The following is a 115,343-nucleotide window of genomic DNA, read 5'->3' on the forward strand; positions in this document are numbered from 1 at the left end:
CGCCGCGCGAGCTCGACGGTGATCGCGCGAGCATTGGCCTGGCCGCTCAGCAAACGCAGCCATTTGCGCGGATTGCGCATCGCCCGCCGATACACCTCGCTCGGCGCGACATACTGCGCGCCCGGCCGCACGCGCGCGCCGCCCCATTTGAAAAACGGCAGATTGATGCACGCGCAACCGGCTACGGCGGCATGCGCGAGCGCGGTATGCAGGCTCACATAAGCACCGCTGCAGACGCCGGCCATGACGACCTTCGGATAACCGGCGGCGGTCAACCAGTCGACGCCCGCGCAGGCATCGTCGATCGAGTACGTCGAATAGAGCGCGTCGAGCGTAAGCGTTGCGTCGCGGCGCAGGCTGTCGCCGAGACCGCTCAGATCCATGCGAAGCGATGCGATGCCCTGTGCCGCGAGCCGCCGCGCCATTAGCACGGTGAAGCGGCTGTCGCCGACCCGGTGCACACCGCCCGTGTTGACGAACAGAACAGCGGGTGCTGCGTCGAGTGCGCGCCGCGGTTCGCACAGCACACCTACGTAGCCGCCGAACACGACCGGCGTCTCGCGCCCGTGCGCAAAAGCGATACTCGCCGATGCCGCGGCGTTCAGCACTTCTACCGTCGGAAGCGACACTGGCGCAGTGCCGGCGCCGAGCCATTCCAGCACGCTATCGAACGCACGGCGAGGCGGCTCGCTGTAGCTCGGATTGAGCAGAAACTTGCTGTATTCGCTGAGGAACTGCACCTCCGCTTGCGCGCCGAGCGACTCGTAACGAGCGGCGAGCCGCTTCAGCCGGGCGCTGTCCGCCAGATCCTGCAACAGCACACGGCGCGCGGGAGGCTCGGCGCCCGGACTGCTGCACGGAGCGCCACACTCCGCAACCCGTTCGAGATCGACTTTTGCAAGCAGCTCGAGCGTGTCCGGATAGAGCCTGAAACCATGCGCGCCGACAGTGTGCGGCGGCTCTGCATCGAGGTGCAATCCAAGCGCGGTCTGCGCGGCGAGCCACGTATGCTGCTGAAGCTCCAGTTCACGTATATACGCCTTGCCGGAAATCACGGGCATCAACAGTATGAGGTTGTCGACGTCGCCCAGCTCTTGCGCAGCGAGTGCGGCGAGTGTGGCGCCAACGCGCAGACCGCACAACGTGACGCGCTCGACGCCGGTTTCCGCACGCAGAAACCCAACCGCGGCCTTGATGCTGTCGATCCATGCGCGCCAGCGCAGCGGGTCTTCCTCGTTGCCGCCCGAGTCGCCCGTGCCGGGATAGTCGAAGCGCAATACGACGACGCCGCGCGCGGCGAGCACGTCCGCGAGTTCACGCCAGCCGCGATACGCGGAAAGCGCTTCATAGCCGAACGGATTGCACAGCACCACGGCCATTTCGGCTCGCAAAGCGGCCGGCCCATGCAGCCATCCAGAACAGCCGTTGAACGCAACAGGTTTCATCGTGGCCATGACCGTTGCGATAGATTGCCGGAGCACAGCCTCAGCTTCGCGTTGCAATCGACTCCTCCGGCACGAGTTGCGCGATCACGCCGGCAAGCGCGGCGATGCTCGCGAACATGTCGTGGGTGATCAGCGCGCCCGGAATCTCGACCGCGAACGCCTCCTCCACGGCCAGCATCACTCGCACCGTGCCTAGCGACGACAAACCGGCGGCGTACAGGTCGTCGTTATCGCCTAGCGTTTCGACAGCGACATCGAGGCAGGCGGTCTCCTCAAGGATGCGGCGCACATGATGTTTCATTGATTTCCCCGGATGCGTTAATTTCTCGCGCGGCGCTCGAATGTCGCCGTCGCGGATGCTCTGGCCGTCAGGTGAGCGCATTGCCGCTCGCACACTGAGCCGCGAGCGCCCTTCTGTCGATCTTCCCGTTAGCGTTCAGCGGCATTGCATCGAGCGCGATGACTCGCTGCGGCACCGCGTAGGCCGGCAGGCGCTGACGGCACGCCTGCAGAATCTGCGCGGCGTCGATCCGCGTGCGCGTCACGAACGCAAGCAAGCCATGCGCGCGACCCGCTTCATCGACCGGCCATGCGATCACCGCGCAAAGCGCGGCGCGGCTGCTGGTCTGAACCACGTGCTCGACTTCCTCGATCTCGATGCGGTTGCCGCGAATCTTCACTTGCGTATCGAGACGGCCTTGAAAGACGATGCCGTCTCGCGGCACCTCGCGTGCGGCGTCGCCGCTTCTGTACCAATGCGATGAACGCAAGCCCGCGTAGCGCCTCGTAACGAACCGGCGATTGTTCGGTTCGTCCGCGCGCAGGTAGCCTGCCGCGACCTGCGGCCCGCCGATCAGCAATTCCCCGCTCTCGCCTTGAGCGACCGGCTGCAGGGTTGCATCGACGATCAGCAGTTCCATGCCGGGCACGGCTTGTCCAAGCGGCATGACGGCGTGCGTTGCATCAGCGAGAAATTGCGGCGTGACTTCGAAAGCGGAGCACGCGACGGTTGTTTCCGTCGGTCCATAGAGGTTGAAAATGCGGCTCTTCGGCGCCGCCTTCTGCCACGCCTGCGCGAGCGAAACGGGCAGCGGTTCGCCGCCGAAGCACGTCACGCGCAGGCTCTCGAATTCGTTGGGCGGGAGCTTGCGAAACTGCTGCATGAAGGCGGCCACTGAGGGCACGCTGTTCCAATGCGTGATCGCATGTTCGCGAATGAAAGCCGCGTTGTAGATCGGCTCGGTCGTTTTCGGCACGTACAGGCAAGCGCCGTTCGCCCAGCACACGAACATGTCGTGCACCGAAGGATCGAAGGACAGCTCGCAAAATTGCGCGTAGCGTGCATCAGGCAGCCGGCCCAGCAACTGAAGTTGCGCCGTGACGTATGCGCAGGCGTTCGCATGCGAGATCGCCACGCCTTTCGGCGCGCCGGTGGACCCCGACGTGAAGAGCACATAGGCGTGATCGTGCAGCGCGCGTTGAGCGGCGTGTGGCGGCGCGACGGCCAATGCGCCCGGCAGTCGCGGCAGATCCGCCACGCGGCGATGTGCCGGGGAGTCGTCCATGCCGCTGAGATCTTTTTCATCGTCGATGAAAAAGATCTTCGGGCACTCGTCTATCAGCATGAGCACATCGTCGAGCAAAGCCGTGCAGCGGCGGTCGACCAGCAGCACGGGCGCCTTCGACTGCTCGACGGCCGCCGCGATACGGGCGGCGGGCAGCGTCGGATTGAGCGGCACGTAGGCGAAGCCCGCCTTCATGATGCCGAGCAAGCCCGCATAGGCGGCCACGCTGCGGTGTGCGAAAAGCAGACAGCGGCGAGCGCCGCCGGCGGGCATCGCGGATGTCAGTCCCGCCGCTATACGGCTCGCACGCGAAGCGAGTTCGCCATAGCAATACAAGTGTTCATCGACCCATAACGCGGGCCGCTCGGGCTCGCTCGCGGCAGTGTCGAAGAAAAAGGAATCCAGCATTCACGGCCTCGCGTTGCACATGCACGGCTGCGCCGCGCACAGTCGATAACCGTGCGAAAGCGATTGTCCGTCATGTCGAAAGCACACCGCCGCGCAGCGACAGTGCGCGATGGCGCACTGCGCTCTCGCAGCAGAATGTCGTAACCAGGATGAACGAAACGGCGCCTTGCAACGTCAGTTGCGCGAGCAAATACTCGTGCAGCCAGCCGCTGAAGGATTTGAAAGGATCATAGAATCCGGCCGCGCCGGTATATGTACGATAACGCTCTCACACTGCGATCGAGCGTGAGGGAGAACGCGCGTCGCGCTGGCTGCGGACGGCGGCGGCATTGATCCGCTGCAACCAGCTGCGCAACAACGGCGCATGACGCGCCGTTTGAAAAGTCAGTTTTGCACGCCGCTCTGCTTTTTGAACGCGGCGAGAATGCGTCGTTCGAGCGCGTTGTAATCGCCGCCGAAGTGATGGTCGCCCGAGGTGCGGATCACCTCGATGCCAGTCTTCTTGAGCGCGGGGCACAACGTGTCTTCCTCGTCAGCGCCGTAGATGCACTGCACGATCGCGGGCGGCACGCGCGCCAGTTCGGGGCGCACCTTCAACGCCTTGTCGCTTGCGGGCATACCGAGCCAGCCGCCTACGCGGATCTGGAAATCGGCGTCCGGCGCGAAGCCGAGCAGCGAAATCAGCGACACCTTCGCACGCAACGCCTCTGGCAAACGGTTGTACGCGAACGGCATTACGTCCGCGCCGAACGAATAGCCGATGAGCGCGATGTGCTGCGCGTGCCAGCGCCCGCCGTACGTTTGCATCACGCGTGCGAGGTCGCGGCTCGTTTGCGCGGGCGGCTTCTCGCTCCAGAAATAGCGCAGGCTGTCCCAGCCGATCACCGACACGCCGTCTTTCTGCAAGGCCTGTGCGATGGTCTTGTCGAGGTCGCGCCAGCCGCCGTCGCCGGAAATCACGATCACCATCAAGCCGTTCGGATGCGCCGCCGGCAACTCGATCAACGGCAGATCGGAGACGTCGTCGTCATGGGTGGAGACGGTTTGCAGATGCGGCGCAATCAGCGCGACGAGACGCGCGCGATCGGCGTTGCCCGTCGACGCTTTTTCGACGAAGCCAGGAATCTTGTCGCGAATGATCGTTGCATCCGGCGGGCAAGGCCGGAAACGCCGATCGAGCGTGTGCTCGGCATCCACGGAAACAGCGCCTGCAATGGTGTTCGAAGGCGCCTGTTCGAGCACCTGCATGGCGAGCGTCGCGCCCTGCCCGGTGCCCGCGACGATCGGCGCGAAATAGTGGCTCGACTGCGACTGCCGTTCCAGTTGATGGCTCAACGCTTCCGCATCGCCCACGAGCTGGTTGCAGGTTTCTTTCTTCCGCGCCAGATCCGCCGCGAGGTTTGCCGCATAGCGTGCCGTATCCACGCCCACGGTCAATGCGCCGGCCTTGGCGAGCGCATCGGCGCCTTGCTGATCGGCCGGGCTCCAGCCGCTTGCCTGCGAATAAAGCACCACGAAACCACGCAACGGACCTATCGGCTGCGTGACGGTGACGTTGCCGTAACGGCCGCCGGGAATGGTGGTCGTCGCCGCATTGGCGAGCGTGCCGCAACTGACGAGGCCTGCGAGGACAGCGAGCCTGAAAAACGAATGCAAGGTCATGAACGCCGGCCTCCTGCCAGCAATGACAGGTCCGCGAGCGTGAAGACCACGCCAACCGAACCCGACGCCGCGAGATAGCGCGGCTCCCAATGCGGCTGGAACTTGCTCTTGAAAGCGCGCAGTCCGCGGAAGTTATAGAAGCGGCCGCCAAAGCGCCACACGATGCCGGCGACCCGATGCCAGCGGGACGCGAGCGGCGTCGGCTGCATGCCCGAGAGCGGCGCGATGCCGAGACTCAGCGAGCGGAAACCGGCCTGTTTCAGATGCAACGCCAGTTGCGTGAACAGATATTCCATTGCATACGGCGACGCGCTTTCCACGTGACGCATCACGCCGACTGTCGCCTCGGTGTTCAGGTCGGTCGTCATGAATGTGACGAAGGCAACCGGCTCGCCGTTCTGGCGCACCAGCATGACGGACTGCGCGGCGAGATATTCGTCGGTGAAGGCCGCGACCGAAAAGCTCTTCTCACGCGCGTCGCGGCTGTTGAGCCAGCCGTTGGAAATGCCGCGCAACGTTTCGAGCGACGCAGGTACATTCGCCTGATCGATCACCTCGACGGTGAAGCCGTCGCGCTCGCCGCGCTTGAGCGCATAGCGCAGATGCGCGCGGTGTGAGCCCTTCAGGTCGAAATCGTCCAGCACGACATGGGCTTCCTCGCCGAGCTTCATCAGCGAAAGGCCGGCGTCGAGATACAGCGGCAAAGCGTTGGCGCGTACCTGATAGAACGCCGCGCGTCCGCCATGCGCATGCGCAAGCGCGACGAACTTGCTGATGAGGCCCGCCCACTCTTCGCGCGGCCCGACCGGGTCGTGCAGCGCGGCCCACGTGCGTCCATATTTGGCGTACATCAGGAAAGCTTCGCGCGATTCGGAGAACAGGAAACTCTTGTCGCCCATCAGCGCGAGACCGGCGTCGCTGCGCTCCTGCGCGCGCACGATGCGCGCCGCGTCGTGCAGATCTTCGGGCGCCGGCTTCACGAAGTGGCCCGGCGCGGGGCGCAGCAACTGCCAGAACGAGAACGTCGCCGCGAACAGGCTCGCGGCCAGCGTCGCGCGCAGCGCACGCGGCGCGCGTTCGTCGAACGCGAATTGCCACCACAGGTCGTCCGTATAAGGAACGTCGCGAAAAGCGAACAGCATGACCCAGGTGGCGAGCATCAGCACCATCGCAACCGACACGAGCCAGCCGGCCGTGAAGCGCTCCGCAAACAGCGACGAATGACGATTGAAACGCCGGCGCGTTGCGAGCAGCAGCACGATCAGCGTGCACAGCACGCCCGCTTCGACGAATGCGAGACCCTTGGTCAAGGACAGCGCGAGACTCAGCACGGCGAGAGCCAGGGTCATCCACCACGCGGCGTCGAGACGCCGCAGCAGCCCGCGCGCGACGAACAGCAGCAGCACGCCGAGCACACTGCACAGCATCTGCGAGCTTTCCAGAACCCACAGCGGCAGCACGTCGCGCAGAATATGAAGACGATGCCAGAACGCGGGCGTTGCGCTGGAGATCACCAGCATGCCGCCGACCACGAACGTGACGAGGCTCAGGAACAGCGGCGCAAGTTTCGATGCGCCCGCCGCGTGCCGCAACGGCAGGCGGCCTTTCAACGCGCGGCCTTCGAAACCGGCGAGCAACGCAGCCGACACGACGAGCGGCACGCCGAAATAAATCGCGCGATAAGCGAGCAGCGCCGCGACCATCTGCTGCGTGGCCACACTGCCGTTCAGCGTGAACACCATTGCTGCTTCGAATACGCCGACGCCGCCGGGCGTATGGCCGATCATGCCAAGCAGCATGGCCGCGGCATAGACGGTGATGAAGGTGACGAAGCTCACGTCGGCGTGCGGCAGCAGCGCCCACAACGCGAGGCCGGCGGCGACCACATCGACGGCCGCAAGCCCCACCTGTTCGAGCAGATCGCGGCGAGCGGGAATGTCGAACGAAAGCCACTGCCAGCGCGTGCGGATCGCGCGTGTTTCGACGCGGCATGCGGCGCACAGCAGGCCCAGCCCGACCAGCAGCAATGCGCCTACCCAGCGGACGGTGGCGGGCGAGAGATGCAGCACCGCTGCGAGCGTGCCGCCCACGCACACCATGCCGAGCGCCGTCATCGACACGAGCGCGAGCGCCAGCGAGACGCTCGTGAATACGGTCATGCGGCCGATCTGTGCGGGCGTGATACTCGCCACGCCGTACACGCGGGCGCGCACCGCGCCGCCCGTCAATGCGCCGAAGCCGGTGGCATTGCCAAGCGCGGAGCCCGCGGTGGCGCCGACCCAGAGCGCTACGCGAGGCACAGCCGCGCCCAGGTAGCGCAGGCCGACTGCATCGCGACCAACCAGCGCCACGTAGCTAAGCGCGGTGGCGGCGAGCGCGGCGGTCCACTCGCCGGCCGTCAGCCGACGCAGCTCGTGCATGACCGAGCGGTAATCGACGGCCTGCGACAGATGCTGGAGCACGACGAGCAGCAGCGCGCAGATTGCGAGCGCGAAAACGGGCGAGAGTAATCCCCTGATGCGAGGCGTCTTCGATGCACGAACGAACATCGCGCCTACCTGGCCGAAATTATTCTTATATCGATGGAACATGGTCAATGCGGGCCTTGCGTGGAGCTGTCGCGGCGACGGGCCGTCTGCCGCAAGGTCGCCAGTTCGGCGATTACAACTGGATAACGGCAAACAGGTTAAAAGGTTGACAGTGCAGGCTAGGCGCCTGGGTTTAACCTGGGGCGATTGTTCGCAACGGATGCGCTTTGCGGTGCGCTCTGGCGCCACGTCGGCTGGCATTGAATCAAAGGGGATCAAGTTTAAACGCTTATCACGTGCCGTGAACGAAGATTCGAGATCTGCCTGGTCGCAACGCGCTGCTGTAGCGGCATTACGCGCGCATTAGCGTGCGTGCGCGCGCGGGTGGACCTGAGTGCGACCTTCGCGGGCGCGAATGAAGCTCGTTAAGCTTTTTGCCGCATGTGCCGTAATCGCAAGCATCAGCCTCACGAGATGCGACGTATTGGCCGCAAGAACGAGGCACTTGACGGGAGAACGATGATGGCAGAACAGGATTGGATGGTGGCGGGCTTGTATCTGGTCGGCCTGGTGTCGACCGCGCTCGTGATGAGCGCTTTGTCCGCACGAGCAACGAAAATGCGGCAAACGCTTGCCAAGGTGCCGCATCGCTCGGGTGAATAAGTGGCACATAAATACGACGTGGCAGACGCACAAAGCACAAGCGGCGCAAATGCGCCGCTTGTTTCTGTCCGATCGCCCTGCGACGTCTTGCGTCTTACTGCGCCGCGCTGGAACGCGTCAGCGCAGCGCAACCTCGCACCTTGCCTTTCCAGGCGCGGCGCGCCAGGCGCGAAGCCTTACTGCGGACGACGATGCGCTTCAGCGATGACAGCGCAGTTTTGCAAATGAAGGTTCAGCGCATGCATTGCGAGCGCGCGCAGCTTTGCGAGCCAGTTACCGTTCGTTGCGACGGTGTTGCGGGCGGATGCAGTGTTAGAGGCGGTGTTCATGGTCGGGCTCCTGTATAGGGTTTATACCTAGGGAATAACCCGATTATAGTCTTCTTATTGCGCAGCGCAACAAAAATTAAAGATGTTGCGTCAGGGTCACGGGCTCCCGGGTGTCCTGCACATAGCGACGTAAAACGAAAAAGGGCGCAATCGGGACGCGCCTTATTAACAAACTGCACCGTACAGATGCAATAATGACCCCTTTGCCTGCGACAGCCCGCCGCAGCCTCTTTCCATGACCGTCGCCGAGAAAGCCCTGATTGCGCCTCTGATCGTCGCGTGCGCGATGTTCATGGAAAGCGTCGACGCGAACGTGATCGTTACGGCCCTGCCGGCCATGGCGCGCGACTTCGGGCGCGACCCCGTCACGCTGAAAATCGCGGTTACAAGCTACGTGCTCGGCCTCGGCGTGTTCATTCCGGTATGCGGCTGGCTCGCGGACCGCTTCGGCGCACGCACGGTCTTTCGCACCGCCATCGGCGTCTTCGTCGCGGGGTCGCTGCTGTGCGCGGCCTCCAATTCGCTTGCCACCTTTACCCTCGCGCGTTTCGTGCAAGGCGTCGGCGGCGCGATGATGGTGCCCGTCGGGCGAATCATCATCTTCCGGGTCGTGCATAAGACAGATTTCATCCGCGCGATGAATTATCTGAGCGTGCCCGCCATGCTCGGCCCCGCGGCCGGCCCGCTGCTCGGCGGCTTTATCACGACGTATCTGCACTGGCGTCTCATCTTTTTCATCAACGTGCCGATCGGGATTCTCGGCATCTATCTGACGAACAAACATATTGCGAACACGCGCGAGCCGCACCCGGGGCCGCTCGACTGGATCGGCTTTTTTCTGTCGGCGGCGGGCGCGGTGCTGCTTCTGCTGGGGTTGTCGCTGCTTGGCGGCGAGCTGATCTCCAATCGCGACGCGTTTGGCATGTGCGCGCTGGGCGCTGTGCTGCTTGCCTTGTATGTCGCGTATGCGCAGCGCGCACGGCTGCCGCTGCTCGACTTGCGTTTCTTCAAGGTTCCGACATTTCAGGCGAGCGTGCTCGGCGGGTCGCTGTTCCGCATCGGCCTCGGCGCATTGCCGTTCCTGTTGCCGCTGATGTTGCAGGAAGGTCACGGCATGAGCGCGTTTCAATCGGGGCTGATTACCTGCGCGTCCGCATTCGGCGGGATGTTCATGCGCACGGTTGCGTCGCGCGTGCTGCATCGCTATGGCTTTCGTTCCGTGCTGGTGGTCAACGCCGCGCTGTCGGGCGTTTCGATCGCGGCCTGCGGACTGTTTTTTCCCGGCACGCCAACGTGGATCATCTGGGTGGTCGTGCTGCTTGGCGGCTTCTTTCCCGCGCTGCAATTCACGAGCCTCAATTCGCTGACCTATGCCGAAATCGCGAGCCGCGACGTCGGGCGCGCGACGAGTTTGGGCAGCGTCGTACAGCAGATGTCGCTCGGCCTTGGCGTGACGGTTGGCGGCATCGTGTTGCAGATTTCGCGTTTGCTGCACGGCCATGAAACCATCATGTGGTCGGATTTCTGGCCCGCGTTTCTCGTGGTCGGACTGTGCTCTTTTGCGTCCATTCCGGTTACGCTGCGCCTGCCGCCTCGCGCCGGCGAGGAAATCTCGCGCGGCGGCCGCGGCTGACTCCGGGCTGTCGGCGTGTCGGCCCGCCTGCTCACTGCTCCTTGTGGATCACGCTCACGTCGCCGTTTCGCTCGAGAATGGCGGCGGCCACCTTGTCCATCGAACGTGAGCCGGTTTTCTGGCGCACGCTTTCGCACACATCGTTGCATGTCATCAGCGCGGCATTCATTTCCCGTTCGTTGAACGCACCGTTGCTGTAGACCTCACGCTCGACGCCGCCCACGAGCCGCTCGATCGCGGACGAGCGCATGCACGCCCATGCAAGGACGCGGTGACAAACCACGATCATCAGCGACGCCAGGACCGTCGCGACAAACGGCGATGCGCCGACAATCGCCCGGCCCAACGTCGCGCCCAGCAGAATGACCACGACTGAATCGAATGGCGAGCGTTTGCCGAACGAACGCCGGCCTGAAATCCTGATCAGCACGAGCGTGACCAGAAACACCACGAAGGCGCGCACGCTCATCTGCAGCGGGTCGAGATCTCTGCCTTGCCCGAATAGCAGATAGATCGCGTCCATCATTGTTTGTCCTCCTTATAGCGGTCTCGCGGCGTTCGTTTTGTGAGGTCTTTTTGGGAAACGGCTGCCGATGCCGCATGAGAGGTTGAGCGCAATTCCCTGGTCTTGCCTGCTGCGTCAAACGGGTCGATCAGGCGGTTGAATATAGCGGTCCGATAAGGCGAAGCGGCATCGGCAACTTCTCGGCGAATACCATCGTTGAGCAAAGCGCATGCCGTTCGGAGAGCGGCGCTTTCCTGCAGTGAGACGCGTCACATGGATGCGGGTCATCGCCTGGCGCCTCCGCCGTGTCGTTCGCAGACCTTCATTCTCCGAAGCTTTCGGACCGCCAACACTCGTCAGGTCCCGCAATTGCTTATTCGACTCACGATCGAATCAACAACCCAAGGAGCTTCCATTGAAACACGCATCTCTTGCCACCGCCCTCGTGGTCTCACTTGCTTTCATCCACAACGCAGCGCATGCCGAAGGCTGCACCAAGGGCGCGGTTGTCGGCGGCGTCGGTGGACATGTTGCTGGCGGTCACGGCGTGGCCGGCGCAGCAGCAGGCTGTGCAATAGGCCATCATGAAGCGAAGAAAAAGGACAAGGCCGCAAGCGCCGCGGCCGCCGCAAGTCAGCCCGCTGGAAAATAGCGCGTCGTGATGTAAAAAAGACCCGGTGCGATCCAGCGATCGCAACCGGGTCCAGTCGTGAGCCTCTGTGCGGCCTCACCCCGCCGCGTTGACTTTCTCCGCGAGTTTTGCGTCGTAACTGGAGTGGACATGCACGCGTTTCTTGTCCGGATACGCGTATGAATATGCCTTTCTCAGCGCGAGCGACGCCTCGTGAAAGCCCGACAGAATCAGCTTCTGCTTGTTCGGATAATTGGCGATGTCGCCGACCGCAAAGATGCCTGGCCGCGAGCTTTCGTAGTTGGACGTATCCACGTCCACACGGCCGCCGTGAATGCTCAAGCCCCACTGCCCAATCGGACCGAGATCGGCGACCAGTCCGTACAGCACGACGAGCTGTTCGGCTTGCAGTTCGGTTTCACCCTCAATATGTCGCAATGTGATGGATTTGAGGACATCGTCTTTTCCATTGCTTGCGACCGTGAGCCCCGAGATCGCGCCGACGACAAAATCCATCTCCCCTGCCTGCACTGCGCGCCGCATCAACTCGACGCTGGAGTCGGCCGCGCTAAAGCCGTTACGCCGATGCACGAGCGTGACGCGCCGCGCGACCTTGCGCAACGCAAGCGCCCAGTCGAGCGCGGAATCACCGCCTCCTGCCACGACGACGGTCTTGTCGGCGAAATCGGCTAGACGCTGCACGCTGTAATGCACATGGCGCGATTCGAGCGGCACGGCTTCCGCAAGCAGCAGCTTCTGCGGCACGAATGCGCCGTTGCCGGCCGCAACCAGAATTGCGGCGACGTCGAACACGAGGCCGCGATCGGTCCGCACGGTCCAACGGCCGTCGTTGCGTTGTTCGACCGATTCGACACGCTGTTCGAGATGAATGGGAACATCGAACGGCTTGCATTGCGCGAGCAGCCGATCCACCAGTTCGCGTGCGGTGCACGACGGAATCGCAGGAATATCGTAGATCGGCTTGTCCGGATACAGCTCGGTGCATTGGCCGCCGATCCTGCCGAGCGCATCGACTATCTGGCACGACAGCCCGATCACCCCGGCTTCGAAAGCGGCAAAGAGACCGACGGGGCCCGCTCCGACGATTAGCACATCGGAACGGATGGATTCGGAGGCCGGCTGTGATATCGGCTCGGAAGCAAACGGTGAAGCTGATTGTGGGCCCTTTCGCGAAGCAGGCTCGGCGGCGGACGTCATTCAGTATCTCTTCGATGGGACCAGTAATTCACCATACCGAATCGCCCGAAACGCGGCAACGATGCCATTACAGCGAACAAGGACGATCGACGCGCCGCCAACCCGATTCCCACAGCAAAATGTGGCTACCTCAAAATCGCCGAAAATAGCCATTTTGCAAAGCCAATGCCGGCACTAGTATTCACTCATCGCATCACCTGATGCGTTCCACTGAACGCCAAGGAGTGAATCATGCAACAACGTCTCGACTTCTACAAAGCCAGTCCCGCCGCGATCAAGGCCATGCTGGGTCTCGAAGAACGCATCGGCAAATCGTCTATCGAGAAGTCGCTCGCGGAACTGGTTCGCCTGCGTGCATCGCAGATCAACGGCTGTGCTTTCTGCGTCGACATGCACACTGCCGACGCCCGCAAAGGCGGCGAAACGGACCGGCGCCTCGCCACAGTCGTCACATGGCGCGAAACGCCGTTCTTCACCGATCGCGAACGCGCCGCGCTGGAATGGACGGAAGCCCTCACGCTGATCTCGCGCGACCACGTGCCCGACGCCGTGTGGGAAGCGGTGCGCCCGCATTTCGGCGACGAGGAACTGGTCGACCTCACGCTGCTTATTTCGGCGATCAACGCGTGGAACCGCTTCGCCGTTTCATTCCGCAAGATGCCTGCGTGAACATCGGCATCGCGAAGTGCATTGCACTGCGCTTCGCTTACCGACGCCGCTCAGTGAAGCAGCGCAACGGCAACGCAAGGCATAGTCAGGTAGCCGCGGCATCGAGCGGCTTGCGATGCGCTCGTTACGCGCCGCCTCAAGCGAGCGCGACTTTGAAGGCCCCGGTCAACTCGCTCGATTGCCGCGCCTGATCCGCGAGCGAGTTCGCGGTCGCTGCGCTTTCCTCAACGAGCGCCGCGTTCCGCTGTGTCACTTCGTCCATTTGCGTGACGGCGGGACGCCGCCTGCTCCTCCGTGCGCTGCGACAGAGCGAGATTGCCCGCCGCGATCTGCTGTGTCGACGACGCGATCGACTGCTATCCGGCACGCACGCTCGTCACCGTCGCGCGAAGCTTGTCCTGCATCGACGCGACTCCGCGCAGCAACGTCGCCATTTCGTCGTTCGAACGAATCGCCACGCGCGTCGTCAGCTCGCCTGCGGCAATCGCGCCGAACTGGCGCAGCGCGGCGTGCAGCGGGCCCATGGTCGCGCGGCGCAACGTGCGCCAACTGAAGAACGCGACGGTGAGGCCGATCAGCACGCTGCCGATGCTCGCACTCAACAAACCATGAAAGAGCACGGACGCGGTGGCGTCGGCACGACACCGCGCGGCTCGCGCGCCGTGCCGCTCGGAACAGTCGGCGGACTTCCCGCGCGCTCGCGATGCCCATATCATTGAAGCGTTTGCTGACAAAACCTCAGACAAGGGCGCCGCGCGCCCAACATTCGCCATCATATGACCAGGGATTCGTCGCACACCGCGCTACTGTGGATCGTCGCCGCCGGTTTCTTCATGCAGTCGCTCGACACGACGATCGTCAATACGGCGCTGCCGTCGATGGCGCGCAGCCTGCACGTCGCGCCGCTTGCGATGCAGCCGATCGTGGTCGCCTACACGTTGACGATGGCGATGCTCACGCCCGCGTCCGGCTGGCTTGCAGACCGCTTCGGCACGCGGCGCGTCTATTTCGCCGCGATCCTGATCTTCGTGATCGGCTCGATCTGTTGCGCGAGCGCGCATACGCTCGGCCAACTCGTGATCGCGCGAGTGCTGCAAGGCGTGGGCGGCTCGATGCTGCTGCCTATCGGACGCCTCGCCGTGTTGCGCAGCGTCTCCGGCGAACAATACGTGTCAGCGCTCGCGTTCATTTCGGTCGCGGGACAACTCGGGCCGATCGCCGGGCCGACGCTCGGCGGCTGGCTCGTCGAGGCAATCACATGGCACTGGATCTTTCTGATCAACGTGCCGATCGGCGCCGTGGGTCTCTATGCGGTGCAGCGCTTTCTTCCGTCGCACGGTGAGAGGCAGGCGCCACCGTTCGATTTCATCGGCTGCGGGTTGTTGTCGCTGTGCATGATCGCGTTTTCGCTGGCGGTCGACGCGCCCGCGCCGACCCACCAGGCAGCCTGGTCGGCGGCATTGTTCGCTCTCGCGGTAGTGAGCGCGCTCGCCTATATCCCGCACGCAAAACGGCGGCGCAACCCGCTCTTCAAACTCTCGCTCTTCGGCGAGCCGAACTTTAGCGTGGGTCTGATCGGCAACCTCGTATGCCGCATCGGCTCGAGCGCCGTGCCGTTCCTCGTGCCGCTGCTGTTGCAACTCGAGCTGGGTTATACGCCGCTGCATTCGGGCCTGATGATGCTGCCCGCAGCGCTCGCGGGCACGATCGTGAAACGCTGGATCGCGTCGCTCGTGCGACGCTACGGCTACGACCTGTTTCTGCTGGTCAATACGCTGATCGTGGGTTCGTCGATCGTTGCCTTCGCTTTGATTTCGCGCGGCACGCCGCTCATCGTCGAGATCGTGATTCTGGCGGTGTTCGGCGCGGCCAACTCGATGCAGTTCGCGGCGATGAACAGCGTCACGCTCAAGGGCCTCTCGCATGAAGATGCCGGCAGCGGCAACAGCCTGTTTTCGATGGTGCAGATGCTGGCGATCGGCCTTGGCGTGTCCATCGGCGGCGGGCTCGTCAAGCTCTTTTCCGCGCAATGGGGCTCGGCCGCGCTCGGCTTCCGTCTAAGCTTCGTGTGTGTCGGCGCGATCACGCTGATGTCTGCATGGGTGTTCCGTCATCTCGACACCGCGCCCGGCGTGCGCGCGCCGGCCAGCCAGGGTGCTGGACGTTGAAGCGAGCGCCGCTGCCCGGTCCTTGTGTTGGCTGGTTGTCGCTTGTTGATGCGACGCGCATTACCGGATTCCGCTCTGTTCTCGCTCGGGTTCCAGCACGGCGTTTCGCGTTAGCATGGACGCCGTTCACGAATAACAAAGGACTATCAGATGCCATTTGACGAGCGCATGCTGAACGGCATGGGCGTGCTGACAGCTATCGTCGATTGCGGAAGTTTCGCGGCGGCAGGCGTGGCGCTCGACATGTCGCAATCGGGTGTGAGCCGTTCCGTCGCGCGGCTCGAGGCGCGCCTGGGTATCCGGCTGTTCGATCGCACCACACGCTCGGTTACGCTCACCGACGAAGGCCGGCGCTTCTACGAACAGATCGTGCCGCTGCTAAGCGGCCTCGAAGAAGCGGCGGCGTCGGCCGCGCAAGGTGCGACAGCGGTGCGCGGACGCCTGCGCGTGAACATGGACCCGTTCTTTTCGCGGCTCGTGCTTGGACCCAGACTCGGCGGTTTCGTCGACAAACACCCGGATCTGCAACTCGAACTGATTACGCGCGACCAGTTGGGCGATATGGTCGGCGACGGTTTCGACGTCGCGATTCGCTTCGGCGAGCCGCCGGTGTCGTCGCTGATCGCGCGCAAGGTGCTCGACACGCGCATTCTGACAGTGGCGGCGCCTTCGTATCTGAAGAAACACGGACATCCGGCCAATCCCGGGGAACTCGAGAGCGGCGCGCATGCGTGCATCAAGTTTCGCGATCCGCTCACCGGTTATCCGTTCACGTGGGAGTTTCATCGCGGCCGCAGGAAAATGGTCGTCGCGCCGCAAGGCAGGCTGACCGTGAACGACGTCGGCACTCTGCACAGCGTCTGCACCGCAGGCCAGGGCGTCGCGCAGATTCTCTCGCTCGGCGCGGAGTCGCTTCTTACGAGCGGCAAGCTCGTCGAGCTTTTTCCCGATTGGGGCGACGAGCTTTATCCGCTGTATGCGCTGTATCCGTCGCGGCACCATCCACCGGCCAAGGTGCGGGCGTTCCTCGACTTCATCGTTTCGCTGACAGGTACCGGTCCCGCCGAGTGAGCGCGCGCAGGCCCGGCCTTTGCTCCACATGGTGAGTCTTCAACCAGGAGAAAGCCATGGCCGACACCAAGCAGCAGACCGACGATAAGCCGGACGACATCGCCCATCCGCAACCGGCAGTGCACAGCGACAACGAGAAAAGCAAGCTGCCGGAGCGCGGCGACGAAGGACGCGATCAGTCCCCGGCCGATCGCCCCGGCCAGAAGCCGGGCGAAGGCGAACCGTCAGTGGGTTGAAATTAAGCGCGGGTCTACAAGCGGCTTTGCTGCTTTTGCGCGGCAAAGCTGCATAAATTTTTCCCTTCCACCGCCTTTCATCCGCCAGACATTTTTTCCGTTTTTTTACCGAATATTTTTTCGGCGTGATGAACTATTTTTCTGCTTGCAGCGACGTATGCTACCAGGCAGACCGGCTGCCGCCCCTTTAACAGATAACAAAGGCGACGCCCATGTCCATTCCCTCGCCCTCCTCCCTGTCCGCCAAAGTGTCGATCTGCCTGCCGACGTGCAACCGGCCGGAACTGCTCGTCGAGTGTATCGACTCGTGTCTTGCGCAGACCTACGGCAATGTGGAAATCGTGATCGGCGACGACTCGAGCGATGCGCGCACCGAGCAACTCATCGCATCGCGTTACAGGAACGAGCAGCGCATCCGCTATACGAGGCACGAGCCGCCGCTCGGCTAGGCGCGCAATGTCGCGAGCCTCTTCCAGCGCGCGCGCGGCGACAGGATCCTGCTGATTCACGACGACGACCTGCTCGCCACCGACGGCGTCGAGAAACTGGTGTCGCTCTGGGACCTGCATCCACGGCTCGATGCGGCGTTCGGCGCGCAGTATGAGGCCGACCATTCGGGTGCGATCGACGTCGAGGCGAGCGCGCGGCTCAACGCGGCGTTCCGGCGTACAAAGGACGCCGAAGGTTTGCAGCCGCTGCCCGGCAGGACCGGCCTCATTCAGATGTTCCCGAACAACGGCTGGATGGCCGACGCGCGGCTCGTCAAACGCATCGGCTATAAGGAGCAGTACGGCGTGTGTTGCGATTTCGTTTTCGGCACCGAACTTTGCCTCGCGGCGCGCGAGGTGTTTTATCTGCACGATTACGTGTCGGTGTATCGCAAGACCGCGACTTCCATTTCGCAGAGCACGCGCGGCACGTCCGCGGCGGCCACGCTCAGTGCGTACGCGTTCGTCAAGATGCTGAAACTGCCGCCGCAACTGGAGCCCTCACGCAAGCTCGCGCTGCGGCGGCTTGCGCCCATCGTGGTGTCGGTGCATGCCAGAAATCGTCAGGCGCGGCTCGGCTTCAAGATCGCGCTGGCTCACCTGTTTGCGTACCACTATGGCTTGAGCGCGCGACTTTACTACCATTTGCTGATGCTCTCGCGAGCCGCGATGAGCGCGCGCGAACGGGCCGTGGCGATTGCCGCCGCTGCGGCGCCTATGACACCTTTGGCACCTGTTGCGCCGGCCGCCTTGAGCGGTGAAGCCGGCGCGATGGTGAACGATTTCGTCGCCGAACTGGCCGCCGATACGACCGAGCCGGGCTGATCGTCCAGGTCTCGCCCGCATGCGCGGTCAGCGCTTTTTCTGCTAAGCATCCTCTGCTTAGCAAACGCGTATTTGTTGCTTGGACTGCCGCGCGCCGCTGATTACGATGAGCCGGACACATCATCAGCTTCGAGGGATTCGCCATGTCCGACAGTGCCTGTTTCAAGCCGCGCGTGATCGAGCCGGTTGCCGTCAATCAGCCGGAAGGTTTAGGGCTCGCCGTGGAGTTGTGGCTCGCCCACCCCGTCGACGGAATTGCTGGGCGAGCCGTGCAGATTCACTTGCGTAGCGACGCGAAAATGGCGCAGGCCGAAGCGCTGCGCGATCTGCTGCATGTGCTCGGCACCGAGATCGTGGTGTCCTGAGCAAGTGCGGGGCGCGCTAGTCGAAAACGCGCATGGTCGGGAGACTTACGGTTCGTGACGCAAATAGCCTTCTTTCGACGGATCGCGCATGCGCAGCGCGACGAGCCCGGCAATGGCGCACAGCACGGTGACATACCAGTAGAACATCGACTCGCTGCCGACCGACTTGAGCCACAGCGCCACGTATTCGGCCGAGCCGCCGAAAATCGCATTGGCCACCGCATACGAAAGACCGACACCGAGCGCGCGCACTTCCGGCGGGAACATCTCCGCCTTGATCAGGCCGCTGATCGACGTATAGAAGCTCACGATGGCGAGCGCCAGCACGACGAGCGCGAAAGCCGCATACGGGCTCGTCACGTCTTTGAGCGCGTGCAGAAGCGGCACCGTGCCGATGGTCGCGAACAAGCCGAAGCACAGCATCGAATTGCGACGGCCGATGCGGTCCGACAATGCGCCGAAGGCCGGCTGGATCACCATGTAGACGAAGAGCGCCGCGGTCATCACATTGCTTGCCGTCTTGGCGCTCATGCCCGCCGTATTCACCAGGTACTTCTGCATGTACGTGGTGAACGTATAGAAAATCAGCGAGCCGCCCGCGGTGAAGCCGAGCACCGTCATGAACGCGACTCGGTGCTGCCACAAGCCGCGCAGCGTGCCCGCTTCCTTGCGCTGACGCGTCGCGGCGGTGGTGGTTTCATCAAGCGATTTACGCAGATACAGCGCGATCAACGCGGCCACCGCGCCGATCACGAACGGCACTCGCCAGCCCCATGCTTTGAGCTCCGCGGTGGAGAGCGTCTGTTGCAGCACGACCAGCACGAGCAGCGCGCACAGTTGGCCGCCGATCAGCGTCACGTACTGGAACGACGCGAAGAAGCCGCGCCGCCCCTTGAGCGCGACTTCACTCATATAAGTCGCACTGGTGCCGTATTCGCCGCCCACCGACAGCCCCTGAAACAGGCGCGCGACAAGCAGCAGCGCAGGCGCAAGCGCGCCGATCTGCGCGTACGTTGGCAGCACGGCGATCACGAGCGAGCCGCCGCACATCATGAACACCGACACCATCATCGCCATGCGGCGGCCATGCTTGTCGGCGAGACGGCCGAAAAACCAGCCGCCGATCGGGCGCATCAGAAAGCCCGCCGCGAACACGCCGGCCGTGTTGAGCAATTGCGTCGTGGTGTTGCCGCTCGGAAAAAATGCGGGCGCGAAATAAAGCGCGCAGAACGAATAGACGTAGAAGTCGAACCATTCGACAAGATTGCCCGATGACGCGCCGACGATCGCGAAGATGCGGCGCCGTGTGTCGTGGGCTGAGGCTACGCTGTGGTCTGTGAGGTCGGTCATGTTGTGTCTTCCTTGTCTCTTGAACGGAGGCGACGGTCATGGCGCCGCCTTCAGCACGCGGTTTTTAGCGTGCGCGAATTTTACAGAATCGCAAGTGGAAGTTGGGGGTTTGTTGGCAAGCGCCAGGGCAAGCGCTATGAGCGCCGTTGGCACACCGTTCCCGCAAAGCCGCATGCCACTTCGGCGAACGCCGCCTCGTGCGCGTCACGAATGTGCGCTCCCGCTTCTCCCGGAGGCTGATTCAGGGACTTATCCCTCACGATTTAATCGTAAGGTATAAATTTGACGCCGGCATCTTTATACCTTAATGTGCAATCACAGGGTATAAGGAGATGCCAGCTATGGCCAGCTTCCACAACGACGCATTGCAGACGCTGTATTCCTCCGTCACCGAGCGCGCCGGCGCACAAGGTCACATTCCCCTGCACTCTCCGGGCTCGGCGGCCCAGAAGACAGTCGACGGGAAAACGTACACCTACTGGCGCGTCTATCTGGCATCGGGAAAGCATAAGGAAACCTCACTTGGCCGCGCAGGCGAGCCCGCTACCGAGGCCGCGCTCGAGGCGAAACTACTTGAGAGCGCGGAGATGCGCGTGCTTGCCGCCGAGGTTCAGATTCTGCGCAAGGCGAACTTTGCCGCTGCGGACAACTCTTCGGCGCTAACTCTCGCCACGCTTTTTAACGCCGGCATCTTCAGCCACGGCGGAGTGCTGGTCGGCTCCCACGCCTTCGGCGCGCTGCTGAACAGCCTCGGCGTTCGGCTGCCTGCGAACTACAGGACGGAAGATATCGACATCGGCAGCACCGGAAGCATTTCGGTGGCTATCCCCGAAGAGCGCAGCTTTCTCGACATTCTTCGTGATAGCGGTATTCCGTTTCTCGAGGTGCCGGAACTGGACTCGCGAAAGCCGTCGACCTCGTTCAAGGCTCGCGGACAACCCCTCAAGGTGGACTTACTCGTGCCGGGTACCGAGGCCTACGAGACGAAGGCCTTGCCGCACTTACGCGCCCACGCGACAGGGCTTCCGTACTTCAGGTATCTGGTATCGAACCCGACGCGCGGCTTTATCCTCGGCAAAGAACACGTGGTGCCGGTGATGCTGCCCGATCCCGCCAGATTTGCGCTTCACAAGCTTATCGTCAGCACGCTTCGCGACCCGTCGCGTGCGCTCAAGGCAGACAAGGACCGGCGGCAGGCCGCCGTGTTGATCGACGCGCTCGCAGAGAAGTTTCCAGACTGGTTGACGACCGCCACCGACGAACTGGAGGAGAACGCGCGCACACGAGTCGCCACGGCGGCTATCCAGGCGCTGAATCTGGCCCCGGGCTTGTCGGAACGTGCCCGGGATTTTCTGGCTGATTTGGGCAGCCACACGTAGGGCACCCACACCTAACCCGGGTAGGGCACCCACACCTAACCCGGGTCGCGCGCCGCTCGACACGACTGATCCGTGGCTTGAGCCACGCCTGGCTTCGACACCACGAAGACCGGCGCGCCGAACCCGAGAGTTGCGGCGCGCCTATGAAACCATCACGCCCTCACGGCCGGCGGCACGTAGCGGCACTCGTAACGCTTCCTGACCGTGCCGTTTTCATCGACGCTTTCGAGGTACACGTCGAACTGCCACAGGCGAGCCATGTGCTTGAGCACTTCGTCGCTATCCGATGAAAGATGCCGGTTATCGCTCATGAAGTGCCGCAACGTCAGACTGCGGTCGCCACGCGTATTCACCGACCACACCTGAATATTCGGCTCGCGATGATGCATGTCGTACTGCCGCGACAACGCCTGGCGCACATATTGATAACCGCTGTCGTCGTGAATCGCGGAGACTTCGAGCGCATCGCGCATGTCGTCGTCGAGCACCGAGAACAGACGCATTTCGCGGATCAGATGCGGCGACAAATACTGCGCGACGAAACTCTCGTCCTTGAAATTGCGCATCGCGTAGTGCATGGCGGGAAGCCACGGGCTGCCGGCCAGTTCCGGGAACCACTTGTGGTCTTCGTCAGTAGGGTTTTCGCAGATGCGGCGAATATCGCTCATCATGGAAAAACCCAGCGCGTACGGATTGATACCGCTGTAGTAAGGCTTCGTGACGGGCGGCTGATAGACCACATTGCTGTGCGAATGGAGAAACTCCATCATGAAGCCGTCTTCGAGCTTGCCCTGGTTGTACATCGTATTGAGCAACGTGTAATGCCAGAACGTGGCCCAGCCTTCGTTCATGACCTGCGTTTGCCGCTGCGGATAAAAATACTGTCCCACCTTGCGCACGATGCGGATCACCTCGCGCTCCCACGGCTCGAGCAGCGGCGCGTTTTTCTCCGCGAAGTACAGCAGATTTTCTTGCGGCTCCGGTGGATAACGCTCCTCGATTTCCTCGGGCAACGGCGTATGGCGCGTGGGTAGCGTGCGCCACAACTCGTTGACTTGCGACTGCAGGTACGCCTCGCGTTCGCGGCGCGCGGCGAACTCCTTCTCGAGCGACAGCTTCTGCGGACGCTTATAGCGGTCCACGCCGTAGTTCATCAGCGCATGACACGAATCGAGCAGTTCTTCGACACGGTCGAGCCCAAAGCGCTCCTCGCACTCCGCAATGTAGTTCTTCGCGTAGACGAGGTAATCGATGATGGCATGTGCATCCGTCCACAGCCGGAACAGATAGTTGCCCTTGAAGAACGAGTTGTGCCCGTACGCCGCGTGGGCGATGACGAGCGCCTGCATCGTCATCGTGTTCTCTTCCATCAGATACGCGATGCAGGGGTTCGAATTAATGACGATCTCGTACGCGAGCCCCATCTGCCCGCGACGGTAGCTTTTTTCGGTAGAGAGAAAGTGCTTGCCGAACGACCAATGCCGGTAGTTCACCGGCATGCCGACGGACGCATAGGCGTCCATCATTTGTTCAGCGCTGATGAGTTCCAGCTGGATCGGATACACGTCGAGCTCATATTGCTCCGCAACACGGGCAATATGCGAGTCGTACTCTTCGATCAACTCGAAGGTCCAGTCGGACGGGCACGGCAGAGGCCGTCTATCGGCTACGTTCATACGGACTTCCCTTTGCCCCTCAGTGGGCGTTCCGGTGTGTCCCCGTGCTTCAGCGTTGTCGACTGCTCCGGCTGCGACGGGTCGGACTTCGTCCGCCGCTGCCTCGGCATGCCCCGACTGACGCTGCGGCACGCCTTTCCCACGCTCCGGCTGATAGCCGCGCGCTTCGTTGTGCAAGTGCTTGTCCGTCATGACGACGCCACCTGCTTTTCGAACAACTCGCGAAACACCGGATAGATGTCAGCCGCGGTTTCGACCTTCTTCATCGCCATATGCGGCTGGCTCAACGCCAGTTGCGCATATTCGAGCCACAGATTCTGCTCTTCGGGCGTCACCTGAATATACGCAAAATAGCGCACCTTCTCCAGGATGTCATCCGAGAGTATCTTGCGGCACTTCGGCGAGTCGTCGGTCCAGTTGTCGCCGTCCGACGCCTGCGCGCCGTAAATGTTCCATTCAGTCGGCGAATAGCGCTCGTCCATGACCTTCTGCATCAGTTCGAGCGCGCTCGACACCACGGTGCCGCCGCTTTCCGTTGAATGGAAGAAGGTGTCTTCGTCGACCTCTTCCGCGCGCGTGTGGTGGCGGATGAACACCACCTCGATCTTTTCGTAATTGCGCTTGAGAAACAGATACAGCAGGATGAAAAAGCGCTTCGCGAGATCCTTGCGCTGCTCGTCCATCGAACCCGATACATCCATCAGACAGAACATCACGGCCTGGCTGGACGGCGTGGGCTGCTTCACGCGGTTCACGTAGCGCAGATCGAACGGATCGATAAACGGAATGCGCCAGATGCGCCCGCGTAAGTGGTGGATTTCCTCTTCGAGCAGCTTGATGTCCTCGCGACGGTCGTCGGGGTCGGCTTTCATGACCTCGAGTTGCCGCTCCATCTCGTGCAACTGATTGACGAGCGGTGCACCGAGTGCGATGCGGCGGCCAAGAGCGCTGCGCAACGAACGGACCACGTCGATATTGTTCGGCGTGCCTTCGGCAGCCCAGCCGGCGCGGATGCTCTTCCACGTGGGCACGGCCAAGAGGTGAGTTTTGACGAGCCGCGGCAATTCAAGGTCGTCGAAGAAATACTGCATGAACTCTTCGCGGCTCAGTTCGAATACGAAGTCGTCCTGACCCTCGCCTTCGTTACTGGCCTGGCCGCCCCCGCCTCCACCTCCGCCGCCTTGCGGACGCTGAATCTTGTCGCCGCGGATGTAGTCGGAGTTGCCCGGATGCACCATTTCGCGCCGGCCGCCCGGCCCGTGCCGGAACGACGGCTCTGCGATGTCCTTGCGCGGAATGGTGATGCTCTGCGTGTTCTGTATGTCTTTGATGCTGCGGTCGCGCACCGCTTCCGAAACGGCGCGACGAATATAGTTCTTAACGCGACGCAAAAAACGCTCGCGATTTGCAATGCTCTTGTTCTTGCCTGCTAACCTGCGGTCGATGATTTGATGAAGCACGCCTCGTCTCCCTTGTCGACTCGTCGCGAGACGTACGCTGCATGGTCCAGTGCTATGTCCATGCAGCTTGCGCCTCGCAGGGTGCCCGCGCGGTCGGACCGCGCGGGCGGCACGCGATGCGGATCATGACGACTTGCGCACGCGCAGATACCAGTCACAGAGCAAGCGCACCTGCTTCGGCGTATAGCCCTTCGCCACCATCCGGTTGACGAAGTCTTCGTGCTTGCGTTGTTCTTCCGCCGAGCCTTTGGCGTTGAACGAGATGACAGGCAGCAATTCCTCCGTGTTCGAAAACATCTTCTTTTCGATCACCACGCGTAGTTTTTCGTAGCTGATCCACGCAGGGTTCTTTCCTGCGTTCGCAGCTCTCGCGCGCAACACGAAGTTCACGATCTCGTTGCGGAAATCCTTCGGATTGCTGATGCCCGCGGGCTTCTCGATCTTCTCCAGTTCGGCGTTCAATGCCGCGCGGTCGAAGCTCTCGCCTGTGTCGTGATCGCGGAACTCCTGATCCTGAATCCAGAAGTCGGCATACGTCACATAGCGATCGAAGATGTTCTGCCCATATTCGGAGTACGACTCCAGATAAGCGGTCTGAATCTCCTTACCGATGAATTCCGCGTAGCGCGAGGCAAGCACGTCTTTAATGAACGACAGATACTTCTGCTCGGTTTCCGGCGGGAACTGCTCGCGCTCGATCTGCTGTTCGAGCACATACATCAGGTGCACCGGATTGGCCGCGACTTCGGTCGAATCGAAGTTGAACACGCGCGAAAGAATCTTGAACGCGAAGCGGGTCGACACGCCGGTCATCCCTTCATCCACGCCCGCGAAGTCGCGGTATTCCTGGTACGACTTCGCCTTCGGATCGGTGTCCTTCAGATTCTCGCCGTCGTAGACCTGCATCTTCGAGAACAGGCTCGAATTTTCAGGCTCCTGCAAGCGCGTGAGCACCGACATTTGCGCCATCATCTTCAGCGTGCCGGGAGCGCATACGGCATTGGCGAGCGACGAATTGCGCAACAGCTTCTCGTAGATCTTGATCTCTTCCGAGTAGCGCAAGCAGTACGGCACCTTCACGACGAAGATCCGGTCGAGCAATGCTTCGTTGTTGCGGTTGTTGCGGAATGCCTTCCACTCCGACTCGTTCGAGTGCGCGAGAATCACGCCGTCAAAAGGAATCGCACCGAAGCCTTCCGTGCCCTTGAAGTTGCCCTCCTGGGTCGCCGTCAACAGCGGGTGCAACACCTTGATCGGCGCCTTGAACATTTCGACGAATTCGAGCAGGCCCTGATTCGCGAGACACAAGCCACCCGAGTAGCTGTATGCGTCAGCATCGTCTTGCGCATACTGTTCGAGCTTGCGGATGTCCACCTTACCGACGAGCGAGGAGATGTCCTGATTGTTCTCGTCGCCAGGCTCCGTTTTGGCGATACCGATTTGCCGCAGGATGGACGGATAGCGCCGCACTACACGGAATTTACGAATGTCGCCGTTGTACTCGTGCAGGCGCTTGACCGCCCACGGGCTCAGAATGCTTTTCAGGTAGCGGCGTGGTATGCCGTATTGCTCTTCGAGGATCGGACCGTCCTCGTCGTAGTCGAACAAACCGAGTGGCGATTCGTTCACGGGCGAGCCCTTGATCGCGTAGAACGGCACGCGCTCCATGAGCTGCTTCAGGCGTTCCGCGATCGACGATTTGCCGCCGCCGACCGGGCCTAACAGATACAGAATCTGCTTCTTCTCTTCGAGCCCCTGGGCCGAGTGCCGGAAGTAGGCGACCACCTGCTCGATCACCTCTTCCATTCCGTAGAACTCACGGAATGCGGGGTATACCTTGATGACCTTGTTCGCGAAGATACGCGACAGACGCGGATCGTTGCGAGTATCGATCTGTTCAGGTTCTCCGATTGCCGTCAACATGCGTTCGCCAGCCGTGGCGTACGCGGCGGGATTGTCTTTGCAGAGCGCGAGGTACTCCTCGAGCGAGAGTTCGTCCTCTCGCGTTTTCTCGAAGCGGGTCGCGAAACTGCTGTAGATATCCATGCTACCTCCTCGCCGAAGTCTAGACCGATGTCGTGCGCGGCGCGCTATTCGGAAACGACATCGCTCGAATTCATCCTAAACCCTTTTAAATTTTTTTTCACGAACTACGTTGCGAAAATCGCGCCGCATTCGCCTCCCAACATTCATCACTTGGAAAGCCCGTTTCGACGACCTACAATCTTGCGCGTCGAACGATCAAACAACTCGCTCTCCAGTTCATCCCAACACTTACATTCACGCGATGGCTGCACACCCACACCGCGTACCTTGAAGCCAGCACCTCGCAAATTTTGCGCTACGTCCCCGCTCTTTTTGCTATCGCGCTTTCCTTCCTAACGCTTCGACATGCGTTTGGTCTACATGTCCCCGCATCTGTTACATGTCGGTCGACCAAAGTTGCTTGCATGGTTCGCCGGCGCACTTTCATGCAATTCGTCCATGTACGCGAGGTTTCGTTCCATCGCGATTCACATCGACCTGGAAATCGTTGTGCCGCTGCGCATGCTTTGCTATCGATCCGACGCTTCACTTGCTTCGCAGCTTTTACATAACCGCGTCGACGACATGGTTGCCTGCACCACTTGCAGCACGTGCAACACTTGCACCACCTGCAGCACGTGCATCGCCGGAATCGCGCAGCCATGTCCTCTACCGCTCGCGCTCCCTCTGTTCGCTGTCTGTTAACTGGATAACGGCGCGGCATTCAACCGGTTCACTAGGGTATACGGCTAAGCAGTAAGCACAGACGCATCAAATGTAAAACGGCCGCCCATCGGCAGCCGTTGAATGTCGCGTTTGTAATGCGCCGTTACAAGCACGGCATGAATTTAAACCGGACATCGTGCCACATCACACAGTGTCACGGCTTCAGGTCAGTTCGATCTCGACCTCTCGGAGTCCGTCGATATGGCCACGCACGACGCCCGGTTTGTCCACATTGTGCGCACCGACGTAAGAGCCCGTGGTCAGCGTCCACTCCCGCTCGATCGTGATGCCCATGGCGGCGCAATGGTTGACGAACCACACTAGCAGCTCGCGCGGGTCGCCCGCGGGATTGCCGGTGGCGGCCGGCACGAGCGAATCGCCGTCGAAGCTCAGTTCCAGTTCCGGCGAAACAAAGTCGAAGCCGCGTGCAAGTCCCGCGTACGCCACCGGGTGACCGGTGATCAATGCCCCGTTATTCTGGGCATCGGCGAGTTGGGCAAGAGGCGCGATGTTGGGCCATTCCGCAAAGCGGCTATCGACGATCTCGATGGCCGGCAGCACCTCGCCTACCAGCGCGAGCACCTCGTCGCGTGCGTAGGCACGGCCGCGCGGCTCGATCGCCTCGGTGAAGCGGAACGCGATCTCGAGTTCCAGCAGCACGCGAAAGAAGCCCCCGTGCGCAACCCGCGCTGGCGAAGGCAGCACGAGCGAAGCGGGGATCGGCGCGCCAGAGGCGGCTCCGCCGGGCGCCTTCGCGCCGATCTTCCACGCACCGGTGGAGTCGCCGAGACCCGCGATGACCGCCTGCTGGATCGCGTAAGCGGTGGCGGCGTCAGGCGGCATCTGTTCGGGCGCGAGCCCGTTGATCGGGCGATGCTGCCGACGTGCTTCGACGAGGCGGTGCGCGAGGTCGTGTGGCGTCATGTCGGTCCTTTATGGCTGGCGCATTTAACGGCTACTAAGCGCGGTGGTTAGCGGTGGTCAAGGGTGGTAAAACGGCGGCGAGGCGCGCCGAGCGACACAAAGCTGCACGGCGGTTTGCGGGCAGCGCTCTTCGCCGGCCAGCCGCAGGCGTCGACAGCCGACAGCCGCGATCCGGTCACGAATTACCGTAGCCGCGCCCGTCAATGTACCGGATCGTGAGGCCCGCCAGGGCGTCGGCCGCTCGACAAACGCGACTTAATGCACACGCCATAAAAAAACCGCGCTTGCGTGCGCAAGCGCGGTCTTCCGCGGTCTTCATTTGGGAGGCGGCTCAGCCGCCACGGCGTTCATTCTGCCGCCGGGGCGCCTGGAACGATCGTTGCAACGAGCGCTTTCGCCGCTCGCGCCGCACAGGCGACAATTACCTGGATGTCCGGTCAGAACGTTTCCCAGTCCTGATCGCTGCCGGCGCTGGCAACGGCCGCAGCCTTGGCGGGCGCGCGCGGCGCCGGAGCCGCTTTCGGTGCGGCGGGCGCCGGAGCCGGCGCGGCCGCAGCCGCAGGCGCGGCGCTTACATGCTGAGCCGGGGCCGGGGCACTCGCGCGCGAGGTTGCCCGAGAATCGGCACGAGACGCCGACCGCGCCGCGGCCGGGGCAACTCGCGCAGGCGTCGGCAGATGTTTGGCCAACGCGCCGCCCGACGTCCTCACGCCACCGTCTTCCAGTTGAAACACTGCAACCGCGCCACGCAGCTTGTCGGCCTGGTCTTCCAGAGAAGACGCCGCTGCGGCCGCTTCCTCGACGAGAGCGGCATTTTGCTGCGTCACTTCGTCCATCTGGGTGACGGCGCGCGCCACCTGGTCGATACCGCTGCTCTGCTCTTCAGAGGCCGCGGCGATTTCGCCCATGATGTCGGTCACGCGCTGCACCGCGCTGATGATCTCGCTCATCGTGCGACCCGCTTCGTCGACGAGCGCCGAGCCCGACTGCACGCGGTCCACCGACGTGTCGATCAGCTCCTTGATTTCCTTGGCCGCCGCCGACGAGCGTTGCGCGAGGCTGCGCACTTCGCCCGCAACGACCGCGAAACCGCGCCCCTCTTCGCCGGCACGCGCGGCTTCCACGGCCGCATTCAGCGCGAGGATGTTGGTCTGAAACGCGATTCCTTCGATGATCGAAATGATGTCGGCGATCTTTGCAGAACTCTGGTTGATCTCGCCCATCGTGCCGACCACCTGTCCCACCACCGCGCTGCCCTTGTTGGCGATTTCCGATGCATTGGCCGCAAGCGCGCTCGCCTGACGGGCGTTGTCGGCGTTCTGTTTCACGGTGCCGGTCAATTCTTCCATGCTCGACGCCGTTTCTTGCAACGCGGACGCCTGCTCTTCGGTGCGTGCCGACAGATCAATGTTGCCGGCCGCGATTTCGCGCGTTGCGGTTGCAATCGACTCACTCCCGCCGCGCACCGCGCGCACCGTTTCGGTGAGACTGCGCTGCATCTTCGCGATGCCTTCGAGCACCTGCCCCATTTCGTCACGCGATGCGATGACGACCTGGCGGCGCAGATCGCCTGCGGCGATCGCGTCGAAGTGACCCAGCGCCTCGGCGAGCGGGCGGGCGATTGCCCGGCTGAGCGCCACATACGAAAGCAGCGCCGCGAGGACACCGGCGAGCAGCGCGCCGAGACTGACCATGCGGAACATCTGGAAGCTCGACTGAGCGGCTTCGAATCCCTGCCCCGCCTGCTCGAACTGATATTTGCTCAGCGCCTCATCGGAGGTGGCAAGTTCGTTGTAAGCGGTCTGCAGGCGTTTCGCGCCGTCGATCAACTTGCTCTGATCGCCAGCAACAACGATTGCTGAAAACGCGTCGGCTTGTTGATGCAGTGCATCGCGCTTGCCGACCACGACTTGCGTGAGGCGTTCTTCCTCCGGCTCACGCGGCAGGTCCATGTACTTCTTCCACCACATGTCGGAGGTGGCACGCATGCCGCGCGCGCGTTCCAGCGTCGCCGTGACTTCGGGCGTACCGATCATGAACGCTGCGCGGTCGAGCGCGAGACGCTCGCGCGCCGCGAACAACTCGGCGTTGCCAATGTTGACCGCGCTTGGCATCGAGTTGGTGAACGTATCCTTGTACGCGTCGTTAGAACGGCTCATGCCGAATAGACCGAACGCGCCGATGCCCACGAGTAGCGCCGCGAGAAAAGCCATCGTAAGGCCGATCCGCGCCTTGATCGAAATCCCTTTGTTCAACATGCTTGTTCCTGTAGTAGACGGGTGAGAGCGCGCGTTAGACGCGTTGCTCTATTAGCCTCATTTACGGCAAGCGGGCGGGATACTTGAAGTGCTTATCGTATGAAGAAAGGTGATTGGCGGAAGTTAGCAAGAAATGCAAGGAAGATCGGGCGGAGGGTTGCGGTGTGGCATTTGATGCGTTGTGTGCACGCAGTTCGATGGAGGCGGGGTTTGGGGGGCTCCGGCACCAGCGAAGGGGGATTGGCGACTTGGCGAATTGGCGAATTGGCGAATTGGCGAATTGGCGAATTGGCGGACTGGCGAATTGGCGGACTGGCGGACTGGCGGACTGGCGGACTGGCGACTGGCGGACTGGCGAACTGGCGAACTGGCGAACTGGCGAACTGGCGGACCGGCGGACTGGCGGACCGGCGGACTGGCGGACTGGCTGCCGCCTCCGCCCAAAACTCAGCCTTCCACTTCAGCCCGCGTGGGAATCGACGGCTGCGCGCCCGCGCGCGTGACCGACAGCGCCGCCGCGCGCTGCGCGAAGCGAATCGCCGCATCGACGCTCGCACCCTGCGCGAGTTGCGCGGCAAAACCGCCGATGAAGGTGTCGCCGGCCGCCGTCGTATCGACGGCTTTGACCTTCGGCGCGTCGTACAAGGCCGGCGCCGCGCCTTCGAGCGCCGCCTGCACGCCGCGCGGGCCGAGCGTCACGAGCACGTTGCGCGCTCCGGCCGCGCGCAGCACGGCAGCGGCGGTGGCCGCTTCCTCGGGCGAGCCGACCGGCAAGCCGGTCAACGTCGCCGCTTCCAGCTCATTCGGTATCAGATAGTCGATGAGAGGCAGCCACTCGGCGGGAAGCGGACCCGTGGCCGGCGCCGGATTCAGAATGACCGTCTTGCCGAGGCGCCGTGCCGTGGCCAGCGCCGCTTGCACCGTGTCCGGCGGTGTTTCGAGCTGGCAGATCACCACGTCGGCGGCAGCGAGAACCGCTTCGTGACGCGCAATAGTTTCCTGCGTCACTTCGCCATTGCTGCCCGCGACGATCACAATCGCGTTCTGACTCGCATCGTCGACGATGATCAGCGCGACGCCCGTCGCCTCACGGCCGGTCTCGACCGCCGAGCAGTCGATGCCTTCCGCTTCGAGCCCCGCGCGCAGCTGGGCGCCGTTCGCGTCCGCGCCGACACAGCCGAGCATCGACACCTGTGCGCCGAGTCTGGCCGCGGCCACCGCCTGGTTGCCGCCCTTGCCGCCCGCGACCTGCGCGAACGTGCGGCCGGCCAGCGTTTCGCCGGGGTGCGGCAAACGCGGCGCGCGCGCGACCAGATCCATGTTCAGACTGCCGACCACTGCCACGCGCGCACGCGTTTCGTTACTTGACACCTGTTTCTCCCGAAATCCAGCTTTCTAAACCTGCCAATGTGCGTTGCGGTACGACACACGTCCAGGCCGGCAACCCGCGCTCAAGCCGCGAGATCGCGTTTTCCCGCGCCGGCCCAGGCCGACGTCGATTCGCGCACGATCAACCGCGGCGAGACCACACGTCGGCGGCCGGCCGGCCGCGCGTTCGCCGACGACTTGCCGGCGATGCGTTCGATCAGCGTCTGCGCAGCCATGTCGCCGAGCGCGCGCACCGATTGCCCGACTGTCGACAGCGCCGGATAGGTGAAGCGTCCGAGTTCGATATCGTCGAAACCGATGATCGAACAGTCGCGCGGCACGCTGATATTGCGCTCCGCCGCAGCGCGCAACGCGCCGATGCCCATCATGTCGTTGCACGCAAAAATCGCCGACGGCTTGACCGTGTCGAACAGTTGAGCGGCCGCGCGATGCCCGCCGGTTCCCGAAAAATCGCTTTCGACGATTGCATTGGGCGGAATCTCGATGCCGCGCTCGGTCATGGCGCGGATAAAGCCGTGCACCCGCATCGCGCTCACCGCCGTCTCGACCGGCCCGCTGATACAGCCGATCTGCACATGTCCAAGTTCGAGCAGATGACGGGTAGCCAGATACGCGCCCTTTTCATGATCGATCTGCACGAGATCCGCGTTCACGCCTTCAATATTGCGGTCGACGATCACGAGCGGCTCGCGCGCGTCGGCGAGAGTCTGCGCCAGCACCGCGTCGTCGCCGGCAGACGCGACGATCAGTCCGTCGATCCGCTTTTCCTGCAGCACCCGCAGATAGTTGCGCTGCTTCGCTGGGTCGTCGTCGGAATTGCAGAAGAACACGCAGTAGCCGTTGCGGGCGCAACCGTCCTCGATGCCGCGCGCGAGCTCCGCAAAATAAGGGTTCGTGCTGTTCGGTACCACGAGTCCGATGGTCGCGGTGGCGCGTGCCTTCAGCGAACGTGCCACCGCCGAGGGCACGTAGTGAAGCTGGCGAATGGCGTGCTCGACCTTCGCGCGCACGTCTGCCGACACGGGACGCGAGTTGTTCACCACGTGGGAAACCGTGGTGAAGGACACGCCCGCCACGGCCGCTACATCCTTGATCGTCGCCATAACCTGTTGCTCTCCCGCCTGTTTTTCCCGCCGGTCACGCTCACTGCCGACCTGCGGGACATCCTCATCGAAGACACTTCACACTCGTCAATTCTTACGCTTTACCGCAAACCACCCTGCAACCGCCCGACACGCGCTAATCTTCCGCTGTCAGGCACGCTTGCGGCGGCTGCGGTACGTATCCAGTACCACCGCCACCACGATCACCGCGCCGGTAATCATGCGTTTGGTCGGCTCGTTCGCGCCGATCTGCGCGAGCCCGGCCGCCAGCACCGAAATGATCAACACGCCAAAAAATGTACTGATAACCGAACCGCGCCCGCCCATCAGACTCGTGCCGCCAATCACCACCGCCGCGATCACCTGCAGTTCCAAGCCGACGCCCGCGTTCGGATCGGCCGCCTCCAGACGCGAAATCTGGAAGAGCGACGCGAGGCCCGCGAGCGCGCCCATCAGTGCGAACACGATCACCTTGTACGGCCGCGGATTGACGCCGGCGAGCCGCACGGCCTCCTCGTTGGTGCCGATGCCGACCAGGTAGCGGCCAAACACCGTGCGCGTCAGCACGAGTTGCGCGATCACCATCACCGCCACCGCGATCAGGAAAGCCGGCGAGATGCCGACCGCGATCGGGTTCGACAGGAAATCGAACGCGTCGCCGATGTAGGCGGTGCGCGAATTCGTCATCTGATAGGCGAGGCCGCGCGCTGCTTCCAGCACGCCGAGCGACACGATGAACGACGGAATCCGCCAGCCGACCGTGACCGCGCCGGTAATCGTGCCGGTCAGGGCCGCGGCGGCGACGCCGAGCAGCGCCGACGGCAACGGGCCCCAGCCCCACTTCAGCGCCGCCACGCTCACCACCGAGGCGCCGAGCGCGAGCACCGAACCGACCGACAGATCGATGCCGGCAATGATCAGCACGAAGGTCATGCCGACCGACATCACGACCAGATCCGGGATCTGATTGGCGATCGTGCTGAACGTGTCGTACGTCAGAAAGTGCGAACTCAGCAGCGAGAACAGCACGATCATGCCGAGCAGCGCGCCGGCGAGGCCCAGATAGTTCGAAAACCCAAGCCGCGTGCCGGCCGGCTTGCCGCTCGCGAGCGGCGCGGATGGATCGGCCGGCGCAGCGTTCGTGTTTGCGTTCGTGTTGCCGTTTGCAGCCGCTCCGCCCTGCTTTGCGCCCGACGTGTCGCGCAACGATTGATCGGTCATGACAAACTCCCTGCTTCATTGGTATCGAGGGTGTGCAACAGCGCTTCACGGCTGCGGTAGCCGGCGAAAGCGGCGGCCAGCAACGCGTCCTGCGACCATGTGTTGCGTTCGAACACACCCGTCAGACTTCCCGCGGACATCACGCCGATCCGGTCGCAGATCAGCATCAGTTCACGCAGGTCGCTCGACACCACGACGAGCGCGCGCCCTTCACGAGCCAGCGCGCCCATCAAGCCATAAATATCGAACTTCGCGCCGACGTCGATGCCGCGCGTGGGTTCGTCGAATAACAGCACGCGGCAATCGCGCGCGAGCCAGCGGCCGATCACGACCTTCTGCTGGTTGCCGCCCGACAGCTCGCCGACAATCTGCCCCGGTCCGGAGCTGCGAATCCGCATTGCGTCGATCTGCTTTTTCGCCAGCGCGTTTTCGCGCTTCGCATCGACGATGCCATGCCGCGCCACGCTGCCGATATTGCCGAGCGACACGTTGGCCGCAATCGGCTGCGGCAGCAGCAAGCCCTCGCCCTTTCGGTCCTCGGTGATGAGCGCGATGCCCGCCCGCACTGCGTCCGACGGCGAATCGATCCGCACCGGCGTGGGCGGCACGCCCGGCGTGGCGGCCAGCGCTACCGTGCCGCCGTCTTTCGGATCGGCGCCGTAAATCAGCCGCATCAACTCCGTGCGGCCCGCGCCGATCAGACCGCTGACGCCGAAAATCTCGCCCGCGCGTACTTCGAACGACACGTCGCGCACAATCTTGCCGCGCGTGAGCCCGTCCACTTTCAGTAACGGCGCGCCGATGTTGCGCACGCCGAGATCGATCTGCTCGCCCAGTTCGCGGCCGACCATCCACGTGACGATTTCGTCGCTCGTCAGATTGGCCATCGCGTCGACGTGCACGAGGCGCCCGTCGCGCAGCACCGCGATCTGCTCGGCCACTCGTGCCAGCTCCTCGAGCCGGTGCGAGATATAGACCAGCGCGACGCCGCGTGTCTTGAGCCTGTCGATCTGCTCGAACAGCAGATCGACTTCGCGCGCGGTCAGCATCGCCGTCGGCTCGTCGAGGATCAGCACACGGCAATCGTCGATCAGGTTGCGGGCGATCTCCACCATCTGCTGATGGCCGATGCCGAGCTCGCCGACGAGCGTATCCGGATGGATCGCGTCGAGTCCGACCTGCGCCATCGCGTGACGCGCGTCCTCGCGCAGCTTGCGCCGGTCGATCCAGCCGAAGCTGAACGCGCCCGCACGAGGCAAGCGGTTCAAAAACAGGTTTTCCGCCACCGACAACGTGGGCAGCAGGTTCAACTCCTGCATCACCATGCGCACGCCGAGCGCTTCCGCTTCGGTACGGCTAGCCGGCGCGTAAGGCTGGCCGGCGAGCCGCATGGTGCCGGCGGTCGGCTCGACGAGGCCGCCGATAATCTTGGACAGCGTGCTCTTGCCGGCGCCGTTCTCGCCGGTGAGCGCCAATACCTCACCGGCGCGCAACGACAATGACACGTCGGCGAGCACGGGTTCGGCGTAAGTCTTGCCAATGCCGCTAACGGACAGAATGGCAGGCAAGGCGTCGTGGTCGGTTGAATCCATCGCGATCCTGTTTCACCGCGTCGGGTGCGCCTCGTACGATTGGCTCGACGAGGCCGCATCCGGCGCCGTGCGGTCAATGCCGGCCCGATGCGCGGAATGCGCGGGCGCTAAGGCCGCGCTCCCTCCCGCCGCGCAGCCGCCGTCATGACGCTTACCTCTGAATTAACGGCGGCCCGGCAGGTTTCTTGAGCGGCTATTGAGCGTTCATTGAAAAGTAAGCGCGGAGTCGCGGTTTTTGGGCGGCGCTTGTGGCTCGGTCGTGGCTTCGTGGTGGCGCGACTGCGGCCTTGGCCTTGGCCTTGGCTTCGGCCTTGGCTTCGGCTTCGGCCTTGCTTCGGCTTCGGCTTTGCTTCCGCCTTAGCTGCGACCGGAGATCTGGCCACGCCTGCGCTCCGTTGACCGTCGCCACTCCGAGCCACCACCTACAGCTACCACCAAGCCCCATTCACGGCGAGATTCCAGCCGCGTTTGCGCCGCCTCGTCGGCGCGACTCCGCGCGCCCTGCTAGTCGGTCGGTGCCGGCGACGCTTACTTCGTCACGAGGTCGCACGGCGTTTCCACCACGCCCGACAACTGCGACTGCTTCTTATGCTCGCTCAGGGCTTTCAGCGCGGTATCGATGCCGAACACAGCCTGCTTCGCGGCGTACTGGTCGGCGGTGGCGAGCACTCGGCCGTCCTTCAACATCGGCTTGATAGCGTTGATGTTGTCGTAACCGACCACCATCACCTTGCCCTGCTTACCCGCCGCGCGCACCGCGGAAACCGCGCCGATCGCCATGTTGTCGTTGCCCGCGAGCAGCGCCTTCAGGTTCGGGTACTCGTTGAGCATGGCCGCCGCGACTGCATTGCCCTTGTCGATTTCCCATTCGCCCGACTGCACCGATACCACCTTCGCGCCGACGGTCTGCATCGCATCCTTGAAGCCCGCGGTGCGCTGCTGCGCATTGGTCGTGGTCGAAACGCCCTCGATGATGCCGACCTCGTCGCCCGCCTTCAGCTTCTTCGCAAGGTAGTCGCCGACCTTCTGCGCGCCCTTGCGGTTATCGGGTCCGACGAACGGCACATTCAGGTCCTTCGACTTGAGCACCTCGGGGTCCAGCCGGTTGTCGATATTCACGACGATGATGCCCGCGTCGACAGCCTTCTTGACGACCGGCACGAGCGCCTTCGAATCGGCCGGAGCCAGCACGATTGCGTCCACCTTTGAGACGATCATCTGTTCGACGATGCGGATCTGGTTCGCCGTATCGGTCTCGTCCTTGATGCCGTTCGTGATCAGGTCGAACTGCGACGGGTTGTGCTTCTGGTAGTCCTTCGCGCCGGTTTCCATCGTCAGAAAGAACTCGTTGGCGAGCGACTTCATCACCAACGCGACTTTCGGCTTATGCGCGGGTGCGTTCTGGGCGTAGGCGGCGGAAAACGGCAAGGCGGTGGTAGCGGCGGCGAGGATTGCGGCCGCCACGATGCGGCGGCGAATGCGGTTGCTCATGCATATCTCCTGGGTTTGTCGGCTCAATGTCGAACCGTATTTTTAGTTACGCGCAAACGTTTGCGGGACTCATTCTCAGCGCACCGCGACCGCATTGTCAACGATTCGCGGTGTTGCAGTGCATCGGCGCGCACAAACTGCAGCGTGCCGCCCGGTTGGCGTAGACGGTTGAGCGCCTTGCGCCGAAGCGCGAGGCGTGAGCCTCGGCTGGTAGTGTGTAGCAATGGGTCCTCGCTCGGTCCGCTCGTGACGATTTTGCCGCCGGCTGCAATCTCAGCGGCCGGCGGGCCGCCTATGCTGGACTTTTATTGCGCCGCATGCAAGCGGGACCACGCGTTGGCGTGCGTCAGATCAGAGCCAGCCGGCTTTACGAAACCGCAGGTAAAGGATGATGTCGACGGTCAGCATGATCGCAAGGCACAGCGGATAGCCGTAGCGGAAATGCAGTTCGGGAATGTTCTGGAAATTCATGCCGTAGATTCCGGCGATCATGGTCGGCACGGCAAACAGCGCGGCGAACGAACCGAGCCGTTTGGTCACTTCGTTCTCCGCCAGCGAGATCATGCCGAGGTTCACCTGCACCGCGGTAACCACCAGTTCACGCCGTCCGTCGATGATGCGCACGATCCGCTCGAGGTGATCGTAAACATCGCGAAAGTAAGCTTGCATGCCTTCGCAAACGCTCGGAATGCGACCGCCCGTCAGCTTGCTGATCGCCTCCTGCAACGGCGCGATGTGATGCTGAAGAATCACGAGGCGCCGTTTCAACGAATAAAGATCCTGGATGATCGCGCGCGAGGCCGCCGAGTTGTTACGCTCGAAAATGCGGTCTTCGATCGTCTCGATTTCCGTGTTCATCGCCTCGACAATCGGAAAATAGCGGTCGACAATGTCGTCGGCGAGCGCATACAGCACGAACGCCGAGCCCGCCTTGAGCAACTGCGGCTCGCGCTCGCAGCGCGCCCGCACATTCTGAAAGCCCGCGCGCGTGCCGCGCCGCACCGACAGCACGTAGTTCGCTCCGACGAATACGTCTACTTCACCGATCAGCAGTTCGCAATCCTCGTCCATCTCTACCGTATGCATCACCGCGAACAGCGACTCGCCGTACTCCTCGATCTTCGGACGCTGATGACCGTTCTGCGCGTCTTCGATCGCAAGGTCGTGCAGGCCGAATTCATGCTTCATCACCGCGAGTTCGCCGGGGCCCGGGTCTTTTAGCGCAACCCAGACGAAGCACTCGGGCCGGGCTACATAGTCGCTGATGCTATCGATATCGATATCTGCCAGCTTCCGGCCGTCCTGATAGGCGGCACAATTGATCAGCATGTTGATTACCCTGAAAGCGAACAGAACGGCCTTGCAACGCCTTGCGTATGCGCAGCCCGGTCTGCATGAATGGAGTGCGATAGCCGCCATGTTAAGGGCTGTCGGCGCCTCCCATGTATCGAATTGTTAAGCGACGCGAATACCGGGCATGGCCGCTCGCAACCGGACCTTGCGTGTCGCCGGGTTCTTCCTCATGATCGTTGCAAACGGGGAAACCAGGGAGACCGCAATGTGCTATTTCACCCGAATTGCCGGCATGGGTGCGGCGTTGAGCTTTGGCATCGTCGATGCGATCGGGCTGCAAGCTAACCGCAAGTTTGCGCGTGACCCGCAACGCACCGCAATCCGGGCGCAAGGCGAATCTTCGTGAGCCGACTGGTTTTCATTTGCGGTCACGCGGGCACGGGCAAGACAACACTCGCCAGGAAACTGATCGGCCCGCTGATGCAAGCAACGGGCTCGCCGTTCTGTCTGCTGGACAAGGACACGCTGTACGGCCGCTATAGCGCGGCTGCCATGCACATGCTGACCGGCGACGCGAACGATCGGGACAGCCCGCTTTTCCTCGACCATCTGCGCGAGCCGGAGTATCGGGGTCTCGTCGACACCGCGCGCGACAATCTGGAACTCGGCGTGAGCGCGCTGGTAGTCGCGCCGCTCTCGCGTGAAGTCCGCGAGCGGCGGCTTTTCGATCGCGCCTGGCTCGGTATCGGCGAAGACGTCAGCGTGCGAGTCGTGTGGGTGCAGGTGTCGGAAGAGACCGCGCATCAGCGGATCATGGCACGCGCCAATCCGAACGACGCCTATAAGCTCGCGCATTGGGACGAGTACCGACAGCGGCGCTTCGTGCCGTCCGGCGACATGTGCAACGATCTGCTGATGTTCGACAACACCGCGCCGGGCGCTGCGGATCATGACGTGCTGCTCGCGCGCATTCTCGGCGAACCGCAAGCGGCGTCCGCAACGGTGCATCCGCTGCCTGTCTAGTGTGCGCGCCGCGGCGCAACGTCAAGCAGGCGCAGCGTGACGAGGCAAATGAAAAAACGCCCCGCATGCGGGGCGTTTGTCTCCGGCTACACCGTTTGTCAAACGGTCGCCGCGCTTTGCAGCGACTCCAGCGCCTGCCCTTCGTACAACTGGCCGAAGCGGTTACCAAGGAAGTCGCGCAGCGAGACCTGCTCCTGACGCACGAAACCGCGTTGCGGCAGCTTCTTCTCGCGGAACAGATCCAGCACTGCACACATCGCGCCCGCCGTGGTTATCTGGATCGCGCTCATCGGCACGCCGCAAACCGTCTTCGCGAAGATCTTGCGCGTGAACACTTCCTGCACGAGTTGACCGTCGCGCATCCCGCTCACGGTGATGAACACGAGTACCACGTCCTGTGCGGTTGACGGCACCGAACGGCGCATGATCGTTTTGAGCGTATCGCGGTCGCTCGAAAGACGCAGGTCCTCAAGCAGAAATTGCATCAGATTGCGGTGGCCCGGATAGCGCACCGACTTGTAATCGAGCGACTCGACGCGGCCCGACAGCGTTTCGCACAGCGTGCCCAGACCGCCCGACGTGTTGAACGCTTCGTACTCAGTGCCGTCGAGCGAAAAATGTTCGAGGCCTTCGAGAGGCTGCACCCACTGCGTGCGGCTGTCGCGGATCGCTTCGCAGGGTTGGCAGTATTCGTTGATGAGGCCGTCCACGCTCCACGTGAGGTTGTACTTCAGCGCATTGGTCGGAAATTGCGGCAGTGCACCGACGCGCATCTTGACGTCGCGAATTTCGGTGAAGCGGTTCGCCAGCTCGTGCGCGGCGATGCCGATGAAACCCGGCGCGAGACCGCACTGCGGCATGAACGCGTGATCGGCGTCGTCGGCGATTGCGCGGATTGCGTGAGTGGCGCGCACGTCCTCGGTCAGGTCGAAGTAATGGACGCCCGCGCCCTTCGCGGCGGCGGCCACGTTCACCGCGAGGTAATACGGCAGCGCGTTGACGAGCGCGTCGAAGCCATGAACCGCGGCACGCAGCGCGGCGGCATCGGCGGAATCAACACGGCGAGTTGAAATTCCCTGCGCCGCAAGTTTGTCGAGCGCATGCTGATCGCGGTCGAACGCGACCACGTCATAGTCGCCGGTTTCGCGCAGCATATGGGCGATGGTGTGACCAATCAAACCTGCACCAACGATGGCTACTTTCATATTCTTCTCCTTCGTCGACCGGAGTTAGCGCTTTAGCGCTTACTCCGGTCCCATGCACAGCTGTCGACCGGAGTTAGCGCTTCAGCACTTACTCCGGTCCCATGCACAGCTGTCGACCGGAGTTAGCGCTTCAGCACTTACTCCGGTCCCATGCACAGCAGTCGACCGGAGTTAGCGCTTGAGAATGCACCGCCCATGAAGGCGCGGCGCGCGGCGGGCTGAACCCTTGAGCGACAGTGTAGGGAGAAGCAAAAACAGTTCATACACGCAAAATGCTGCGTAATGACTATCACCTTCGACGTTTCGACGAGCCCCACCGACAAAACGTCGAGAACGTATCAAAACAGCGTAAAAACACGCAGTACTTCAGACCATCCCGCGGTCGATCTTGCGCGCGAGAATGATCGAGGTCGTGGTCCGCTCCACGCCTTCCATTCCGCCGATCTGATCGAGCAGATCGTTCAGACGATCCGGCGAATCCGCGCGCAACCAGGCCACGTAATCGAACTCGCCGCTCACCGCGCACAACAGTTGCATCTCGGGCATCTTGCCGAGGCGCTTCTGCACGGCGGCCCCATGCTTAGGCGCAATGATGATGCCGACGTACGCATAGATGCTCGAATCGAGCACGTCCTGGCCGAGCCGCACGCTGTAGCCCGCAATCACGTTGCTGCGCTCGAGCCGCGCAATTCTCGCGATCACGGTGGTGCGCGCCACGTCGAGTTGGCGCGCGAGATTGGCGACGCTCTCGCGGGCGTTCGCCTGAAGCAGCGCTACCAGGTTGCGGTCGAGATCGTCGAGTTGGTCGAGGCGCGGAGGTCTCATCGAGGGAGAAGAAAGTGGTCGCAGTGGTGCGGATTATCGCGCGTCTTCAGTGTCAGGCGGCAAGCATCACGCGCCGAAACGCTCTATAACGAAGTCGATGAAACTGGTGAGCTTGGGCGTGGCCCGCCGGTCGCGCGGATAGACGAGATGCACGGGCGCGCCGTCAGGCAGATGCTCTTCCAGCACCGACACCAGTTCTCCGCTCGCGATCTCGCGTGCGAGCAGCGCCTCCGGTTGCAACACGAGGCCAAAGCCGCGCAACGCGGCCACCTTCAGCGCCTGACCGTTGTTCGCGCGAAAGCGCCCCGCTCGCAACGTGTATTCAGCGGCGCTTTCGCCGCCCAAGCGCCACGCGCCCTCGCGGCCCCAATGCAGAAAGCCGAGACACTCGTGATGCGCGAGATCGGCGGGTGTACGTGGAATGCCCGCTCGCGCGAGATACGCCGGCGACGCACAAGCGCGCATGCGATAGGGCTTCAACGGCCGCGCAACGAAGCTCGAGTCCTGCAGATGGCCGATGCGCACCGCAGCGTCGAAGCCCTCTTCCACCAGGTCGGTCATGCGGTTCGACAGGTCGAGTTCAAGCGTGACCTCGGGCCACTCGCTCAGATAGTCGGTCATCGCCGGTGAAAATATCTCGACGCCATAGGTGAGCGGCACTGTCACCCTGAGCACGCCGCGCGGCGCAGCGGCCATGGACTCCGCGAGCGACTCGGCGTCCTTCACGTCGGCGAGAATGCGCCTGCACTGCTCGTAATATTGCCGGCCGATCTCTGTGAGGCTTTGACGGCGCGTCGTGCGCGTAAGCAGGCGCGTGCCGAGCCGGGCTTCGAGCGAACGGACGTGTTTGCCGACCATCGCCGACGAAATCTCGAAGCGCTCCGCCGCCGCAGTCAGGCTGCCCGCCTCCACCACGGCCACGAAAATCTCCATGCTGACGAATTTATCCACCCGCTATTTCCTGTTCGTTTCGGTTGTAAGCGTTTGTCGCATAAGAGCCGCATTGTAGGGATATCGTGATACTAATAGCGCCCACGGCCATGTTGAGCGGTCCGCGCGTGGTGCTATAGCGCGCAATGTGGCGCATTGCAGGGACCGCTCGCCGCACGCCTTGTCCCACCTCAAATTCGAACAGACATCAGGAGTTTCGATGAAAAAAGCACTGGTCATGCTGGCCTCGGCAGTCGCGATGAGCGGCGCATTTGCACAAGCTTCCGCACCGGTTGCGGCGTCTTCGGGGACGGCGGCTTCCGCAGCCGTCGCGAAAGGCGGTCACGAGCGCAATGTCGAAGACCGCATCGCCTATCTGCATTCGCAACTGAAGATCACGCCGGAGCAGGAAACGCAGTGGAAAACGTTCGCCGACGTCATGCGCGGCAACGGCGAGACGATGGGCGAGCTGTTCAAGCAGCGCCGCGCCGCCACGACCGTGTCCGCGCTCGACGACATGAAGCAGTACGCCACCATCGCACAGGCGCACGCAGACGGCATGAAGAAGCTGGTGGACGCATTCGATCCGCTTTACAACAGCTTCTCGCCCGAACAGAAGAAGCTCGCCGATGTAACGTTCCGTCAACACGGCGGTGCGGACGGCCGGTCGCGTCATCATGGCAAGGGTAAGAGCGACAAGTCGGCGCCGGCCGCGGCGAGCGACGCCACGGTCAAGCCGTAACCGGCCGGCTGCGCGACTCATATGGCACCGCGGGCACCGCGCCTGGCACCACGCCTGGCACCACGCCTGGCGCAACACCCGGCACAAGGGCGCGTTGCGGTTCTTGCCGCACCGTGCCCGATGTGCCAAAAAAGGCGCGCAGTCAGATACGTCTGGCATGATGCAGGTCCGCGATCGTAGACGCGAAGTCGCGAACTCACCGTCAACAAACCTCTGCCTGCTTCATGAACGATCTGAAAAACCTTGACCTGCGCGATGACGCCGCCGCCCGGCGTGTCGTCAAAGACGAAACGGTCAACGTCGAATTCGCCGCCACGCAAGGCGAACTGATGAGCCTGGAAGGCCCCAACCGCTATCTGCCTGGCGACGCCTTGATCACTGGGTCGACCGGTGATCGCTGGGTCGTTTCGCGCGAACGCTTCGACGCCAAATACGTTCCCGCCGACGCAGCGCATACGCATGGCGAGGCCGGTGCATATCGCAATCGTCCCGCTGTCGTGCTCGCGAAACAGATGAATGAAGCGTTCTCGCTAGCGCGTTCGGCGGCCGGCGGCGACGTGCTGCGTGGCGGGGCCGGCGACTGGATCATGCAGTACGCGCCGGGCGATTACGGCGTCGTGCAGGCCGCGCGCTTCGCGAAGGTTTACCGTCTCGCAGACTGAAGCGCCGTCACGCGAACTCGTCGCCGAGATCCACCGTGACTTCGCGCGGCACCGCTTCGCCGTTCGCATACTGTTCTTCGAGTGAGCCGATGCTCGCCTCCACATACGCGCGCAACACCGCGAAGCTGCGGCCCCGCAGCCGCGCGGGCAACGCGCGATAACGCGCGAGCGCCGCGGGCGCGATTTCCACCGTCATCACGATGCGCCGTGCGGCCGCGCCGAAGCGCATTGCCACCCAGTGAATCGCCAGCGTCGTGGTGCCGTTTTCGGCCGCGCGCTGGACGAACTGCGTCTGCTCGGGAAAGAGATCGCTGATAACGCGCGCCAGTTCCTCGAACTCGGGATTCGCGCAGTCGTATTGGTAAGCTTCCATGGATGTGCCGAAAGAGAGTGATCAGCGGTAGCAGGCGGCCGATTGTAAAACAGCTACCGCGAGTACCACTGCGAAGCGCGGCTGCGAAGCAGCGCTTCGCTAGCGAGGCAGTTCTGTCATGCGCTCCGCGCCCGGCCGCCTGAACGCCCTGAACAGCAGCCCTGCTACGACGAGCGCTCCCAATGCATAGACGGCATCGACTGCGGCGAGCGGCACGAGTTGCGCCTGGAACAGTGCGGCGGGCACATCCACGAGCGCATGCAATACGATCGCAAGCGGCAGGATCGCGCGCCATCCGGCCCGCAGGCCGCGCCACATCAACACCGACAAGCCGATCTGGAAAATCAGCGCGGCCACGCGTTCGAGCGCGAAAATACCGGCTGTCTGCGGCGTCAGGCTGGCGAGAATCAGATGGATGCGCATCAACGATTCGGTCGGCAGGTTACTCAGATAACCGTCGAGCTCGCCGCGATTTTCCAGCACCGCAAACAGAATCCATTGAATCTGCACCAGCACGCCGACGAGCCATGCTTCCGCGCCGCCATGACCGAGGCCGTAGGTGAGCGCGGTGCCGTCATCGGTGCGCGTAGCTTGCGGCGTTGAAGCCACCGTCGTCGCGCTAGCCGTCGCACTCGCCGCCGCACTAGCCGCCGCACGTTTCATCAGCAGACGCATGCCGATGAAGCGCCCCACTTCCTCGCAGATGCCTGCCGCGAGCGCGCCGTAGACGACGAACGCGAGCGGATTCGACAGGAACGTGGCCGTCGCTTCGTTACGATGCAGCATGTAGTCGTTCAACGCACGCTCGATCACCATTGCGAACAACGCGAACACGGCGATGCCGGCGATCGCGTCGCGCGGCTTCAGCGCGAGCGGCCGGCGCAGGCGGCGGTAAATGACAAAGGGCAAAGCAGCGACCAGCAGCGTCGCGAGGACGAGGCTCGTCAGGGTAAGCGGTGCAACAACCATGAGTTTCCTTGCGATGACAGGCGCGCAACCGCTGCGCGCCGCAGCCCGAATCATCGCAGATCGGCGGCAAGTCGGCCTGGAAGCTCGCGGGGATGCTGGCTTGGGCGTCGGTCTTCATGTCAGCGCGACGACCCGCCCGAACCTCAGCCCGACGTGGACGCGCGGACGATCAGTTCGCCCGGCAACAGGCAGTCGCGCGCGCCGGTCTGCGCGCCTTCTATGCGCTCATGCAGGAACTCGACCGCCCGGTAGCCGATGTCGTAGGTCGGCTGGCGGATCGTCGTGACGCCCGTCAATTCCGCCCAGTCGGGGTCGTCGATGGACAGCAGCGCAACGCGTGCCTGCCAGCCGGCGCCGTAACGCGCCTTCAGATGCAACGCAAGCCGCAACGCGACGGGCGCATTCGCCGCGAACACCGCGACGCGCGCGGCGTTGCCGACGGTGCTTGCGCGCGCGCTCGACGCGTCGATCGCGCGGTCGAGTGCCGCGAGGCTTTGATCGGTCTGCTGCGCGTCCGCGAGATCGAGCACGAGCGTATGGCCGTGCGCAGCGTGCGCGCCGGTTGCTTCGTAAGCCGTCATGGCTTCACGGAACGCCGCCTCGCGCAACCGCCGCGAGCTGACCTGCTCGAACGGCTGCACGACGAACCAGATGTCGCGAAACCCGCCGTCGAGCAGATGACGTGTGCCGAGCTCCGCAGCCGCGCGATTGTCGAGCCCGACGATATCGGCGACGAGTCCTTCGACGGAGCGGTCGACCAGCACCGCCGGAATTCCGCCGCCGCCCACCGGCCGCAAGGTTTCCTCGCGCACGCCGAGCGCGTTCACGATCACCCCTTCCACACGGTAGGTGGTGAGCAATTGCAGATAGCGCCGCTCCATTTCCACTTCGTTCGCTGCGTGGCAGATGAGCGGCATCAGGCCGAGCGCGTGGCACGCGGCTTCGACGCCTTGCAGCACCTCGACGGTATAGGGATTGGTGAGGTCGGCGAGCAGCATGCCGATCAGCCGGTTGCGGCCACGCTTTAGCCCGCGCGCCATCTGGTTGGGCTGATAGTCGAGCCGCTCGATAGCGGCTTCGATGCGCGCGCGCAGTTCCGGCGACAACACGCTCATCTCGCCGTTCAGATAACGCGAGATGCTCGTCTTGCCGGTGCCGGCTTCGCGCGCGACATCGGTGATCGTCGCGCGGCGCGGTGCGGCTGGGCGGGTCGGCGTAGTGCTCATCGGCACAAAGCAATCCAGCACGTGACACACGCGCCGAAAGGCAAACGCTTGTTCACGGCGCTCGTCACCGTTGCAGCACTTCGCGATTGACGATGTTGGTCGTGAGCGTGCCGTTCAGCGCGGCGACCAGATTTTCCGCTGCGTTGCGCGCCATTGCATGACGCGTCTCGTGCGTCGCCGAACCGATATGCGGCAGCGCCACCACGTTCGCCAGCTTGAGGAGCGGCGAATCGGCTGGCAGCGGCTCGGTCTCGAACACGTCGAGACCCGCGCCGTGGATCGTGCCGTTTTGCAGCGCCTCGATCAGCGCGGGTTCGTCGACGATCGCACCGCGCGACGCATTGATAAGAATCGCGCTTTTCTTCATCGACCTGAGTTCCTTCGCGCCGATCATGTGCCGCGTTTGCGACGTGAGCGGCACTTGCAGACAGACGAAGTCGGCGTTAGCGAGCAGTTCCGGCAACTCGACGCGCCGCGCGCCGTAAGCCTCTTCCGCCTCACGGTTCGCGCTGCGGTTCGTGTAGAGCACCTTCATGTTGAAGCCGAGCGCCGCGCGCCGCGCGACCGCGCCGCCAATGCGTCCGAGCCCGACGATGCCGAGCGTCTTGCCCTGCACGTCCACGCCGAATTGCGCGGGCCCGATGCTGTGCTGCCACTGCCCTGCCTTGACCCATGCGGCAAGTTCGACCACGCGGCGCGCTGACGCGAGGATCAGCGAAAACACCGTGTCGGCGGTCGATTCCGTCAGCACGTCAGGCGTATGCGCGAGCACGATGCCGCGCTGCGTGAGATCGGCGACGTCGAACTGATCGAAGCCGACGGAGATCGTCGACAACGCCTTTAACCGCGTCGCGCCTTCCAGCATCGCCGGCGTGATCTTCACGCTTGCGCCGATGCCGCCGTCCGCGTCGCGCAAAGCGGCGACGAACGCGTCATGCCGGGCGGGATCCACCTGCACGACTTCCACGTGCTGCTGCAGATACGCCAGCACATCTTCAGGCAGCGACTTCCAGGCAACGATCTTCTTCATCGGCTTATTTTCCTTGCAACGGTGTAGCGAGCTTGTGCGGCGTCTCTACCGCCTGCTGTTGCGGCTTGACGATCAGCGTGAGGATGACCGCGGCGATCAGCGCCACGCTCATGAACGCATACGATGCCGCGGGCGTCCCTGTCGCGCCGTTCAGATAGCCGACCACGTACGAGCCGACGAACGAACCGAGCGCGCCCATGCTGTTGATCAACGCCATCGCGCCGCCCGCGACGTTCTTCGGCAGCAGCTCCGGCACGATCGCGAAGAACGGGCCGTATGGCGCGTACATCGCGGCGCCGGCAATCACGAGCGACGCATACGAAAGCCAGAAATGCGTGGAGCCGAGCGCATACGACGCCGCGAACGCAATCGCGCCGATCAGCAGGAAAGGCCACACGAACACTTTACGGCGGTTGAGTTTATCCGATGCCCACGACGCCGCAAGCATCGCGATGGTCGCGGCGAGATACGGCAGCGCCGACAGCCAGCCGGTTTCGACCATGCCGAGCGTCGAGCCGTTCTTCAGGATCGACGGCAGCCACAGCACGAAACCATAGACGCCGATGCTCCAGCAGAAGTACTGCGCGCACAGCTTGATCACAGCCGACGAGCGGAACGCCTCGCTGTAATTGCGCACCGGCTTGATCGCGGCCTGTTCGGCGCGCAGCGTTTGCGCAAGGTCGTCCTTCTGCTGCTGAGTGAGCCAGGACACCTGCTGCGGCTTGTCCTGCACGATGAACCACCAGCACACCGCCCACAGGATCGCGGGAATGCCTTCGGCGATAAACATGTTGCGCCAGCCGAACGAATGCACGAGATAGCCGGATACCACCGACATCCAAAGCACCGTCACCGGATTGCCAAGAATCAGAAACGTGTTGGCGCGCGAGCGCTCGCTCTTCGTGAACCAGTTACTGATGAAGATCAGCATGGCCGGCATCACCGCGGCTTCGACCACGCCGAGCACGAAGCGGATCACCATCAGCGACGGAATATTGCTGACCATGCCGGTCAGTGCCGCGCAACCGCCCCACAGCACGAGGCTCCAGAACACGAGCTTCTTGACGCTGCGGCGTTCGGCGTAGATCGCGCCCGGAATCTGAAAGAAAAAATAGCCGAGGAAGAACAGCGCCCCGATCAGCGACGACAGTCCCTTGCTGATGCCAAGGTCCTGGTTGATGCCGGCCGCCGCCGCGAAACCGTAGTTTGCGCGATCGAGATAAGCGAGGCTGTAGGTGATGAATACGATCGGCATGATCGTCCACCAACGGCGAATGGCGAGAGATGAAGTCATGGGTGTCTCCTTTACGGCTTCCCGAAACAATGATGAACTGAACTTGTGCGGCGCTTGCCGAGCGCTCTTGCTGTTATCGATGCAGCCCGGCTTGCGGCTCCGTTCCGAACCGCGATGCTGCCGGGCCACGTAATGCTGTTTGCGGCGGGGCCTGCCAATATATGCAAACGCCCGCCAAGGCACGTGCCTCAGGCTGCGTGCCTTAAGCTGCGTGGAGGCTCGGGTTCGACAGATCGGCGCGTTCGAGCGCATCGAGTTCGGCGCGACCCGGCAGCCCTTCGGAATCGCCGATCACCTGAATCGCCAGCGCGCCGATGCGGTTGCCGCGAGCAACTGCCTGCCGCAGCGTCTTGCCTTCGAGCAGCGCGCTGATCACGCCGACGGCGAAGCCATCGCCCGCGCCGACCGTATCGACGACCTTCGCGACCGGCTGGCCGGCAATCACGCCGGCATCCTGGGCGGTGCGGAAGTACGCGCCCTCGGCGCCGAGCTTGACGATCACGCCGCGCGCGCCCCGCTCCAGAAAAAACTCCGCGATGTCGTCGGGCTTCGTATAGCCGGTCAGAATCTCGCCCTCGCCGATCCCGGGCAGCACCCAGTCGGCGAGCGCGGCGAGCGCGTTCAGACCTTCCACCATCGCGGCGCGCGACGGCCACAGCGTCGGGCGCAGGTTCGGATCGAACGAGATGGTTTTTCCGGCTGCGCGCACCTCACGTGCCAGATGGAACGCGAGTTCACGCGAGCTCGCCGAGATCGCGGGCGCGACTCCCGTCAGATGAACGTGACGCGCCGGCAATACATAGTCGGCCACGTAATCGGCAACCGACAGGTGGCTCGCCGCCGAACCTCGACGAAAGTATTCGACGGCGGGGTCGCTGCCGTCGTCGTTCTTCGACTTCAACTGGAAACCGGTCGGGTAGCGCTCGTCGGTGCTCACGCAGCGCTGGTCGATGCCTTCTTTCGTCAGCGTGTCGCGCACATACTGGCCGAATGAATCGTTGCCCACGCGGCTCATCCAGCCGACCTTGAAGCCAAGCCGTGCGAGACCGATGGCGACGTTCAGGTCAGCGCCCGCAATGCGCTTCGTGAAATGGCCGACGCTCGCGAGCGGGCCGGTTTCGGTCGCCACGAACATGGCCATTGCCTCGCCGTAGGTGATGATGTCCAGTGCTGCGCTTGGGTTGCTCATGCTTTGCTCCTGCGTGTGCGTCGGGCTTATCGCTGCTGCCAGTTTTTTCCGCGCTCGTTGCTGCTTCTCTCAGGTTCCGCCCGCCGCTCACGCGGCGGCCAGCCACGCGACGCGGCGCGCCGCGTCTTCGTCGATACAGGCGGCGTCGAATGGAAACTCGATGCCGCGCGGCACGTGCCGCGGCAGTCGGCGCAGCACGTCGGCGAAGCGGGCGTCGTCGACGGTGGGCGCCGCCGCAAACCGCCGTGCGCCCTCGCCAACCGCGACCTTGCAATGCACGTACTCGACGTAAGGCGCCAGCGCCGCGGCTGCGTCCGACGCCGAGACGCCGCACCACGCCCAGTTGCCGACGTCGAAAGTCATGCCGAGGACATCTGCGTGGCCTTCACGCTTCAATGCGTCGAAGAGGCCGACGAATTGCGACAGCGAGCCGCCCTGCGCCAGTTGCCCGTTTTCCACGACGAGCCGCACATTCACGCCCCGCAACTGCGCGGCGATTGCATGGCAGTGCGCCTCGCGAGCAAAAGCGCCGAGCTGCAGTTTCACGAGGCGAGCGCCGAGGGCCACCGCTTCGTCAAGCGCGAGGCGCAACGCGGCGGCGTCGAGCCGGCCGCCTTCCATGTAGAGCGACGCCGGCGTCGAATACACGGACCACAAGCCCAGTTCCGCAATCTGCTTGCCCAATTCCCGAAGGCGCGAAGGCGCGGCGTCGGCTTCGTAACCGAACAACTCGCGGCGCACTTCGAAACCGGCCGCTCCGGCGCGCCGGCTCGCTTCCGCCCACTTGCGGTGGCCCGCTGTGCGCACCGAGTCGGCGCCAAAGGCGCTCGCGACAATCGCTATTTCTGCTGCATCTGTCATTTCTAGCTACCGTTTCTTCAGCATCCGCGTTTTGGAACCGGTTCCAAAAGCAGCTTTCAAAAAAGCGCCGAAGCGCTTGCGATGCCCGAATATTGCGCCGACGCTCGCGCCGCGCACCATAGTGGAAATCCCCAGGCGGCGGCATCCAAGGGATATAACCACCGTCGCTTCGAGCCTGCGCGCCGGTACAAGACTCAAGCGGACTCAAGCGCCATCCGCGAGACAAAGTGCAAGGAACTGCTGAACCACGCGCGACGGCGCGCTCGCGTGGGGCACGACGATGGACAGCCGCCGCGTCAGCGGCTCGGGACTGAGCGAAAACACGCGCAATGCGCCGTCTTCGTGCCGCATCGACATTGCGGAGACGAAGCCGATGCCCATGCCGGCCCGCACTGCTTCCTTCACACCTTCCACACCGGCTATTTCCAGCGCCACGCGCATCGGCACGCCTGCGCGGGCGAACGCGCGCTCGACGATCTGGCGCACGCCCGACCCCGCCTCGCGCACGATGAGCGGCTCGGTACCGAGTGCCGCGAGATCGACGCTGACCCCTCGCGCCGACCCTGCGAGCGGATGCGCGCGCGGCATGATCGCGACGATCTCGTCCTCGCGCCAGGCATGGACTGCGGTGTCCGGCGGCAGATCCGCGCCGACCGGACCTTCGATCAACGCAATATCCACCGATCCGAGCGCGCCGACGATGTCGGTCGTGTTGCCGTCGGCGGTATGCAGCGCCACCTCCGGATAGCGCCGGTGGAAGTCAGCGATCAGATACGGCAGCAGGTAGCTCGCAGGCGTGGTGGTCGCGCCGATCCGCAGCGTGCCCTGCTCGAGGCCGCGCAACGCGTCTCTGTATGCATGAGCCTGCCGCCACGTGTCGCGTAGCCGCGCGGCGTAGCTCGCTAGCTGCTCGCCGGCTGGCGTCAGGCGCACGCCGCGCCCCTCGCGCTGATAGAGCGGCTCGCCGAACTCGTCCTGGAGTTGGCGCAACTGCCCGGACACCGCGGGCTGCGACAGATGCAACGCCACCGCCGCACGGCTGATGTTCAGATGCTCGGCGACTGCGGCAAACGTTATAAGCTGGTCGGGGGTCATGGAACACAAATATTGGCGGAACTGATACTTGTCATTCTAAATGACGATTTTTCATATCCATATATCTCATTTAGGATTAGACCCATCGAATCCAGTCAGTCCCAGAGGCTGCAATCATGACCACCGCTCGACTTACCGCAGCTACCCCAGAACAGTCGTCAGCCCGCGGGCAACTCAACGGCATCCTGTTCGTCACGCTGTTCGCCGCTGCCGTCACGCGCATCGCCGAAATCCCGGCCATTGCCGGGCTGGGTCTCAGCCCGCTGATCGTCGGCATCGTCGCGGGAGCACTCTACGGCAACGCGTTGCGGGACGGCATGCCCGCAAGCTGGGCCGCCGGCGTCAATTTCTCGGCGCGCAAGCTGCTCCGTATTGCGGTTGCGTTTTTCGGGCTGCGAGTGAGTCTTCAGGAGATCGCCCAAGTCGGCTTGCCCGGTCTTGCGGAATCGGTACTGATCGTCGTCAGCACGCTGCTGATCGGCACCTGGGCCGGCATGAAAATCATGAAACTCGACCGCGACACAGCGCTCCTCACGGCTGCCGGCAGCGCGATTTGCGGCGCGGCGGCCGTGCTCGCCTTCGAGTCCACGCTGCAATCGAAGCCCCACAAAAGCGCGATGGCCGTAGGCAGCGTGGTGCTGTTCGGAACGCTTTCCATGTTCCTTTACCCGGTTCTGTTCGAGGCAGGCTGGCTGCACCTCGACACGGTCGGCGCGGGCCTCTTCTTCGGCGGCACGATTCACGAAGTCGCGCAGGTGGTCGGCGCGGCGAGCAACGTGAGCCCGGAAGCCACGCATATCGCCACCATCGTCAAGATGACTCGCGTGATGCTGCTCGTGCCGGTGTTGCTCGTGGTGGGCCTGTGGGTGAACCGCGCGGCACGCCGCGACGCGTCAGCCGCGGGGACGCAGCAAGGCGCTTCCGTTCATCAGGGCAAGCTCGCGATTCCCTGGTTCGCACTCGGCTTCCTTGCCTTTGTCGTGATCAACTCGCTGCATGTGCTGCCGCAAGCCGCCACCACGACGCTGAATACGCTCGATACCTTCGCGCTGACAATGGCCATGACCGCGCTCGGCATCGAAACGCGCATCTCGCAGATTCGTCAAGCGGGCCCTCGCGCGCTGACGACCGGCTTCATCCTTTATGTATGGCTGATTGCGGGCGGACTCGGCATCACATGGACTGTCCAGCATTTCCTCGGCTAAGCCCCTCGCCTCACAAGCCAACCCCGCCGCGCGCGGGGTTTTGCGCGTTATGCGCGAGCGTCCGGCGCGCTTGCGCGGCATACTGGCTGCCCGAGCGGCGCATGAGCCCTGCGCGTCGCGTTGAACGAGCGTTCATGCAACCGGAATGAGGACCAATCGATGAGCCTGGAACTTTACTACTGGGACGGCCTGCAAGGCCGTGGCGAATTTGTGCGGCTGGCGCTGGAAGAAGCCGGCGCCGACTATGTAGAAGTGGCGCGCGGCGATGCTTCCGAGGGCCTCGGCACCGGCGCGATGATGGCGGTGATGAAGAGCAAGGACGAACCGTACCCGCCGTTTGCGCCGCCGTTCCTGAAAGACGGCGATCTGGTGATCTCGCAGACCGCGAACATCCTGTTCTATCTCGGCCCGCGCCTGAACCTGGCGCCCTCCGTGGACAGCCTGCGCTACGTGGCAAACGGCTTGCAATTGACGATCGCCGACGTGGTCACCGAGGCGCACGACACGCATCATCCGCTCGCAAGCAACCTCTATTACGAAGATCAGAAAGACGCCGCGAAGGTGCGTGCGCACGACTTCATCGATAACCGGATTCCGAAGTTCATGAAGTATTTCGAGCGCGTGCTGAAGCAGAATCCCGCCGGCGACACCTTCATGGTGGGCGACTCGCTGACCTACGTCGACCTGTCCATGTTCCAGCTGATCGACGGACTGCTTTATGCGTTCCCCCGCGCGCTGAAGCGCTTCGGCGAGCACTACCCGCGGCTCGCCGCATTGCACGCGGCCGTGAAGGAGCGGCCGAACATCGCCGCCTATCTGCAATCGGAGCGCCGCCTCGCGCATAACGAGGCGTGCATCTTCAGGCACTATCCCGAACTCGACAAGGCGGCGGCTTGACCCGCGCCGTGATTCCCCGTTCATGCCCGGCAGCGCGCCCGCTTCTTCCAGCGGGCGCGCTGCTGTTGTCGTGCGCGCTTTTCTAACTTCTCTCACGCCCCGTACCGCCGACGTGCTCTCATTCCTGCTGAAGCTGCGCACCCGCGCCCATGACCTTTTCCGTCTCTCGGACGCCCATACGATGCTGGTCTGGTCGGTGGTCGTAGGCGTCGCGGGCGCCTTTGCGACGATCGCGTTCCGCCAGGGCATCGAGTTGCTGCAACTGTTGGTGGCCGGCAAGTCCGGCAGCTTCGTGGAAATGGCGCGCAGCCTCCCGTGGACGGTGCGGATCTGGCTGCCGGCGGCGGGCGGGCTCGTAGCCGGTTTCCTGCTGCTGATCGCCCAGCGTCACGCCGACAAATGCAATCACGTGGACTACATGGAGGCGGTGGCGATCGGCGACGGCGTCGTGCCCGTGAAGCTGAGCCTGTGGCGCAGCCTCTCGTCGCTGTTCACGATCTCGAGCGGCGGTTCGATTGGCCGTGAAGGTCCGATGGTGCAGCTTGCCGCGCTTGCCGCCTCGCTGATCGGACGCTGGGTCCACTTCGATCCGCCGCGGCTGCGCCTGCTGGTCGCGTGCGGCGCGGCGGCGGGCATAACATCGGCGTATAACGCGCCGATCGCGGGCGCGTTCTTCGTCACCGAAATCGTGCTCGGCTCCATCGCGATGGAGAGTTTCGGGCCGGTGGTGGTCGCGGCCGTCGTCGCCAATATCACCATGCGCGAATTCGCTGGTTACAAGCCACCGTACGAAATGCCGGTGTTTCCGCCGGTGGCGGGCATCGAAGTGCTGCTGTTCGTCGCGCTCGGTCTGCTGTGCGGCGCGGCGGCGCCGCAGTTTTTGCGGCTGCTCGACGGCTCGAAGGCATTGTTTCGCAAGCTGCCGTTGCCGCTGCCCGCGCGGCTCGCGCTTGGCGGACTTGTCGTCGGCATTCTGTCGGTCTGGACGCCGGAGGTGTGGGGCAACGGCTACAGCGTCGTCAACTCCGTGCTGCACTCGCCGTGGACGTGGACCGCGCTCGTCGTCGTGCTGGTGTTCAAGCTGGTGGCAACGGCGGCCACCGCGGGCTCCGGCGCTGTAGGCGGCGTGTTCACGCCGACGCTTTTCGTCGGCGCGGTGGTCGGCTCGCTATTCGGCCAGGGCATGCACGCGCTGTGGCCGCACGGCACCTCGGCGCCGTTCGCCTATGCAATGGTCGGCATGGGCGCGTTTCTCGCCGGCGCCACACAGGCGCCGCTGATGGCGATCCTGATGATCTTCGAGATGACGCTCAGCTACCAGGTCGTGCTGCCGCTGATGTTGTCGTGCGTCGTTGCGTATTTCGTGTCGCGCGCGATCGGCAAGACGTCGATGTATGAAATCACGCTGCGCCGCAATCAGGAAGAACTGGAACGCACCCGCCTGCGCGCCACGCAGATGCGCGAGCTGATCCGTCCCGCGCAAACCGTCGTGCCGCCGAATGCGACCGTGCACGACATGACGCGCGTGTTCCTCGAATATCCGGTGAAATATCTGTATGTGGCCAACGAATCCGGTGCGTTTCTGGGCGTGGTCGCATTGAAGGACATCACCTCCGATCTGCTCGACAAGCGCGATACCTCGACACGAACGGCCGCGGACTATCTTCAGCCGCATTTCGACGTGCTCACGCCGGACATGCCGCTCGGCGTCGCGCTGCAGCACTTCATGGCTTTCCAGGGCGAGCGGCTGCCGGTCGTCGAAAGCGCCGCACATCCGCGCCTCGCGGGCGTGGTCTATAAAACGTCGCTGCTCGACGCGTATTTCCGCATGAATCCGACGCGCTGAAGCCGGTCGGCGCGGGCACGGCGCGCGTGTCGCGCCATGCAAAGCACGGCAGATTCTCTACAATGGGAAGACGCTGCGGCCACGCGCCGCAGTGCGGGTTACGCGAGGACGGGCGCGCCGAGACGCCCGCCATCCGATCGGAGCGAAGATGAGCGAACCGTCCCTCGACGCCGTACGCCGCGACCAGGCGGGCTGGATTTTCCTGCATATCGAAGGCGAGCCGTACGATCGCGGCGAACAGCACGGCCAGTTGCTTGCCGCGGAAATTCGCAACGCGATCCGAACCGCCCGCTACCTCGCGAAGTGGGACACCGGAGAAGATTTCGACACCTTCGTCGAAGCCGCCGTCTCCCAGTTCGCCAACAAGCTCGACACCGAATTCGCCGACGAAATCCAGGGCATCGCCGACGGCGCACAGCTGCCGTTCGCCGAAGTGCTGGCGTGGAACGGCTACATGGATCTACTCCAAAGCTGGTGGCCCGCGCACGCGGCCGAGCAGAAACCGAGCCTCGGACTCAAACCGTGGCGCGGCCGGCGCGGACATCATTGCAGCGCGTTTATCGCAACGGGCAATGCGACGCGCGACGGCCGCATCGTGATGGCGCACAACTCATGGGACCGCTATGCCGCCGGCGACGCGTTCAATGTCGTGTTCGACATCGTGCCGGATCAGGGCAACCGGATTCTCATGCAGGGCGTGCCGGGATGCATTTCGAGCCTCACCGATTTCTGGGTGACGGCTGCCGGATTGATGGTGACCGAAACCACGATATCGAACTTCGTCGGCTACAACGCGGCGGGCGCGCCCGAGTTCTACCGCTCGCGGCGGGCGTCGCAGTACGCGAACAGCATTGGCGAGTGGTGCGAGATGTTTTCGATTGCGAACAACGGCGGCTACGCGAACAGCTGGCTGCTGGGCGACACCAAGACCGGCGAGATCGCTCGTTACGAACTGGGGCTGCACTATTCCGGCTTCGAAAGCACAAGGAACGGTTTCTACAGCGGCTACAACACGGCGACCGATCTGAAGATCCGCAATCAGGAATGCATCGGCGAAGGCGAGGACTATACGGACGTGCGCAAGAATGGCGCGCGGCGCCTGCGCTTTATGCAGCTGGAGGAAATGCACCGCGGCAAAATCGACGTGGAACTCGCCAGGACGATGATCGCGGATCATCACGACGTCTATCTGGATCGCAGCGACAACCCCTGTTCGCGCACGATCTGCGGGCATCTCGAACTGGACGACGCGCGCTTTGGCGGCTCGGATCACGGGCCTTTCAACCCGTGGGGCGCGAACGACGGCAAGGTGGTCGACAGCGAGATGGCGCGCGAAATGGCGTTCGCCGCGCGCTGGGGTCATCCGTGCGGGCGGCCGTTCGACGCCCAGGCGTTCATGAAACGGCATCCGCAGTGGAACTGGCTGAACGGCTACATGCGGGACCGGCCTTCATGGCCGTGGACGCGCTTCGAGGTGTTGCGCTAGCTGGGGCGCGGCTTGGGAGCCTCGGGGCGAATCCGCAATTGGGCTGCCATTCCCGCGCCATCATCGGCGATCTACAATGAGTGGTCACGAAGCGCGCGTTGCAGAATTTGCGCGTCGGGCATGACGAAGCGCGCGGCCGGCAAGCCCGGGCCATGCGCGGCTTGCGCCTTCCTTTCGACGCGTGGTCGGCACAGCAATTGCTCAACCGTTAGCGCCGCATGAGCTTAGGAGGTCGGGCATGAAAACCTCGACACTGTTGACCATGGTGACGCTGTCCGCTTCGTGCTTCGCCGCGCCGGTTCATACGGCGCAGGACGGCACGACTGCGAACGCCCTTGCCGAAAGCGCCAACGCCGCGCCAGTCGCCCCTCCTGCGCCGGAGGTGGCGGTCACCGACGAGAATCGTCCACAGGAATGGCAGCATATCGTCTTGCCGAAGTCGCGACATCCCGAACGGGGCTTCGCGGCGCAAAGCGAGCGGCTGCAGACCTGAGAGCGGCGCTTGCCGTGTGGCGGTTTCCGGTTGATCGCGAGGAACCGCGAAGAACCGTGACCAGGTGCGACCAGGCGGAACCCGGCGCGACTAAGCTCGACTAGCGGCACTTGCCGGTCCTGCGCGACGAGCTCTGACAGCCTCCGAGCGCCCCGACGAGCGGCAACGAAGTCGGGACGAGGCGACCATTCCAGGCTTTGAAACAGCAACCAGCGGCAGTTACGCGCATCAGGCGACAATAAGCGCCGATAGGCGCCGATCGAACGCAATCAAGCGGCAACCGAACACGGCGCCAAACGACAGCCAAACGACAATCAAGCGGCACCGATCCATCCCAACCGCACCAACAGGAGCTTGCATGACGACATCGTCCATCCCCGGGGAATCCATCGACTTGCAGATCTCCGACGTGCTCAGCGACGTCCACTTCCCCGCCAACAAGGACGCTCTCGTCGACGCCGCGCGCGAAGCCGGCGCGAGCAACGAGGTCCTGTCGATGCTCGACGGCCTGCCCGAGCAGGATTACGCGGACGTCGCGTCGGTCACGCAGCTGATCGGCGGCAATTACGGGCCGGGTCTGAGCGCGTGAGCGAGCACGCGGAGGCGCCCCGGCGCCTGCTCGCACCGCTGGAACAGCGTGGCGCGGACTGGATCTATCGCTCGCCGCAATCCTGCGGCACGGCCGGCACCGTGGACCGCGGCGACATACACGGCGCAGGCGGCGTCGAGCGGATCGAAGCGTTTTTTCACGGCGCCGGTTACGCGATGCACCGCCACGACACCTACGCGATCGGCCGCACGCTAGCCGGCGTGCAAAGCTTCCGCTATCGCGGCAGCCTGCGCCACAGTTTGCCCGGCGGCACGATGGTGCTGCATCCAGATGAACCGCACGACGGCCAGGCCGGCACCGGCGAAGGTTTTCGCTACCGCATGGTTTATGTCGACCCGGCTCTTTTCCAGCAGGCGCTCGGCGGCAAGCCCCTGCCCTTCGTGCACGGCGGCTTGTCGAACGACCCGCGTCTTTTCGCGGCCACGGAAAACCTGCTGCGCAGCATGGATCGCGCGATGGACCCGTTGGAACAGGACGACGGGCTCTACGAACTGGCCACGGCGCTCGGCGCGGCAGCGGGCGCGCGGCCCGCGCGCCGCCCGGTGGATTACGCCGCCGCCCGCCGGGCCCGAGAGTATCTGCTGGCCTCGCTGGAACACACGGTGACGCTCGACGAACTCGCGGCGGCCGCGGGACGCGATCGCTGGAGCCTGTCGCACGATTTCCGCGCGGTGTTCGGCACCAGCCCGCACCGTTACCTCACCATGCGGCGTCTCGATCTGGTGCGCCAACTCGCGCCGGCCGGCATGCCGCTCGCCGACGCCTCCGCCGCGAGCGGCTTCTCCGATCAGAGTCATATGACGCGGCACTTCAAGCGCGCATGGGGCGTGGCGCCCGCACAGTGGCTCAAGATGCTCGGGACTACATCGCCAGCCATCCGTTAGGCGCGAAAGCGAAAGCGCCGCGTTTCGCGCACGGCGCCCGCCCACAAACGTTCAAGACCCACCGGCACCTCGCGCAGTACGCTCCTTCGAGAGACGTCACTCATCTTGGAGAAGGAGCACAGCATGTCGGATATTCAGGCCCCCCAGCAAACCTACCGCGCGATCAATTTCGCTGAAAAACTCGCGTTGTTCAGCGATCAGTGGCAAGCGCGGGTCGTCGCGGAGATGAACGACTACCAGTTCAAGGTCGTGCGCATCGAGGGCGATTTCATGTGGCACCAGCACGCGGACACGGACGAAACCTTCATCGTGCTGGACGGCCAGTTGCGCATCGACATGCGCGACGGCTTCGTGATGCTGTCGGCGGGCGAAATGTTCGTCGTGCCGAAAGGCACCGAGCACAAGCCGTTCGCCGAACTCGAGGTCAAGCTGCTGCTGATCGAGCCTCGCGGCGTCAAAAATACCGGCGACGAAACCAACGAACGCACGGCCGCCAACGACCTGTGGATTTAACCGCGAGCCGCCGCTATGCAGGCAATGGCGCAGACAGCGGCGCCTTCGCGGCCGGGCGCGGCCACGGCTGACAGCCCGCCGAACCTGCAATCGGGCGCGCGGGCTTCGCGCGTCGCGAATCGCGCGCGGGCGCCGTCGCATCCGACTGGAAATGCTCGACGAGGTGATCGACGAAAGTGCGCACCTTAGCGGGCAAGTGCAGGCGGCTTGGATAAGCGATCGTGATTTCGATCTCCGGCAGACGGTAGTCGCCGAGCAGTTCCACGAGCCGTCCGAACGCGAGGTCGCGCCCGATCAGATAGCTCGGCAGAATAGCGACGCCCATGCCGAGCAGCGCGAATTGCCGCAGCATCTCGCTATTGTTCGCGGCAATCGCGTTCGCGGGCCTCACGCGCACGAGCCCTTCCGGCCCGCTGAACACACGCTCCTCGCCGCCCTGCTCGGGCGGCCGGCTCAGGCACGGATGACCCAGCAGATCTTCGGGCCGCGTCGGCGTGCCGTGCTGGGCGAGGTAGGCAGGCGTCGCGCAGACCGTCTGCTGACAGGTGGTCAGCCGCCGCGTGACGATGCTCGCGCTGCGCCCCGGGCGCCCGGCCAGAATGCCGACGTCGAAGCCTTCTTCGACCAGATCGGCGTGACGGTCGGCGAGCGTCACGTCGGGCACCACCTCGGGATAGCGCGCGGCGTACGACTGGACCGCCGGCGCGAGGCTCTGCAGACCGAAGACGACCGGCGCGACGATGCGCAGCGTGCCGACCGGTTCGTGATGACGCGCCACCACCATCTGCTCGACGCCGTCGAGGTCGTCGAGAATGTGGCGCACGCGCTCCAGATAAGTCGTGCCCGCTTCGGTCAGCGAAAGACGACGAGTGGTGCGATTTAGCAGGCGGGTGCCGAGACGCGCCTCCAGATCCGCCACATGGCGGGTGACGACAGCGGTGGAAAGATCCAGCGCGCCTGCCGCGCGAACGAAACTGCCGAGGTCCGCCACCTTGACGAACACGCGCATCGACTGCAATTGGTTCATGGGACGACTCCTGCCTCGAGATGCCGGGCCGGCGCAGCGTTGCCGCCTGTATCACCCCGCGCGGCAAGGCTCGCGCGGATTTGCCCAACAAATCGATTGTATCGACCCGACCTGTCCCAACCCTGACCTGCACGTGACAATCGCGTCAGCTTTACCGATGCGCGCGCACCACTGTTTCACCCATTATTGCGGGTTTTGGCTAGGTAGAAACCCTTAGTCACTGGTAAGATGGCGACCGGAAGAAATTCATCGCTATACCGCTAGCCAACTGCCATGCCACATCGTTTCCAACTTTTCGAAAAAATCGCGTTTTCTTTGGTCTGCTGGTCCGCCGCGGCCTGCTCGGCTTTCATCGCTTATGAGCGCTGCCCGGATATCCAGGTCGTCCTGCATGCGGGCGAGGAAGTTTTGCGTTACAGCGGCGAGTATTCGTTCGTGTGCGCGAGCCCTGTCGCAGATAGCTGCACGCAACTCGCAACGAACTGATTCGACGTCGTTGCCTGGTGCGAGGGGTGGCCGGACCGGTCGCCCCTCGGTGTCACGCGCTGCGTCCGAACACCACGCGCGAAAAGAATCCCGCCAGCACCGCTTCAGCCATTTCACTCGGCACATTCTGCGGATCGACGGTATAGAAGAACTGCACACCGTCGCACAAACCCATCAGGCCCATGGCCAGCATCTCGGGCGGCAACAGCATCGGCGTGCCGACCCGCGCCGAAAATTCGCGGACATAGGCGGCCAGTTGTTCGAGCTTCTCGTGCAGGAACGCGTTGAAACGCAGCCTGAAGCGGCCGTCGCGCGCCGCAAGAAGCTTGGCCTCCACCCACAGCAAAAAGCATTTGTTCTCACGATGCAGGTTGCTGTAGTAGCGCATCACGCGCTCTTCCATCTCTTCCCGCGTGGCCGCGTTTTCGAAAATGGCCCGCAATCCCGCCTGCATGGTTTCGTGGTCGCGCCGCAGTAGCTCGAGAAACAACTCGTTCTTGCTGCGGAAATTCGAATAAAACGCGCCACGCGTATAGCCCGCCGCCCCGGCAATGTCTTCGACACTCGCCGCGACAAAGCCCTTCTTCATAAAAATTGCTTGCGCAGCGTCGAGCAGACGCTGACGTGTCTGGTCTTTGCTTTGCTCGCGTGTCAATCGTTGCCGTTTCATGGGCGAGAGTCTAGCACCTAAAAGAATTCCAATTCACTTCGACATTCAGATACAGGTGTGTATTAGAATTCGCATCATCATTGGAAGTCAGATTCGTATGCCATTTGCATGAACCGGCATGCGCTCTTCGCTGGCGAGCCGCTGCGGCTTGCCGTGTTCGTTCGCTGTCTCCTGTTGGGGTAATTGTGAAGCGTCCCGATTTTCCCGCATCGTCTGCGATGCGCGAGCAGTCCCATCGTCTCGCGCGGCCATGGCATCTGCGCAGCGCCGCGCTCGCGCTTGCTTTCGCAGGCGTCGTCGCGTTGAACGCATGTTCGAAGAAGGAGCCGCGCGCGCCCGAGCCGCGTCCGGTCGTAGCCGTTGCGGTTCATGCGGACGGCAATACCGCGCCCGTGACGTCGCTGCCCGGCGAAGTGCAGGCGCGCTATTCGACGCCGCTGTCGTTTCGCGTCGGCGGCAAGATCGTCGAGCGGCGCGTGCGTCTTGGCGACGTCGTGAGGAACGGCCAGATCGTCGCGCGGCTCGACCCAGCGGATGCGCAGAAGAACGCAGCCAGCGCGCAGGCTCAACTGGCCGCCGCCGAGCACAGCTATAAGTACGCGAAACAGCAGCTCGACCGCGATCAGGCGCAGGCAAAAGAAAATCTGATCGCACCGGCACAGCTCGAGCAGACCACGAACGCGTACGCATCGGCTGCCGCGCAGCGCGATCAGGCGGCGCAGCAGGCGGCTTTGTCGAAAGACCAGTTGCAATACACCACCCTCGTGGCCGATCACGCCGGCGTGATCACCGCGGAGCAGGCCGACACGGGCCAGAACGTGTCGGCAGGCCAGGCGGTCTACAACCTCGCATGGAGCGGCGAAGTCGACGTGGTCTGCGACGTGCCGGAAAGCGCGCTCGCCGGGCTTGCGCTCGGACAGACGGCAAACGTCACGCTCGGCGCGCTGCCGGGGCGCACGTTCACGGCGCGTGTGCGCGAGCTCTCGCCCGCCGCCGATCCTCAAAGCCGCACTTATCGCGCGAAACTCACGCTCGGCAATCCCGGACCCGCCGTGCGCCTCGGCATGACCGCGGACATCGCACTGTCCGCGCCAGCTCCGTGGTCGGCGAGCGGCGCGCAAGGCCAGCACGGCTTTATCGTGTTGCCGGCCACTGCGCTCTTCCACGACGGCACGCAGCCGGCTGTGTGGGTCGTGCGTGCCGCGGATAGCATGCTCGAACTGCGCCGCGTCACCGTCGCGCGTTATAACGAACGCACAATCGTCGTCAGCCAGGGCCTCAAAGATGGCGAGCGTGTCGTGCTGCAAGGCGTGCACACCGTGAGCGCCGGCGAGAAAGTCCGCGCGATCGCACCGCTGCATCCCGAGGACTTCGCTTCATGAGCACCACGCATGACGAAGAAGGACGCTTCAACCTGTCCGCGTGGGCGTTGCGCCATCAGGCGCTGGTCGTCTTCCTGATCGCGCTCTCCACCGCATTCGGCGTCCTCGCCTACACTCGCCTCGCGCAATCCGAAGACCCGCCCTTCACGTTCCGCGTCATGGTGATCCGCACCTTCTGGCCCGGCGCGACCGCGCGGCAGGTGCAGGAACAGGTCACGGACCGCATCGGCCGCAAGTTGCAGGAGACGCCCGCGATAGACTTCGTGCGCAGTTACTCGCGCCCAGGCGAGTCGCTGATGTTCTTCACGATGAAAGACTCGGCGCCGGTGAAGGACGTGCCCCAAACCTGGTATCAGGTGCGCAAGAAAGTCGGCGATATCGCGGCGACCTTGCCGCAAGGCGTTCAGGGGCCGTTTTTCAACGACGAATTCGGCGACGTCTACACCAGCATCTACACGCTCGAAGGCGACGGCTTTTCCCCCGCGCAACTGCACGACTACGCGGATCAGTTGCGCACTGTTCTGCTGCGCGTGCCCGGCGTTGCCAAGGTCGATTATTTCGGCGATCCGGATCAGCACATCTACATCGAAATAACGAATACGCAGTTGACGCGTCTCGGCATTTCGCCCCAGCAGCTCGGCCAGGCGATCAACTCGCAGAACGCCGTGTCGCAAGCCGGTACGCTGACCACGACGGACGACCGCGTGTTCGTGCGCCCAACCGGCCAGTTCAAGGACGTCGCCGCGCTCGCCGACACGCTCATTCGCATCAACGGCCGTTCGTTCCGCCTCGGCGATATCGCGACGATCAAGCGCGGCTACGACGATCCGGTCGTCACGCAAATGCGCGCGGGCGGCAAGGCGGTGCTCGGCATCGGCGTGACGATGCAGTCGGGCGGCGACGTGATTCGTCTCGGCAAGGCGCTCGACGCGGAAATGGTCCGCCTGCGCAAGGCTTTGCCCGTCGGCTTGCAACTGACCGAAGTGTCGAGCATGCCGCACGCGGTCGCGCATTCCGTCGACGACTTTCTGGAAGCCGTGGCCGAAGCCGTCGCAATCGTGCTCGTGGTGAGTCTCGTGTCGCTCGGCGTGCGCACCGGCATGGTGGTGGTGATCTCGATTCCGGTCGTGCTCGCGGTCACCGCGCTGTGCATGTACGTGTTCGACATCGGACTGCACAAGGTGTCGCTCGGCACGCTCGTGCTCGCGCTCGGCTTGCTGGTCGACGACGCGATCATCGCTGTCGAAATGATGGCGGTGAAACTCGAACAAGGCTGGAGCCGTACGCGTGCCGCGGCGTTTGCCTACACCAGTACCGCGTTTCCGATGCTGACCGGCACGCTCGTCACCGTCTCCGGTTTTCTGCCGATTGCATTGGCCAAGTCGAGCACAGGCGAGTACACGCGCTCGATCTTCGAAGTCTCGGCCATCGCGTTGATTGCGTCGTGGCTCGCAGCCGTCGTGCTGATTCCGCTGCTCGGTTATCACCTGCTGCCCGAGCGTAAGCGCGCGGCGCACGAAGCCGACGACCACGAGCACGACATTTACGACACGCGCTTCTACTCGCGTCTGCGTGGCTGGATCGGCTGGTGTATCGAGCGGCGTTTTGTCGTGCTCGCCATCACCGTCGTGCTGTTCGTGCTGGCGATGGCGGGCTTCACGCTCGTGCCGCAACAGTTCTTCCCGAGTTCCGACCGGCCTGAATTGCTGGTCGACGTGCGGCTGCCCGAGGGCGCCTCGTTCAATGCCACATTGCGCGAGGCGCAGCGGCTCGAGAAAGCGCTGGTGGGCCGCCCTGAAATCGATCACACGGTGGATTTCGTCGGCACCGGTGCGCCGCGTTTTTACCTGCCGCTCGACCAGCAATTGACCCAGCCGAATTTCGCGCAGTTCGTGATTACCGCGAAGTCCGTGAAGGACCGCGAGAAACTCGCGCAATGGCTCGAACCCGAATTGCGCAACAACTTCCCTGCCATCCGCACGCGCCTGTCGCGCCTCGAAAACGGGCCGCCCGTCGGTTATCCGGTGCAGTTCCGCGTGAGCGGCGACGACATTGCGACCGTGCGCTCGATCGCGGAACGCGTCGCCGCAACGCTGCGCGCCGACCGCGGCACGCGCAATGTGCAGTTCGATTGGGACGAGCCGGCCGAGCGCTCGGTACGCTTCGAAGTCGACCAGAAGAAAGCTCGCGAACTCGGCGTGAGCTCCGACGACATTTCGAGCTTCCTCGCGATGACACTATCGGGCTATACCGTCACCCAATATCGCGAGCGCGACAAGCTGATCAGCGTCGATTTGCGCGCGCCGAAAGCGGAGCGTGTGGATCCGGCGAAGCTCGTCACGCTGGCCATGCCGACGCCGAACGGCGCCGTGCCGCTCGGCACGCTCGGGCATTTGCGCAACGATCTCGAATACGGCGTGATCTGGGAGCGCGACCGGCAGCCGACTATCACGGTGCAGTCGGATGTGGCGCCGGGCGCGCAAGGCATCGACGTCACGCATGCTGTCGACAAGGCGCTCGGTCCGATTCGTGTGAGCTTGCCCGTCGGTTACCGCATCGAGATAGGCGGTTCTGTCGAGGAAAGCGGCAAAGGCCAGACGTCGATCAATGCGCAGATGCCGATCATGATCATCGCCGTGCTGACGCTGCTGATGGTTCAGTTGCAGAGCTTCGCGCGCGTGCTGATGGTGGTGCTCACCGCGCCGCTCGGTCTGATCGGCGTCGTCTTCACGCTGCTGCTGTTCGGCCAGCCGTTCGGCTTCGTCGCCATGCTCGGCGTGATCGCGATGTTCGGCATCATCATGCGCAATTCGGTCATTCTGGTCGACCAGATCGAGCAGGACATTGCTTCCGGGCATAAGCGTTTCGATGCGATCGTCGGCGCAACGGTGCGGCGTTTCCGTCCGATCACGCTGACCGCCGCAGCCGCCGTCCTTGCGCTGATTCCGCTCCTGCGCTCCAACTTCTTTGGTCCGATGGCGACCGCGCTGATGGGCGGCATCACGAGCGCGACCGTCCTTACCTTGTTCTATCTGCCGGCTCTTTACGCCATGTCGTTCAGAGTACGCAACGACGAGCGCGAGCCGCAAACGCCGTCCGCGTCCGGCGCGGCGCATACGGGGAATTGAGCATGATCCACTTCGCACATTCCTGCGTCGTTCGATGCTTCGGCGGTTTGAAGGCGGCACAACTGCCGTCGGCCGTTGCGCTCGCGGGCTCCGCTTTTGCGCTTGCGGCCTGTTCGTTCGGGCCCAACGGCGAGCCGCCGGCGATGCCACAGCCAGTCCACTACGGCAGCGAGGCGCAACCGGCGCAGACGGTCCCGGCGCAAGGCGTCGCGCAGCAGTTCGTGGTCGGGGCAAAGCCGGTGCCCGAATGGTGGAAGCTGTATCGATCGGACGCGCTGAATGCGCTCGTCGACGAAGGGCTGCGCAATAGCCCGACCCTCGCCGCGACCGAGCAGAGTCTCGCCGCCGCGCGCGAACAGCTGCGCGGGCAAATCGGCAGTTCGATGCTGCCCACCATCGACGCAGGCGGCCAGGCGACGCGCAATCGCGCGCTCGCGATTCCTGAGATCGGCCCTAACACGTTTCTGTACAACATCTTCGTCGGCCAATTGCAGGCGCATTACACGATCGACCTGTTTGGCGCCGCTCGCCTCGCCGACGCCGCGCTGGCCGCGCGCGTGAACGTGCAGGCGTATCAGTTGGACGCTGCCCGGCGCGCGCTCGCCGCGAACATCGTGAGCGCCGCGATCACGAGCGCCGCGTTGCGCGCGCAGATCGACACCACCGAAAGGCTCGTGACGCTTGCCGACGATCAGGCGCGCGACACGCAACGACGCTATGCGCTGGGCGCCGTGTCGCACGCCGATCAGTTGAGCGCGCAACAAAGTGCGGCGAGCTTGTCCGCGAGCCTGCCAGGGTTGAGGCAGCAATGGCAAACCACACGTCATGCGTTGGCCGTGCTGCTCGGTCGCACACCGGACGCCGCGCCAGCCGATCTCGAACTCGCGGGCTTGCATCTGCCTGAGCAGGTGCCTGTGGTGGTGCCGAGCGAACTGTTGCGTGCACGGCCTGACATTCAAGCTGCCGACGCCGCGCTGAAAGCTGCGGCCGCCGATGTCGGCGTGGCGACCGCGCAGATGTACCCGAGCCTGTCGTTGAGCGCATCGATGGGACAAGGCGGCTTCAGCTGGCCCGTCGCGCTCTCCGGCGCGGGCGCCATCTGGAGCATCGGCGCGTCTTTATCGCAGCCTTTATTTCACGGCGGCGCGCTGGTGGCACAGCGCCGCGCGGCCATGAACACCTACGAGGCCACGGTGTCGCAATACAAGCAGACCGTGCTTGCCGCGTTCCAGAATGTCGCCGACACGCTGGCCGCGCTCGAACACGACGCGCAGGCGCTGGAGGCCGCGAATACCGCGGCGCGTTCCGCTCAGGGAATCTTCGATGAAACCTCGGGCCGCTATCGGCTTGGCGCCGTACCGGTATCGTCGACGCGCACGAGCGAGCAGCAGTTTCGCAACGCGCAGCTCGACGAGATTCGCTACACGAGCGCGCGCCTGACGGACACGGCGGCGCTGTTTCAGGCGATGGGGAACCCGCCCGTCGAGGCGGCGGGTTCGCAGGGGAGTTCAGGGATAACTGCGCAGACAGCATCAAAGGCAACGGCGCACGGGTCCGAGGCCGAACCTGGTAATCCGGATTGACGGGCCGAACTTATCCCCAGTTGATGTTGAACAGGCTGTTGAAAACTTTCTGACAAGCAGGCTAACTCGTTGAGCCGGCTCGTGTTATGGGCGGCGGTGTGGAATGAAGCATACGTGGTAGAGACTGGTGTTTTTGGTCGATAGGATGAGAAGCGCTCCTGCAGGCTCTTCATTCGCCACCTTCCCTCGTTTCCGGCTCAATCGCCGTGCGCATCAGCTGGTCCATATACTGCTCCGGTACGAAGCGCATGCCGATGACCGGCTCGCTTGGGGGCGACTCACCGAGCCAGCCCGACCAGCCAAGCTGAGAGGAATCGCCCAGCGTCGCAGGTGGAGCGCATTGCGGCTTGATCTGCAACTCCAGGTCCCACTCATATTCCCGGCCGACGTACGCCCGCACCCACTGGATGAGCCGCAGCAGGTCAGCGCCCCGGGGCGTGAAGCGGTGGTATGTCCCGATGTTCAGCGGGCCGATCACGATGCAGAACCGGTATCGCCGGTCGGGCACCTGTTCACCCAGCAGCGCTCCCCCGCCGAGGCAGGCCGACATGCGCTGTCCGCCTGCCTTGCAGTGCAGTTCAGGCGGCAGCACGATCCAGTGGTCGGCATATTCGCTGATACGCACCGGCACGCCGAAATGATGCGCGACGGAGTCACGCAGTCCGTCCGGCGTTCTGCCCTCTCGAACGAGGTGCGGTGCCAATGACAGGCGTGCATGTGCGGGCAGTGGTCGGGGCCGATCACGCCGCTGCGCATAGCCGGAAAGCGCGGCAACATAAAACGAGAACCGGTCATGATCTGGGCGGTCCAGACTCGCCACCGACTGTGCGGACGCCCACGCGCGGTAAAGCAGCGTGAGCGAGCGGTGATGGAAGATGTCGAGGAAATTGCTGAGCGTCGGATCCCGGCGCTGTTCTTCGCGCTCGCGTGCAATCTCCGTGACGTGGATCGGCAGCGGACCATTGGGGCCCAGCATGCCGAGGCCAAAGAGCCGGATATGCAGCCTGCCGTTTTCCAGTCTGGCTTCCGCAATCTCGCTCGGGGCGAATATCAGGCTCGGTTTCTGGCCAGTGCGAAAGGGCTCAGCCGCTGGCAACAGCGCGCTGCCGACCGGATCAATGGCGGGATCCGCGTTAATGCGGCGCATCAGCGCGAAGAAACCGTAACGCCACGGCGTAGACCGCAAGGTTTCGATCAGTTCTGCTGAGATCGCAACGTTGGGTAATGTGGGGTCCATCAGAGTACCTCGCCGTGAGTCATCTGAGGCTCGATATCAGGGTGCATCCGCATGTGGTGCGGTGGCCTTGGCGCGCGACTGGAATGCCACAATCCTTGAAGCTTTGGTCTCCCTCAATGATGAAGTTTGGACTGGTATCTGGATGCTGTGGACATCTCACCTGATCCCCAATGCGAGCGACCGGTGTCCCTCGTAATCTCATCCTGTTCGATGCCGTGACAACTTCACCACCGTGATCTGTGGTATCGCCGAGTCGAATCAAATCAATCACGCTTGCCCCCGGAACCGCTAGTATCAGGCCTACTCATCGGCGTTTGATTCGGTGGCGGGTCCACTTCGATTGCGTAAAAATTCTCCCTAACGGATTGCGCGCCTTCTGGCCCGTCTACCTCCTTTCCGTTTTTGTCAAAAAAATGCGTATCTGTATCTACCACCATCTGCATTGGGCAAGGGTCGCTTTGAAGTACGCCGCGGAGCTTTGCGCATACTCGGTACGGACCAATCCTCGTCAATCCCAATCCCTTGCTTACATTGGACCCAATGGTCACCCCAACTGCATCTTTATCAAACTCAAAGATTTGGCGAAGAAAATCCGCAAAAAAAGGACGCTGATTGATGATCGGAAGGACTTGTTGTTCAAAATTAACCGAACCATCAGCAAAACAATTCGCGGCATACGAAGCCGACAACAACAAGATCATCGAAAATTTCTTTAAATTTTTCATCAATTATCATCCAATGTATTTAACGCGACGCTGGGTCCCATTTACGCCGCCGTGCAGCCACGTCTGCACGACACTAGCGCCGGCTCCTAGAAAATTATCGATATGGCGTCCAACTATTGCGCTACCGCGGTCATCTGCATATCGATCTCCTACACCATCAATGTTGACATGGGCGCGCGGCAGAATCACATTCCCGTCTACTGCTATTGAATGATTTTCCGTCACCGGTCCAAAAGCGCCTTGAACGCTGTCCGTGTATGCAAACGTGACTTGTGCAGGATCTTGAATATGGTCGCGATGTCCATGGCTGTTTAAATGCCATGTTGTCGACATGCTCACAAATCGTACATAACGCCCGTTTAACGCTTGTCCCGTCCCTTGCATGATGACACCGGAAGCACCATACAGAAAATTATATCTATGCTGGTCGCCCAGTCCGTGAGCATCAGTCATATCGCCGCCAAAGTCCGATTCATTGCAGACGTTGTATCCGGTAATAAGAAACGTACCCTCATACCATGCGTCCTTCAAACGAATGGCAAGTGGCACTGCAGAAATATCAGAATTTTCGACGGAGAGGCGAAGATCACCAGCATTCCTGCTTTTGAGCGTGATTAGAATCGTCCCATCAGCGGCACTTATTGAGGAACTTAAGCTCACAGCATCTCCGCTACGGTTACTCCGGATCGACACGGCTTTCCCAACAACCAGATTGCCGCCCGACACTTGCTTGAGCGTTATTTTTATTTTCAGAAGATATAAAATCTTTCCGCCCTGCACACTAGATGCAGACGGGATAATTGGCAAAGAGTCTCCATATATATTGTTCTGAATTTCCCAACTTAGCGCCGTATCGGCAATGGGCACCGTAACGTTTGACGTAGGGTGAGAATTAGAAACAGCCGATCCAACGGCGGTGGAAGAAACCGCGTCCTGGGAGGATACGGGCGACAGTGAGCCGGTCGGCGCGGACTGAATGTCAGCCATATAATTTTCCTTAGTGAACCAAATGAACAATCAGCCGTTCAGCGCCGTTTGTTATAATCCGCGCGGTCTTTCCGGCAAGGTCTGTAACACCCTCAACCACTTCGCCCGAGTCCCTAAAAATCTTGTACTTTACGTTAGACAACGGCTCACCCGTTGCCTTATTCACAAGTGTAAATTGCTCGTCATGCGGTTTTCCTGGCAGATTAAGAGGCTTATCCTCCGGGCTGGAAGTGTCGAAATCGGCACAATGAATAAGGCACCGGCCTTTAGTATGTATAAATATTCCTCTTTCATTGAGAGTTAATTGTGTTCCGCCCGCATTTAGTGTGATCTCATTGGGAGTTTTCAAGTTAATTGAACCCTGCTCACTAATGATCTCGATAACCTTTTGTGCAAGCAGATTGATGCCGTCGGTCTTCGCTTGTAGCAATATCTTCCCGGCGGCAGCGATCAACGTGATACCCATATGCTGAACAAAGACGCTGAATCGCTCCCGCACTGAAGCAAGGAGTGACCTGCCTGCCGCAATACCAACGCTCATGCCTGTTGTTAGTGCCAAGTGCTCGTTGCTCGCGATGTGTGTGCTCTGCTCTGCTGTCAGGGCTATGCTGGTGGCACTTGCCAGTACAAGTTGCGGTTCCGACAGCTCCGGAAACTGATTGTCGGCTGTCTTCGCGCCGCCACGAATGGAATCGTTTTGAGCCTTCAACGCATCTGCGATCTCAGATTGATCGCTCCCAGACTGCTGTGCCTCGTGAAATTGCGCCTGCTCCAAGAGGCTTCCTTGCAATTCACCGGCTGCTGTAAGCCGTTGCACCGTCTCAGTCATATCTTTCATGGGGGCCGACGCGCCCTCACGGGCCTCCGTTGTGAGCAGCATGCCCGGCGCCCGCATCACCGCATGCGCGTCAGTCGCAATCTCGATGCCCTCGCCGCGTGCCTCCTGACGGCCCTTGTCTCCGTTGATGCGCACGTTGTAGCCGGCCACGATGCGCGAGTTCGCATGATCGCTCGCCATCTGAACCTGAAGCTTGCCGGGCGTGTCGTCGGTCACCACCATGTTAGACGCGCGCCACGGCGCGGCGAGTTCCTGGCTGCGCCAGCCCGAGAGCGACTGGTTCGCCACCAGATCCCACGGCAACGGGTTGCTGTCCGTGTTGAAGCTCGACAGCACGAATGGCCGGTCCGGGTCCGAATTGACGTATCCCACGTAGACGTGATCGCGCACACGCGGAATCCACAGCGCCCCATAATGCAGGCCCTGCCACGCCTGCGCCAGCGGCACCCAGCACGTCGCGTCCCCGTTCTTTTCGCCCACCCGGTCCCAGGTGAACCACAGCTTCAGTCGCGCCATCGCATCGGTGAACACCCCGCGCGTCTGGTCATGACCGCAAACAATCGCCGTCTCCGCGAAAGCACGCGGCTTCTTCGCCTTCAGTGGCGTGCGGTACACCTCATTGGCCGGCTGCGCGGTGAACTTCGTCTGGCATCTGTACCCGCGCGTCGTCGCACCACCCAGCGTGACCGTATCGTTGTTCACGATCTCGATCTTCGTGCCCGTCACCAGGTATTCGGCGTTCACCGGCTCGAATGGATATCCTTCGAGGAAGAACGTGCGCCCGGTCGTCAACCCCCGCAGGTTGCCTTCGCCCCTGATACGCAGCGACTTGCAGCGGTAGGCATCGACCCGCACGCGCGCGAGGGTATCGGCCTCGAATTCGTCGTCGTTATGATCGCCCGCCAGGCCCATTGCTCCCTGAAGCGGCTGCGCGTAATCGGCCCAGGTGTATTCCTCGGCGTTGTCGAACGTCGCCTCGCGATGGATGGCGATGTTCCGGTCGAACTTCGTCAGCGCCTGCGTGTAGTCGTAGTCGATCACCGCCACCTTGCCGGTGGTCAGTGCCCGCGACATGGCAAGCCGGTGAATATGCTCCTCGTCGATGCGCTGGCCGTCCCGGTCCAGATAGCGGATCGTGCGGTACGCGGGGCCGTGTCTCCTGAAACTTGCGTTATCGCGCAGCACGAGCGTGATACCGTCAAAGTGGAAGGTGATGCCCCACTCCTGCCACAGCCGGTCCAGATAATCCCAGTCCGATTCCCAGAACTGCCGCTGATAGTCGCGCTTCGGGTACACCTTGCGACCGTAGCCGGGGCCGCCCAACTGCCATTGCACCGGATATGGATACTTCTCCAGCACCGCACGTGAAATTTCCTCAACGGACATGTCCATGAACGCCCGGTTTTCCCGGTTCAGCGTTGCGAGCCACAGCCACGGGCGCAGACGGAAACGGTAGAACACACGCCGGTCATCCGCCCCCATGCACTTCGCCGCAGCGATCACACCGGTGATCTCCCGCACGTCGGCACTGGTGCCCATTGTCCCGGCTTCTCCCGTGGCGCCCGAAGCCCATGTGCCGCTACCTTCAAGCGCGATCTTCACCGTCATCTTCCTGCCGACCAGCCGGTTCACGTCCACCACCTCGTGCATGGTCGACACGTACAGGCCGTTCGCCTCGATGGTCGAGACGTCCACCTCGTAGTCGTAGAGCCGTCCAAGCTTCTCGGTGCCGCGCAGGCGCGCAGCCACGAAGACCGGCTGCCCGCAGTGTTGCGGCAGCGCGTCGCCCGTCACCTCCAGCACGCGGCTCTGCGTGTTCCAAACCATCGGTGAACCTCCATCAGAAAATGCCACGCGTGCCATCCCGTGTGGGAAAAGTGAAAACAGCGCCGCGCTGCTTCGTGCACAGCACAGTCTGCGTAAAGGAATGCGTAGACACATGGCGCGTCACATACCGTTCGAGCGCGAGCGCGAATGTGAACGGCGACATGCCGTCAAGGCCACTCTCGTCAAAGGTCAGCGTGATCTTCATGCCGCGGGCAAGCTGCAGTTCGCCCGCCTGGCGGTGCATGCCATACACCGGCTCCGCCGTGGCACCGATGAGGCTGTCGAGCTGGCGCGCGAGCGCCGTGTCACCCGCGCCGAGGTATGGCTGCAGCATCATGCGCAGCCCTTCGCCAGGACGCCTTTCATCGAAGTTGCTGTCAAAGACCTCCAGCTCCAGATGCAACTGGCGCACCAGTTCCCACGCAGTGTCGCCATGCGCGAGCGGTGGCCTGGGAGGCGTGGGGGCACGGACGAATCCGGCACTGGCCACGCCTTTCGCGCCCCTCACCAACAGATCATTGACGCCGTTGCACGGCGCGAGACAAGGCAGGTCCGCATTGGTGAGCCATGCATCGAGCGTCAGATAGCGGATGCCGGTCTGATCCGGCCGGTGGTCGTGGTCCAGCAACGACAGCAACACGTGGGTGCGGACAAAGCGCTGGCGGGTGCCGTAACGACGCGCACGGCCGGCTGGTTCATCCAGTTCGCGGCGCAGCGTGAAGTAACGCTCATCGCCTTGCTCATCGTCAGGTATCGCGATGTCGAGCGGCTGGAAAGCGATCTCCTCCGACTCTTCGTCCACCTGTCCCTTCGCAAGCTCCAGCGAATGAACTTCATGGTCGTCGGGCGCCGTCACGTAGGGCACGAGCCGGTGCTCGCGCGCGTCAGCGTCGAGGTGGAGCCTTCCGGTCCTGACCGGATACAGGTTAGCGATCGGCGTACAGAAAAGTGCCATGTGCGATGCATCGACCTGCTGGTCGAGCGCGGCAACCTCGCGTGTGAGCAGCAGCACTATCTCGACCTCGGGACCGGAGATGGTCTGAAGACCCGCCGCAAGCCCCGTCAGGGCGAAAAACCAGAACCGTTGTGGTTGCGCGAAGTATTCGTGCACGAGCGTGTGCCCATGCAGCGCCCGGGACGCCGGTCGCAGCAGGCTCTGTTCCGGCTCAAGCCCCTCGTAGTCCACGCCCATCGGCAGCCTGCCGGCGAGCTTCATGCCGTGCAGTTCTTCTGTATCGAACCCGCCAGGCACACCCATCACCATTCCCACGACGCTGGTGTGAATCAGTTCGAACAGGTGCGAGGCCATGCGCGGCTCACCGCACAGGTAGATCGGCAGGCGGTCCAGCCCCTGCAGACTCCCGATGCTCGCGCCGTCGATCGTGCGAAGCCGCAGGCGCAGTGCGCCACGTACCTGCCGCGCATCGTCCACGTAGCGGTGCAGCGAGAACAGATCAGGAGGAATGCCCGTCCAGCGTGCGTGGGTGAGCGCAAGCGGCCAGATCGTGACGGGCTGGCTGGAGCGGAACTCGCACACAGTGCGGCCTTCGACGGCCTTTCGGGACATGATCCGCGTGCCGCGCGGCAATGTCTGACCGTACGGGTTGTGGGTGGCCTCAGGGTCGGGAAAGAATCGCGCAACCGCCAACGAAGGTAGCAGCGTCACGTAGTTAGGATTCACGCATTCGAGCAGGCGCCGCGTGAACGCCTCGGTCATGCGGTCGATGCGCATCTGCGAACGCCCGGCCGTCAGGGCGAACGCCTCGATCAGCCGCTCGACATACACGTCCCCGATCTCGCCGGCCTGCATGCCGAGGCGGCGCGCGATCTTTGGATGTGCCTGTGCAAATTCGGCGGCAAGTTCGCGCATGTAGAACAGTTCGCGCTGGTAATACTCGATCAGTTGCGGGTCCACGCCGTGCCTTACGCGGACGAGCCTGACGGTGCGCATCCAGTGCGGCGGAGATGTGCGGCCATGGGGCCGATTTGCCTCGCCCGCCCTGTCGGGTCCCTGCGGTACGCGTCGTTCATCGCCATAACCGTCCGTTGCCTGATTCGTGTCTCCTGATTGTGAGGAGGCCGGAGTGATCCGGGTATCAGACCAAGCCGTCATTCCTGCAGGAATGACGCGGAAAAGCATGCGGAAAATTCAGATTGATATGTGGCGCTGCGCGCGTCGGCCAGAAGTATTGGCCTCGAGGGAAGAGGTGGTTCAACGGTGCAAAGAAAAAGCCCGCGCGAGGCGGGCCGAATTGCCACGCACGTGCGATCTCCTTGCCGAGTTCAGCAAAGCGCCGCCGCTTGACACGTGCGACGTCACCACTTGCATATTCCGCTGCGGCTTATCCACAGAAACTGTTCACAGCCTTGTTGATAACCCGAGGACACAACAGACAAGTGCTTGAACGCGCAAGTGTTTCCCCTCGCGACGCGTTTACCGCCACTGCCCGTGCAACGAAAGCGAATCAGCACGCGCGTTGCGTCAATAAACTCCCGCCTCCCCTTCCGGCCGGTTCTTGAAGCGCTTATGCACCCAATAATATTGATCAGGAATCCGTCTTACCTGCGTCTCGAGAAACTCGGTGATCCGTCGTGCGTCCACCGTTACGTCGTTCGACGGAAAATCGGCTAGCGGCTCGAAAATACTCAGCTTGTAGCCGCGATAGCCCGGCAGCACCTCCGTCACGAACGGCACGACCCGGGCGTTCGCCGCGCGCGCCATCCGCGAGACCGAGGTGAGCGTGCAGGCCGGTACGCCAAAAAACGGCACGAACACCGAATCGCGCAAACCGAAGTCCATGTCCGCCGCGAGCATCACCGGCGTGCCGTCGCGCAAGGCGCGTAACGCGCGCCGCACACTGTCGCTGCGCGGAATCATCTCGGTGCCGAAGCGCCCGCGCTGGCGCCTCGCCATCGCGTCGAGCAACAGGTTCGACATCGGCGTGTAAAGCGACGCCACCGGATGCCGCGTCGAATACATCATGCAGCCGGCCTCGATGCCGACGAAGTGGAAGCCGACGAAGATCGTCGGTTGAGCCCGAACATCAGCGAGATCGATTGCGCTTTCCACTTCGACGAGACGTGCCAGCGCTTGCGCATTGCCGAACCATTGTGGCCCACGCTCGACATAACTGCGGATCACATGGCAGAAATGCGCGCGCGCCAGACGCTCGCGCGCCTCGTCGCTCATGTCAGGGAAACACAATTTGAGGTTGGTATGCACCACCCGCCGGCGCGTGCTCGGAATCCGGTACAGCAGAGCGCCGATGCCGTTGCCGAACCGCGCGACGAGCCCATACGGCAATAAAGCGAAGGCGCGCAGCAGCCCCGTCATCAGACAGATGAGAATTCGACTTTTCAATGCGAGAACCCGGTGGATGCTGGAAAGCAAACACGTCGGCCGCGGCGGCTTTTGCGCCGCCAGCGCTCAACGTGGCATGTGCGCGCCCTCCGGCCGGTCCGGGCGCGCTTGTGGGATCGTGACGTCTTGCTCGCCGCAAGACGCAGCAATGCTCGAGATGGAAACAGCTAACGAAACCAACCTGCTAATGGACCCCGATCGAGCATTGCAGGCGTGATTAAAACACAGCGTGCATCCCGCAAACAGAATCGCGCAGGATGACCACCAGCGGAGCGCAGCCAGAAAGCGTTAAGCCCGCACTTTGCCACCGCTGCCAGCACCCTCTTTCGCGCGCACTTCGGCGTTTGCCAGTGCGCTTGCCAGTGCGCCTGGCGCCCGCATCGGCACGAGATCGCAGCGCCGCTCTTGCGCTAACCCCGGCCCGCGTCTTCCGCCCTTCGGTCATGTTGCGCGCGCGGCCGATCGGCCCGCACGCGCTATCCCGATCAAGGCTTGTTCGATTCGAACAGATCCATGATCTGCTTCTTCTCATTGGACGACACGCTCGGCGGCGGCACCGCCGGCGGCGTCATGCCCGCGGGCCCGACTCCACCGATCGCATCGTTCACACCTGCCGTCGGATTCGCCGAATCGAGACCGATGCTGGCGACAAAACCGTTGCCCGGCGTCATGTCCGAGTAGAACAATTCGCCGTCGACGGAAGTCACGCCTTCCGGCTGCGCCGGCTCGCTCTGCGGCACACCGCGCAACGCGCGCTGCATGTACTCGACCCAGATCGGCAGCGCGAGTTGCGCGCCGAATTCGCGGCTGCCGAGCGTCTTCGGCTGGTCGTAACCCATCCACGCGACCGCGACGAGCGATTGTTGATAGCCGGCAAACCAGCCGTCTTTCGCGTCGTTGGTCGTTCCGGTCTTGCCCTGCAGGTCCGACCGATGCAGCGCGTTGGTGCCCGCGCCGGTGCCCGCCGTCGCGACCGAATGCAGCAGGCTGTTCATGATGTACGCGTTACGCGGCTCGAGCGTGCGCGGGGCGTCGCGACCTGCGGTCAGCGGCTGCGCTTTCGACAGCGGCTCGCCGCGCGCGTCCGTCACTTCGTTGATCAGATACGGGTTGATGCGGTAGCCGCCGTTCGCGAACACCGAATACGCACCCGCCGACTGCAACGGCGTGACGAGCCCCGCGCCGAGCGCCATCGGCAGGTACGGCGGAGTCTTGTCGGCGTCGAAACCGAAGCGCTGCGTAACGAAGTCTTGCGCGTACTTCGTGCCGATATACGACAGAATCCGGATCGACACCAGGTTCTTCGACTTCTGCAACGCGAGGCGCAGCGGCATCGGCCCGTCGGGCTGGTCGTCGTCCTTCGGTTCCCATGCGTCGCCGCCAGGCGTGCTCGACGGGAAGTACAGCGGCGCGTCGTTGATGATCGTGGCCGGTCCGAGCCCCTTGTCGAGCGCCGCCGAATAAATGAAGGGCTTGAAGCTCGAACCCGGCTGACGCCAGGCTTGCGTGATGTGATTGAACTTGTTCTTGTTGAAGTCGAAGCCGCCAACGAGCGCGCGAATCGCGCCGTCCTGCGGCGTGAGCGACACGAGCGCGCCTTCCACTTGCGGAAGCTGCGTGATCTGCCAGTTGCCTTTGTCGTCGCTCATCACGCGCACGATCGAGCCCGGCTTGATCTTGGTCGCCGCCGCGCCGCGTGCGCTCAACGCACTGGCGGCAAAGCGCAAGCCTTCACCGCCGATGGTCACCTGCGTGCCGTCGACCAGCTGCGCCTTCAGCTGCTTCGGACTGGCGTCCGTGACGACCGCGGCGATGATCTCGCCGTTATCGGGATGATCGGTGAGCGCGTCGTCGATAGTCTGATCGCGGTCGTCGCCAGGCGCGGGCAGTTGCACGAAACCTTCCGGCCCGCGATAACCGTGACGCCGCTCGTAATCCATCACGCCCTTGCGCACCGCGCGATACGCGGCGTCCTGGTCCGCGGAATCGATGGTGGTCGTGACATTCAGGCCGCGCGTGTAGGTTTCGTCCTTGTACTGCGCGTACATCATCTGGCGAACCATTTCGGCAATGTACTCGGCGTGCACGCTGTATTCGTTGCCGGGATTACGTGTGTGGATCTCTTCCTTCACCGCCTGGGCGTACTGCTCCTGGCTGATGTAGCGCAACTCCAGCATGCGCCTGAGAATGTATTCCTGACGAATTTTTGCGCGCTTCGGATTCACTACCGGGTTATACGCCGACGGCGCTTTCGGCAAACCCGCGAGCATCGCGGCCTGCGCAAGCGTGATGTCTTTCAGATCCTTGCCGAAATACACGCGCGCCGCGGCGGCAAAGCCGTAAGCGCGCTCGCCCAGATAGATCTGGTTCATGTACAGCTCGAGAATCTGGTCCTTCGTCAACGCGCGCTCGATCTTGTACGCGAGCAGCATTTCATAGATCTTGCGCGTATAGGTTTTCTCGCTCGACAGAAAGAAGTTGCGTGCGACCTGCATCGTAATCGTGCTCGCGCCCTGCGACGCGCCGCCGTGCGCGAGGTCGGCAAAGCCGGCGCGCAGAATGCCGAGGAAGTCGACGCCGCCGTGCTCGTAGAAGCGATAGTCTTCGATCGCGACCACCGCTTTCTTCATCTGGTCGGGAATGTCCTGGAAGCGCACGAGACTGCGCCGCTCCTCGCCGAATTCGCCGATCAGCACATGGTCGGCCGTATAGACACGCAGCGGCACTTTTGGACGGTAGTCGGTCAGCGCGTCGAGCGAAGGCAGTTGCGGCCCCATCACGACAAGTGCATAGCCGACAATCAGCGCGCCCACCACGGCGACGATCGCGGCGAAGCTTGCGAACCAGATCGCGATCGTCGCGCCGATCGAGCGGCCTCCCTCGGCGGCGTCGCGCGAAGCGGTGTTGCGTCCTTGCGTGCGGTGGTAGGAGTCCCGGTCTTGACCGGCCGGAGATTGCGAGGAATGCGGTCGTTTGATGATTGGCATGACTGGAATAGTGGGCGCGTAACTCAACGCCTTGTTCTCGCGCGTTAGGCGCGCATGAATCGTGAGCGGCGTAGTCTGGGCGCAGACCGCCGTGCGACTCTGTGCCCCGGCGAGTCGCCACGGCGCACCCGGGACACTCCGGCGCAACGTAACAGCGCATTTTAAAGAAATCAAGCCGCGCTCAACGGAGTTTTTTTGTAAGAATTCCCTTCGCACCAAGGCTCGGCGGCAGACCACGGGTAGATTCGGCAGGCTTGCGGGGCGCTTGCGCACGTTGCGCGAAGTTATCCCCAGTTTTTGTTGAAAGGCCTGTGGACAAGACCGCAAAAAGCGCGACAACTCGTTGATGTCACGGCATTTTCACGACGCGCCCGTTTGCGATCGGCGCAACTCGTCATATGATGGACTCCGCGCATGCCGATGCGCGCCGATGCGCGCCGCCAGGCGCCATGCCAACAAGTATGCGAGCCGATCATGACAAAGCCCAGCGAACGCATCGTCGTATTCGTCACGCCCGCGCAGAAACGCGCGATCGCTGCTACTGCGGACGAGCTTCGCATCAGCGTCAGCGAACTCATGCGGCGCGCGGTGCTGAGTTTCAGCGCGACCAGCGAGCAGGTGAAAGCGGCGAGTATCGTCGATCGGCTCAATGTGCCACGCGCGCCTGACGCACTCGACGCGGCGCTGCAGCGCGTTGCGCAGGACGCGGCACTTGCGCGCGCGGCGCTGCCGCCCGCCTTGCAAACGCGCGTGGGCATGCGGGCCGGTTCAGATGCAACTGGGGCGGGTATTACCGGCGGCAGTTCGACGGCGTCGGCTGCTACAGCTCCTGTTGAAAGTATGTCGCCCGCGTCTGAACCTGCCCCGCTGCTGCCTGCCGATGTGCTGGCGGCGCTTACCACCGAAGTCGACGAAGACGCCGTGGCAACCGCCCAGGCTGTCGCGAGAATGGCGGCGGCCCGCGCTGCCGCGAGTGAGAATCTGCTGCCCGCCGCCGTGACGGTGCAGACTCACGTGAAGAGCGTGTTGAAGCGCCCTCGTGTCGACCCTGTGCGCGACGACGACGATCCGCAAAGCGATCTTGGCCCCGAAGGCAGCCGTTTCGCGTAACCATACCGATAGCGCGGCAATGAAACGTGCGACGCCGATGTAACCAGTTTGCAAGCGGTCGCCTGCGCATTGTGACTCGCTTTCCCCCATAAGCGACGCGTGCGCCCTTCACGTTGGCGACACTCAGCGCATGCAAACTGAGCCGCTCGCTCATCGCGCCCTTTAAGCCCATTTTAAGAGAGCCCGTGGTGTAATATCCGCGAGCTGCCGAGCGACCGGTGCGCGTGCTCATCGCCGAAAGGCTTTCGCTTCATCACGCGATACGTGTGCAGGTGAAACGGACAATTTGCTCTTGCGCTATTGCAATCGGCGAGCAAGCCCCGACCTCCGGTCCGAACGCTGCGCAGCTTCTCGCGCGGCGGCGTAAAGTAGCAGTGACAAGCAGTTGAGTGCGCAGGAATATTCAGCGCCGACACCATTCTTTGGAGGTTTTCATGTCGCTTTTTGACAGCATTTCGCGCACGCTAAAAGGTCTCCTGAACGACGCGGCGGACTCTGTGCAAGACCCGTCACGCGACTCGCGCCAGATCGTGCGCGAACTCGACGAGAGCATCGGCCGCGCCGAGAATTCGCTGATCGAGATCCAGGCGCAAGTGGCCACACAGCAAAGCAAGCGCGATGTTGCCGCCGACAAGGCGAAGAAGTACGAAGACGGGGCGAAGCGCGCGCTGCAATCCGGCGACGAAGCGCTGGCTCGCGAAGCGCTAGGCGCGCAGGCCACCGCCGAGGCCGAACGCGATGCGCTGACCAAGGAACTCTCTACGCTGGAACCGTCGGTCGCGCAACTGAAGAGCCAGATCGAGGACATGCGCAGCCGCCGCAACGATCTGAACGCGCGCTCGAACATCCTGCAAGCCAAGCAACAGATTGCCGAAGCGAAAGACGTCGCTGCAACGGCGTTGGGCGGCATCGGCGGAAAAAACCTGTCCGAGGATTTTCAGAAGCTCGAGGACAAGGTCGCGCTGTCGAATGCCCGTTCGGACGCACGTCTGAATTCCGCCGATGTCAAAAGCGGCAAGGCGCTCGATGACAAGCTGGCAGACCTGAACCGCGGCCCGTCGGTGGAAGACCGTCTGGAAGCGCTGAAAAAGCAGATCAACTCGCCGGCTCAGTAATTGCGTAGAAGTGCGTGGTAGTGTCCGGCTGTTTGCAAGTTCCGGAGCATTCCGCGGTTAGGGTCGCTGGTAAGCCGGTCGCCGGTTAGCCGGCCCCCGGTTAGCCGGCCCCCGCAATCGACTGAAGGAGACGGGCGCGTGGCGCCCGGTCTGCAAATGAAAAAAGTTATCGCAAGCGCGTTCGTCTCGCTGGTGCTCGTATCTACGGCAGTGTTTGCCGTGCCCACGGTGCAGCAAATCGAATCGGCCATGTCGCAAGGCAACTGGCAGCAGGCCGATGCCGGCTTGTCCGAAGTGCTGAAGGCGCATCCGAATAACGCACATGCGCATTACCTCTACAGCCAGGTGCTCGACCGCGAAGGCCGTTATGGCGACGCGCTAGCGCAAGTCCAGCAGGCCAAGACGCTCGATCCGCAGATCCGTTTCACCGACCCGACGCGCTTCGCGCAAGTCGAGGCACGCATTCGCCACGACGCCGAACGCACCGCCAACACGAGCGGCAACGGCGGCGGAACCGGCATCGGCACCTTGACGAACCGCACGACCAATCCGTTCGGCCAGCAGAACGCGCCAGCCGTGCAGCAGGCGCCTGAGCGCCATGGCCCGGGCATCGGCATGTGGGTCGGCATCCTGATCCTTGTCGGCGTGATTGCGCTGGTGCTGCGTTGGACCTTGCGCCGTGCGCGCACGCAAGACGATACGCGCGCGGACGACGACCGTCGCGTGCAACTCAAGCGCGCGACCGAGCTGCTTAACTCGGTGCGCTCGCTCAAGCTCGACGTGAAGCTTTCCACCGCGCCGGGACACGAAGCATTGGAGAAAGAAGTCGAGGCAACGGAGGACCAGCTGCGAACGCTCGTTGAAGCGCTGTCCAGCAGCAAGAACACTGTGCCGCCATATCAGCTCGACGAACTGGAGCAGCGCATCGGCAGCTTGCGCGCGCGAGCCGATGGCCGTCCCGATCCGAATGCGGCCGCCGCGGCTGGCAGCGGGCAGTCGCCGTACGCACGCGAAGCCGAGCGCTTTGGCAATCCGCAGCAAGGGCCGTATCCGTCGCAGCCGCCCTATCAACAGCAAGGTCCCTATCAGCAGCAGCAACCGCCCGTTATCGTGCAGCAAGGCGGCGGTTTCGGCGGCGGCATGGGTGGGTTGCTCACCGGCGTTCTGCTTGGAGAAGCGCTGAACTCCGGACGTGAACGCGTGGTAGAGCGTGACGTGATCGTCGACGATGAAACGCGCCGGCGCGGCAACGACGGCGGCAACGGCGACAACGGCGGCGGCCTCGACTTCGGCCAGGGCTCGAACGACTGGAACGATAACAGCGGCGGCGGCATCGACATGGGCAGCAGCGACGATTCCGGCGGCTGGAGCGACAACACCTAGCCCGCTGCGCCGCTCAGACCGCGGCGTACCTATCCATACGATGCAAAACAGGCTCCTTTCATGGAGCCTGTTTTTTTATCTGCACACTCGACGAATCACGCACGCCTCGATACGGCCGCCCGCTCTTCATGCTGAGCAAGCAGCACCGAGCCGGCAAATAGCCGCACGACAAAGCGCTCCGCATAACTCACGAGCGCATCGCGCCGAGCGGCGTCTGCAGTCGCGTCCGCATCCGCGCCGATAAACTCCGCTGACAGATGAAACAGTTGCAGCACGATCTGCGTGCACACTTCGTCGACGACATCGCGCGGGAGTGCCGGCATCAGTTGCAATTGCACGACGTCGTCCGCCATTTCCGCCGACACCGCGTGAAGCGTCGCGCGCACGGCTTCACGCAGCGCAGGCGTCGTGCCGTGATACTCGGCTAAAGCGCTGAGAAACGCCTCGCGGTTCTCCAATGCGAAGGTGAAGAACGCGACGCACGCGCGCCGTGGCACGCTGTGCGGTTCGTCGTGCGCCGCAAGCCAGCGCTCGCGGCGCAGCATCGGCCGCAAACGGCGGCTTACCGATTCGACGGCTTCGCGCGCGAGATCGTCGAGCGTGTCGAAATGACGATAGAACGTGTTCGGATTCAGCCCCGCCTCTCGCGCGAGTTCGCGCAAACCCAGGCTCGCGAAGCCGCGCCCGCCCGCGGTCAACCGCAACGCGGCTTCAATCAGCTTGCGCTTGCCCGCGGGCAATTCCTGAGTGGCCGTGGTGTCGCGCTCGGGGTTGGGCGCCGCTTCGAATACGGATTTCATGGCCTTTATGATGGGCTTTGACGATGGGCTTTGAATCACCGCGCAGGACGCGCGTTTAATAGACATACTCTAAACGATCTTGACGCGAGGTGTACAGTTGTCTACCCTGCGCGTTACGTTCGAGTGGCCGCCCGTTCGCGGCCACGCCGCGTTTCGTGAACGCCCACACGGCCCGAACTTCCCTGCCGGAGACTGCTGTGACGCCCGCTTCACCCGCCCAATCCACACAAGCTGCCACGCCGCGCATTGCGGTCGTGGGAAGCGGCTTCGCCGGCATCGGCATGGCCGTGCGCCTGCAAAAAATGGGCATCACGTCGTTCACTCTCTACGAGGCCGCCGCCGATATCGGCGGCACCTGGCGCGACAACACCTATCCGGGCGCCGGGTGCGATGTGCCTTCGCACCTGTATTCGTTTTCTTTCGAACCGAACCCGGCGTGGTCGCGCGCGTTCAGCGGCCAGGCGGAAATTCTCGCCTACCTCAAGCACTGCGCGCGCAAGTACGGCGTAGACCGTTACGTGCGTTGCAATGCACGCGTAGTGGCCGCGCGTTTCGATGAAGCGCGTCACGTGTGGCACATCGAACTCGATGCCGACGGCATGCGCGAGAACATCGAGGCGGACGTGCTGATCGGAGCGAGCGGTGGACTATCGCGCCCTTCCATGCCGCGAATCGCGGGGCTCGACAGTTTCAAAGGCAAGCTGTTTCATTCCGCACGCTGGGACCACGCGTATCCGCTCGAAGGAAAACGCGTCGCGGTGATCGGCACCGGCGCGAGCGCGATCCAGTTCGTGCCGGAAATCCAGCCGCGCGTCGCGCAACTCGATCTGTTCCAGCGCACCGCGCCATGGATCATGCCGAAGCCGGATAAGCGCATTAGCGAACGCGCGCGCTGGCTCTTCGAGCATGTGCCGTTCACGCAGCGAGTTGTGCGCAGCGCGATCTACTGGAAGCTCGAATCGCAGGCCATCGCTTTCGTGAGGCATCCGCAACTGATGAAGCGCCCGATGAAGCTGTGCCTCAGCTACCTCGAACGGCGCGTGAATGACCCGGAACTGCGCGCGAAGCTCACGCCGAACTACCGCCTGGGCTGCAAGCGAGTGCTGCTGTCGAGCAACTACTATCGCGCGCTGGTCACACCCAACGTGAACGTGATTACAACGGGGATCCGCGAAGTCGTCGCGGACGGCATCGTGACGCAAGACGCCGTGCATCACCCTGTGGACGCGATCATTTGCGGCACCGGCTTTCAGTTCAACGGTTTCGGCGCGCCGTTCGAGGTGACCGGCATCGGCGGTGTGGATCTCCGTACGCTGTGGCTCCGCGACGGTCCTGAAGCGTATCTCGGCACGAGCATCGCAGACTTTCCCAACTTCTTCATGATCGCCGGTCCGAACACCTTTCTCGGCCACAACTCGATGATCTACATGATCGAGTCGCAAGTGCAGTACATCGGCGATTGCCTGCGCATGCTACGCGAGCGCAACGTACGCGCGATGGATCTGCGCCCCGACGTGCAACGCGACTACAACGCGCGCCTGCAGAAGAATATGCGGCGCTGCGTGTGGTCGAGCGGCTGCCATAGCTGGTATCAGACGCAAAGCGGCAAGGTGACCGCGCTGTGGCCGGGCTTCACGTTCAGCTTTCGCAAACGGACGCGGCGCGTGCGGCCGCGGGACTATCGCTTCTTGCCTTGATGCAGTGGAGGCTGGGGCCAGCTTTACGTCCGCTTGCAATTCCGATTCAAACAAAAAAGGGAGACGCAAGACATGGCAGGCATCGAACCTCAATCGTCGGGCTCATCGGCACCTGGCGCGGCACCTGGCGCCGCATCTGGCTCGGCATCTACCATGGCATTGAACTCCGCCGCGCTGCCGCCGCGCTCGCTCGCCGATCGCCTCGGCATCACGAGTGTGTCGCGCGACCAATTGCGGCGGTGCTACACGCAAAGCGGCTCGAACTTCGTCCGGATCATGGGCGCCGACGTCCATTACATCGACGCAGGCAGCGGCGACACAATCGTGACGATTCATGGTTTCGCGTCTTCGCTGCACACCTGGAACCGTGTAGCCGATGAACTCAAGCACGCCTACCGCGTAATTCGTCTCGACCTGCCGCCGTTTGGCGTGACAGGACCGCTGCGCTCCACCACAGGCGCCATCGAAACGATGAATCTGCCGACCTACCGGCGTTTCATCGACACCTTCCTGCAGGCGCTCGGCGTCTCACGCGCGATATTTATCGGCAATTCGCTCGGCGGGCTCATTTCGTGGGACTACGCGGTGCGGCATCGCGAGGCGGTCGAGCGGCTGGTGCTGATCGACTCGGCAGGCTTCCCGATGAAGCTACCCATCTACACCGGTCTTTTCAATAGCGCGCTGGTGCGCGCGAGTTCGCCGCGATGGTTGCCGGAGATAATTATCAGAAGCGCGGTGCGCAACGTGTATGGCGATCCGCGCAAGATCGACGCCGTCACGCTGCGGCGCTACGTCGAATTTTTTCACGGCGAAGGCACACGCGCCGCGATCGGCAAGATGGTGCCGACGCTCGATTTCGCGGAACCCGATACAAACGTGCTGACTACGCTGACGGTTCCCACGCTCGTATTGTGGGGAGCGAAGGACCGCTGGATTCCCACTGCGCACGCCGCCGAATTCGCCCGGCGCATTCCGGGCGCGAAGTCGGTCATGTATCCGGGTCTTGGACACATTCCAATGGAAGAAGCACCCGAGCGGGTGCTGGCCGACCTGCGTGCTTTCCTCGGCAGCAACGTGAGCAACAGCGCGAGCAGCAGCGCAGAGCTGCCGCTCCCGGAAAAAGGCTTCCGCCGCGCGTCGGCGTAAAACCCGGCGGAACGGCGCACGCCTAGCCGCCTCCGCCGAGAAAGCGCAACAAGCCCCAAAGAAATTTGCAGAGCATGACGAGCAGCTCCCACAGATGATAGAGCTGTTGCCAGCCCGAAACGCGCGCAAAGGAGTCGAACATCGTTACCGTTGGAAAGGAATGGCCGCGGCCGCACGGCTGAATACGGCTGCCGCGACGCCAAACCGCACATGATAGCGACTGCGGGATACCCCGTATCAAGTCCACCGAAAGCCAGCCGTAAACGCATCGAGAAGACGCTGTGTTTGCGCTCGACCAGTGCGCCAACCGCCAGCGCCGCTAGCGTCATCAAGGAGACGTCTATGTCGCGTTTCAGCTTTCGCCGGCCGGCCCGCTCCCAGGCGGTGGTCGGCGATATTGCCTCGCAGGCGGGCAAACTGGGTATCGAAATCTGCGATGTGTCGGGCCACGTCGACGAAGTCGCCGCGCGCGTGCAGCATCAGGCGCAAGTGTGCCAGGCGTTGCGCGAGTCCGCCGCGCAGACGCTCGCGGGCAATCATCGGATCGCGACTGCTGCGCGAGGCATGCGAGAAGTGTCGGCGCATGCGGCAACCGGCGTGCAGGAATCGCAGGAAACGCTGGAGGCATCGCTCGCCGACATCCACGGTCTGGTGGAAGGCGTCACCGTGATCGAGAGCCAGATCGGCGCGCTGCGCAGCGCGCTTGCACATGTGAGCCGCGTCTCGGAGGAAATCTCGCTGATCGCATCTGCTCGCGCTGAACGCCGCGATCGAAGCGGCGCGCGCCGGCGAGTCCGGCCGGAGTTTCGCGGTCGTGGCGGCGGAGGTGAAGAACCTGTCGGCAAAGACCGCGCAGGCGACCGGTCAGATCGAGACGACGCTCGCGCAACTCACGCAGCAGACCGAGCAGCTGATAAACGAAGGCTCAGTGAACACGGAGCGAGCGCATCGGGTGCGTGAGGGCACGCGCAAGATCGGCGACGTCGTGCATGCGACGGGCGACGCAATCGCGCATCTGAACAACGAGGCGGAGCAGATCGCGGCATTGACCGGCGAAATCGAAACGCAGTGCGACGGACTCGAAGCGCAAGTGCTCGAAATGGCAAGCGGTGTCGAGGATTCGAGCGAGAACTTCGTGCAGGCGAAGAATCGTCTCGGCAACTTGCTGGGCGTGTCGGAGACCTTGATCGAGTTGACAGCGGCGGCGGGCGTCGAAACCGCTGACACGCCCTTTATCGAAGCCGTGCAGGAGGCTGCGGCCTCGGTAAGCAAGGTATTCGAGGCGGCTGTGGCGCGCGGTGAGATTTCCCTCGACGATCTTTTCGATCAACACTATGTGCCGGTGCCGGGCAGTAATCCGCAACAGTTCATGACGCGTTTCACTGCGTTCACCGACCGCGTTTTGCCGGCGATTCAGGAGCCGTTACTGGATCTCGATCCACGCGTGGCGTTCTCTGCCGCAATCGACGTGCGCGGTTATCTGCCGACACACAATCTGAAGTTTTCTTTGCCGCAACGCGACGATGTGGTGTGGAACATGGCCAATTGCCGCAACCGGCGCATTTTCAATGACCGGACAGGACTTGCCGCTGGATCGCATACGAAGAAGTTTCTGCTTCAGACTTATCGGCGCGATATGGGCGGTGGAGAGTTCGTTTTGATGAAGGATGCGTCGGCGCCGGTTTTTGTTCGTGGGCGCCATTGGGGTGGAGTTAGGATCGGGTATAGGGTTTAGGTGGTGGTTTGGGCTGTATAGCCTTGTCAGTCAGTGAACGCGGACCATGACCAGCAGACAACTGACTCTGCGGGGCGGGCGCAGACGCTCATGGGGACGACCCTAACCGGCGCACAGCACTGACTCAGAACTGCGCAGTCATCTGGAATCCGACCGTCCCGCGCTCGGTCGAGGAAGCCAACGGCTAGGGACCGCGCAGGCGCGCCCGGACGATTGACCGAACACCGTTCGGTCAATCGTCGGACCCGGGCCTGCTAGTCTTCTGACGGCCTTTCTATCGGATGCTGTGTCAAATTCAGGTGCTGCCTGACTTCCGGCCGACCTGCTGCAATAACATTAAGCATTGCAACTCCCAGCTGCCGTGCCAGTTCATCGTCAAACCGGAATTCCTGATCATCAAGGAAAAACGGCACTGCCATCTTTCCCTCAATGAGCGGAGCCACTAGAACCGAGTCCACGGCTTGCATCGTCAATTGCCGCGGTTCGTCGGTATAGGTCAGCACAACGGTGTACGGTGGGTGATTAACCATTAATATCCCCTGCATTGCTGGTATCGACCAAAAGCGTTCTCCTTGCACAGCGTATAATTTCGCTCGCCGCGAGGTTTAGCCATCAGTCTACAGGCGTCCAAATCCGCCTCGTACATATCATGACACTTTGCCTCATGAGCATCCCTGCCCCCGCACTTGACCATCCCGCCGCCGTCACCATTAGCTGCAAACAGCGAGCTATAAAGCATTGACCTTTTTGCCGAACTGGTGAGGTCACGCACAAGTACAGGATAAGGAACCTGCGACTGATTACTCAGCATCAGTTCAGTTGTCTCACCCCACGCAGGGATAGCGTCGCTCAGTTCGTCGCCAAACAGCTTCCCCGTAAGCGCACCTTTCCATCGCATATAACATTCAACGCAGATGTCTGGAACAAACCCCCCGGAATCGGACTGCAGTCCTGTTACGTTAGCCGGTGGTGAGACGGGGTCATTGCCCAGTTCCCAGTTGGTGAGCCACACACCAAGTTCGTCATCGCTGATCGGCTGCCACCATGCGCCGTTGGTTGACACTTGTGCCGTGTGTGAGGCGACCGCACCGCTAGGCCCATACTGATACTTAACCAGCAGAACACGTGCGAGTCCGCCGTTAGCCGCGCTTGCTGGCTCTTTGTACTGAAAGCTCGATACGCGGCCGCGCTCGTCGTATCCGATGGTTGCCTGTCCGCTGTTACCTGCTATTTGAGTGGCACGGTTTGCGATGTCCCGCTCGAGGGTACGCATCGACCACCCCGATACGGCGTCTTGGACGGTCGCGATATTTCCCCGAGTGTCATACGTGTACGTCCAGTCTTCAGTCGCCGTGCCATTCTTAACAACGGTGGCCGACAGCAGGCGTCCAGCCTGGTCATAGCGCGCTCCCACTGTTGCCCGGTCGCCACTCCCGACCGCACCCATCCCCTGCTCGCCAGTAAGATCGGTCGTTGCGCGCTCTGCGTAACCTGTCACATTGCCGGCCGGGTCATAAACGAATGCGCGGATCTTGCCTGGCGTTGCGACTAGATGCGGGCGCAACGAGACCGCGTCGCTATACTCGACGGTCGTTACCACCTTCTTTCCCGTGACTGTCGCGACTGCTTTCGTTGGCCGGTTGGCACTATCCCAGCTGTACTGGATATTTCCGTCGGGAGATTGTCTTTGCTGCAAGTTACCCGCCGCGTCCCAAGTTCGCGACTGCGTGCCTCTTGGTGTTGTCACTGTGCGAGGACGCAAGCTGTCCGAGACATCAAAGCTAAACGTTGTTGTCCCGGACATGTCGGCGAGCGTCGTATTGCCACGACCGTATGCGAGCGACGTATTCCGCGTTGTATCAGGATGAGTGACCGAGATCGCCCGTCCGCTTGAATCGTAGGCCCAAGTTGCTGTACGGGAGCCGGATTTGTCTTTTGTTCCAGTCAATCCGTTAGGAAAGCGAGCATCCTCATAAAGATACTGACGGACGTAGCCGATCGTGCGGTCACCGAAGCCAGGTTCCCGTTCGTATCATACAAATAGTGCGTGGCATTGCCAGAGGGAGGCACCACGCTCGTTATACGACCACTGCTATCGTACGTAAGAGTGAAGTAGAGCATCGACGCGCTCTGTGCGATGCGATCGGCGGGCCACTGTCCGACAGAATAAATTCTTTGCCCATCGTAAAAGACCTCACGGTATACACCTGTCCGGCTTGTTTCTGACTTCAATAGACCAGTACTGGCCGAATATCTTTCTGTCGTACCAAGCCGGTCGTCTTTTAGATAGAAGTATCCGTCGCCGCCGTTCGTCAGGGACATACCTGAAGTCCCGGGAACAGTCCACGCGCCGCCGCTCAGCGTGAAGGCAACGGGCTGCTGATCACCTCGATAAGCAACGATTCGAGGCACGCTCGCATTTACCGCGGCCAAGTCGATCCTTCGCTGCCAGTTGTTAACCCAGTTGCGACCCATCAATGCCTGCGTCGTGTCGTATGGCTTCGAAAGATAAGTACGCCTGAAGACAAGCGGAGAGGCATCGCCACTCGCGAAGTCACTTTCGGTAACTCTGACAATTCCCTTGCCCGAGAGGACCGGGTCAGCTACTGGACACGAGTCATCTGGCTGCGGCGGAACAGGTACACCTCCGCAATAATCTCTGATCCAGTCGGACGCATTTGGACAGTTGTAATAGTTAATAGAGTTATATGGATCATCATTGCCCGTTGTCATGGGCGACGTTCCAGCGACCTGAACTGCGCAGGTCGGAGTGCCGGGGATCCCCTTTCATGTCTCTCCCTAATTGTTAGGTTTTGCCGATCCGGCTTGCCCACTCTTAGCGAGATTGAAATGCGCGTCTATCCGAAGGAATTCTCTTTCAGAATTGTTCTCAACATATTCATGGAAATTTCTGAATCAAATTTTTTGCGCTCCTTTTTCCAATGAGGGATTTGCATCAAGGGAAATTCGTTCTAGACTGGCTTGGTCGTGTTATTCCACGACTTAGGGAATGTCAGCTTCGCGACAGACGCATTTAATTCGCTAAGCAGCACGCTTAGTCTCCAACTGCCGGGCAGAAAATCATAAATGGAGTCGGCGCATCGACAGGTCTGACGGGAGTGGGGGCCAGCACCGTCAGATGTTGCAGAAGTTTGCGGATAGTTCTTTAGAAGCTGCCGCATTCGCGGGAAAGGCTGCGTACGGTTCCAGCACCGACGAAAGCGCAATCGAAAAACAGGAAACCTTAGCCTCCCACTCCCACCCTCCTCCTCTCCGCCCGCTGCATAAAATAATTAACCGCCACGACCCCGACGGACACCACCGCAATAAACAAAGTTGCCAACGCATTCATCTCCGGATTCAATCCCAACCGGACCCGCGAGAAAACCACCAGCGGCAACGTCGTCGATCCAGGCCCCGACAAAAACGCGGACAAAACCAGATCGTCGATGGACAAGGTAAACGACAACAGCCACCCCGACACCAGCGCCTGCGAAATCAACGGCAAGGTGATCGAGAAAAACACGCGAAGCGGCGTCGCCCCGAGATCGAGCGCCGCTTCCTCCAGCGAAGGATGCAACTCCTTCACGCGCGACTGCACGATAATCGCCACGTACGAAATGCACAGCATCACGTGCCCGATCCAGATCGTGAATATGCCGCGCCCGGCCGGCCATCCGAGCCACTTCGCCATTTCGATAAACAGCAACAGCAGCGAAATGCCCTGGATCACCTCGGGAATCACCAGCGGCGCGTTGATCATGCCGGTATAAAGCGTGAAGCCGCGAAAACGCCCCATGCGCGCGAGCACAAAGCCGGCCCATGTGCCGATGATCACCGACGCAAACGCCGTCAGCACCGCCACCCTCAACGAGAGCCACGCTGCAGCGATCAGTTCGTCGTCATGCAGTAACGCCGCATACCAGCGCGTCGAAAAGCGCGTCCATACGGTGACCAGTTGCGATTCGTTGAACGAATAGACGATCAGACTCACAATCGGCACATACAGGAACAGAAAGCCCAACGCCAACGCAGTGAACTGCAAGATCCGGTTCGGCTTCATTAACGTCTTTCCTCCATCGCCTTCGCCTGCGCATGCTGGAAGAACGCCATCGGCACCAACAGCAGCAGCACCATCGCACACGTCACCGCCGAAGCCATCGGCCAGTCCGCATTGTCGAAGAACTCATTCCACATCACGCGGCCGATCATCAGCGTATTCGCGCCGCCCAGCAATTCCGGAATCACGTACTCGCCCACCGCCGGAATAAACACGAGAAGGCAACCGGCGATAATGCCGTTCTTCGAGAGCGGCAACGTAATCTGCCAGAACGCTTTCCACGGCTTTGCGCCAAGGTCGTATGCGGCCTCCAGCAAAGTCATGTCCATCTTCACCAGGTGTGCATACAAGGGCATCACGAGAAACGGCAGATACGAATACACCATGCCGATATAGACGGCGGTATTCGTGTGATACAGCTCGATCGGCGAATGAATGAGACCGATCGACATCAGAAAATTATTGAGCAAGCCGTTGTTCTTCAGAATGCCGATCCACGCATAAACGCGAATCAGGAACGATGTCCAGAACGGCAGCATCACGGCCATCATCAGCAGATTGCGGCGCGCCGGATCCGATCGCGCGATGTAATACGCCATCGGATAGCCAATCAGCAGACACAGCAGCGTCGAGATAGCGGCAACCACGACCGAATTGATGTACGTCGCAAAGTAAAGGCTGTCCGTGACGAGAAACGCGTAATGCGACAGGTCGAGCTTGAGGTGAATCGCGCCGTCCACAAAACTCGTCAGCTCCGTGTACGGCGGAATGCCGAGTTGCAGATCGGCAAAGCTGATCTTGACGACCAGCAGGAACGGCACGAGAAAAAACAGCAGCAGCCAGACGAACGGACCGGCCACGACCGCGGTGCGGCCAGTCAGGTTGAAGCGCCGCACCGGCCAGTTGACGAACGAATTGAACCGGCGCTTCATGACGTGAGCACCACACCGGCCGATGCGCTCCAGCGCACATACACCTCGTCGCCCCAGGTCGGCGGATCGATCTCCGTGAGCGCGAGGCTCGTCACATTGGCGATCACCGTTTTGCCGCTGTCGAGCTTCACGTGGTACAGCGAATAGCCGCCCATGTAAGCGATGTTCGTGACGACGCCCTTGCCCCAGTTGTATGCGCCCTCGGGCGGCTTACGCGTAAGCGCGATGCGCTCGGGCCGCACGGAAATCGTCACCGGCATGCCGAGCGGACCGGTAATGCCGTGGCTTACATACAGGCGGCAGGTGAGATCGGGCGTTTCGATAAAGACGTGATCGGGCTCGTCTTCGACCGTATGTCCTTCGAACAGATTAGTCGAGCCGATGAATTCGGCCGAAAAGCGGCTATTCGGATACTCGTAGACCTCGTGCGGCGTGCCTACCTGCACGATCTCGCCTTCGCTCATCACGGCGAGGCGGCCCGCCATCGTCATGGCTTCTTCCTGATCGTGCGTAACCATGATGCAGGTCACGCCGACCGCGTCGAGAATGTTGACGAGCTCGATCTGCGTGCGTTGACGGATCTGCTTGTCGAGCGCGGACATCGGCTCGTCGAGCAGCAACAGCTTGGGCCGCTTCACAAGAGAGCGCGCCAGCGCGACACGTTGCTGCTGCCCGCCCGATAGCTGATGCGGCTTGCGGTTCGCGAAGCGGCCCATCTGCACGAGTTCGAGCGCGGTCTGCACGCGGTCCTTCAATTCCGCCTTGGGCACGCCTTCCTGCTTCAGACCGAACGCGACGTTCGACTCGACCGTCATGTGCGGAAAAAGCGCATACGACTGAAACATCATGTTGACCGGCCGGCGATACGGCGGCAGTTGCGCGAGGTCCTCGCCGTCGATCAGGATCTTGCCCGAGGTCACGGTCTCGAGCCCGGCCAGCATGCGCAGCAACGTCGACTTGCCGCAGCCGGAACTACCGAGCAGCGCGAACAGCTCGCCCTTTTTCACCGACAGATTGACCTGTTTGACCGCCACGGTCTCGCCGAATTTTTTCACGACGTCGACGATCTGCACGAAGTTCCCGGCTGCGTCGTTCATCGCGGCGTTGCCGCCAGCGGACGGCGCGGCCACCCGGTCCAGCGCGCCCGACTGCTCACTACTCATCACAATGCTTTACTCCGGCGTTTGACGAACAAAGCCCCCGGTGGACACCGAGGGCTTCTTGATGATGCTTACCCATTCACTCTGGCCGGGTTAGCGGCCGGACTTGAACTCAGTCCAGAGCCGCGTCTGCAGCCGCTGGACTTCAGGCGGCAGCGGCTTCAGCAGGAACAATGTCTTGATGACGTCGGGCGGCGGATACACAGCCGGATCGTTCGCGACGTCCTTGTCCACGTACTTGCGCGCTTCGAGATTCGCGCTCGGATAGTAGACGGCGTTGGTGATCGCGGCGTGGACCTGCGGCGTTTCGATGTAGTTGATCCACTCGAGCGCGGCTTCCTTGTTCTTCGCGTCTTTCGGAATCGCCATCACGTCGAACCACACGGGCGCGCCGCCCTTCGGGATGTAGTACTCGATCTTGTATGCCTTCTTCGCCTCGATCGCGCGATGCTTGGCGATCACGACGTCGCCCGACCAGCCATATGCGAAGCAGACGTCGCCGCCGACCAGGTCGTTGATATAGCCCGACGAGTTGAACTGCGTGATGTACGGACGGATCTTCTTGAGCATGGCGAGCGCGGCGCGGTAGTCGGCCGGGTTCGTGCTCATCGGATCCTTGCCGATGTAGTGCAGCGCGGCGGCGAACATCTGATCCGGCGCGTCGAGCACGGACACGCCGCAGGCCTTCAGCTTCGAGATGTTTTCCGGCTTGAACAGGATGTCCCAGTTATCGAGCGGCACGTTCTTGCCGAGGATCTGCTGTGCTTTCGTGACGTTGTAGCCGAGTCCGGTCGTGCCGTATGCCCAGGGCACCGTGAACTTGTTGTCCGGGTCGGCGCCTGCGACAAGCGACATCAGCGAAGGGTCGAGGTACTTCAGGTTCGGCAGTTTCGATTTATCGAGCGGCGAGAAGATGCCCGCTGCGATCTGTTTGCCGGCGTAATTGCTGGTCGGCACGACGATGTCGTAACCGGAATTGCCGGTAAGAAGTTTGGCTTGCAGCGTGTCGTCGCTGTCGTAGTTGTCGTATTTGACCTGGACGCCGGTCTGCTTGGTGAAGTTCGGAATGGTGTCCTTGGCGATGTAATCGGACCAGTTATACACGTTGAGCTGCGTATCCTTCGCTGCCGCCGTCAACCACGGCGCCGCGCACAAGACCAGCGCAGCCACTTGCCCCACTACCCGTCTTTTCATCCCGTTCTCCGATCCTGACCGGTCCGAACCGGCCGTCCTCACGCATGCCGCGATGCAGTGCCAATGCAGCGCCCACGGCTCCCCTGAAAAACCCGAAAACTACCACCAATTATTGCGCGGTCCAAAAAAAACGCCGCATTGTCGCGCAAACGGTACAGCGTAAGCCGCACCGCCGGAAAATGGGCGCAATTTTAGCGGGTTATGGGCGCGTGTCTACCCGAAAAAAACCCCGGCTCGCGGCACCCTGCGAAGTTGCCGGCGGGCTAAGGCTGCGAGCCAGCCAGCGTGGGCGCTTCGGCCGAGTGTCTGGACGCCGCAATGCAGGCGGCTTTGCGCCGACATCGCCCAACAACGCATTGCCGCGACGGAGCACAATGGCTGACAGGCGCAGGTCACGATGGCGTCGGCCTCGGTATTGTGCGTATGGCCTGCCTGCGGGACCCGGCATCGCTCGGCACGGCTTGGTCCGCGCGGCTCGCCGCGCCGCATGGCGGGGGCCCGCATCAGCCCCGCGGGCACGGCCCTTGCGGAACTTGGCAGTCTTTGACCTCAGGCATCCATGAACACCAATCCGTTCGCGCTGCGCCCTAACCGCCGTCGACGTCTGCCCGAAAAAGGACCCGCGCACTGGTTCTCGTTCGTCGGCGCCGGCGCGCTGATCGCGGTCGGTTATATCGATCCTGGCAATTGGGCAACGGCACTCGGCGCGGGCGCCGGTTATGGCTATCAGTTGCTGGGCATGGTCGTGCTCGCGAGCCTGATGGCCATGCTGCTGCAATGGCTGTCGTCGCGGCTCGGCGTCGTCACCGGGCGGGATCTCGCGCAGGTTTGCCGCGAACATTCGGGGCGGCGCCGCACTATCTTTCTGTGGCTGACGAGCGAGGTCGCGATCATCGCCTGCGACGTCGCGGAGGTGGTCGGCAGCGCCGTCGCGTTGCAATTGCTGCTGGGCGTGTCGCTGACTGTCGGCGTGCTGATGTCGGCTGTCTGTACCTTCGCGCTGCTCGCGCTCCAGCAGAAAGGCGGCCGCAAGCTGGAAGCGGTGATCGCGTTGCTGATCGGTTTTGTCGGCTTGTGCTTCGTGATCGAACTGGCGCTTGCGCGGCCCGACTGGCATGCGGCGCTGGCGGGCACGGTGCCCAGCGTCGAGCTATTGCGCAACGCGGGGATGGTGTGGCTCGCGGCGGGCATCGTCGGCGCTACCGTGATGCCGCACAACCTCTATCTGCATTCGTCGCTCGTCAAGCACCACGCGCCCGACTGCAGCGACGCGCAGATCAAGGCGGCATTGCATGTCGTCAATATCGACACCATCGGCTCGCTCCTCTTCGCCTTCGTGATCAATGCGGCGCTGCTGATCGTCGCAGCGGCCGTGTTTCATACGAGCGGCCATCGCGACGTGACCGATCTCGCGGACGCTCACCGCCTGATTGCGCCGCTGCTGGGCACCCACTGGGCCGGCATTCTGTTCGCGGCGGCGCTGCTGGCGTGCGGCCTGAGCGCGACCGTTACCGGCACGCTAGCGGGCCAGGCGGTCATGGAGGGCTTCCTGCAACTGCGTCTGCCGCGCTGGAAACGCGCGCTGCTCACGCGCGCGCTGGCGATCGGCCCCGCGCTGGTGGCCGTGACCATGTACGGCCAGGAAGGCTCCAATCAGTTGCTGGTGGCAAGCCAGGTCGTGCTGAGCCTGCAATTGCCGCTGGCGGTCGTACCGTTGATCCGTTACGCATCCGATGCACGGCTGATGCGCGGCTGGCGAGTGCACGGCGTGCCGCTGGTGCTGGCGTGGCTGTCGGCCACCTTCATCATCATGCTCAACGGAGCGCTGCTCTGGCAGGTGGCGTTCGGCAATTGACGGCGCCCCGGCTTTCGGCCCCGCGCCCGATGCGAATTCGCTTTCGGTTGCGGTCAACTTGTAAATGATCTTTTAGCATTTCAACCTGCGCGGCACCGCCGATCGCCGTGGCGCCGCGCCGTGCTGCTGTGCATTCCGGTGGCTGCCTGCGATCTTGTCCTAGCCATCCGGCAGCCATTCTTTTGCCACCTCCAAGCCTCTCGCATCGACGCGGCGGCGAAAACAGGCGCCGCGCATGACCTCACTCGAGACGCGCCGCGCCGTTTCGCCTGCAGCCTCGCTCCTGGACGACAGCCCATGCACCTTGTTGCTTCATTCGACCGCTTTGCTCGCCGCATCTTCATGACCATTCGCCGCGCTCATGGCTCTCCACACTGCAACAGACTCACATTGGCGTTCGCCGTCTTCGCATTGTCGAGCGCGTTGCCGGGAGAGGCGGCCGCCACGGTCGCGATGCTGCAGCCCGCGCGCATCGCGGCGGCCGATGAGCCGTTGCAGATCACGCTGCTTTATTCCGCCGACGACACCCGCCCGCTGAGCGTCACCGTGCCGCAAACCTTGCGCGTCACCCTGACCGGCGGCGAACAGTCGCCGCAGCCGCTCGAACTCGCGCGGGAAGCGGGCGTGCCCGACACGCTGCGTCTGCGGCCGGGCCAGTTTCGCAAAGTGCGCTTTTCGGCGCCGTGGCCGGAATCGGCGCGCGGCGAGATGCGTATCGATCCAGTCGGCTTCGACGCATCGCCGGCGCTCGTCGTGATCAATCGCACACCGCAGCAGGATGCGATCGTGCAGGCCGAGCGCAGCGAGAGCCAGGCCAGCACGCCCGCGCAGGCCGCGGCGACGGCGGCGGCGCTCGACGGCCCCACGGGCGACGCCATCTCGCCGCCCGGGGACTCGCTGTCGACCACTGGACGCGGCGTGTTCGCACACGTCTCCTACTACGAGCCGATGTACTTCGGCGTCGGCCACAACGGCGACACCAACGCGCGGCTGCAACTGAGCTTCAAGTATCGACTGCGCATTCCGGACGACCTGCGCTCGAAGGCGTTCATCGACAACCTGTACTTCGCGTACACGCAGACGTCGATATGGGATCTGTCCGCCGAATCCCGGCCGTTCCACGACACGACCTACTCGCCGCAACTGTTCTACTACGTGCCGGACACGGGCTGGCGCAGTCCGCTCTTTACGCGGATGGGCTTCGCCGCAGGCGTCGCGCACGAATCGAACGGTAAAGGAGGAGCCGATTCACGCAGCATCAATATGCCGTTCATCCGCCCGACGTGGGAATTCGGGGATCTGACGGCCAACCATCTGACGGTGTCGCCGAAAATCTATTACTACTTCGGCAAGGAGAGTAACCCTGACATTGCGGACTATCGCGGCTATGTCGATCTGCTCGTCAAATACGGCAGCCCCGACGGCTGGCAGCTCGCGACCACGCTGCGCAAAGGCACCAAGCACTGGTACGGCAGCGTGGATACGCAATTCACCTACCCGCTCGCGAAGCTGCTGGGCAGCGCATGGGGCGGCTACCTGTGGATCGGATACTTCAACGGCTACGGGGAGGATCTGCTCGACTACAACAACCGTCAGCATTGGATGGCGCGAATCGGCTACAGCATTGCGCGATGACACTGTGGGCCAGGCAGCGGCTCGCGTGGGCAACTGCGCTGTTCGATGCGCTGTTCGACGTGCTGTTCGACGTGCCGTTCGACGTGCTGTTCGACGTGCCGTTCGACGTGCTGTTCGACGTGCGATTGGCTGCACTATTCGATGCGCTGCTCGGCTCGGCGTGCCTCGCGCCTCGTATCGGTTAACATAGCGGAACTCCGCTTCCCTGCTGCAAGGTTTCCGATGGCTTCAAATCTCCACGCTCTTCCCGACAGCCCGTGTATTGGCGTGTGTTCCACGCTGTTCGACGACATCTGCAAGGGTTGCGGCCGCACCGCCGTTGAAGTGTCCAACTGGGTTTTTTTCAGCGATGAAGAAAAGCGGGCCGTGTGGGTACGCATCGAGCAGGAAGGCACGGCCATGCGCTTCCAGAACGACAAGCTTTGAGACGTTCGCCGGAACCGTCACGCGGAATGTCCCGGCGAAGCTGCCCGTGCTTCGATGAGGACACACAGTTAGTGCCTCGCTCGAAGCCCGAGCCATGCGCCTAGAAGCGCATACCCACACCTAGCCCCACCACCACCGGATCGATGCTCACGCGGCCAAGCGGCTGACCGTTGAGCGACGCGTCCGTGTGCATCCAGATTTTCTTGATGTCCGCGTTCACGAACAGCGACTTCGTCACCTGCACGTCGACGCCTGCCTGCAACGCCGGACCGAAGCTGTGATTGGTGATCGACACCGGCTGAGCGCCGACATGCAGACCATTGTTGTAGAAGAGCGTGTAGTTCAGACCTGCGCCGACGTACGGACGCACGCGCCCCGCGTGATTGAAGTGATATTGCAGCAGCAATGTCGGCGGCAATACGTTCACGCCACCCAGACCGCCGATGCTCGACGTGAGCTGATGGCGCGACGTGCCCAGAATCAGTTCGACGCCGAGATAGTCGCGGATCATGTAGGTCAGATCCAGTTCGGGCACGGTCGCGTTATTCACGCCGACGTTCAGAGCCGACAGCGTGCCGGTCGTGTCCACGTTCGGCACAATGCTGATGGCGCGTAGACGCACGAGCACGTCGCCGGCGTGAATGCCGCTCAGTGTGTCGTCGCCGGCAGCATGTGCCTGCGGCGCTATTGCGGCCGCGCATAGCAAGCTCAATGCAATGGCGGCGGTCCTGATCTTGTTGAGCGAGAGTTTGCTGAGCGAGAGTTTCATCTACTTCCCCGATTGTTGGTAATGTGCGGGGATTGTCGAAGCTCCAGCCGCGCGGCAAGTTGACCCCCATCAACCGAGAGAGAAAGCCCAGCGCCCTGCGACAGCCGGTCGCGTCGCACCGGTCAGCAGCAGTTCGAGCAGATCGTGCACGCTGCGAATCGCCGAGCCGAACGGCAGTGCTTCCTTGCCGCGGAAAAAGAGGCCGTTTGCCACGTCGCCGCGCAACGCCGCTGCGAGCCGAGTGTCGATGCAGAAATGGCCGAACTTCTCGACGCCGTCACGCCAGCCGCACACGCTCAGACACTCCAGCGCGGTCGGGCAAGCGTGTTTGAGCGCGCCGACCTTGTCGCGAATCCTGCTTTCATGCCGCAGATAGCGCGTGAGCCATGGCGTTTTCACCGCGCGCGCGGGCAAGCCCGTCACGCTGACGAATTCGACGATGTCTTCCGGCGCCGCCTCGGCGAGCACGCGCTTGAAGTTCGGATGCGCGTCGCCTTCCTCGGTCACGGCGAACGGCGTGCCGAGCTGCACACCATTAGCGCCCGCGTTGAGCAGCGTGCGCACGGCCTCATGACTATTGATGCCGCCCGCGAGAATCAACGGCACCTGCTTGCGATCGAGCCCGAGCGAGACGAATACGGCGTCGAGTTCTTGCAGAATCCGCATGAAGTCAAAGCGCTGATCGTTCATATCGGCGATGTTCGTGACGCCCAGATGCCCGCCCGCGTGCGCCGGATGCTCTATCACGACAGCGTCGGGCAGGCGGCCTTTTTTCATCCACTTCTTCAGCACCAGCGCAACGCCGCGGCTGTCCGACAGGATCGGAATCAGCGCGATGTCGTGGCCTTGGGTCATTTCCGGTAAGTCGAGCGGCAGACCCGCGCCCATCACGATTGCGTCGGCGCCGCTTTCGCAAGCCACGCGGACGTAATCGGCCTGCGCGCTGACCGCCTTCATCACGTTGACGGCGATCATGCCGCGACCTTCGCTGAGCGCCTTCGCCGCATGGATTTCGCGTGCGAGCGCCGTGAGATTGGCCTGTTCCAGCGTGGCGTGGTCGGGCGACTGGCTGCAGTGCTCGACGAGATCGGGATGGTGATGGCGCAGGTCGATGCTGGCAATCGTGCCGAGCGCGCCCTCGCGTGCGACGCTGCCTGCGAGCCGGTGCGCGGAGATACCGACGCCCATGCCGCCTTGCACGATCGGCAATAGCGAGCGACCGCGGATAACTAGCGGTGAAAAGGAGTGAGAGTGGAGCATGACTGATCCGACGGACGATTATCGAATCGCCGATCATCGTCCGTCGGGCGCAGCCGGGGTTGCGTCAGGTCAAGCAGCGCGCGAATGACGTTGCCGCGCGTGCGGATTGCTTGACGCCGGTCATCCGGGTCAAACTTTGAATTGCATCGACTTGAGTTCGAGATATTCCTCGAGCCCGTAGACCCCGTTCTCGCGTCCAAAGCCCGATTGCTTGAAGCCGCCGAACGGCGCGGCCATATTCCATGCACCGCCGTTGATGTCGATCTGGCCCGTGCGGATGCGGCGCGCAACGCGTTGCGCGCGTTCGTCGCTGCCAGCCCAGACCGCGCCGGCCAGCCCATAAGGCGAATCGTTGGCAATCCGAATCGCTTCCTCTTCGTCCTTGTAGGTCAGAATGGACAGGACCGGGCCGAAGATCTCCTCTTGCGCGATCGTCGCTTTCGGATGCACCCGGCCGAACACGGTAGGCTTGACGAAGAAGCCCTTCGATACGCCGTCGGGCAGCCCCGCGCCGCCGGTCACGAGCTCAGCGCCCTCCTCGATTCCCCTGGCGATGTACTGCTGCACGCGCGCCTGCTGCGCCGCCGATGCCAATGGCCCGAGGCGCGTTTTCTCGTCACGCGGATCGCCGGCTGCATATGTCTCGGCCACCTGCTTCGCGAGCGCTCGTGCTTCGTCGTAGCGTGCTTCGGGGACCAGCATGCGCGTGTGCGCGGAACACATTTGCCCCGAGTTCAGAAAGCACGCGCTGATGGTGCCTTTCACCGCGGCGGCGAAGTCGGCGTCGTCGAGAATCACCGACGCCGACTTGCCGCCGAGTTCGAGCGCGACGCGCTTGATCGTCGCCGACGCCAGTTCGGACACGCGCTTGCCCGCGCGCGTGGAACCGGTGAACGACACCATATCCACCGATGGATGGCTCGCGAGAATCTCGCCGACGACCGGCCCATAACCGCTGACGAGACTGAACACACCGGCGGGCAGCCCCGCTTCGTGAATCGCCTCGGCGAGCACGAAGGCATTCAAAGGCGCGATTTCCGAAGGCTTGAGCACGACCGTGCAACCGGCGGCGAGCGCCGCCGCCACCTTCAGCGTGATCTGATTGAGCGGATAGTTCCATGGCGTGATGGCGGCAACCACGCCGACCGGTTCGCGCACGACGAGCGAATTGCCGACGCGCGTCTCGAATTCGAAGTCGCTGGCGAGCTTCGCATACGCGTTCCAGTTGTACACGGGACTGCCAACCTGAATGGCGCGCGAGAGCTTCAGCGGCATGCCCACTTCGCCCGCGATCAGCGCAGCCAGTTCATCGGTGCGCGCTTTCAGGTTTGCCGCAATGCGCTGCAGATACTCGCCGCGCTGCGCTGCGGGCGTCGCGGCCCAGCCGTCGAAGGCCACGCGCGCGGCGGCAATCGCGCTTTCGGCATCGGCTTCGACGCCTTCGGGGATGCGCCCCATGACTTCCTCGGTGCCCGAATCGATCACGTCGATCGTGCCGGTGCCGCAGGGCGCAATCCATTTTCCGTCGATATAGAGTTTGTCGTAGGTCTTCATGATGGTCGGCCTTTGTCTGCGGATATTGATGGCTCTATTCTAAACAGCGTCGGAGGAAGGGGCTGGTGTGGGAGATGGGCGGCGAACAGAGCAGAAGCCCGCTAGCCAATAGCGCCGCGCTCGCTTACTATCCGACTTCATAAAAAAGCGCCCGCCCCGCGGCGCATATGCATCGAGACCAACCATGATCCCCACACGACACCCAAAACTTCCGCTGATCGCGGCGCTGATTGCAATCGCCGTGACAGCAGGCACCGCGCGCGCGGCGGAATCCGCGCCGGACGCAGCATCTGAAGCCGAACTGGACCTGACGAAAGAGGCCGCGCATCCAGTGGCCGATCTTCCCGGCGGCCTTGGCAACTTCTGCTTCTTTGCACGGCTGCCGCCTGCCAGTCAGAAGTACAAGGTCATCAAGAATGTGAAGATCGGCAAAGGCACCTACGGCGGCGTCGCGGACATCCTTCCGAAAATGGCCGAGTACGCGCAACTGCGTGGAGCCGATGCGATTATCGAGTACAGCGGTTCGCAGCGCTTCGGCTTCTGGCCTTGGCGGATGGTCAGACCCGTAGTGCGCGGCGTCGCCGTGCAATGGACTGAACCGAAGCCAGCGGATTGCGAATCGATCGGCGGCACGACGCTAAGCACGATTCTGTCATCGGGTCAGGCGCCGGCGAAATGAAAAACGGCGGTCCGACATGCGCAGAGCATGCCGGACCGCCGTTCTCAGGAGCCATGTGTCCGCGGGACAAACCCGACGATCAATGGCTTCGCAAATGTGCTTCTCAGAGGCTTTACTGCACGCCCTGGCTCAACAGGAAGTCTTCGTAGTTGCCGCCGAAGTCGTTCAGCGTACCGTTCGTCTTCACTTCGATGATCCGGTTGGCCAGACCGCTAACAAACTCGCGGTCGTGCGACACGAAAATCAGCGTGCCTTCGAACTTGTCGAGCGCGATTTGCAGCGACTCGATCGATTCCATGTCCATGTGGTTGGTCGGCTCGTCCATCAGCAGCACGTTATGGCGGCCCAGCATCAGCTTGCCCCAGATCATGCGGCCCTTCTCGCCACCTGACAGCACCTTGACCGACTTGCGAATATCGTCGGCATTGAACAGAAGACGGCCGAGCGTGCCGCGCACCATCTGCTCGTCGTCGCCTTCCTTGCGATAGGCGTCGATCCAGTCCATCAGCGTCACGTCGTTCGGAAACTCTTCGTACGTGTCCTGCGGCATATAACCGACGTTCGCGTTTTCCGCCCACTTCACCGTGCCGTGGTCGAGCTCGAGCTTGCCGAGCAGCGAGCGCAACAGCGTGGTCTTGCCTGCGCCGTTCTCGCCGATGATTGCGATCCGCTCACCGGGCTGCACGCTGATGCTGAAATCGTTGAAGATCGTGCGCTCGTACTTCTTCGAGATGCTGTCCGCGACTACCGCGATGTTGTGCAACTTCTTCTCGAACTCGAAGCGAATAAACGGATTCTGCCGCGACGACGGCTTGAATTCCTCGATCTTGATCTTGTCGATCATCTTCAGACGGCTGGTTGCCTGACGCGCCTTCGACTTGTTCGCCGAGAAGCGGCGCACGAAGTCCTGCAGGTCGGCGACACGCTCCTTCGCCTTCGCATTCGCGTTCTGCTGACGCTCGCGCGCCTGCGTGCTGGCCAGCATGTAGTCGTCGTAATTGCCCGGATAGACCTTCAGCGTGCCGAAGTCCATGTCGGCCATGTGCGTGCAGACCTGGTTCAGGAAGTGGCGGTCGTGCGAGATGATGATCATCGTCGAGTTGTACTGGTTGAGCACGTCTTCCAGCCAACGGATCGAGTTGATGTCCAGGTTGTTGGTCGGCTCGTCGAGCAGCAGCACGTCCGGCTTCGAGAACAGCGCCTGCGCGAGCAGCACGCGCAGCTTCCAGCCGGGCGCGACGTTGCTCATGGGGCCGTTGTGATCTTCAATGGCGATGCCGATGCCGAGCAGCAGTTCGCCCGCGCGCGCCTCGGCGGTGTAGCCGTCGTACTCGGCGAACTTCGCTTCGAGCTCGGCCGCGTGCATGTAGTCGTCGTCGGTCGCGTCGGGGTTTGCGTAGATCGCGTCGCGCTCGGTCATGGCGGCCCACATTTCGGCATGGCCCATCATCACGACGTCGAGCACGCGCACGTCTTCATACGCGAACTGGTCCTGGCGCAATTTACCGAGGCGCACGTTCGGCTCGAGCATCACGTTGCCCGAGCTCGGCTCCAGATCGCCACCCAGGATTTTCATGAAGGTAGACTTGCCGCAGCCGTTAGCACCGATCAGGCCATAGCGGTTCCCTCCCCCGAATTTGACCGAGATGTTCTCGAACAGGGGCTTTGGCCCGAATTGCATGGTGATGTTGGCAGTAGACAGCACGGCGCGTCCCTTTGAATGTGATATCGGCGAAAAACCGACTATTTTAGCAGGTTATCGCGAATCCAGCCCACGTGCGACGCGTCAGCGGCGGGCAACGGCGCGCGGCGTCTGCAAAATGTCGATGAACGCCGGGAAACCGGCCTCGCCTGGGCTTTGTCCGTTTGCGGTTCAAGATATGCAGCGACGGACGAGCGCGCAGCAGATGGCGGATCACCGGCGCCCTCCAGGTCCTTTTATCGGGCACGCGACGTGCAACGTCACATCTTCGCGCGACTGACGTTTTACCCGTGCGCGTTACCTATACTTCCTGAACGTCAACGAAGATCAAAGGAGAGACCTCATGTCAGACCACGTCTACAAGCAGATCGAACTGACCGGCTCATCGCCGAAATCGATCGACGACGCCATCAGCACCGCCATTGCGAAGGCATCGAAAACGCTGCGCAATCTGCACTGGTTCGAAGTGACGGAAACCCGGGGCCAGATCGAGAATGACAAAGTCGCCTTCTGGCAGGTGACGATCAAGGTGGGCTTGCGGATAGACGATTGATGCGGCCAACACCGGCGACGCCACAGCCGCCGCACAGCGCCCGCGTGAAAGCGGAAGAGCCGCGTCCGTAGCGGACGCAGCTCCGGCAGTCCTGCATGCAGCGGCGGCACGCCCTATCAGCCGCCCGCCGCAACGCAACGGCCTTACTTAGGCAACGAACCGTCCACGCCTTCGACATACCAGTTCAGGCGCTGCAACTCCGGATCGGTCAGCGTCTTGCCGGCCGGCACCTTCACCGTGCCGGACTGGTCCTTGATCGGACCGGCGAACACATCCCACTTGCCGCCCGCCAGTTCGTCGCGCTTCGCGGCGACCTTCTTCTGCGCGTCAGCCGGAATCGCCGCCGTGTTCAGATCTTCCAGATCGACGGCCTTCTGCGGAATGCCCCACCACACCGGGTCGTTCTTCCATTTGCCGTCGAGCACCTGCTGGATCGCCGCGTCGTAGTACACGCCCCAGTGCGCGACCACCGAGCCCAGATGCGCGCTCGGGCCGAACTTCTTCATGTCCGAATCCCAGCCGAACGCGTGCACATGTTTCTCCGATGCGGTCGCGAGCGTCGCGCTCGAATCGGTGTTCTGCAACAGCACGTCGGCGCCCTGGCCGATCAGCGTTTCGGCGGCCTGCTTCTCCTTGCCCGGATCGAACCAGCTATTGATCCAGATGACCTTCGTATGCACTTTCGGATTCACCGAGCGCGCGCCGAGCGTGTACGCATTGATGTTGCGAACCACTTCCGGAATCGGCACCGAAGCGACGAAGCCGAGCGTGTTCGTCTTCGTCACGTAACCGGCAGCCACGCCGGCGAGGTATGCGCCCTGATACATGCGCACGTCGTAAGTGCCGAAATTCGGCGCCTTCTTGTAGCCGGTCGCATGCAGGAAAACGGTGTCCGGAAAGTCCTTCGCGACTTTGAGTTCAAAGTCCTGATAGCCGAAGCTCGAACCGATGATGATCTTGTTGCCCTTGTTCGCCAGATCGCGGAATACGCGCTCCGAGTCGGCCGATTCGGGCACGTTCTCGATGCGCGTGATCTTGACCTTGCTGCCGAACTTCGCCTCGGCTTCCTTCGAGCCCTGGTCGTGCGCGAAGGTCCAGCCGGCATCGCCCGGATTGCCCAGATAGACAAACGCCACGCCCGGCGCGTCCGCTGCTTGCGCGGCCTGCGGCAGCGACGCAGTCAGCGCGAGCGACGCCGCGCCCCGGGCAAAAGCGGTCAGCAGATTTCTTCTCTTCATGTTTTCTCCTGTCGTGTTTATCGAATGATTTGAGACTTGCGAAGCACGTGCCGGCGGTCCTCAGCCTGCCGAGAAAAACGGCTTGCCAAGCGATGCGGGCGCGTTCAGGGGGATCGTGTTCGGGTTGCGCGAGATCAGCACCAGCACGACGACCGTCGCGACATACGGCAGCATTGCGAGGAATTGCGTCGGCACCGGCACGCCGATCGCCTGCGCATAGAACTGCAGGCCGGTCACGGCACCGAACAGCAGCGCGCCGATCAGGAGGCGCCCCGGTCGCCACGTCGCGAATACGACGAGCGCGAGCGCGATCCAGCCTCGGCCCGACGTGAGCTGTTCCTGCCAGAGGTGCAGATTGACGATCGAATAGTAGCCGCCGGCCAGTCCCGCCATGCCGCCGCCGAATGCGACCGCGCCATAGCGCACGCCCACTACCGGAAAGCCGACCGAATGCGCGACCTGCGGCGACTCGCCGACCGAGCGCAGCACGAGCCCCGCGCGCGTGCGATACAGAAACCACCCGATTACCGCGAACATCGCAAACGCGAGGTAATCGAGCGGCGTGAGACTGAAGAGCGCGGGACCGAGCACCGGAATCTTCGAGAGGCCCGGAATGGTCCACGTGTCGATGGTCGCGCGTACCGCCGCCGACGTGTACGGCTTGCCGACATACGCGGACAGGCCGATGCCGAAGATGGTCAATGACAGACCCGTGGCGACCTGGTTGGCGAGCATGGTCAGCGCGAGAAACGCGAACAGCAGCGACATCGCGAGGCCCGCGCCGATCGCGGCGAGCACACCGAGCCACGGGCTGCCGGTGATCGCGGTGACTGCGTAGCCGGTCACGGCGCCCATCAGCATCATGCCCTCCACGCCGAGGTTGAGAACGCCCGACTTTTCGGTGACGAGTTCGCCCGCGCCCGCGAACATCAGCGGAATCGCGGCAGTGACGGCGCTCGACGTGAGCGCGCTGGCTTGTTGAATATCCATGGATTGCGGCAACGAGGCGATAGACGGGTCAGTGGGCTTGCGCGGCAACGGAGCGCCGGCGCACACGGTAATTCACGAACAGATCGGCGCCCAGCAGGCAGAACAGCAGCAGTCCCTGGAACACGCCGGAGAGCGCCTGCGGCAACTGCATCGAGGTCTGCACTGCTTCGCCGCCGAGATACAGCAACGCCATCAGCAGACTTGCTAGCACGATGCCGACCGGATGCAGCCGTCCGACGAACACGACGATGATCGCTGTGAAGCCGTAACCCGGCGACCACGTCGCCTGCAACTGGCCGATAGGCCCGGCGATCTCGCCCATGCCTGCGAGGCCCGCGAGTCCGCCGCTGATCAAAAGCGACATCCAGATGGTTTTCTTGTCGGAGAAGCCCGCATAACGGGCGGCAAGCGGCGCAAGACCGCCGACGTTCATCCGGTAACCGGCAAAGCTTTTGCGCATGAAGAGCCATACGAGCGGAATCGCAATCAGCGTGACGAATACCGAAGCATTCAGACGCGTGCCGCGCAGCCATTTCCAGCGCCAGTCGCCGTAAAACGTCGGATAGAGTGCGTCGCCGCTGAACATTTCGGACAGCGGAAAATTCATGCCCTGCGGATCGCGCCAGGGGCCGCTCACCAGATAGATCAGCAGTTGCGTGGCCACGTACGTGAGCATGAGGCTCACGAGAATCTCGTTGGTGTTGAAGCGGCTTTTCAGCAGCGCGGGAATCGCCGCCCACAGCATGCCGCCGATCACGCCGGCGATCATCATCAGCGGCAGGATCCACCAGCCGCTCGCCTGATCGAAATAGATAGCGACGCCGCTCGCGGCAATGCCGCCGAGCAGCATCTGCCCTTCCGCGCCGATGTTCCACACATTCGCGCGATATCCGATCGCAAGCCCGAGACCGATCAGGCACAACGGTGAAGCCTTAAGCAGAAGCTCCGACCAGCCGTTCACGCTCGACAGCGGTTCGATGAAGAACGCGTGCATGGCTTGCAGCGGATCGCGGCCGACGAGGCCGAAGATCACGAAGCCGATTGCGAGTGTGAGCAATGCCGCGATCAGCGGCACGGCGAGCTGCATGGTGCGCGAGGGCGTCGTGCGCGCTTCGAGTCGATACGGAAGAATCATGGGTAGCGTGTGTTTTTTCGGGTTCTGATAACGGACGCGGAGATAGATACCGCGCGATCCGCTAGACGCGGCTCAAACATGCGCCGGCTGTTCCGCCGAAGGCGCCGCGCCCTCGCGGCCACCGAAGAGGCCCGCCATCCAGCGGCCGATTTCCTCGGCGTTGGTCGCGCCGGTCGCGCGTGCCGGCGAAAGCCTGCCGCCCGCGAGCACCGCAATGCGATCGCAGATGTCGAACAGTTCTTCGAGTTCCTCGGAAATCACGAGGATCGCCACGCCGCTTGCCGACAGATCGAGCAGCTGCTGGCGGATGAAAGCCGCCGCGCCCACATCGACGCCCCATGTGGGTTGCGCGACCACCAGCACCTTCGGCGCCTGCAGAATCTCGCGGCCCATGATGTACTTCTGCAGATTGCCACCCGACAAGCTTTGCGCGAGCGCCTCGGAGCCGCCGCAGCGCACATCGAAGGCTTCAATGCAGCGCCGGGCAAACGCACGCATCGCGCCTGAATTGATCCAGCCGGAGCTGACCATCTTCTGACGATGCGCGGTGAGCAGCGCGTTTTCGGACAGCGTCATCGCGGGCACGGCACCCCGGCCCAGGCGCTCCTCCGGCACGAAGCCGAAGCCGAGCGCGCGCCGCCCGCCCGCGCCAAGACGCCCCGCGGGCTTGCCGCAAATCGTGACGGCGTCCGCTCGCAGGCCGCGCTTCTCTCCCGAGAGCGCCGACAGCAATTCCGCCTGACCGTTGCCCGAGACGCCCGCAATGCCGAAGATCTCGCCCGCGTGCACGGCGAACGACACGTTCTCGAGCGACGTGCCGAACGGGTCGTCGCTCGCCACCGACAACGCTTTCACGTCGAGCAGCACCGCGCCCGGATTGTGCTCACGACGCGTGTAGTCGGGCAGCGAATGGCCGACCATCAGCTGCGCGAGCGACGCATGCGTTTCCTCTTTCGGCTTCACGTGGCCGGTGACACGGCCGCCGCGCATCACCGTCGCCGTGTCGCACAGTTCCTGAATTTCGTCGAGCTTGTGGCTGATGTAGAGAATGCTGCAGCCTTCGGCCGCGAGCCGCCGCAGCGTCGCGAACAGTTTGCGCACCGCTTGCGGCGTGAGCACGGACGTGGGTTCGTCCATGATCAGCAAACGCGGGTTCTGCAGCAGGCAGCGCACGATTTCGACGCGCTGCCGCTCGCCCACCGTCAGGCTATGCACGTGACGCTGCGGGTCGATGTCGAGGCCGTAGTCGGCGGAGACTTCGCGGATACGTTTGGAAAGCGCCTTGAGGTCGAAGGGTTCGTCGAGTGCAAGCGCGATGTTTTCGCCGACCGTGAGCGTTTCGAACAGCGAAAAGTGCTGGAACACCATGCCGATGCCCAGCTTGCGCGCCGCCGCGGGACTCGCGATGTCGACTGCCTCGCCTTCCCATTGAATCTCGCCGGCATCGGGCCGCACCGCGCCGTAGATGACCTTCATCAGCGTGCTCTTGCCCGCGCCGTTTTCGCCGAGCACGGCGTGGATCTCGCCCGGCGCGACGATCAGCGTGACGTCGTCGTTGGCCCGCACGGCGGGATATTGTTTGGTGATGCCTTTGAGCATCAACCGGGGCGCCGCCTGTTCCGGCCTCGTTGCCGGCTGCGCGGCGGCGCCGTCGCTATAAGAAGAGTCGCTCATGTGATTCCGTAGTGCGTCAGTGACTGCGGTTGCTGCACGGTCGTCCACCTTGCCGGCGGGCGATCCGTCACCACAACCGGATGACAATACCTAATTCGACCCGCTCAGTCGAGCCGCCAAAATTCGCGCAAACCCGCGCCACAGCAAGCTCTGCGGGTATGTCTGCCTTGACGCCGTTTTTCGTTCATATTAAAACGCATATACCCACGCACCCACTCGATCAGCCAGAACATATATTTCGGAGAAGTCATGAGTCAGCAACGCGAGGCGATCGATACCTACCTTCTGCGCGTCTTGCACACCTTGTTGATGGAACGCAGCGTCACGCGCGCGGCCGTCAAACTGAACCAGTCGCAACCTGCGATCAGCGCCGCGCTGCGCCGGTTGCGCGACATCACCGGCGACCCGCTGCTCGTGCGCGGGAAATCCGGCATGGTGCCCACCGAATACGGCCTGCGCCTCCTCGAGCCGGTGCAGAACGCGCTGCGCGAAATTGAACGCATCAAGTTCCAGCAACACAATTTCGATCCGGCCACTTCCATTCGCTGCTATCGCATCGGCTGCCCGGACTACCTGAACGTGCTGTTCGTGCCGACAGTGGTCGAACGCTTTCGCCAGGCCGCGCCGAACGCGACGCTCGAGTTTCACTCGCTCGGCCCCGCGTTCGACTACGAACTGGCGCTCGAAGACGGCAAGCTCGACATCGTCGTGGGCAACTGGCCGGAGCCGCCTGAGCAACTGCATCTGTCGAACCTGTTCGTCGATCAGATCGTCTGCCTGATGAGCAACGCGCATCCGTTCGCCAAACGCGGCGGGCTCACGCTCGACCAATACCTGAACGCCCCGCATCTCGCGCCTACCCCGTACTCGGTGGGTCAGCGCGGTGCAATCGACGTGCACCTCGCCCGCGAACGGTTGAAGCGCCACGTGGTCGTCACGCTGCCGTACTTCAATCTCGCGCCGTACGTGCTGATCAAGTCCGACTTGATTTTCACGACGACGCGCCTCTTTGCCGATTACTACGCCAAGTTCCTGCCGCTGACCGTGGTACCCGCGCCGCTCGACTTTCCGCCTATGCAGTACTACCAGCTATGGCATGAGCGCGTGCATTACTCCGACGAAGTGCGTTGGCTGCGCAGCCTCGTCGCCGAAGCGACCAGGACATTGATCGACAAGCCTTGAGATGTCAGAGGCTTTTTGACTGACAGGCGGCGCTTGCATTTATCGCTGTGCACAGGCGCCGCTACGCTCCATGTCACGCCGCCGCTTCGTAAAGCGTCTTTGCCAACCGGTTATGCCGCTCGATCACCGGACCAAGTTCGAGCGTCGCCAATTGTCCGTCCTTCACCACGACCTTGCCTGCGATCACGCTATGGCTCACCTGCGACGGCGCGCAAAACACCAGCGCCGCGACCGGGTCGTGCAACGCGCCGGCAAAGAGCGGCTGACGCAGATCGAACGACACGAAGTCCGCTGCCATGCCTGGCGCAAGCGCGCCGATGTCGTCGCGATTGAGCACCTTCGCGCCGCCGAGCGTGGCGATCTCCAATGCTTCGCGGGCCGTCATCGCGTCCGGACCAAAGCCGACTCGCTGCAATAGCAATGCCTGGCGCACTTCGGCGACCATCTGCGCGCCGTCGTTCGACGCCGAGCCGTCCACACCCAAACCCACCGGCACACCCGCAAGCCGCATCCGCTTGACAGGTGCGATGCCCGACGCGAGCCGCATGTTCGAGCACGGACAATGCGCGACACCCGTGCCGGTACGCGCAAACAGTTCGATGCCCGCGTCGTCGAGTTGCACGCAGTGCGCGTGCCACACATCGCGCCCGACCCAGCCGAGGTCTTCCGCATACTGTGCGGGCGTCATGCCGAACTTCTCGCGGCTGTACGCGATGTCGTTGATGTTTTCAGCAAGGTGCGTATGCAGAGACACGCCGTATTGCCGCGCCATCGCCGCCGACTCGCGCATCAGATCGCGGCTCACTGAAAATGGCGAGCATGGCGCGACGACCACGCGCAGCATCGCGTAACGCCCTTCGTCGTGATAAGTCTCGATGAGGCGTTGCGTATCCTTCTGAATGTCCGCCTCACGCTCGACCACCGAATCGGGCGGCAAACCGCCGTCTTTCTGTCCCACGCTCATACTGCCGCGCGCCGCATGAAAACGCATGCCGATGCGGCGCGCCGCGGCGATGCTGTCGTCGAGCCGGCTGCCGTTCGGATAGATATACAGATGGTCGCTCGACGTCGTGCAACCGGACAGCAACAACTCGGCCATTGCCGTCAACGTGGAGACTTCGATCATCTCCGGTGTGAGATTCGCCCACACTTTGTAGAGGCTCGTGAGCCAGCCGAACAACTCGGCGTTCTGCGCGGCCGGGATCGCGCGCGTCAGGCTTTGATACATGTGGTGATGCGTGTTCACGAGTCCGGGAATTACCAGATGCCCGCGCATGTCCAGCACCTCGTCGGCGCTTTGCGGCAACTCCGCTGTCGGCCCTACCGCGACGATGCGGTTGTCCTCGATATAGAGACCGCCGTCGCGCAGTTCGCGCCGGGCGCCGTCCATCGTGACGAGCACGTCTGCGTGCTTGACCAGCATTGTTCTGTTCGGCTTGCTCGTTTGTTTCGCTGCGTGTTCCATCGTCATCCGTTTCTCCGGCTGATTGCTTCCGTGCAAAGTCGTCCGAACGCGATGTGGCGGCGCTTGAGTCGCGTGGTCGCGCCGCCGCGTCCCGTCGAACGCCGTTGGCCCGGTTACCCAGCGTATTGCGCCGTCTTCGGGACGTGTGCCGCGCTGAAAGCCCCTCGGGCTTGCCGTTGCTGCGGCGCACAGGCGTAACCTTCGACGGTCAAAATAACGCTGGCAACTCGCGCCGTTGCGATAACCATCTTCAGGCTGCCGATATAGTTGGTCATTTTTGACGCCGGTACGATCGAACGGTAAGGCCATATGCTGCAACGGCCGCGCGCTTTGTTCGCTGCGCCTTTCAGCAGACTGTCCGTCATGCGCCAGCTATTATCTTTCCTATCGCGCCCGCGCTGGGCGGGACATCTTTTTACAATGGCTGCAACGGCGCTCGCTTCAATTCGCCGACGGGTATGTAGCCACTGACGTGGAGCCTCGATCCGCCGCAAACGTATCTGGATCGGGCTGCCGCCGAAACCTCGCAAACACACAAGGAAAATTGCGAATGGGAAAGCTCACTACCCATGTGCTCGACACCGCGAACGGCCGCCCCGGAGCGGGCATCAAGGTCGAACTCTTCGCGCTCACGGGCGATACGCGCCGCGCGCTGAAAACCACCATCACCAATGACGACGGCCGCTGCGACGAACCGTTGCTGCAAGGCGACGCACTAGTTGCAGGTGAATACGAACTGGTGTTCGCCGCGGGCGACTACTTCGCGTCGATCGGTACGAAGGTGCCGGAACCGCGTTTCGTGGATCGCGTCGTGTTGCGCTTCGGCGTCGCCGACGCCGCTGCACACTATCACGTGCCGTTGCTCGTGTCGCCGTGGTCGTACAGCACGTACCGCGGCAGTTGACAGATTTTCGCCGAACCGCGCTCTCTGAAGACCCTAACAACAACGACGTCGTGCGAACTGAGCGCACCGCGTCTTTCACCCCGCAGTGCGCGTGGTGA

General features: G+C 62.8%; 98 protein-coding genes and 3 pseudogenes (1 of these 101 running past the window's edge). 40 read left to right on the plus strand and 61 right to left on the minus strand.

Translation table 11 applies throughout. The annotated features are described in order from the left end of the window. The 5 genes from RW095_RS28840 to mprF form a co-directional block, all read right to left on the minus strand. Positions 1 to 1,454: the 5' portion of an alpha/beta fold hydrolase gene (locus RW095_RS28840; RefSeq protein ID WP_317022164.1), read on the minus strand. It extends 412 nt beyond the left edge of the window; the window shows 1,454 of its 1,866 coding nt (coding positions 1-1,454); it begins with the start codon at positions 1,452 to 1,454; its stop codon lies beyond the left edge, outside the window. Positions 1,455 to 1,485: 31 nt separating this feature from the next. Further along, entirely contained in the window at positions 1,486 to 1,746 is a 261-nt protein-coding gene (locus tag RW095_RS28845) for an acyl carrier protein (protein WP_317022165.1), read from the minus strand. Positions 1,747 to 1,813: 67 nt separating this feature from the next. After that, positions 1,814 to 3,418, minus strand: a complete 1,605-nt coding sequence (locus RW095_RS28850; protein ID WP_317022166.1) for an amino acid adenylation domain-containing protein — start codon at positions 3,416 to 3,418, stop codon at positions 1,814 to 1,816. Between the two features lie 384 nt (positions 3,419 to 3,802). Then, the gene (locus RW095_RS28855) at positions 3,803 to 5,080 is read right to left on the minus strand and encodes a virulence factor family protein (RefSeq protein WP_317022167.1); all 1,278 of its coding nucleotides are present in this window, start codon (positions 5,078 to 5,080) and stop codon (positions 3,803 to 3,805) included. After that, complete coding sequence (mprF, locus tag RW095_RS28860) at positions 5,077 to 7,629, minus strand: bifunctional lysylphosphatidylglycerol flippase/synthetase MprF (protein WP_317022715.1); 2,553 nt, start codon at positions 7,627 to 7,629, stop codon at positions 5,077 to 5,079. Before mprF ends, RW095_RS28855 begins: the two co-directional genes overlap by 4 nt. Before the next feature lie 501 nt (positions 7,630 to 8,130). On the opposite strand from mprF, the gene RW095_RS28865 reads away from it, so the two are divergent. After that, on the plus strand, positions 8,131 to 8,271 hold the full coding sequence (locus RW095_RS28865; protein ID WP_317022868.1) for a hypothetical protein: 141 nt from the start codon (positions 8,131 to 8,133) through the stop codon (positions 8,269 to 8,271). A gap of 176 nt (positions 8,272 to 8,447) precedes the next feature. Here RW095_RS28865 and RW095_RS28870 read toward each other — a convergent pair whose 3' ends face one another. Next, positions 8,448 to 8,600 (minus strand): hypothetical protein, encoded by a 153-nt coding sequence (locus tag RW095_RS28870; RefSeq protein WP_164862486.1) that lies wholly within the window; start codon positions 8,598 to 8,600, stop codon positions 8,448 to 8,450. 235 nt (positions 8,601 to 8,835) lie between these two features. Here RW095_RS28870 and RW095_RS28875 point away from each other — a divergent pair, with 235 nt between their 5' ends. Beyond that, on the plus strand, positions 8,836 to 10,233 hold the full coding sequence (locus RW095_RS28875) for an MFS transporter (RefSeq protein WP_317022168.1): 1,398 nt from the start codon (positions 8,836 to 8,838) through the stop codon (positions 10,231 to 10,233). 31 nt (positions 10,234 to 10,264) lie between these two features. On the opposite strand, the gene RW095_RS28880 is transcribed toward RW095_RS28875, so the two are convergent. Continuing rightward, positions 10,265 to 10,759, minus strand: coding sequence for a DUF421 domain-containing protein (locus RW095_RS28880; RefSeq protein WP_317022169.1), 495 nt, complete (start codon positions 10,757 to 10,759; stop codon positions 10,265 to 10,267). Positions 10,760 to 11,153: 394 nt separating this feature from the next. Here RW095_RS28880 and RW095_RS28885 point away from each other — a divergent pair, with 394 nt between their 5' ends. Beyond that, positions 11,154 to 11,390 (plus strand): hypothetical protein, encoded by a 237-nt coding sequence (locus RW095_RS28885; RefSeq protein WP_317022170.1) that lies wholly within the window; start codon positions 11,154 to 11,156, stop codon positions 11,388 to 11,390. A gap of 75 nt (positions 11,391 to 11,465) precedes the next feature. Here the strand turns inward: RW095_RS28885 and RW095_RS28890 are convergent, their stop codons facing one another. Further along, positions 11,466 to 12,587 carry an NAD(P)/FAD-dependent oxidoreductase gene (locus RW095_RS28890; RefSeq protein ID WP_317022171.1) on the minus strand — a complete coding sequence of 374 codons (1,122 nt, stop codon included), beginning with the start codon at positions 12,585 to 12,587 and terminating at the stop codon, positions 11,466 to 11,468. Between the two features lie 231 nt (positions 12,588 to 12,818). Here RW095_RS28890 and RW095_RS28895 point away from each other — a divergent pair, with 231 nt between their 5' ends. Beyond that, positions 12,819 to 13,256: a carboxymuconolactone decarboxylase family protein gene (locus RW095_RS28895; protein ID WP_317022172.1), complete on the plus strand. Its 438-nt coding sequence runs from the start codon at positions 12,819 to 12,821 to the stop codon at positions 13,254 to 13,256. Positions 13,257 to 13,392: 136 nt separating this feature from the next. On the opposite strand, the gene RW095_RS28900 is transcribed toward RW095_RS28895, so the two are convergent. Continuing rightward, the gene (locus RW095_RS28900) at positions 13,393 to 13,518 is read right to left on the minus strand and encodes a hypothetical protein (protein ID WP_317022173.1); all 126 of its coding nucleotides are present in this window, start codon (positions 13,516 to 13,518) and stop codon (positions 13,393 to 13,395) included. A gap of 13 nt (positions 13,519 to 13,531) precedes the next feature. Continuing rightward, positions 13,532 to 13,876 (minus strand): annotated as a pseudogene (locus tag RW095_RS28905) (HAMP domain-containing protein); the annotation flags it as partial. Between the two features lie 156 nt (positions 13,877 to 14,032). On the opposite strand from RW095_RS28905, the gene RW095_RS28910 reads away from it, so the two are divergent. The 5 genes and pseudogenes from RW095_RS28910 to RW095_RS28930 all read left to right on the plus strand — a co-directional run bounded on the left by RW095_RS28910 (position 14,033) and on the right by RW095_RS28930 (position 18,409). Beyond that, positions 14,033 to 15,424: a DHA2 family efflux MFS transporter permease subunit gene (locus RW095_RS28910; protein ID WP_317022175.1), complete on the plus strand. Its 1,392-nt coding sequence runs from the start codon at positions 14,033 to 14,035 to the stop codon at positions 15,422 to 15,424. A 150-nt stretch (positions 15,425 to 15,574) separates the two neighbouring features. Beyond that, the gene (locus RW095_RS28915) at positions 15,575 to 16,495 is read left to right on the plus strand and encodes a LysR family transcriptional regulator (RefSeq protein WP_317022176.1); all 921 of its coding nucleotides are present in this window, start codon (positions 15,575 to 15,577) and stop codon (positions 16,493 to 16,495) included. Positions 16,496 to 16,551: 56 nt separating this feature from the next. After that, complete coding sequence (locus RW095_RS28920) at positions 16,552 to 16,731, plus strand: hypothetical protein (protein ID WP_317022177.1); 180 nt, start codon at positions 16,552 to 16,554, stop codon at positions 16,729 to 16,731. Between the two features lie 212 nt (positions 16,732 to 16,943). Further along, positions 16,944 to 18,044 (plus strand): annotated as a pseudogene (locus tag RW095_RS28925) (glycosyltransferase family 2 protein). Positions 18,045 to 18,187: 143 nt separating this feature from the next. Next, the gene (locus tag RW095_RS28930) at positions 18,188 to 18,409 is read left to right on the plus strand and encodes a hypothetical protein (protein WP_128586644.1); all 222 of its coding nucleotides are present in this window, start codon (positions 18,188 to 18,190) and stop codon (positions 18,407 to 18,409) included. A gap of 45 nt (positions 18,410 to 18,454) precedes the next feature. Here the strand turns inward: RW095_RS28930 and RW095_RS28935 are convergent, their stop codons facing one another. Beyond that, a complete protein-coding gene (locus tag RW095_RS28935; protein ID WP_317022178.1) occupies positions 18,455 to 19,759 on the minus strand; it encodes an MFS family transporter in 1,305 nt (434 codons plus the stop codon). Positions 19,760 to 20,100: 341 nt separating this feature from the next. On the opposite strand from RW095_RS28935, the gene RW095_RS28940 reads away from it, so the two are divergent. Then, a complete protein-coding gene (locus RW095_RS28940) occupies positions 20,101 to 21,138 on the plus strand; it encodes a GSU2403 family nucleotidyltransferase fold protein (protein ID WP_317022179.1) in 1,038 nt (345 codons plus the stop codon). Between the two features lie 152 nt (positions 21,139 to 21,290). Here RW095_RS28940 and RW095_RS28945 read toward each other — a convergent pair whose 3' ends face one another. From RW095_RS28945 to corA, 11 genes are all read right to left on the minus strand, one after another. Then, the gene (locus RW095_RS28945; RefSeq protein WP_317022180.1) at positions 21,291 to 23,006 is read right to left on the minus strand and encodes a SpoVR family protein; all 1,716 of its coding nucleotides are present in this window, start codon (positions 23,004 to 23,006) and stop codon (positions 21,291 to 21,293) included. Beyond that, positions 23,003 to 24,274: a YeaH/YhbH family protein gene (locus RW095_RS28950; protein WP_128586650.1), complete on the minus strand. Its 1,272-nt coding sequence runs from the start codon at positions 24,272 to 24,274 to the stop codon at positions 23,003 to 23,005. Before RW095_RS28950 ends, RW095_RS28945 begins: the two co-directional genes overlap by 4 nt. A 123-nt stretch (positions 24,275 to 24,397) precedes the next feature. Beyond that, entirely contained in the window at positions 24,398 to 26,320 is a 1,923-nt protein-coding gene (locus RW095_RS28955; RefSeq protein ID WP_013339422.1) for a PrkA family serine protein kinase, read from the minus strand. 867 nt (positions 26,321 to 27,187) lie between these two features. Further along, complete coding sequence (locus RW095_RS28960) at positions 27,188 to 27,949, minus strand: 2-keto-4-pentenoate hydratase (protein ID WP_317022181.1); 762 nt, start codon at positions 27,947 to 27,949, stop codon at positions 27,188 to 27,190. 437 nt (positions 27,950 to 28,386) lie between these two features. Further along, on the minus strand, positions 28,387 to 30,207 hold the full coding sequence (locus tag RW095_RS28965) for a methyl-accepting chemotaxis protein (protein ID WP_317022182.1): 1,821 nt from the start codon (positions 30,205 to 30,207) through the stop codon (positions 28,387 to 28,389). A 447-nt stretch (positions 30,208 to 30,654) separates the two neighbouring features. Continuing rightward, positions 30,655 to 31,578: a ribokinase gene (gene rbsK, locus RW095_RS28970; protein WP_317022183.1), complete on the minus strand. Its 924-nt coding sequence runs from the start codon at positions 31,576 to 31,578 to the stop codon at positions 30,655 to 30,657. Between the two features lie 80 nt (positions 31,579 to 31,658). Then, on the minus strand, positions 31,659 to 32,699 hold the full coding sequence (locus RW095_RS28975) for a LacI family DNA-binding transcriptional regulator (RefSeq protein ID WP_317022185.1): 1,041 nt from the start codon (positions 32,697 to 32,699) through the stop codon (positions 31,659 to 31,661). Positions 32,700 to 32,849: 150 nt separating this feature from the next. Next, entirely contained in the window at positions 32,850 to 33,920 is a 1,071-nt protein-coding gene (locus RW095_RS28980) for an ABC transporter permease (RefSeq protein ID WP_317022186.1), read from the minus strand. Continuing rightward, on the minus strand, positions 33,917 to 35,512 hold the full coding sequence (locus tag RW095_RS28985; protein ID WP_317022187.1) for a sugar ABC transporter ATP-binding protein: 1,596 nt from the start codon (positions 35,510 to 35,512) through the stop codon (positions 33,917 to 33,919). The genes RW095_RS28980 and RW095_RS28985 overlap by 4 nt, the downstream gene beginning before the upstream one ends. 528 nt (positions 35,513 to 36,040) lie before the next feature. Next, positions 36,041 to 37,003, minus strand: a complete 963-nt coding sequence (locus RW095_RS28990) for a sugar ABC transporter substrate-binding protein (RefSeq protein WP_317022188.1) — start codon at positions 37,001 to 37,003, stop codon at positions 36,041 to 36,043. A gap of 351 nt (positions 37,004 to 37,354) precedes the next feature. Continuing rightward, complete coding sequence (gene corA / locus RW095_RS28995) at positions 37,355 to 38,332, minus strand: magnesium/cobalt transporter CorA (protein WP_317022189.1); 978 nt, start codon at positions 38,330 to 38,332, stop codon at positions 37,355 to 37,357. Between the two features lie 229 nt (positions 38,333 to 38,561). Between corA and RW095_RS29000 the strand changes: the two genes are divergently transcribed. Both RW095_RS29000 and RW095_RS29005 read left to right on the plus strand, forming a co-directional pair. Beyond that, entirely contained in the window at positions 38,562 to 38,702 is a 141-nt protein-coding gene (locus tag RW095_RS29000; RefSeq protein WP_317022190.1) for a cytochrome bd-I oxidase subunit CydX, read from the plus strand. Next, the gene (locus RW095_RS29005; RefSeq protein ID WP_317022191.1) at positions 38,699 to 39,319 is read left to right on the plus strand and encodes an AAA family ATPase; all 621 of its coding nucleotides are present in this window, start codon (positions 38,699 to 38,701) and stop codon (positions 39,317 to 39,319) included. Before RW095_RS29000 ends, RW095_RS29005 begins: the two co-directional genes overlap by 4 nt. A 98-nt stretch (positions 39,320 to 39,417) precedes the next feature. On the opposite strand, the gene RW095_RS29010 is transcribed toward RW095_RS29005, so the two are convergent. From RW095_RS29010 to RW095_RS29020, 3 genes are all read right to left on the minus strand, one after another. After that, the gene (locus RW095_RS29010) at positions 39,418 to 40,524 is read right to left on the minus strand and encodes a saccharopine dehydrogenase family protein (RefSeq protein ID WP_128595212.1); all 1,107 of its coding nucleotides are present in this window, start codon (positions 40,522 to 40,524) and stop codon (positions 39,418 to 39,420) included. A 366-nt stretch (positions 40,525 to 40,890) separates the two neighbouring features. Next, a complete protein-coding gene (locus RW095_RS29015; protein WP_317022192.1) occupies positions 40,891 to 41,349 on the minus strand; it encodes an Lrp/AsnC family transcriptional regulator in 459 nt (152 codons plus the stop codon). A gap of 66 nt (positions 41,350 to 41,415) precedes the next feature. Then, on the minus strand, positions 41,416 to 42,300 hold the full coding sequence (locus tag RW095_RS29020) for a LysR family transcriptional regulator (protein ID WP_317022193.1): 885 nt from the start codon (positions 42,298 to 42,300) through the stop codon (positions 41,416 to 41,418). Positions 42,301 to 42,499: 199 nt separating this feature from the next. Here RW095_RS29020 and RW095_RS29025 point away from each other — a divergent pair, with 199 nt between their 5' ends. Beyond that, complete coding sequence (locus RW095_RS29025; protein ID WP_317022194.1) at positions 42,500 to 43,021, plus strand: Spy/CpxP family protein refolding chaperone; 522 nt, start codon at positions 42,500 to 42,502, stop codon at positions 43,019 to 43,021. Between the two features lie 224 nt (positions 43,022 to 43,245). Continuing rightward, positions 43,246 to 43,683, plus strand: coding sequence for a PGDYG domain-containing protein (locus RW095_RS29030; protein ID WP_317022195.1), 438 nt, complete (start codon positions 43,246 to 43,248; stop codon positions 43,681 to 43,683). Positions 43,684 to 43,690: 7 nt separating this feature from the next. Here RW095_RS29030 and RW095_RS29035 read toward each other — a convergent pair whose 3' ends face one another. The 8 genes from RW095_RS29035 to RW095_RS29070 all read right to left on the minus strand — a co-directional run bounded on the left by RW095_RS29035 (position 43,691) and on the right by RW095_RS29070 (position 51,720). After that, positions 43,691 to 44,056, minus strand: a complete 366-nt coding sequence (locus RW095_RS29035; RefSeq protein ID WP_317022196.1) for a DUF3022 domain-containing protein — start codon at positions 44,054 to 44,056, stop codon at positions 43,691 to 43,693. Between the two features lie 99 nt (positions 44,057 to 44,155). Then, complete coding sequence (locus RW095_RS29040) at positions 44,156 to 45,025, minus strand: YhfC family intramembrane metalloprotease (RefSeq protein ID WP_317022197.1); 870 nt, start codon at positions 45,023 to 45,025, stop codon at positions 44,156 to 44,158. Positions 45,026 to 45,168: 143 nt separating this feature from the next. Then, a complete protein-coding gene (locus tag RW095_RS29045; protein ID WP_317022198.1) occupies positions 45,169 to 46,251 on the minus strand; it encodes a LacI family DNA-binding transcriptional regulator in 1,083 nt (360 codons plus the stop codon). A gap of 64 nt (positions 46,252 to 46,315) precedes the next feature. Further along, entirely contained in the window at positions 46,316 to 47,281 is a 966-nt protein-coding gene (locus tag RW095_RS29050) for a 2-hydroxyacid dehydrogenase (RefSeq protein ID WP_317022199.1), read from the minus strand. A 4-nt stretch (positions 47,282 to 47,285) separates the two neighbouring features. Beyond that, complete coding sequence (locus RW095_RS29055) at positions 47,286 to 48,575, minus strand: MFS transporter (protein ID WP_317022200.1); 1,290 nt, start codon at positions 48,573 to 48,575, stop codon at positions 47,286 to 47,288. A 202-nt stretch (positions 48,576 to 48,777) separates the two neighbouring features. Further along, on the minus strand, positions 48,778 to 49,764 hold the full coding sequence (locus tag RW095_RS29060) for a sugar kinase (RefSeq protein WP_317022201.1): 987 nt from the start codon (positions 49,762 to 49,764) through the stop codon (positions 48,778 to 48,780). Positions 49,765 to 49,851: 87 nt separating this feature from the next. Continuing rightward, the gene (locus RW095_RS29065) at positions 49,852 to 50,625 is read right to left on the minus strand and encodes a TIM barrel protein (protein WP_317022202.1); all 774 of its coding nucleotides are present in this window, start codon (positions 50,623 to 50,625) and stop codon (positions 49,852 to 49,854) included. Between the two features lie 204 nt (positions 50,626 to 50,829). Beyond that, a complete protein-coding gene (locus RW095_RS29070; protein ID WP_317022203.1) occupies positions 50,830 to 51,720 on the minus strand; it encodes a LysR family transcriptional regulator in 891 nt (296 codons plus the stop codon). A gap of 116 nt (positions 51,721 to 51,836) precedes the next feature. On the opposite strand from RW095_RS29070, the gene RW095_RS29075 reads away from it, so the two are divergent. From RW095_RS29075 to RW095_RS29110, 8 genes are all read left to right on the plus strand, one after another. Next, on the plus strand, positions 51,837 to 52,925 hold the full coding sequence (locus tag RW095_RS29075) for a YeiH family protein (protein WP_317022204.1): 1,089 nt from the start codon (positions 51,837 to 51,839) through the stop codon (positions 52,923 to 52,925). 159 nt (positions 52,926 to 53,084) lie between these two features. Next, positions 53,085 to 53,822 carry a glutathione S-transferase gene (locus RW095_RS29080; RefSeq protein WP_317022205.1) on the plus strand — a complete coding sequence of 246 codons (738 nt, stop codon included), beginning with the start codon at positions 53,085 to 53,087 and terminating at the stop codon, positions 53,820 to 53,822. 112 nt (positions 53,823 to 53,934) lie between these two features. Further along, positions 53,935 to 55,668: a ClcB-like voltage-gated chloride channel protein gene (locus RW095_RS29085; RefSeq protein ID WP_317022716.1), complete on the plus strand. Its 1,734-nt coding sequence runs from the start codon at positions 53,935 to 53,937 to the stop codon at positions 55,666 to 55,668. 148 nt (positions 55,669 to 55,816) lie between these two features. Then, positions 55,817 to 57,154 carry a C45 family autoproteolytic acyltransferase/hydolase gene (locus tag RW095_RS29090; RefSeq protein WP_128589138.1) on the plus strand — a complete coding sequence of 446 codons (1,338 nt, stop codon included), beginning with the start codon at positions 55,817 to 55,819 and terminating at the stop codon, positions 57,152 to 57,154. Between the two features lie 238 nt (positions 57,155 to 57,392). After that, positions 57,393 to 57,647 (plus strand): hypothetical protein, encoded by a 255-nt coding sequence (locus tag RW095_RS29095; protein ID WP_317022206.1) that lies wholly within the window; start codon positions 57,393 to 57,395, stop codon positions 57,645 to 57,647. A 358-nt stretch (positions 57,648 to 58,005) separates the two neighbouring features. Next, positions 58,006 to 58,236, plus strand: coding sequence for a DUF2795 domain-containing protein (locus tag RW095_RS29100; protein WP_128589134.1), 231 nt, complete (start codon positions 58,006 to 58,008; stop codon positions 58,234 to 58,236). Next, complete coding sequence (locus RW095_RS29105) at positions 58,233 to 59,141, plus strand: AraC family transcriptional regulator (RefSeq protein WP_317022207.1); 909 nt, start codon at positions 58,233 to 58,235, stop codon at positions 59,139 to 59,141. The genes RW095_RS29100 and RW095_RS29105 overlap by 4 nt, the downstream gene beginning before the upstream one ends. Positions 59,142 to 59,264: 123 nt before the next feature. After that, the gene (locus tag RW095_RS29110; protein ID WP_317022208.1) at positions 59,265 to 59,654 is read left to right on the plus strand and encodes a cupin domain-containing protein; all 390 of its coding nucleotides are present in this window, start codon (positions 59,265 to 59,267) and stop codon (positions 59,652 to 59,654) included. Between the two features lie 13 nt (positions 59,655 to 59,667). On the opposite strand, the gene RW095_RS29115 is transcribed toward RW095_RS29110, so the two are convergent. Continuing rightward, positions 59,668 to 60,681, minus strand: coding sequence for a LysR family transcriptional regulator (locus RW095_RS29115; RefSeq protein ID WP_317022209.1), 1,014 nt, complete (start codon positions 60,679 to 60,681; stop codon positions 59,668 to 59,670). A 273-nt stretch (positions 60,682 to 60,954) separates the two neighbouring features. On the opposite strand from RW095_RS29115, the gene RW095_RS29120 reads away from it, so the two are divergent. Continuing rightward, positions 60,955 to 61,167, plus strand: coding sequence for a hypothetical protein (locus tag RW095_RS29120; protein WP_128595225.1), 213 nt, complete (start codon positions 60,955 to 60,957; stop codon positions 61,165 to 61,167). A 52-nt stretch (positions 61,168 to 61,219) separates the two neighbouring features. Here RW095_RS29120 and RW095_RS29125 read toward each other — a convergent pair whose 3' ends face one another. Beyond that, positions 61,220 to 61,837, minus strand: a complete 618-nt coding sequence (locus RW095_RS29125; RefSeq protein ID WP_128595226.1) for a TetR/AcrR family transcriptional regulator — start codon at positions 61,835 to 61,837, stop codon at positions 61,220 to 61,222. Positions 61,838 to 62,055: 218 nt separating this feature from the next. Here RW095_RS29125 and RW095_RS29130 point away from each other — a divergent pair, with 218 nt between their 5' ends. From RW095_RS29130 to RW095_RS29140, 3 genes are read left to right on the plus strand one after another with little or no spacing between them, the layout of a single operon-like run. After that, positions 62,056 to 63,219 (plus strand): efflux RND transporter periplasmic adaptor subunit, encoded by a 1,164-nt coding sequence (locus tag RW095_RS29130; protein WP_317022210.1) that lies wholly within the window; start codon positions 62,056 to 62,058, stop codon positions 63,217 to 63,219. After that, a complete protein-coding gene (locus RW095_RS29135) occupies positions 63,216 to 66,347 on the plus strand; it encodes an efflux RND transporter permease subunit (RefSeq protein ID WP_317022211.1) in 3,132 nt (1,043 codons plus the stop codon). The genes RW095_RS29130 and RW095_RS29135 overlap by 4 nt, the downstream gene beginning before the upstream one ends. Positions 66,348 to 66,349: 2 nt before the next feature. Continuing rightward, positions 66,350 to 67,930, plus strand: a complete 1,581-nt coding sequence (locus RW095_RS29140; RefSeq protein ID WP_317022212.1) for an efflux transporter outer membrane subunit — start codon at positions 66,350 to 66,352, stop codon at positions 67,928 to 67,930. Between the two features lie 169 nt (positions 67,931 to 68,099). Here RW095_RS29140 and tssG read toward each other — a convergent pair whose 3' ends face one another. From tssG to RW095_RS29180, 8 genes are all read right to left on the minus strand, one after another. After that, positions 68,100 to 69,167 carry a type VI secretion system baseplate subunit TssG gene (tssG, locus tag RW095_RS29145; RefSeq protein ID WP_317022213.1) on the minus strand — a complete coding sequence of 356 codons (1,068 nt, stop codon included), beginning with the start codon at positions 69,165 to 69,167 and terminating at the stop codon, positions 68,100 to 68,102. A 19-nt stretch (positions 69,168 to 69,186) separates the two neighbouring features. Beyond that, positions 69,187 to 69,438, minus strand: a complete 252-nt coding sequence (locus RW095_RS29150) for a PAAR domain-containing protein (protein WP_317022214.1) — start codon at positions 69,436 to 69,438, stop codon at positions 69,187 to 69,189. Continuing rightward, positions 69,431 to 69,892: a hypothetical protein gene (locus RW095_RS29155; protein ID WP_317022215.1), complete on the minus strand. Its 462-nt coding sequence runs from the start codon at positions 69,890 to 69,892 to the stop codon at positions 69,431 to 69,433. The genes RW095_RS29150 and RW095_RS29155 overlap by 8 nt, the downstream gene beginning before the upstream one ends. A gap of 6 nt (positions 69,893 to 69,898) precedes the next feature. After that, the gene (locus RW095_RS29160) at positions 69,899 to 70,879 is read right to left on the minus strand and encodes a 3D domain-containing protein (RefSeq protein WP_317022216.1); all 981 of its coding nucleotides are present in this window, start codon (positions 70,877 to 70,879) and stop codon (positions 69,899 to 69,901) included. A gap of 10 nt (positions 70,880 to 70,889) precedes the next feature. Continuing rightward, complete coding sequence (locus tag RW095_RS29165) at positions 70,890 to 73,544, minus strand: type VI secretion system Vgr family protein (protein ID WP_317022217.1); 2,655 nt, start codon at positions 73,542 to 73,544, stop codon at positions 70,890 to 70,892. Between the two features lie 13 nt (positions 73,545 to 73,557). Further along, on the minus strand, positions 73,558 to 75,495 hold the full coding sequence (tssF, locus tag RW095_RS29170; RefSeq protein ID WP_317022218.1) for a type VI secretion system baseplate subunit TssF: 1,938 nt from the start codon (positions 75,493 to 75,495) through the stop codon (positions 73,558 to 73,560). Positions 75,496 to 76,026: 531 nt separating this feature from the next. Further along, a complete protein-coding gene (locus tag RW095_RS29175; protein WP_317022219.1) occupies positions 76,027 to 76,905 on the minus strand; it encodes a lipid A biosynthesis lauroyl acyltransferase in 879 nt (292 codons plus the stop codon). Between the two features lie 485 nt (positions 76,906 to 77,390). Beyond that, entirely contained in the window at positions 77,391 to 79,892 is a 2,502-nt protein-coding gene (locus tag RW095_RS29180; RefSeq protein ID WP_317022220.1) for a penicillin-binding protein 1A, read from the minus strand. A 474-nt stretch (positions 79,893 to 80,366) separates the two neighbouring features. On the opposite strand from RW095_RS29180, the gene RW095_RS29185 reads away from it, so the two are divergent. The 3 genes from RW095_RS29185 to RW095_RS29195 all read left to right on the plus strand — a co-directional run bounded on the left by RW095_RS29185 (position 80,367) and on the right by RW095_RS29195 (position 83,500). Then, positions 80,367 to 81,002, plus strand: coding sequence for a hypothetical protein (locus RW095_RS29185; RefSeq protein ID WP_317022221.1), 636 nt, complete (start codon positions 80,367 to 80,369; stop codon positions 81,000 to 81,002). A 434-nt stretch (positions 81,003 to 81,436) separates the two neighbouring features. Next, a complete protein-coding gene (locus RW095_RS29190; RefSeq protein WP_020070205.1) occupies positions 81,437 to 82,117 on the plus strand; it encodes a PspA/IM30 family protein in 681 nt (226 codons plus the stop codon). Positions 82,118 to 82,273: 156 nt separating this feature from the next. Further along, entirely contained in the window at positions 82,274 to 83,500 is a 1,227-nt protein-coding gene (locus tag RW095_RS29195; protein ID WP_317022222.1) for a tetratricopeptide repeat protein, read from the plus strand. A 95-nt stretch (positions 83,501 to 83,595) separates the two neighbouring features. Here RW095_RS29195 and RW095_RS29200 read toward each other — a convergent pair whose 3' ends face one another. Then, complete coding sequence (locus RW095_RS29200) at positions 83,596 to 84,300, minus strand: TetR family transcriptional regulator (protein ID WP_317022223.1); 705 nt, start codon at positions 84,298 to 84,300, stop codon at positions 83,596 to 83,598. A gap of 197 nt (positions 84,301 to 84,497) precedes the next feature. Here RW095_RS29200 and RW095_RS29205 point away from each other — a divergent pair, with 197 nt between their 5' ends. From RW095_RS29205 to RW095_RS29215, 3 genes and pseudogenes are all read left to right on the plus strand, one after another. Continuing rightward, complete coding sequence (locus RW095_RS29205; protein ID WP_317022224.1) at positions 84,498 to 85,997, plus strand: flavin-containing monooxygenase; 1,500 nt, start codon at positions 84,498 to 84,500, stop codon at positions 85,995 to 85,997. Positions 85,998 to 86,069: 72 nt separating this feature from the next. Further along, complete coding sequence (locus RW095_RS29210; RefSeq protein ID WP_317022225.1) at positions 86,070 to 87,143, plus strand: alpha/beta fold hydrolase; 1,074 nt, start codon at positions 86,070 to 86,072, stop codon at positions 87,141 to 87,143. A gap of 342 nt (positions 87,144 to 87,485) precedes the next feature. Then, positions 87,486 to 88,878 (plus strand): annotated as a pseudogene (locus tag RW095_RS29215) (methyl-accepting chemotaxis protein). Between the two features lie 254 nt (positions 88,879 to 89,132). On the opposite strand, the gene RW095_RS29220 reads toward RW095_RS29215, so the two are convergent. The 7 genes from RW095_RS29220 to RW095_RS29250 form a co-directional block, all read right to left on the minus strand. Next, positions 89,133 to 89,408: a hypothetical protein gene (locus RW095_RS29220; RefSeq protein WP_317022226.1), complete on the minus strand. Its 276-nt coding sequence runs from the start codon at positions 89,406 to 89,408 to the stop codon at positions 89,133 to 89,135. Beyond that, complete coding sequence (locus tag RW095_RS29225; RefSeq protein WP_317022227.1) at positions 89,408 to 90,574, minus strand: hypothetical protein; 1,167 nt, start codon at positions 90,572 to 90,574, stop codon at positions 89,408 to 89,410. Before RW095_RS29225 ends, RW095_RS29220 begins: the two co-directional genes overlap by 1 nt. A 248-nt stretch (positions 90,575 to 90,822) precedes the next feature. After that, positions 90,823 to 91,611, minus strand: coding sequence for an RHS repeat domain-containing protein (locus RW095_RS29230; RefSeq protein WP_317022228.1), 789 nt, complete (start codon positions 91,609 to 91,611; stop codon positions 90,823 to 90,825). Positions 91,612 to 92,122: 511 nt separating this feature from the next. Then, complete coding sequence (locus RW095_RS29235; RefSeq protein ID WP_317022229.1) at positions 92,123 to 92,941, minus strand: ABC transporter permease subunit; 819 nt, start codon at positions 92,939 to 92,941, stop codon at positions 92,123 to 92,125. After that, entirely contained in the window at positions 92,941 to 93,870 is a 930-nt protein-coding gene (locus RW095_RS29240) for an ABC transporter permease subunit (RefSeq protein WP_317022230.1), read from the minus strand. The genes RW095_RS29235 and RW095_RS29240 overlap by 1 nt, the downstream gene beginning before the upstream one ends. After that, a complete protein-coding gene (locus RW095_RS29245; RefSeq protein WP_317022718.1) occupies positions 93,867 to 94,967 on the minus strand; it encodes an ABC transporter ATP-binding protein in 1,101 nt (366 codons plus the stop codon). Before RW095_RS29245 ends, RW095_RS29240 begins: the two co-directional genes overlap by 4 nt. Positions 94,968 to 95,123: 156 nt before the next feature. Then, positions 95,124 to 96,224 carry a polyamine ABC transporter substrate-binding protein gene (locus RW095_RS29250; RefSeq protein WP_214883102.1) on the minus strand — a complete coding sequence of 367 codons (1,101 nt, stop codon included), beginning with the start codon at positions 96,222 to 96,224 and terminating at the stop codon, positions 95,124 to 95,126. A 559-nt stretch (positions 96,225 to 96,783) separates the two neighbouring features. Here RW095_RS29250 and RW095_RS29255 point away from each other — a divergent pair. From RW095_RS29255 to RW095_RS29270, 4 genes are all read left to right on the plus strand, one after another. Then, positions 96,784 to 98,079, plus strand: a complete 1,296-nt coding sequence (locus RW095_RS29255; protein WP_317022231.1) for an Nramp family divalent metal transporter — start codon at positions 96,784 to 96,786, stop codon at positions 98,077 to 98,079. Between the two features lie 297 nt (positions 98,080 to 98,376). Continuing rightward, positions 98,377 to 99,714, plus strand: coding sequence for a phospholipase A (locus RW095_RS29260; protein WP_317022232.1), 1,338 nt, complete (start codon positions 98,377 to 98,379; stop codon positions 99,712 to 99,714). Then, positions 99,711 to 99,899, plus strand: coding sequence for a hypothetical protein (locus RW095_RS29265; protein WP_317022233.1), 189 nt, complete (start codon positions 99,711 to 99,713; stop codon positions 99,897 to 99,899). The genes RW095_RS29260 and RW095_RS29265 overlap by 4 nt, the downstream gene beginning before the upstream one ends. 37 nt (positions 99,900 to 99,936) lie before the next feature. After that, positions 99,937 to 100,140 carry a DUF1289 domain-containing protein gene (locus RW095_RS29270; protein ID WP_128595240.1) on the plus strand — a complete coding sequence of 68 codons (204 nt, stop codon included), beginning with the start codon at positions 99,937 to 99,939 and terminating at the stop codon, positions 100,138 to 100,140. Between the two features lie 100 nt (positions 100,141 to 100,240). Here RW095_RS29270 and RW095_RS29275 read toward each other — a convergent pair whose 3' ends face one another. The 3 genes from RW095_RS29275 to RW095_RS29285 all read right to left on the minus strand — a co-directional run bounded on the left by RW095_RS29275 (position 100,241) and on the right by RW095_RS29285 (position 103,723). Beyond that, complete coding sequence (locus RW095_RS29275; RefSeq protein WP_317022234.1) at positions 100,241 to 100,909, minus strand: OmpW/AlkL family protein; 669 nt, start codon at positions 100,907 to 100,909, stop codon at positions 100,241 to 100,243. Between the two features lie 69 nt (positions 100,910 to 100,978). Further along, entirely contained in the window at positions 100,979 to 102,169 is a 1,191-nt protein-coding gene (locus RW095_RS29280) for an NAD(P)H-dependent flavin oxidoreductase (RefSeq protein ID WP_317022235.1), read from the minus strand. Between the two features lie 129 nt (positions 102,170 to 102,298). Then, positions 102,299 to 103,723: an aldehyde dehydrogenase family protein gene (locus tag RW095_RS29285; protein WP_317022236.1), complete on the minus strand. Its 1,425-nt coding sequence runs from the start codon at positions 103,721 to 103,723 to the stop codon at positions 102,299 to 102,301. Between the two features lie 184 nt (positions 103,724 to 103,907). On the opposite strand from RW095_RS29285, the gene RW095_RS29290 reads away from it, so the two are divergent. Beyond that, positions 103,908 to 104,402 carry a hypothetical protein gene (locus RW095_RS29290; protein ID WP_317022237.1) on the plus strand — a complete coding sequence of 165 codons (495 nt, stop codon included), beginning with the start codon at positions 103,908 to 103,910 and terminating at the stop codon, positions 104,400 to 104,402. A 112-nt stretch (positions 104,403 to 104,514) separates the two neighbouring features. Here RW095_RS29290 and RW095_RS29295 read toward each other — a convergent pair whose 3' ends face one another. After that, positions 104,515 to 106,107: an ABC-F family ATPase gene (locus tag RW095_RS29295; protein WP_128595244.1), complete on the minus strand. Its 1,593-nt coding sequence runs from the start codon at positions 106,105 to 106,107 to the stop codon at positions 104,515 to 104,517. Positions 106,108 to 106,447: 340 nt separating this feature from the next. On the opposite strand from RW095_RS29295, the gene RW095_RS29300 reads away from it, so the two are divergent. After that, positions 106,448 to 106,657 (plus strand): dodecin, encoded by a 210-nt coding sequence (locus RW095_RS29300; protein WP_020070181.1) that lies wholly within the window; start codon positions 106,448 to 106,450, stop codon positions 106,655 to 106,657. A 143-nt stretch (positions 106,658 to 106,800) separates the two neighbouring features. Here the strand turns inward: RW095_RS29300 and RW095_RS29305 are convergent, their stop codons facing one another. The 4 genes from RW095_RS29305 to RW095_RS29320 all read right to left on the minus strand — a co-directional run bounded on the left by RW095_RS29305 (position 106,801) and on the right by RW095_RS29320 (position 111,694). Beyond that, positions 106,801 to 107,895: a BMP family ABC transporter substrate-binding protein gene (locus tag RW095_RS29305; RefSeq protein ID WP_317022238.1), complete on the minus strand. Its 1,095-nt coding sequence runs from the start codon at positions 107,893 to 107,895 to the stop codon at positions 106,801 to 106,803. A gap of 60 nt (positions 107,896 to 107,955) precedes the next feature. Next, positions 107,956 to 108,885, minus strand: coding sequence for an ABC transporter permease (locus RW095_RS29310; protein ID WP_317022239.1), 930 nt, complete (start codon positions 108,883 to 108,885; stop codon positions 107,956 to 107,958). Between the two features lie 28 nt (positions 108,886 to 108,913). Continuing rightward, positions 108,914 to 110,020: an ABC transporter permease gene (locus RW095_RS29315; protein WP_317022240.1), complete on the minus strand. Its 1,107-nt coding sequence runs from the start codon at positions 110,018 to 110,020 to the stop codon at positions 108,914 to 108,916. A 72-nt stretch (positions 110,021 to 110,092) separates the two neighbouring features. Beyond that, entirely contained in the window at positions 110,093 to 111,694 is a 1,602-nt protein-coding gene (locus tag RW095_RS29320) for an ABC transporter ATP-binding protein (RefSeq protein ID WP_317022241.1), read from the minus strand. Positions 111,695 to 111,943: 249 nt separating this feature from the next. Between RW095_RS29320 and RW095_RS29325 the strand changes: the two genes are divergently transcribed. After that, positions 111,944 to 112,876 (plus strand): LysR substrate-binding domain-containing protein, encoded by a 933-nt coding sequence (locus RW095_RS29325; RefSeq protein WP_007181594.1) that lies wholly within the window; start codon positions 111,944 to 111,946, stop codon positions 112,874 to 112,876. A 73-nt stretch (positions 112,877 to 112,949) separates the two neighbouring features. On the opposite strand, the gene RW095_RS29330 is transcribed toward RW095_RS29325, so the two are convergent. Then, positions 112,950 to 114,347 (minus strand): 8-oxoguanine deaminase, encoded by a 1,398-nt coding sequence (locus RW095_RS29330; protein WP_317022242.1) that lies wholly within the window; start codon positions 114,345 to 114,347, stop codon positions 112,950 to 112,952. Positions 114,348 to 114,454: 107 nt separating this feature from the next. Then, positions 114,455 to 114,616 (minus strand): hypothetical protein, encoded by a 162-nt coding sequence (locus tag RW095_RS29335; protein WP_317022243.1) that lies wholly within the window; start codon positions 114,614 to 114,616, stop codon positions 114,455 to 114,457. 275 nt (positions 114,617 to 114,891) lie between these two features. Between RW095_RS29335 and uraH the strand changes: the two genes are divergently transcribed. Next, the gene (uraH, locus tag RW095_RS29340) at positions 114,892 to 115,245 is read left to right on the plus strand and encodes a hydroxyisourate hydrolase (RefSeq protein ID WP_020070174.1); all 354 of its coding nucleotides are present in this window, start codon (positions 114,892 to 114,894) and stop codon (positions 115,243 to 115,245) included. Positions 115,246 to 115,343 lie beyond the last annotated feature (98 nt).

Origin of the sequence: Paraburkholderia kirstenboschensis, assembly GCF_032806925.1 — a bacterium.
In the GTDB taxonomy this organism is placed as follows: Bacteria; Pseudomonadota; Gammaproteobacteria; order Burkholderiales; family Burkholderiaceae; genus Paraburkholderia; species Paraburkholderia kirstenboschensis.

Excerpts from the sequence above, each read along its gene's own strand:
- RW095_RS29250 (WP_214883102.1), bottom strand. The coding sequence starts at position 96,224 with ATGAAAAGACGGGTAGTGGGGCAAGTGGCTGCGCTGGTCTTGTGCGCG.
- RW095_RS28940 (WP_317022179.1), top strand. The coding sequence starts at position 20,101 with ATGGCCAGCTTCCACAACGACGCATTGCAGACGCTGTATTCCTCCGTC.
- RW095_RS29180 (WP_317022220.1), bottom strand. The coding sequence starts at position 79,892 with ATGCCAATCATCAAACGACCGCATTCCTCGCAATCTCCGGCCGGTCAA.
- RW095_RS29090 (WP_128589138.1), top strand. The coding sequence starts at position 55,817 with ATGAGCGAACCGTCCCTCGACGCCGTACGCCGCGACCAGGCGGGCTGG.
- RW095_RS29055 (WP_317022200.1), bottom strand. The coding sequence starts at position 48,575 with ATGACTTCATCTCTCGCCATTCGCCGTTGGTGGACGATCATGCCGATC.
- RW095_RS29300 (WP_020070181.1), top strand. The coding sequence starts at position 106,448 with ATGTCAGACCACGTCTACAAGCAGATCGAACTGACCGGCTCATCGCCG.
- RW095_RS28945 (WP_317022180.1), bottom strand. The coding sequence starts at position 23,006 with ATGACGGACAAGCACTTGCACAACGAAGCGCGCGGCTATCAGCCGGAG.
- RW095_RS29135 (WP_317022211.1), top strand. The coding sequence starts at position 63,216 with ATGAGCACCACGCATGACGAAGAAGGACGCTTCAACCTGTCCGCGTGG.
- RW095_RS28890 (WP_317022171.1), bottom strand. The coding sequence starts at position 12,587 with ATGACGTCCGCCGCCGAGCCTGCTTCGCGAAAGGGCCCACAATCAGCT.
- RW095_RS29025 (WP_317022194.1), top strand. The coding sequence starts at position 42,500 with ATGAAAAAAGCACTGGTCATGCTGGCCTCGGCAGTCGCGATGAGCGGC.
- RW095_RS28960 (WP_317022181.1), bottom strand. The coding sequence starts at position 27,949 with ATGACGCCACACGACCTCGCGCACCGCCTCGTCGAAGCACGTCGGCAG.
- RW095_RS29065 (WP_317022202.1), bottom strand. The coding sequence starts at position 50,625 with ATGACAGATGCAGCAGAAATAGCGATTGTCGCGAGCGCCTTTGGCGCC.
- RW095_RS28990 (WP_317022188.1), bottom strand. The coding sequence starts at position 37,003 with ATGAGCAACCGCATTCGCCGCCGCATCGTGGCGGCCGCAATCCTCGCC.
- RW095_RS28980 (WP_317022186.1), bottom strand. The coding sequence starts at position 33,920 with ATGACCGATCAATCGTTGCGCGACACGTCGGGCGCAAAGCAGGGCGGA.
- RW095_RS29245 (WP_317022718.1), bottom strand. The coding sequence starts at position 94,967 with ATGAACGACGCAGCCGGGAACTTCGTGCAGATCGTCGACGTCGTGAAA.
- tssF (WP_317022218.1), bottom strand. The coding sequence starts at position 75,495 with ATGCGCACCGTCAGGCTCGTCCGCGTAAGGCACGGCGTGGACCCGCAA.
- RW095_RS28975 (WP_317022185.1), bottom strand. The coding sequence starts at position 32,699 with ATGGCGACGATCAAGGATGTAGCGGCCGTGGCGGGCGTGTCCTTCACC.
- RW095_RS29240 (WP_317022230.1), bottom strand. The coding sequence starts at position 93,870 with ATGAAGCGCCGGTTCAATTCGTTCGTCAACTGGCCGGTGCGGCGCTTC.
- RW095_RS29190 (WP_020070205.1), top strand. The coding sequence starts at position 81,437 with ATGTCGCTTTTTGACAGCATTTCGCGCACGCTAAAAGGTCTCCTGAAC.
- RW095_RS29015 (WP_317022192.1), bottom strand. The coding sequence starts at position 41,349 with ATGAGACCTCCGCGCCTCGACCAACTCGACGATCTCGACCGCAACCTG.
- RW095_RS29000 (WP_317022190.1), top strand. The coding sequence starts at position 38,562 with ATGTGCTATTTCACCCGAATTGCCGGCATGGGTGCGGCGTTGAGCTTT.
- RW095_RS29185 (WP_317022221.1), top strand. The coding sequence starts at position 80,367 with ATGACAAAGCCCAGCGAACGCATCGTCGTATTCGTCACGCCCGCGCAG.
- RW095_RS29160 (WP_317022216.1), bottom strand. The coding sequence starts at position 70,879 with ATGGCTGACATTCAGTCCGCGCCGACCGGCTCACTGTCGCCCGTATCC.
- RW095_RS28895 (WP_317022172.1), top strand. The coding sequence starts at position 12,819 with ATGCAACAACGTCTCGACTTCTACAAAGCCAGTCCCGCCGCGATCAAG.
- RW095_RS29220 (WP_317022226.1), bottom strand. The coding sequence starts at position 89,408 with ATGGTTAATCACCCACCGTACACCGTTGTGCTGACCTATACCGACGAA.
- RW095_RS29010 (WP_128595212.1), bottom strand. The coding sequence starts at position 40,524 with ATGAAAGTAGCCATCGTTGGTGCAGGTTTGATTGGTCACACCATCGCC.
- RW095_RS29070 (WP_317022203.1), bottom strand. The coding sequence starts at position 51,720 with ATGACCCCCGACCAGCTTATAACGTTTGCCGCAGTCGCCGAGCATCTG.
- RW095_RS29315 (WP_317022240.1), bottom strand. The coding sequence starts at position 110,020 with ATGATTCTTCCGTATCGACTCGAAGCGCGCACGACGCCCTCGCGCACC.
- RW095_RS28955 (WP_013339422.1), bottom strand. The coding sequence starts at position 26,320 with ATGGATATCTACAGCAGTTTCGCGACCCGCTTCGAGAAAACGCGAGAG.
- RW095_RS29080 (WP_317022205.1), top strand. The coding sequence starts at position 53,085 with ATGAGCCTGGAACTTTACTACTGGGACGGCCTGCAAGGCCGTGGCGAA.
- RW095_RS29195 (WP_317022222.1), top strand. The coding sequence starts at position 82,274 with ATGAAAAAAGTTATCGCAAGCGCGTTCGTCTCGCTGGTGCTCGTATCT.
- corA (WP_317022189.1), bottom strand. The coding sequence starts at position 38,332 with ATGCTGATCAATTGTGCCGCCTATCAGGACGGCCGGAAGCTGGCAGAT.
- RW095_RS29075 (WP_317022204.1), top strand. The coding sequence starts at position 51,837 with ATGACCACCGCTCGACTTACCGCAGCTACCCCAGAACAGTCGTCAGCC.
- RW095_RS29270 (WP_128595240.1), top strand. The coding sequence starts at position 99,937 with ATGGCTTCAAATCTCCACGCTCTTCCCGACAGCCCGTGTATTGGCGTG.
- tssG (WP_317022213.1), bottom strand. The coding sequence starts at position 69,167 with ATGGACCCCACATTACCCAACGTTGCGATCTCAGCAGAACTGATCGAA.
- RW095_RS28930 (WP_128586644.1), top strand. The coding sequence starts at position 18,188 with ATGTCCGACAGTGCCTGTTTCAAGCCGCGCGTGATCGAGCCGGTTGCC.
- RW095_RS29050 (WP_317022199.1), bottom strand. The coding sequence starts at position 47,281 with ATGAAGAAGATCGTTGCCTGGAAGTCGCTGCCTGAAGATGTGCTGGCG.
- RW095_RS28920 (WP_317022177.1), top strand. The coding sequence starts at position 16,552 with ATGGCCGACACCAAGCAGCAGACCGACGATAAGCCGGACGACATCGCC.
- mprF (WP_317022715.1), bottom strand. The coding sequence starts at position 7,629 with ATGTTCGTTCGTGCATCGAAGACGCCTCGCATCAGGGGATTACTCTCG.
- RW095_RS29235 (WP_317022229.1), bottom strand. The coding sequence starts at position 92,941 with ATGAAGCCGAACCGGATCTTGCAGTTCACTGCGTTGGCGTTGGGCTTT.
- RW095_RS29310 (WP_317022239.1), bottom strand. The coding sequence starts at position 108,885 with ATGGATATTCAACAAGCCAGCGCGCTCACGTCGAGCGCCGTCACTGCC.
- RW095_RS29280 (WP_317022235.1), bottom strand. The coding sequence starts at position 102,169 with ATGCTCCACTCTCACTCCTTTTCACCGCTAGTTATCCGCGGTCGCTCG.
- RW095_RS29130 (WP_317022210.1), top strand. The coding sequence starts at position 62,056 with ATGCGCGAGCAGTCCCATCGTCTCGCGCGGCCATGGCATCTGCGCAGC.
- RW095_RS29290 (WP_317022237.1), top strand. The coding sequence starts at position 103,908 with ATGATCCCCACACGACACCCAAAACTTCCGCTGATCGCGGCGCTGATT.
- RW095_RS29125 (WP_128595226.1), bottom strand. The coding sequence starts at position 61,837 with ATGAAACGGCAACGATTGACACGCGAGCAAAGCAAAGACCAGACACGT.
- RW095_RS28910 (WP_317022175.1), top strand. The coding sequence starts at position 14,033 with ATGACCAGGGATTCGTCGCACACCGCGCTACTGTGGATCGTCGCCGCC.
- RW095_RS28865 (WP_317022868.1), top strand. The coding sequence starts at position 8,131 with ATGGCAGAACAGGATTGGATGGTGGCGGGCTTGTATCTGGTCGGCCTG.
- RW095_RS29230 (WP_317022228.1), bottom strand. The coding sequence starts at position 91,611 with ATGACAACGGGCAATGATGATCCATATAACTCTATTAACTATTACAAC.
- RW095_RS28855 (WP_317022167.1), bottom strand. The coding sequence starts at position 5,080 with ATGACCTTGCATTCGTTTTTCAGGCTCGCTGTCCTCGCAGGCCTCGTC.
- RW095_RS29095 (WP_317022206.1), top strand. The coding sequence starts at position 57,393 with ATGAAAACCTCGACACTGTTGACCATGGTGACGCTGTCCGCTTCGTGC.
- RW095_RS29275 (WP_317022234.1), bottom strand. The coding sequence starts at position 100,909 with ATGAAACTCTCGCTCAGCAAACTCTCGCTCAACAAGATCAGGACCGCC.
- RW095_RS28900 (WP_317022173.1), bottom strand. The coding sequence starts at position 13,518 with ATGGACGAAGTGACACAGCGGAACGCGGCGCTCGTTGAGGAAAGCGCA.
- RW095_RS29060 (WP_317022201.1), bottom strand. The coding sequence starts at position 49,764 with ATGAGCAACCCAAGCGCAGCACTGGACATCATCACCTACGGCGAGGCA.
- RW095_RS29200 (WP_317022223.1), bottom strand. The coding sequence starts at position 84,300 with ATGAAATCCGTATTCGAAGCGGCGCCCAACCCCGAGCGCGACACCACG.
- RW095_RS28965 (WP_317022182.1), bottom strand. The coding sequence starts at position 30,207 with ATGTTGAACAAAGGGATTTCGATCAAGGCGCGGATCGGCCTTACGATG.
- RW095_RS29285 (WP_317022236.1), bottom strand. The coding sequence starts at position 103,723 with ATGAAGACCTACGACAAACTCTATATCGACGGAAAATGGATTGCGCCC.
- RW095_RS29335 (WP_317022243.1), bottom strand. The coding sequence starts at position 114,616 with ATGACCAACTATATCGGCAGCCTGAAGATGGTTATCGCAACGGCGCGA.
- RW095_RS28845 (WP_317022165.1), bottom strand. The coding sequence starts at position 1,746 with ATGAAACATCATGTGCGCCGCATCCTTGAGGAGACCGCCTGCCTCGAT.
- uraH (WP_020070174.1), top strand. The coding sequence starts at position 114,892 with ATGGGAAAGCTCACTACCCATGTGCTCGACACCGCGAACGGCCGCCCC.
- RW095_RS29115 (WP_317022209.1), bottom strand. The coding sequence starts at position 60,681 with ATGAACCAATTGCAGTCGATGCGCGTGTTCGTCAAGGTGGCGGACCTC.
- RW095_RS29045 (WP_317022198.1), bottom strand. The coding sequence starts at position 46,251 with ATGAGCACTACGCCGACCCGCCCAGCCGCACCGCGCCGCGCGACGATC.
- RW095_RS29035 (WP_317022196.1), bottom strand. The coding sequence starts at position 44,056 with ATGGAAGCTTACCAATACGACTGCGCGAATCCCGAGTTCGAGGAACTG.
- RW095_RS29325 (WP_007181594.1), top strand. The coding sequence starts at position 111,944 with ATGAGTCAGCAACGCGAGGCGATCGATACCTACCTTCTGCGCGTCTTG.
- RW095_RS28875 (WP_317022168.1), top strand. The coding sequence starts at position 8,836 with ATGACCGTCGCCGAGAAAGCCCTGATTGCGCCTCTGATCGTCGCGTGC.
- RW095_RS29320 (WP_317022241.1), bottom strand. The coding sequence starts at position 111,694 with ATGAGCGACTCTTCTTATAGCGACGGCGCCGCCGCGCAGCCGGCAACG.
- RW095_RS28915 (WP_317022176.1), top strand. The coding sequence starts at position 15,575 with ATGCCATTTGACGAGCGCATGCTGAACGGCATGGGCGTGCTGACAGCT.
- RW095_RS29030 (WP_317022195.1), top strand. The coding sequence starts at position 43,246 with ATGAACGATCTGAAAAACCTTGACCTGCGCGATGACGCCGCCGCCCGG.
- RW095_RS29110 (WP_317022208.1), top strand. The coding sequence starts at position 59,265 with ATGTCGGATATTCAGGCCCCCCAGCAAACCTACCGCGCGATCAATTTC.
- RW095_RS28935 (WP_317022178.1), bottom strand. The coding sequence starts at position 19,759 with ATGACCGACCTCACAGACCACAGCGTAGCCTCAGCCCACGACACACGG.
- RW095_RS29100 (WP_128589134.1), top strand. The coding sequence starts at position 58,006 with ATGACGACATCGTCCATCCCCGGGGAATCCATCGACTTGCAGATCTCC.
- RW095_RS29330 (WP_317022242.1), bottom strand. The coding sequence starts at position 114,347 with ATGACGATGGAACACGCAGCGAAACAAACGAGCAAGCCGAACAGAACA.
- RW095_RS29155 (WP_317022215.1), bottom strand. The coding sequence starts at position 69,892 with ATGAAAAATTTAAAGAAATTTTCGATGATCTTGTTGTTGTCGGCTTCG.
- RW095_RS29165 (WP_317022217.1), bottom strand. The coding sequence starts at position 73,544 with ATGGTTTGGAACACGCAGAGCCGCGTGCTGGAGGTGACGGGCGACGCG.
- RW095_RS28985 (WP_317022187.1), bottom strand. The coding sequence starts at position 35,512 with ATGGATTCAACCGACCACGACGCCTTGCCTGCCATTCTGTCCGTTAGC.
- RW095_RS28870 (WP_164862486.1), bottom strand. The coding sequence starts at position 8,600 with ATGAACACCGCCTCTAACACTGCATCCGCCCGCAACACCGTCGCAACG.
- RW095_RS29305 (WP_317022238.1), bottom strand. The coding sequence starts at position 107,895 with ATGAAGAGAAGAAATCTGCTGACCGCTTTTGCCCGGGGCGCGGCGTCG.
- RW095_RS28880 (WP_317022169.1), bottom strand. The coding sequence starts at position 10,759 with ATGATGGACGCGATCTATCTGCTATTCGGGCAAGGCAGAGATCTCGAC.
- RW095_RS29255 (WP_317022231.1), top strand. The coding sequence starts at position 96,784 with ATGAACACCAATCCGTTCGCGCTGCGCCCTAACCGCCGTCGACGTCTG.
- RW095_RS29210 (WP_317022225.1), top strand. The coding sequence starts at position 86,070 with ATGGCAGGCATCGAACCTCAATCGTCGGGCTCATCGGCACCTGGCGCG.
- RW095_RS29120 (WP_128595225.1), top strand. The coding sequence starts at position 60,955 with ATGCCACATCGTTTCCAACTTTTCGAAAAAATCGCGTTTTCTTTGGTC.
- RW095_RS29260 (WP_317022232.1), top strand. The coding sequence starts at position 98,377 with ATGCACCTTGTTGCTTCATTCGACCGCTTTGCTCGCCGCATCTTCATG.
- RW095_RS28850 (WP_317022166.1), bottom strand. The coding sequence starts at position 3,418 with ATGCTGGATTCCTTTTTCTTCGACACTGCCGCGAGCGAGCCCGAGCGG.
- RW095_RS29265 (WP_317022233.1), top strand. The coding sequence starts at position 99,711 with ATGACACTGTGGGCCAGGCAGCGGCTCGCGTGGGCAACTGCGCTGTTC.
- RW095_RS29040 (WP_317022197.1), bottom strand. The coding sequence starts at position 45,025 with ATGGTTGTTGCACCGCTTACCCTGACGAGCCTCGTCCTCGCGACGCTG.
- RW095_RS29140 (WP_317022212.1), top strand. The coding sequence starts at position 66,350 with ATGATCCACTTCGCACATTCCTGCGTCGTTCGATGCTTCGGCGGTTTG.